The 115,343-nt window shown below is 42.9% G+C and carries 85 protein-coding genes and 1 tRNA gene (2 of these 86 only partly in view); 31 read left to right on the forward strand and 55 right to left on the reverse strand.

Going from position 1 to position 115,343, the window contains the following annotated elements; all coding sequences use genetic code 11:
• Both NEJAP_RS11745 and NEJAP_RS11750 read right to left on the reverse strand, forming a co-directional pair.
• Positions 1-1,258, reverse strand: the 5' portion of a protein-coding gene (locus tag NEJAP_RS11745; protein ID WP_236590912.1) for a DUF3422 family protein. It extends 116 nt beyond the left edge of the window; only the first 1,258 of its 1,374 coding nucleotides appear in the window; its start codon is at positions 1,256-1,258; the stop codon falls past the left edge of the window.
• A 10-nt stretch (positions 1,259-1,268) separates the two neighbouring features.
• Positions 1,269-1,640 (reverse strand): hypothetical protein, encoded by a 372-nt coding sequence (locus NEJAP_RS11750; RefSeq protein ID WP_201347421.1) that lies wholly within the window; start codon positions 1,638-1,640, stop codon positions 1,269-1,271.
• 54 nt (positions 1,641-1,694) lie between these two features.
• Between NEJAP_RS11750 and NEJAP_RS11755 the strand changes: the two genes are divergently transcribed.
• Positions 1,695-2,375, forward strand: a complete 681-nt coding sequence (locus NEJAP_RS11755) for a hypothetical protein (protein ID WP_201347422.1) — start codon at positions 1,695-1,697, stop codon at positions 2,373-2,375.
• A gap of 3 nt (positions 2,376-2,378) precedes the next feature.
• Here NEJAP_RS11755 and NEJAP_RS11760 read toward each other — a convergent pair whose 3' ends face one another.
• The 5 genes from NEJAP_RS11760 to rlmKL form a co-directional block, all read right to left on the reverse strand.
• A complete protein-coding gene (locus NEJAP_RS11760; protein ID WP_201347423.1) occupies positions 2,379-5,807 on the reverse strand; it encodes an SbcC/MukB-like Walker B domain-containing protein in 3,429 nt (1,142 codons plus the stop codon).
• Positions 5,794-6,429, reverse strand: a complete 636-nt coding sequence (locus NEJAP_RS11765; RefSeq protein ID WP_201347424.1) for a DUF4194 domain-containing protein — start codon at positions 6,427-6,429, stop codon at positions 5,794-5,796. Before NEJAP_RS11765 ends, NEJAP_RS11760 begins: the two co-directional genes overlap by 14 nt.
• Entirely contained in the window at positions 6,429-7,826 is a 1,398-nt protein-coding gene (locus tag NEJAP_RS11770) for a Wadjet anti-phage system protein JetA family protein (protein WP_201347425.1), read from the reverse strand. The genes NEJAP_RS11765 and NEJAP_RS11770 overlap by 1 nt, the downstream gene beginning before the upstream one ends.
• Positions 7,827-8,037: 211 nt before the next feature.
• The gene (locus NEJAP_RS11775) at positions 8,038-9,246 is read right to left on the reverse strand and encodes an ammonium transporter (RefSeq protein ID WP_201347426.1); all 1,209 of its coding nucleotides are present in this window, start codon (positions 9,244-9,246) and stop codon (positions 8,038-8,040) included.
• Positions 9,247-9,509: 263 nt separating this feature from the next.
• Complete coding sequence (gene rlmKL / locus NEJAP_RS11780) at positions 9,510-11,654, reverse strand: bifunctional 23S rRNA (guanine(2069)-N(7))-methyltransferase RlmK/23S rRNA (guanine(2445)-N(2))-methyltransferase RlmL (RefSeq protein ID WP_201347427.1); 2,145 nt, start codon at positions 11,652-11,654, stop codon at positions 9,510-9,512.
• Positions 11,655-11,983: 329 nt separating this feature from the next.
• On the opposite strand from rlmKL, the gene rmf reads away from it, so the two are divergent.
• Positions 11,984-12,190, forward strand: coding sequence for a ribosome modulation factor (gene rmf / locus NEJAP_RS11785; RefSeq protein WP_201347428.1), 207 nt, complete (start codon positions 11,984-11,986; stop codon positions 12,188-12,190).
• A gap of 63 nt (positions 12,191-12,253) precedes the next feature.
• Here rmf and NEJAP_RS11790 read toward each other — a convergent pair whose 3' ends face one another.
• Positions 12,254-13,282, reverse strand: coding sequence for a quinone-dependent dihydroorotate dehydrogenase (locus tag NEJAP_RS11790; RefSeq protein ID WP_201350597.1), 1,029 nt, complete (start codon positions 13,280-13,282; stop codon positions 12,254-12,256).
• A gap of 65 nt (positions 13,283-13,347) precedes the next feature.
• A complete protein-coding gene (locus NEJAP_RS11795; protein WP_236590913.1) occupies positions 13,348-13,599 on the reverse strand; it encodes a DUF2835 domain-containing protein in 252 nt (83 codons plus the stop codon).
• A gap of 168 nt (positions 13,600-13,767) precedes the next feature.
• Here NEJAP_RS11795 and NEJAP_RS11800 point away from each other — a divergent pair, with 168 nt between their 5' ends.
• Both NEJAP_RS11800 and NEJAP_RS11805 read left to right on the forward strand, forming a co-directional pair.
• On the forward strand, positions 13,768-15,495 hold the full coding sequence (locus NEJAP_RS11800; protein WP_201347429.1) for a BatD family protein: 1,728 nt from the start codon (positions 13,768-13,770) through the stop codon (positions 15,493-15,495).
• A gap of 16 nt (positions 15,496-15,511) precedes the next feature.
• Positions 15,512-16,465 (forward strand): potassium channel family protein, encoded by a 954-nt coding sequence (locus tag NEJAP_RS11805; RefSeq protein WP_201347430.1) that lies wholly within the window; start codon positions 15,512-15,514, stop codon positions 16,463-16,465.
• On the opposite strand, the gene NEJAP_RS11810 is transcribed toward NEJAP_RS11805, so the two are convergent.
• Complete coding sequence (locus tag NEJAP_RS11810; RefSeq protein WP_201347431.1) at positions 16,422-17,321, reverse strand: TIGR01777 family oxidoreductase; 900 nt, start codon at positions 17,319-17,321, stop codon at positions 16,422-16,424. The genes NEJAP_RS11805 and NEJAP_RS11810 overlap by 44 nt on opposite strands.
• Before the next feature lie 87 nt (positions 17,322-17,408).
• Here NEJAP_RS11810 and NEJAP_RS11815 point away from each other — a divergent pair, with 87 nt between their 5' ends.
• The 3 genes from NEJAP_RS11815 (at position 17,409) to NEJAP_RS11825 (ending at position 20,151) form a co-directional block, all read left to right on the forward strand.
• Positions 17,409-18,020, forward strand: a complete 612-nt coding sequence (locus tag NEJAP_RS11815) for a riboflavin synthase subunit alpha (RefSeq protein ID WP_201347432.1) — start codon at positions 17,409-17,411, stop codon at positions 18,018-18,020.
• A 21-nt stretch (positions 18,021-18,041) separates the two neighbouring features.
• On the forward strand, positions 18,042-18,773 hold the full coding sequence (locus NEJAP_RS11820) for a YciC family protein (RefSeq protein ID WP_201347433.1): 732 nt from the start codon (positions 18,042-18,044) through the stop codon (positions 18,771-18,773).
• 127 nt (positions 18,774-18,900) lie between these two features.
• Positions 18,901-20,151: an HDOD domain-containing protein gene (locus NEJAP_RS11825; protein WP_201347434.1), complete on the forward strand. Its 1,251-nt coding sequence runs from the start codon at positions 18,901-18,903 to the stop codon at positions 20,149-20,151.
• A gap of 189 nt (positions 20,152-20,340) precedes the next feature.
• Here NEJAP_RS11825 and NEJAP_RS11830 read toward each other — a convergent pair whose 3' ends face one another.
• The 4 genes from NEJAP_RS11830 to NEJAP_RS11845 all read right to left on the reverse strand — a co-directional run bounded on the left by NEJAP_RS11830 (position 20,341) and on the right by NEJAP_RS11845 (position 27,446).
• Positions 20,341-22,476: a TRAP transporter permease gene (locus NEJAP_RS11830; protein WP_201347435.1), complete on the reverse strand. Its 2,136-nt coding sequence runs from the start codon at positions 22,474-22,476 to the stop codon at positions 20,341-20,343.
• A 75-nt stretch (positions 22,477-22,551) separates the two neighbouring features.
• On the reverse strand, positions 22,552-23,580 hold the full coding sequence (locus NEJAP_RS11835) for a TAXI family TRAP transporter solute-binding subunit (RefSeq protein WP_201347436.1): 1,029 nt from the start codon (positions 23,578-23,580) through the stop codon (positions 22,552-22,554).
• A 329-nt stretch (positions 23,581-23,909) separates the two neighbouring features.
• The gene (locus NEJAP_RS11840) at positions 23,910-25,274 is read right to left on the reverse strand and encodes a sigma-54-dependent transcriptional regulator (protein WP_201347437.1); all 1,365 of its coding nucleotides are present in this window, start codon (positions 25,272-25,274) and stop codon (positions 23,910-23,912) included.
• Positions 25,275-27,446: a sensor histidine kinase gene (locus tag NEJAP_RS11845; RefSeq protein WP_236591143.1), complete on the reverse strand. Its 2,172-nt coding sequence runs from the start codon at positions 27,444-27,446 to the stop codon at positions 25,275-25,277.
• A 139-nt stretch (positions 27,447-27,585) separates the two neighbouring features.
• On the opposite strand from NEJAP_RS11845, the gene NEJAP_RS11850 reads away from it, so the two are divergent.
• From NEJAP_RS11850 to NEJAP_RS11890, 9 genes are all read left to right on the forward strand, one after another.
• The gene (locus tag NEJAP_RS11850; RefSeq protein ID WP_201347439.1) at positions 27,586-28,449 is read left to right on the forward strand and encodes a prephenate dehydratase; all 864 of its coding nucleotides are present in this window, start codon (positions 27,586-27,588) and stop codon (positions 28,447-28,449) included.
• A gap of 352 nt (positions 28,450-28,801) precedes the next feature.
• Entirely contained in the window at positions 28,802-29,239 is a 438-nt protein-coding gene (gene lysM / locus NEJAP_RS11855; protein ID WP_201347440.1) for a peptidoglycan-binding protein LysM, read from the forward strand.
• 128 nt (positions 29,240-29,367) lie between these two features.
• A tRNA-Thr gene (locus NEJAP_RS11860) sits at positions 29,368-29,443 on the forward strand.
• Between the two features lie 125 nt (positions 29,444-29,568).
• A complete protein-coding gene (locus tag NEJAP_RS11865; protein ID WP_201347441.1) occupies positions 29,569-30,390 on the forward strand; it encodes a polyphosphate kinase 2 family protein in 822 nt (273 codons plus the stop codon).
• A gap of 193 nt (positions 30,391-30,583) precedes the next feature.
• Positions 30,584-31,765 carry a hypothetical protein gene (locus tag NEJAP_RS11870; protein WP_201347442.1) on the forward strand — a complete coding sequence of 394 codons (1,182 nt, stop codon included), beginning with the start codon at positions 30,584-30,586 and terminating at the stop codon, positions 31,763-31,765.
• Between the two features lie 266 nt (positions 31,766-32,031).
• Positions 32,032-33,297 carry a DEAD/DEAH box helicase gene (locus NEJAP_RS11875; protein ID WP_201347443.1) on the forward strand — a complete coding sequence of 422 codons (1,266 nt, stop codon included), beginning with the start codon at positions 32,032-32,034 and terminating at the stop codon, positions 33,295-33,297.
• 566 nt (positions 33,298-33,863) lie between these two features.
• Positions 33,864-37,352, forward strand: a complete 3,489-nt coding sequence (locus tag NEJAP_RS11880) for an indolepyruvate ferredoxin oxidoreductase family protein (RefSeq protein ID WP_201347444.1) — start codon at positions 33,864-33,866, stop codon at positions 37,350-37,352.
• Positions 37,353-37,386: 34 nt separating this feature from the next.
• Positions 37,387-38,442, forward strand: a complete 1,056-nt coding sequence (locus NEJAP_RS11885) for a Leu/Phe/Val dehydrogenase (RefSeq protein ID WP_201347445.1) — start codon at positions 37,387-37,389, stop codon at positions 38,440-38,442.
• Positions 38,443-38,558: 116 nt separating this feature from the next.
• Entirely contained in the window at positions 38,559-39,905 is a 1,347-nt protein-coding gene (locus NEJAP_RS11890; RefSeq protein ID WP_201350599.1) for a sodium-dependent transporter, read from the forward strand.
• Positions 39,906-40,013: 108 nt separating this feature from the next.
• Here NEJAP_RS11890 and NEJAP_RS11895 read toward each other — a convergent pair whose 3' ends face one another.
• Positions 40,014-42,221, reverse strand: coding sequence for a methyl-accepting chemotaxis protein (locus tag NEJAP_RS11895; RefSeq protein WP_201347446.1), 2,208 nt, complete (start codon positions 42,219-42,221; stop codon positions 40,014-40,016).
• Positions 42,222-42,241: 20 nt separating this feature from the next.
• Positions 42,242-43,789, reverse strand: coding sequence for an SEL1-like repeat protein (locus NEJAP_RS11900; RefSeq protein WP_201347447.1), 1,548 nt, complete (start codon positions 43,787-43,789; stop codon positions 42,242-42,244).
• Positions 43,790-44,059: 270 nt separating this feature from the next.
• Between NEJAP_RS11900 and NEJAP_RS11905 the strand changes: the two genes are divergently transcribed.
• From NEJAP_RS11905 to NEJAP_RS11915, 3 genes are read left to right on the forward strand one after another with little or no spacing between them, the layout of a single operon-like run.
• A complete protein-coding gene (locus NEJAP_RS11905; RefSeq protein WP_201347448.1) occupies positions 44,060-51,541 on the forward strand; it encodes a type I polyketide synthase in 7,482 nt (2,493 codons plus the stop codon).
• Positions 51,538-52,860, forward strand: coding sequence for an aminotransferase class I/II-fold pyridoxal phosphate-dependent enzyme (locus NEJAP_RS11910; RefSeq protein ID WP_419197823.1), 1,323 nt, complete (start codon positions 51,538-51,540; stop codon positions 52,858-52,860). Before NEJAP_RS11905 ends, NEJAP_RS11910 begins: the two co-directional genes overlap by 4 nt.
• A gap of 21 nt (positions 52,861-52,881) precedes the next feature.
• A complete protein-coding gene (locus NEJAP_RS11915; RefSeq protein WP_201347449.1) occupies positions 52,882-54,132 on the forward strand; it encodes a capsule biosynthesis protein in 1,251 nt (416 codons plus the stop codon).
• A gap of 17 nt (positions 54,133-54,149) precedes the next feature.
• Here the strand turns inward: NEJAP_RS11915 and NEJAP_RS11920 are convergent, their stop codons facing one another.
• From NEJAP_RS11920 to NEJAP_RS11980, 14 genes are all read right to left on the reverse strand, one after another.
• Positions 54,150-55,769: an LTA synthase family protein gene (locus NEJAP_RS11920; RefSeq protein ID WP_201347450.1), complete on the reverse strand. Its 1,620-nt coding sequence runs from the start codon at positions 55,767-55,769 to the stop codon at positions 54,150-54,152.
• Complete coding sequence (locus tag NEJAP_RS11925) at positions 55,759-56,514, reverse strand: SDR family NAD(P)-dependent oxidoreductase (protein WP_236590914.1); 756 nt, start codon at positions 56,512-56,514, stop codon at positions 55,759-55,761. Before NEJAP_RS11925 ends, NEJAP_RS11920 begins: the two co-directional genes overlap by 11 nt.
• Before the next feature lies 1 nt (position 56,515).
• A complete protein-coding gene (cysQ, locus tag NEJAP_RS11930) occupies positions 56,516-57,331 on the reverse strand; it encodes a 3'(2'),5'-bisphosphate nucleotidase CysQ (protein ID WP_201347451.1) in 816 nt (271 codons plus the stop codon).
• On the reverse strand, positions 57,312-59,357 hold the full coding sequence (locus tag NEJAP_RS11935) for a capsular polysaccharide biosynthesis protein (protein ID WP_236590915.1): 2,046 nt from the start codon (positions 59,355-59,357) through the stop codon (positions 57,312-57,314). Before NEJAP_RS11935 ends, cysQ begins: the two co-directional genes overlap by 20 nt.
• Positions 59,354-60,334, reverse strand: a complete 981-nt coding sequence (locus NEJAP_RS11940) for a CgeB family protein (RefSeq protein ID WP_201347452.1) — start codon at positions 60,332-60,334, stop codon at positions 59,354-59,356. The genes NEJAP_RS11935 and NEJAP_RS11940 overlap by 4 nt, the downstream gene beginning before the upstream one ends.
• On the reverse strand, positions 60,334-63,072 hold the full coding sequence (locus NEJAP_RS11945; RefSeq protein WP_201347453.1) for a heparinase II/III family protein: 2,739 nt from the start codon (positions 63,070-63,072) through the stop codon (positions 60,334-60,336). Before NEJAP_RS11945 ends, NEJAP_RS11940 begins: the two co-directional genes overlap by 1 nt.
• Before the next feature lie 54 nt (positions 63,073-63,126).
• Positions 63,127-66,804, reverse strand: coding sequence for a glycosyltransferase family protein (locus NEJAP_RS11950; protein ID WP_201347454.1), 3,678 nt, complete (start codon positions 66,802-66,804; stop codon positions 63,127-63,129).
• Positions 66,805-66,858: 54 nt separating this feature from the next.
• Positions 66,859-68,124 (reverse strand): UDP-N-acetyl-D-mannosamine dehydrogenase, encoded by a 1,266-nt coding sequence (wecC, locus tag NEJAP_RS11955; protein WP_201347455.1) that lies wholly within the window; start codon positions 68,122-68,124, stop codon positions 66,859-66,861.
• A 3-nt stretch (positions 68,125-68,127) separates the two neighbouring features.
• Complete coding sequence (locus NEJAP_RS19455) at positions 68,128-68,250, reverse strand: hypothetical protein (RefSeq protein ID WP_268927811.1); 123 nt, start codon at positions 68,248-68,250, stop codon at positions 68,128-68,130.
• 124 nt (positions 68,251-68,374) lie between these two features.
• A complete protein-coding gene (locus NEJAP_RS11960; protein WP_201347456.1) occupies positions 68,375-69,466 on the reverse strand; it encodes a chain-length determining protein in 1,092 nt (363 codons plus the stop codon).
• Between the two features lie 27 nt (positions 69,467-69,493).
• Positions 69,494-70,153 carry an ABC transporter ATP-binding protein gene (locus NEJAP_RS11965; protein ID WP_201347457.1) on the reverse strand — a complete coding sequence of 220 codons (660 nt, stop codon included), beginning with the start codon at positions 70,151-70,153 and terminating at the stop codon, positions 69,494-69,496.
• A complete protein-coding gene (locus NEJAP_RS11970; RefSeq protein WP_201347458.1) occupies positions 70,150-70,953 on the reverse strand; it encodes an ABC transporter permease in 804 nt (267 codons plus the stop codon). Before NEJAP_RS11970 ends, NEJAP_RS11965 begins: the two co-directional genes overlap by 4 nt.
• Positions 70,954-70,956: 3 nt before the next feature.
• A complete protein-coding gene (locus NEJAP_RS11975) occupies positions 70,957-72,708 on the reverse strand; it encodes a polysaccharide biosynthesis/export family protein (RefSeq protein WP_201347459.1) in 1,752 nt (583 codons plus the stop codon).
• Positions 72,709-72,756: 48 nt separating this feature from the next.
• Complete coding sequence (locus tag NEJAP_RS11980) at positions 72,757-73,140, reverse strand: DVU3141 family protein (RefSeq protein ID WP_201347460.1); 384 nt, start codon at positions 73,138-73,140, stop codon at positions 72,757-72,759.
• Between the two features lie 273 nt (positions 73,141-73,413).
• Here NEJAP_RS11980 and betI point away from each other — a divergent pair, with 273 nt between their 5' ends.
• Positions 73,414-74,022, forward strand: a complete 609-nt coding sequence (gene betI / locus NEJAP_RS11985; RefSeq protein WP_201347461.1) for a transcriptional regulator BetI — start codon at positions 73,414-73,416, stop codon at positions 74,020-74,022.
• Between the two features lie 85 nt (positions 74,023-74,107).
• Here the strand turns inward: betI and choV are convergent, their stop codons facing one another.
• From choV to NEJAP_RS12020, 7 genes are all read right to left on the reverse strand, one after another.
• Positions 74,108-75,301: a choline ABC transporter ATP-binding protein gene (choV, locus tag NEJAP_RS11990; RefSeq protein ID WP_201347462.1), complete on the reverse strand. Its 1,194-nt coding sequence runs from the start codon at positions 75,299-75,301 to the stop codon at positions 74,108-74,110.
• Between the two features lie 2 nt (positions 75,302-75,303).
• A complete protein-coding gene (gene choW, locus NEJAP_RS11995; RefSeq protein WP_201347463.1) occupies positions 75,304-76,149 on the reverse strand; it encodes a choline ABC transporter permease subunit in 846 nt (281 codons plus the stop codon).
• Positions 76,150-76,267: 118 nt separating this feature from the next.
• On the reverse strand, positions 76,268-77,185 hold the full coding sequence (locus NEJAP_RS12000) for a choline ABC transporter substrate-binding protein (protein WP_419197850.1): 918 nt from the start codon (positions 77,183-77,185) through the stop codon (positions 76,268-76,270).
• A 207-nt stretch (positions 77,186-77,392) separates the two neighbouring features.
• On the reverse strand, positions 77,393-79,090 hold the full coding sequence (betA, locus tag NEJAP_RS12005; RefSeq protein ID WP_201347465.1) for a choline dehydrogenase: 1,698 nt from the start codon (positions 79,088-79,090) through the stop codon (positions 77,393-77,395).
• A gap of 68 nt (positions 79,091-79,158) precedes the next feature.
• Entirely contained in the window at positions 79,159-80,616 is a 1,458-nt protein-coding gene (betB, locus tag NEJAP_RS12010; protein ID WP_201347466.1) for a betaine-aldehyde dehydrogenase, read from the reverse strand.
• Between the two features lie 646 nt (positions 80,617-81,262).
• A complete protein-coding gene (locus NEJAP_RS12015; RefSeq protein ID WP_201347467.1) occupies positions 81,263-82,240 on the reverse strand; it encodes a TauD/TfdA family dioxygenase in 978 nt (325 codons plus the stop codon).
• A gap of 218 nt (positions 82,241-82,458) precedes the next feature.
• Positions 82,459-83,385: a LysR family transcriptional regulator gene (locus tag NEJAP_RS12020; protein ID WP_201347468.1), complete on the reverse strand. Its 927-nt coding sequence runs from the start codon at positions 83,383-83,385 to the stop codon at positions 82,459-82,461.
• Positions 83,386-83,504: 119 nt separating this feature from the next.
• Here NEJAP_RS12020 and NEJAP_RS12025 point away from each other — a divergent pair, with 119 nt between their 5' ends.
• The 4 genes from NEJAP_RS12025 to NEJAP_RS12040 all read left to right on the forward strand — a co-directional run bounded on the left by NEJAP_RS12025 (position 83,505) and on the right by NEJAP_RS12040 (position 88,498).
• Positions 83,505-84,992, forward strand: a complete 1,488-nt coding sequence (locus NEJAP_RS12025; protein ID WP_201347469.1) for an FAD-linked oxidase C-terminal domain-containing protein — start codon at positions 83,505-83,507, stop codon at positions 84,990-84,992.
• Complete coding sequence (glcE, locus tag NEJAP_RS12030) at positions 84,993-86,108, forward strand: glycolate oxidase subunit GlcE (RefSeq protein WP_201347470.1); 1,116 nt, start codon at positions 84,993-84,995, stop codon at positions 86,106-86,108.
• 25 nt (positions 86,109-86,133) lie between these two features.
• Positions 86,134-87,360 carry a glycolate oxidase subunit GlcF gene (gene glcF / locus NEJAP_RS12035; RefSeq protein WP_201347471.1) on the forward strand — a complete coding sequence of 409 codons (1,227 nt, stop codon included), beginning with the start codon at positions 86,134-86,136 and terminating at the stop codon, positions 87,358-87,360.
• An 82-nt stretch (positions 87,361-87,442) separates the two neighbouring features.
• Positions 87,443-88,498 carry a TRAP transporter substrate-binding protein gene (locus NEJAP_RS12040; protein WP_201347472.1) on the forward strand — a complete coding sequence of 352 codons (1,056 nt, stop codon included), beginning with the start codon at positions 87,443-87,445 and terminating at the stop codon, positions 88,496-88,498.
• A gap of 107 nt (positions 88,499-88,605) precedes the next feature.
• Here NEJAP_RS12040 and NEJAP_RS12045 read toward each other — a convergent pair whose 3' ends face one another.
• The 8 genes from NEJAP_RS12045 to NEJAP_RS12080 all read right to left on the reverse strand — a co-directional run bounded on the left by NEJAP_RS12045 (position 88,606) and on the right by NEJAP_RS12080 (position 100,534).
• Complete coding sequence (locus NEJAP_RS12045; protein ID WP_201347473.1) at positions 88,606-90,081, reverse strand: hypothetical protein; 1,476 nt, start codon at positions 90,079-90,081, stop codon at positions 88,606-88,608.
• 58 nt (positions 90,082-90,139) lie between these two features.
• Complete coding sequence (locus NEJAP_RS12050) at positions 90,140-91,081, reverse strand: DUF6384 family protein (protein WP_201347474.1); 942 nt, start codon at positions 91,079-91,081, stop codon at positions 90,140-90,142.
• 54 nt (positions 91,082-91,135) lie between these two features.
• Entirely contained in the window at positions 91,136-92,317 is a 1,182-nt protein-coding gene (locus tag NEJAP_RS12055; RefSeq protein ID WP_201347475.1) for a hypothetical protein, read from the reverse strand.
• Positions 92,318-92,507: 190 nt separating this feature from the next.
• Positions 92,508-94,604: an EAL domain-containing protein gene (locus tag NEJAP_RS12060; RefSeq protein WP_201347476.1), complete on the reverse strand. Its 2,097-nt coding sequence runs from the start codon at positions 94,602-94,604 to the stop codon at positions 92,508-92,510.
• Positions 94,601-96,922 (reverse strand): ATP-binding protein, encoded by a 2,322-nt coding sequence (locus NEJAP_RS12065; protein WP_201347477.1) that lies wholly within the window; start codon positions 96,920-96,922, stop codon positions 94,601-94,603. The genes NEJAP_RS12060 and NEJAP_RS12065 overlap by 4 nt, the downstream gene beginning before the upstream one ends.
• Positions 96,922-97,467 carry a YfiR family protein gene (locus NEJAP_RS12070; protein WP_236590916.1) on the reverse strand — a complete coding sequence of 182 codons (546 nt, stop codon included), beginning with the start codon at positions 97,465-97,467 and terminating at the stop codon, positions 96,922-96,924. Before NEJAP_RS12070 ends, NEJAP_RS12065 begins: the two co-directional genes overlap by 1 nt.
• A 12-nt stretch (positions 97,468-97,479) precedes the next feature.
• Positions 97,480-99,540: a TonB-dependent receptor plug domain-containing protein gene (locus tag NEJAP_RS12075; RefSeq protein ID WP_201347479.1), complete on the reverse strand. Its 2,061-nt coding sequence runs from the start codon at positions 99,538-99,540 to the stop codon at positions 97,480-97,482.
• A gap of 310 nt (positions 99,541-99,850) precedes the next feature.
• A complete protein-coding gene (locus NEJAP_RS12080; protein WP_201347480.1) occupies positions 99,851-100,534 on the reverse strand; it encodes a YceH family protein in 684 nt (227 codons plus the stop codon).
• 241 nt (positions 100,535-100,775) lie between these two features.
• On the opposite strand from NEJAP_RS12080, the gene NEJAP_RS12085 reads away from it, so the two are divergent.
• From NEJAP_RS12085 to NEJAP_RS12100, 4 genes are all read left to right on the forward strand, one after another.
• Entirely contained in the window at positions 100,776-101,813 is a 1,038-nt protein-coding gene (locus tag NEJAP_RS12085) for an NAD(P)/FAD-dependent oxidoreductase (RefSeq protein WP_201347481.1), read from the forward strand.
• Positions 101,814-101,945: 132 nt separating this feature from the next.
• Complete coding sequence (folE, locus tag NEJAP_RS12090) at positions 101,946-102,584, forward strand: GTP cyclohydrolase I FolE (RefSeq protein WP_201347482.1); 639 nt, start codon at positions 101,946-101,948, stop codon at positions 102,582-102,584.
• Positions 102,585-102,603: 19 nt separating this feature from the next.
• Entirely contained in the window at positions 102,604-103,014 is a 411-nt protein-coding gene (locus tag NEJAP_RS12095) for a thiol-disulfide oxidoreductase DCC family protein (RefSeq protein WP_201347483.1), read from the forward strand.
• A 143-nt stretch (positions 103,015-103,157) separates the two neighbouring features.
• Positions 103,158-104,183, forward strand: a complete 1,026-nt coding sequence (locus NEJAP_RS12100; RefSeq protein ID WP_201347484.1) for a zinc-binding alcohol dehydrogenase family protein — start codon at positions 103,158-103,160, stop codon at positions 104,181-104,183.
• 31 nt (positions 104,184-104,214) lie between these two features.
• On the opposite strand, the gene NEJAP_RS12105 is transcribed toward NEJAP_RS12100, so the two are convergent.
• Genes NEJAP_RS12105 through NEJAP_RS12125 form a run of 5 tightly spaced genes read right to left on the reverse strand, consistent with a single transcriptional unit; the run spans position 104,215 to position 108,197 of the window.
• Positions 104,215-104,451, reverse strand: coding sequence for a TIGR02450 family Trp-rich protein (locus tag NEJAP_RS12105; RefSeq protein WP_201347485.1), 237 nt, complete (start codon positions 104,449-104,451; stop codon positions 104,215-104,217).
• Positions 104,448-105,839, reverse strand: coding sequence for a cryptochrome/photolyase family protein (locus NEJAP_RS12110; protein WP_201347486.1), 1,392 nt, complete (start codon positions 105,837-105,839; stop codon positions 104,448-104,450). The genes NEJAP_RS12105 and NEJAP_RS12110 overlap by 4 nt, the downstream gene beginning before the upstream one ends.
• Positions 105,840-105,876: 37 nt before the next feature.
• Positions 105,877-106,842 (reverse strand): YbgA family protein, encoded by a 966-nt coding sequence (locus NEJAP_RS12115; protein WP_201347487.1) that lies wholly within the window; start codon positions 106,840-106,842, stop codon positions 105,877-105,879.
• Between the two features lie 33 nt (positions 106,843-106,875).
• The gene (locus NEJAP_RS12120; protein WP_201347488.1) at positions 106,876-107,604 is read right to left on the reverse strand and encodes a ChrR family anti-sigma-E factor; all 729 of its coding nucleotides are present in this window, start codon (positions 107,602-107,604) and stop codon (positions 106,876-106,878) included.
• The gene (locus NEJAP_RS12125) at positions 107,601-108,197 is read right to left on the reverse strand and encodes a sigma-70 family RNA polymerase sigma factor (RefSeq protein WP_201347489.1); all 597 of its coding nucleotides are present in this window, start codon (positions 108,195-108,197) and stop codon (positions 107,601-107,603) included. Before NEJAP_RS12125 ends, NEJAP_RS12120 begins: the two co-directional genes overlap by 4 nt.
• Before the next feature lie 156 nt (positions 108,198-108,353).
• Here NEJAP_RS12125 and NEJAP_RS12130 point away from each other — a divergent pair, with 156 nt between their 5' ends.
• From NEJAP_RS12130 to NEJAP_RS12140, 3 genes are read left to right on the forward strand one after another with little or no spacing between them, the layout of a single operon-like run.
• Positions 108,354-109,748, forward strand: a complete 1,395-nt coding sequence (locus tag NEJAP_RS12130) for an NAD(P)/FAD-dependent oxidoreductase (RefSeq protein WP_201347490.1) — start codon at positions 108,354-108,356, stop codon at positions 109,746-109,748.
• Complete coding sequence (locus tag NEJAP_RS12135; protein ID WP_201347491.1) at positions 109,741-110,553, forward strand: DUF1365 domain-containing protein; 813 nt, start codon at positions 109,741-109,743, stop codon at positions 110,551-110,553. The genes NEJAP_RS12130 and NEJAP_RS12135 overlap by 8 nt, the downstream gene beginning before the upstream one ends.
• Positions 110,540-111,775 carry an SAM-dependent methyltransferase gene (locus NEJAP_RS12140; RefSeq protein WP_201347492.1) on the forward strand — a complete coding sequence of 412 codons (1,236 nt, stop codon included), beginning with the start codon at positions 110,540-110,542 and terminating at the stop codon, positions 111,773-111,775. Before NEJAP_RS12135 ends, NEJAP_RS12140 begins: the two co-directional genes overlap by 14 nt.
• A gap of 205 nt (positions 111,776-111,980) precedes the next feature.
• Here the strand turns inward: NEJAP_RS12140 and NEJAP_RS12145 are convergent, their stop codons facing one another.
• From NEJAP_RS12145 to NEJAP_RS12165, 5 genes are all read right to left on the reverse strand, one after another.
• Positions 111,981-112,484, reverse strand: a complete 504-nt coding sequence (locus tag NEJAP_RS12145; RefSeq protein ID WP_201347493.1) for a GNAT family N-acetyltransferase — start codon at positions 112,482-112,484, stop codon at positions 111,981-111,983.
• 157 nt (positions 112,485-112,641) lie between these two features.
• Positions 112,642-113,592 carry a hypothetical protein gene (locus tag NEJAP_RS12150; protein ID WP_201347494.1) on the reverse strand — a complete coding sequence of 317 codons (951 nt, stop codon included), beginning with the start codon at positions 113,590-113,592 and terminating at the stop codon, positions 112,642-112,644.
• Positions 113,593-113,996: 404 nt separating this feature from the next.
• On the reverse strand, positions 113,997-114,416 hold the full coding sequence (locus NEJAP_RS12155) for a nuclear transport factor 2 family protein (RefSeq protein ID WP_201347495.1): 420 nt from the start codon (positions 114,414-114,416) through the stop codon (positions 113,997-113,999).
• Between the two features lie 68 nt (positions 114,417-114,484).
• The gene (locus NEJAP_RS12160) at positions 114,485-115,261 is read right to left on the reverse strand and encodes an SDR family NAD(P)-dependent oxidoreductase (RefSeq protein WP_201347496.1); all 777 of its coding nucleotides are present in this window, start codon (positions 115,259-115,261) and stop codon (positions 114,485-114,487) included.
• Positions 115,262-115,343, reverse strand: the 3' end of a protein-coding gene (locus tag NEJAP_RS12165) for a DUF3833 domain-containing protein (protein WP_236590917.1). Its footprint extends 470 nt past the window's final position; only the last 82 of its 552 coding nucleotides appear in the window; its start codon lies off the right edge, out of view — the gene reads right to left on this strand; the stop codon is at positions 115,262-115,264.

Genomic DNA, 115,343 nt, shown 5'->3' on the forward strand with positions numbered 1-115,343 from the left:
TAACAACAGGTACCGCTATACCTAAGGCCATACTTTTATTAAAGTCTAGGCCACTATCATAGGCTGCATCCATTAAGATCTTAACCAGACCAACAGCGTAATAACTAATGGCGGCAACCGATAAACCCTCAACGGTGTGCTGCATCATTAATTGAATTTTTGAGCGTCTGTCCATCGACGCTAGTAGCTGCTGATTTTGCGCCTGAATAGATAACTCAACCCGCGTACGCATCATATCAGAGACTCTATCAATTCGCTTTGACATATCTTCGAGGCGCTCCCCCACTGCTTGGCAGGTGCGCACTGCGGGAGTTAAACGCCGTGTTAAAAACTCAGTCACTGTTAAATGCCCCGAGACTTCATCTTCACGCAGCTCAACTAAACGCTGCAAGACGAGCGCATGATAAGCCTTGGTTGCGGTAAAGCGAAAAGTAGTTTTAGCCCGGTAATCTTCTACGTGGGCGGCCATATCTGTCAGCCTGCACAAAACCTCTTGCTCGTTTACTTCAATGCTATCTGCGAGCTGTTGGGTCAAATTGGCGAGTTGACGATCCATAGAGCCTAAATGGGGGCCGCACTCTCGCGCTAGCGGTAACGCTATCAATGTCATTAAGCGGTAGGTTTCGATCTCAATAATACGCTGGGCCAAACGCCCTAACTGGCTATCACTCATGCGTTTGTTGTAAATGAGAAAGCGTCCAAAACCATCGCTATGCAAACGCAGCGTGGTCCAGACTCTGGCATCACCTTGTTGAGGGCTACTACCTACCAGCCGCATCCCTTCAAAGTACTGCTTCACTTGAGGAATCATGACTTCATCGTCTTCAGATGACTCTTCAACCGATAAGTGGAATGCAGTGACCACTTCTCCCGGAATACTTTCTAGCCAGCCAGCGGGTAAAGCCGCAGCCCCTGTTGTATCAAATGGGTCTGAGCCTTCAGGGATATCAAAATTTATAAAGGTGTAGGCCGTAAACTCCAAATGCTTTTCACGGCGAATTCTTAAACCACCGAGGTCATACTGGAGACAAACGTCATCCTGTTCAGGAGGCATCACAAAAAATTTGTTAAAAAGTATTTTAAGATGCTCAAACTGCGCTTTTGACTGCTCTTCGTCACAAAACACAGCCAAGTGCGTGATGCGTGCAGGGCTAGGAATAACCTGAAACGGCCGCGAGTGCATCTCTTCATACAGCGCTTCACGAAGTGGATGAAACCTCATTTCGTTTTGCACTACTGGTTTAGGCTCATCATTCATACCGACATCATCATTCTGGCAAATTATCTAAAGGCGCGACTAACAAGACATCGTCTGATACATCAAACGCCATAATCTGGTTAGCACACTCGAACCATTCAACAAATAGGTCGTAAGTGAGCGCTTCAGGCCAGTGATCGCCAAACTCATCCCATGCGCCTAGCTCATTTTTAAAAATATTCTGCCAAGAGTCTTTTAAAATTTCAGTAAAGTCGGCTTCTTCTTCGACCTCATTGATCAGGTATACATTGCCTTCTTTTCGCAACTCATCCAACGAGACGGGCACACTCACCAACTCGCTCTCTAATGGCAGACTTGCCACCCATTGTGCGAACGGCGCGCGAGCTAACAAGGTAATAGCTGATCTATTCAATAGTTTCATGATGCGTTGTGTACCTATTCTCTTTATAATCTTGAAAAACTGACCCGACCTATAATGATGCATATTCCCGTTCTAAATCAATTAGAAACCCGTACTGAATGGATCTCCTTCTTTAGGAGGGAGCGCTCATACGCTTATTTGACTCACCCTTTATGCCTAATTGATCTACAAACCACCTTTTTACAAATCACATTGTTAGAAGAGGATATGCTGGACGGCCGCCAGGCCACTAAATATAGCCTAGGCTCAAAAAGTAGCATAGAGCCTATTTGGAAGATGATTAAGGCCTGCAACTGGCAACTATCAACCATTATTAACGGCCTTGATGAGCTCTCTTTTGATAGCAACGCACGCGACAACGCATTTCCTGATATTCAAAGAGAGCTAACAGTCAGAAAGTTTTTTGCAAAAGATAAGCAGTTATTGGCGCCCTCGCTTATCGGGCCACTTAAGCCATTACTAAAATTGCCAGAAACATGGGACCTTAAAGCCGTCTGCCGGTTACTGAGCAACCGACAATTCAGCGAACTTGAGTTTATCCCTGATGCTAAAAAATCAGACTCTCAAAAAACAGTACCTATACGTAGTATTCTTCTTAAGATCTTAGATTCACCTACAGGGTGGTCTGTATCACTTCATGAGCAAGCGCTACTGCTTAGCTATTCAAGCAAGGTAATACTGCGTATCACCCCTTACTTGAAAAAACCGGCCCCTCGATTAAAAGAGACCGATTAAACATCACACTGTTTCTAATAGGTCGTCAGATAAAGCGGCTTGCTCCATGAGCTTACGCGGGTTATCTGAGTTAAGTAGCTCTTTGCCCTTTTGCGTTGGAAACTCCACATCAATATCAACAACGCGGCCATCACGGCAAACATTGATAATGGTTTCCATGCAAGACGATAATAACGAGTACTTTTCATCCGGTGCTGCAATAATGGTTTGTAGCCCCAAGTCTGTCATAAAGCCTAAAGACGTAATGGTGTTTTCTGAATCCAGCTTGTTAAAAGCTTCATCAAAAACCGACAAGCTCATACCACCGACCGCTTGACCATCAGGGCCCTCTTTAAGGCGATAAGCAGCACCCATAGCCGCCGCCATCGCCACATAGAATGGTACTTGGTGCTCACCACCCGAACCGGTTTTAATACGCTGAGTTAAGGTTGTTTTACGGTGGCCGTTAAGGTCCTTAACCACCAGCTCAAAGTTATAGAAGTTACGGTAGTCCTGTAAAAGACTGCTTTCACCTTCATCTTTTAATACATCGTGTATCTTAGACAATGCATCTTGATGCGGTTTATCTTCATCAAACTTCAAGTCAAACAACGAACCTACATTAGCCTGATCTAAGCGCGTATAGGCCTCTACTAGCTCCAGAATATCTTTAAGCTCTGGATTAGGCATCATCTCAAAACTATACATTTCCTTGTGAAAAGGACGGTTTTTAAGATGGTTATTCAGCTCACGAATAAGATCTTTAATGTTGTTTATCTGATCATTCAAATGTGCCACAAAGTCTGATCTGAACGATGTTTCTGCTTCTAAGCGAGCGCGCTCAGCTTTTTGCGTATACAAGGCCAGCTCAGAATCAGTTAGCGCTTGAACCGTTTCATCAACATATTGCTCTAACTCTTCATGCGTTGAGTCAGGGCCAATTTTATCCAAGCCCTGATGGCTCATACCACCGCCATGGTACTTCGCTTTGTAGTTAGCGATAGCATCACGCACGGAGTACTTTTTCTTTTCGTGTAGTGTCAGTTCAGACTGTGCTTTTTTGGCCGCTTCAAAAATAATGCGCTCGAGCTCGCCCCCGCATGTTTCGTCGAGGTAATCACGCTTTTCTTGAGCCGACTGGGCATCAAAGTCAGTTTTTGCTTCACAAACATTACGCGCATCAGAATGCTCGGTTAACTCTTGATCCAGTACCTCTAATGCTGCCGAGTCTTTGATCATGTGTGTACGGATACGCTGTAGCTTATCCATTAGCAGCTTATTTTTGTCTTCTGCTGTTTTTTGCTCTTCTGCTAAGTCGGCAATACGTTGCTGAATACCCGTATCATCATGGTTACGCATATCGGTAATCGCTTGGCGATAACCTTCAATCTCGGTGCCCAGTTGTTCGCGCTGCTGTACTAAATCAAACACCGTCTCACTCGTACCCACCAAGCTTGTTGTTAGGTTAATCAAGCTATCACGTAGTTTTTCTAGTGATTCATGGCGTTTGCCCAAGGTAGTGAATTCGGCCAGCATTTCATCAACTTGCTTACCTTTGGAGGCAAGTTGATCACCACGGCGGCGAATCCCCATAATAGGTGACAATTCATTAATAGAGGTGGTTGAACCTTCTGTCTGCAACATACAGTCGTACGTTAACGCGCGTTCTTGGCGCAGTAGTTCGGCTTCGGTTTCAACCGCTATCACACCACCCAAGGCTCGATTCATGTACGCCTTAGCGTGTTCATTATCCGTATCAACAAAGTGTGCCAGCGATTGGGGCTTAGTACGGCTTAGCCAATCGCGCGATTTTGTTGTATTGATAATACGGCAGCCTTTTAAATGGCGGCCTTTACGGCGATATAAGGTAATTGCTTCTTTTACATGGTCAGGATCAACAATCAGGGCTTCACGGCGTGCACCAAGAAAAGACTCAATCGCGATGCGCCACTTATCTTCGTTGATATCTACCAGCTCACATATAGGCGTTGATTCAATGCCATACTCAGCCAGTAATTCCATAAGCTCACGGGTGTTATGGCGTACAGGAGCGCGGCCTTGCTTGAGCTGCTCAACCGCTCCTTTCTGGCTCTGAATATTAGTGCGCAACTCGTTAATACGAATCACCGACTCTTCAAATTTGCGACCTATATCGCGCCTGACTGAATCAACACTCTTCTTTAATTCATCAATAGTATTGTCGACTTCAACAGGTTCTGGCGGCCACACATCCGCCATCATATCTTCACCTGATCGCCATAGATCAACCGAACGTTTTACCAGCGGTAAAAATGTCTCTGGCAGCAGCTGCTCATAATTAGAAAAGCCGACGGTGGTTCTAAACAAACTATAAACATTTTGAATCTTATCTTTTACGACGCCCTCTTCATGTAAACGCGCCGTAATAGAGTTTTCTAATGCCTTAATTTGATGAGCCGCATTCGAGTTGTTGAGCTGAGCACGCGCATCTGCTAAGTGCTGCATCACGCTGCTCATATCTGCTACATGATTTTCTAGCTCGACCTGTACTTTGGCTTCTTTTTCTTGGTTAGCTTCTAAACGCTCCTGCGCATCTTCTTTTTTAAGATCCGCATTTTCAAAACGAGACTCGTGCACTACCCACTCATATTCTGCGGCATTTTTTAGGTTACGCTGTACACCTTTGCACTGCTCTTGAACCTTCTCTAGTTCTGCTATTCGATTAAATACTTCACGGGTTTTTTGTTCCATCGCGCGGTATTCATCAAGCGATTTACGAAACGCACCGACGTGAACAATATTTTCATCCAGTACAAACTCACGCACAAAACGCGTTGGGCTATCAATCGGCACAAAACGCAGCGCATTTTTAAAGTTTTTAACAAACTTCTCATCGTCATTCGGCATCTGCGCATCATAACTCAGCGTTGTTGTCACTTCGCGAATAAACTTGCTAGCACGCTTTTCTAAAACCATCTCCGGGCACTGCTTGAGCAATTGCTCACGCACTTGTACCCACGGTTTAGGCAAGCGTCCATCACCTTCAACAATAGAGAAATCATCTAAGCCAACCGAAAAGTCAGGCAGGATAAAGCGCCCGAGTATCTCTTCTTCAGGGGATGCGGTAGAGGCATTTATCGCAATACCAATACAGGTTTCTTTAGCGGTTTCGGTGTCAAAAAAACTCAGCGCCATATAGGTTAGGGAATCTTCCCTGGCCATCGCTTTTTTACTGCCATCATCTAGATAACCCAAGCAGTAGGTGCGTAAAGAGCGCTCACTTTTTTGACCTGCGGAGGCGTTAAAGCTTAGGTGGCGTTTATGCCCACCCATTAATACGGTTTGAATGGCATCCAGCAAAGCCGATTTACCTGAGCCATTAGGGCCTACAATAGCAACATTACCCTTAATAGGTACTTCAACAGCACCCAACACATACCAGTTAACTAACACTATGCGATTAAGCTGTTTCATCAGCACTCGCCTCCTCTGCTTCGGTCAGAGCGTCTCGTGTATCTGGATCACACAATGCTTCTAATTGACCGATATAATCTTCTATTACAACCTGACGAATAGTGGGCTGAATACTGAAAGGGACATTCTTAGGCTCAGTTTCGTTTGGCTTACCGCGCTCAATAACACCGTGGCGAGCAAATAACGAAAGAATCTCTTTCATGCGTGTTTCGTTCGGGATCTCTTTACCCGTTAAGTTCTCGTACAACGACAACAATTCATTAATGTTGGTGTAGGCCTTGCCGCTGTCTACTTCAAACTTCTCTAGCTTTTCTTCATATTGCTGGCGCATACACAGTAACAATAGAGACTCATCTAAACGTAGTTTTAAATTACGCTCACTGTCTTGCGGCAAGATACCCAAATAAGCTTCATCGGGTTGGTAGATAAAAGACCAACCAATCGCGGCAAACAAGTTAGTAAAGTAATCGATATGTGAAGAGATAAGGAAGTAGCTATCCCTGTGGGATGAACGATCAGCATGCAAAAACTGGTTTGTCAGTAACAAATTAGCGGCGTGCGAAAAATCGGCAGCTTCATACTGATCGCTTCGGCTGATTATTTTTTGTAGATCACCAAGCATTAGCGTTTCCTATAAATAACAAAATCACGACACTCAACCATTCCGGCCACACGGGTGTATTGATCATTAAACTGGATGTTGAACTGTTCAGCGGTTTTCTTGGCTTTTTTACCAAGTGATGCCAAATGGCGGATATAACTGAAGCAGATATAATCTTCGATACTATCAATTTCAAACTCATCTGCACGTAGCGTTTCTTTGCTAGCCAAATGGCGATCCAGATACGCATCTATACGATCTATTCTCACTTCTCGACGCTCTTTAAACTCTTTAAATAGCTGTCGTAATTCAAGCGCTTTAGGGTCAATGATTTGCTGGCGTATCACCCGTGGTTCAGCCTGTATACGGCGTTTAAACGGCGCGCGCACACTCGCAGGAGAGATAAAACTCACCTCTTCAAGCGTATCAATCAGTGGTAAAGCATCATCTTTGGCCGCTTCTTTTATTAAGCGGGACAAACGAGATGCCATACCCGGTGTGGTTTTATCCATATAGCGGACAGTATCAGCAACACGTTTTTCTAGGCGATAGCGGAAATCATCAATGGTATCTAAACGCTTATCTACTGAGTCAAAAATACGAACAATGCGGTTTATATGCAGATGCACCATCGCCTCTGCATCATCATATTCGGATTCAAACTGTTCTTGGTAATGACGCGTCAAAGCATCTAACTTAATCGTATCAAACTGTAAATCACGCAGTAGTGATAAGATCTGGCGCCTAAACCTAAAAGGGTTATTTTTAGTTTTCAGCGTTTTATAGTCAGATACCAGTATCCGCTCAACAAAGCGATCAAAGAAACCACGCACCACTTCTTGTGGGCTCTGCGCATGCGACAAGCTAATTTTAAGTTCTCGTAGGCCCAGCATCATATCAGTCAGGTGGGCGCTAAAGTCAGCAGAGGTCTGTGCAGCTTCTGATAACGTGATACCTCGCCCTGCGGGGTCATTAACGGCAGACTCTAACGAGCTGAGCACATTCAATACAGCACCACCGTATGAGCGCTTTTCTAAATTAGAAATCGACACTAATGAGCGTAACAAATAGCTGATAGATGGCGACATTAAAACAAAAGTACGGTAGATACGTTGCTCTTCTTCAACCCAACCGGTTTGCACAAGACGTCTGTAAATACGGTTAGTATATTCAGCCGTAGAACGTGGCAGTTCTTCTGATTCAGAACCATCTTCTTCCTCAGGCTCCCATCGACGTACACCCAAGCGAACTACCGCGTTTTCAATGGTGGAGCGCACCAAGTCTTTTGGAATAAATGGGTCGATTAAGTCTTCATCAAAAAAAAGGTCTGCTAACTGCAGCAAAACGGCTTGATAGATATGACGGTTTTTACCCGACAAAGGTAAAAAAAGATCATCAGGGAGCTTGTTAAAAAGCATTCAGCATCCAATATGAATTAGGCTACTTACTCGACAAGCAGCGCTTTGTTATAAATTTGTATCAGCATTGAATTTTAGCCTAGCTAGACATGACAAATCTATACATCTGGATTAAAGGTGGCATATTAAGACGCCAGACAAACAAAACCCCGGCATATAGGCCAGGGCTTCTTGTGTGCCGCCTCAACAGCACTGGTTAAAATTGAATCAATTAATCATTCGTTGTTGATTCAATTTTATGGATACTTAGATCAGCACCGTTAAACTCTTCTTCATCACTAAGGCGTAAACCCAACACCGCTTTGATACCGCCATAGACAATAGCAGCACCCACAACAGCAACGAGGATACCGGCAAATGTTCCGATAACCTGAGACATCAAGCTAACGCCACCTAAGCCACCAAGTGCTTCACTGCCAAAGATACCTGCAGCAATACCACCCCAAACGCCACATAAACCATGTAGTGGCCATACACCTAATACATCATCAATTTTCCATTTATTCTGCTGCAGCGTAAACATCCATACAAAAACGACACCCGCAATGGCTCCAACCACCAACGCACCAATTGGGTGCATTACATCTGAACCGGCGCAAACCGCAACCAAACCCGCTAACGGACCGTTATGTATAAAACCAGGGTCGTTTTTTCCAACGACTAACGCCGCAATAATACCGCCGACCATCGCCATTAATGAGTTCACTGCGACCAAGCCAGAAACGCCATCCAATGTTTGCGCCGACATCACATTAAAGCCGAACCAACCAATAGAAAGGATCCATGCACCCAATGCTAAGAATGGAATATTAGAAGGAGGAAAGGCCACTAAACGACCATTACGGTAACGCCCTTTACGTATACCTAAAAACAGCACAGCCACCAAAGCTATCCAACCGCCGACGCCGTGTACAACAACGGATCCTGCAAAATCATGAAAACCTGCACCAAATGATGACTCTAGCCATGCTTGAAAACCAAAATTACCATTCCAGATAATGCCTTCAAAGAGCGGATAAACAAAAGCAACCGTTAACGTTGATGCAAAAAGAACAGGCCAAAACTTAGCACGTTCAGCAATACCACCTGACACAATCGCCGGAATAGCCGCAGCAAACGTCATCAAGAAGAAGAATTTAACTAACTCATAACCATTACCTGCGGCGAGTGTTTCGGCATCTTGGAAAAAAGTAACGTCATACGCAATCCAGTAGCCGATAAAGAAATAAGCGACAGCAGAAAAACCAAAATCTGTCATGATTTTAACCAGTGCGTTCACTTGGTTTTTATGACGTACTGTTCCTACTTCTAAAAAGGCAAAGCCAGCATGCATAGCAAATACCATGATGGCTCCCATCAGTATAAACAGGGTATTTGAGCTTTGAACTAGCGTCTCAACGGCACTATTAACATTATCCACGAATATCTCCTCAGTTCATGCAGGTGTATACTTTTTGCACTATCTTGGTGCGTTTTCTTATATTTAACCCCAAAGAGGTGCGCTTATGTCGATACCCACTTATTTGAATACAAGATAGACACTCAAAATTTTGAGCTAATACCTTGTTTTATCTAAAGTAAATAACGAGACGCGCACGTTTGGTGCAAAAAGACCTCTAAAAGAGGTCTTGTGTCGCACTAATACAAAGCATGAATTATGCCAAAAGGAAGTATCGCACCAACTTAAGGCCAGCGTATTTCGAAGCAGCTATGAATACGCGCATTGCGCTTAAAGTCAGGGTCGATGGTTTTCTGAGTGATTTCTTTAATATCGAAACCTGAAAGTAGCTCATAATCCAGCTTAAAGCGGCGATAGTTATTAGAGAAGATAAGTACACCACCTTTGCGCAGTAGTCGCATTGATAGCTTGATCAGGTCAACATGATCGCGCTGCACATCCAGTACATCTAACATTTTCTTAGAGTTTGAAAACGTCGGCGGGTCTAGAAAGATCATGTCATAGGCAGGCTTACGCTGCTTCTTCAACCAGCTTAAACAGTCTGCTTCTATAAAGTGATGGTCTTTACTGTTGAAGCCATTCAGTGCCATGTTCTTCATTGCCCACTGAAGATAGGTCGCCGACATGTCTACACTGGTTGTCGAACGAGCACCACCAACCGCGGCATGCACACTCGCAGAGGCGGTATAGCAAAACAGGTTCAAGAAGTCTTTTCCATCTGATTGCTGTTGAATTTGATGGCGCACAGGACGGTGATCCAAAAACAAACCGGTATCAAGGTAATCGTGTAAGTTAATTCTAAAACGACAGCCATGCTCTTGAACTTCAAAAAAGCGCCCAACACTGGCTTGTTTGTTGTACTGTCCTGTGCCGCTTTGGCGCTTACGCTGCTTTAATACGACCTTACGCGGATTAACGTCAAGCGCTTCAGGGATAGCCGCCAGCACGTCTTTAATACGATCAAAGGCTTTTACCTTATCAACCGAAGCAGGAGCTGCGTATTCCTGCACATGCACCCAGTCATTATACAAATCAACGGCTACTGCATATTCAGGCATATCTGCATCATATAGACGGTAGCACCCGATTTGCTGCTGTTTTTGCCACTTCTTTAAGCTTTTGAGGTTTTTCTTTAGGCGATTGGCAAACATTTGAGCGTTATCACTCAGCGCTGCCACAACCTCTTCCGTGCTCTCTTCACCGGGCTTAACGTCATTGCGATCTGCATATAAGGTATACAAAAACAAACGGCCATCGATCGGGCCATTATTTAAGCTATAGCTTTTATCTGCTTTAAGCCCCACGACTTGGCATAGCTCAGGGTTACCGGTAAAGATGGCAGCTTTCCAACCTGCAAAGTCCTGCTTTAGAGCATCGCCAATATGACGATACAAGAACATTAGTTCAGACTCATCTCCCATACGCTCGCCATAAGGAGGATTAGTAACAAGTAGCCCAGGAGAGTTTTCTGGGACTACCATCTGCTCAACAGAAGCCCGCTTAAAGCTAATAACCTCGCTAACACCTGCTCTTTGGGCATTATCTTTGGCGAGTTCAAGCACTGAGCCATCCTGATCCGATCCATAAAAGCGTGCAGTCAGGCCCTCTAAACCGGCTTTTTTACGCTCATCGGCTTCATCTAGCAGCGCTAACCAAAGCTCTGCTTTATGCTGCTTCCAACGCTCAAAACCAAACTGCTCACGTAATATACCCGGCGCAATATCTGCCGCCATTAAAGCGCCTTCAATTATCAAGGTGCCTGAACCACACATAGGGTCAAACAGAACAGGGCTGTCTGCAGCCAATTTTGGCCACGAAGCACGGCGCAATATAGCAGCTGCCAAATTTTCTTTTAATGGTGCGGCCCCTGCACGCGTTCGATAACCACGGCGATGTAAACTACCGCCAGATAAATCCAGTGACAAGCTCAGCTTACCGCGATAGATATGTGCATGGATTCGTAAATCAGGATTATCACGGTCAACACTTGGGCGCACTCCCGTTTTATCGCGGACCTGGTCAACGATGGCATCCTTAACTTTTAAGGCACCAAAGTGAGTGTGATTAATAGAATCTGTTTTACCGGTAAACGCCACCAGTATTGAAGCGTCCTCATGCATATGCTCCAACCAGTTAACCGATTGCACCGCATCATAGAGCTGCTCAGCTGTTTCTACGTTTTCTTCAATAAGAGGTAATAAAATCCGATTAGCTAAACGCGACCATAAACACGCACGATAGGCCTGTTCAATCTCACCACTGAACTCAGCACCCGTCGCCGTTTGTTTGACCTCAGCTGCACCTAATTCGGTTAACTCAGTGACTAGCAGTAATTCCAGCCCTTTTGGACAGGTTGCAAAAAATTTCATATATATTCCAATTTAGGGGTACTGTCTGCAAAAAACCATGAGATCAAACAGTTACAATTTTATTCAATAAAAATCACTCAGTAGTGATTTTTTTTCATATCTTTTTTCTGCATTAACAAACTGATCTAAGCTGCTGATAGCGCACCTTTTTTGCAAATGCTTACTATTAAAAACAAATTACTAATAGATAATTCCAATCGCATTCTCTAAAAAATTTCGTTATCTATATAGGTCTGTGATGAGCCAAAAATGGAATAAATCACAACCTTGAGAAAATCCAGTCTCAGAGATTCACACTCTAATAATAACGTAACAGAGGCACTTTCTATATGAAGAGACAGAAACGCGATAAAGCTTCAACTCTTTTCAATCGCGGCTTTCAGGCAGGCCTAAGTGGGAAATCACATGATGATTGTCCTGTTAAAGTAATCGACTTACGCAGCCACTGGATGAGTGGATGGCGTGAAGGTCGAGAAGCACAATGGAATGGAATGGTAGGTGTATCAGCCATTCAGGCTCACCCAGCACTACATTAATGTTACCTCCCCTTTACAACAGACTAAGCTCCTCTACGTGAGGAGCTTCTTTTATCTTCGCCATTATTTTATAGGCAATGCCTGAATCGCCTTAACAGAATCGCTAACTAAAGCGGGCCCTTTATAAATAAAACCGGAATACACTTGAACCAAACTAGCGCCCGCTTCAATTTTCTCTGCCGCGTCAAAACCTTCAGTAATGCCACCCACACCAATAATCGGTAAGGCGCCATCAAGCGCTTTAGATAAAGTGCGAATAACTTTAGTCGACTTGTTTCGTACCGGCGCACCACTCAGCCCACCAGCCTCAGCTTGTATGGGTGAACTTTCCACACCTTCACGAGAAACTGTCGTATTGGTCGCTATCACTCCGTCCATTTCATATGTCTTCAAAGACTCAGCAACCATCTCTGTTTCTTCATCTGTCATATCAGGTGCTATTTTCACAGCGATGGGTACATAACGATCATGTAGATTTGCTTGCTTGGCCTGTTCGTTTTTAAGCGCTTCAAGCAACGTATTTAAAGAGTCCCCAAACTGTAGCGTTCTCAACCCAGGTGTATTTGGAGATGAAATATTAACCGCTATATACGACGCTCTTGAATATACCTTCCTTAAACAGTAGATATAGTCGCTGTTTGCATCTTCATTACTGGTGTCTTTATTCTTGCCAATATTAATACCTAAGACGCCGTTATAGCGCGCTCTATCAATATTGACAAGTAACTCATCAACACCATGATTATTAAAACCCATACGGTTTATGATGGCGTTATGCTCAGGAATACGAAACAAACGCGGTTTTGGGTTACCCAGTTGAGGGCGCGGAGTCACGGTGCCCACCTCAACAAAACCGAACCCCATTGCCGCGAGTCCATCAATAGCAGAACCGTTCTTGTCCAACCCAGCCGCTAGACCAACGGGGTTTGCAAAACGAATACCCATAACCTCTGTCGGCACATCAAGACTTTCAGCGCCAAGTAGTGACGGAAGTCCAAGTGAAGCAGACAGATTCATGCTGCTTAAAGCAATATGATGCGAGCGCTCTGCATCCATGCTGAACATTAGGGATTTTGCTAAAGAATAGAGCATAACCAAACCGTTTTTGAAAAAAGATGGCGGCATTATAACGGCGCAACGACAGTTTTACATCCCGCCTATACAATTCGTATGATTGTTTTAAATTTACCTGCTGCATCGAAGCTAATTTTAAAGCTGCCAACAATACCGTTATGAAGCAAAAAAGGCTGCAAAATATCAGCAGGAAAGCGCACAGAGCGCCCATCTCTTGCATAAGTAGAAACCATACAACTGGGGGCCCGATATTGCTTTACATATTCATCGGGAGAAATACGTATATCAACAATAATTTCATTCATAGCTGCGTAATTGTCGCTCTCTTCACTCAAATTCTGTTGCTATTATATGCCCCAACACCCTAAGTAGTGAAGCAATCCAAGGCTACACATCAATGTAAACAACCTATATTTTGCATATAAACCAAGACAAACCGCCACCCTAAAGAGATTTAGCCCTTACTAATCAAGTCATTGATATTACAGGCTGCTTAATGAATAATGACTCTTCGTTTATCTACTTTCAGCTTGGATCACGAACTCGGAATGCGAACTTTCCTGCTCTTCATATTAACCATTGCCTCATCTGTTCACGCAGACGTAAACACTTACCTCAACAAATACAGTATTTCCACTAATGAGACTGTCCGCTTAACCATAGAGTCGACTCAACAGGGACAGCCCCAAAGGCCTGACTTATCTGTATTAAATCAAGACTTTGATTTATTGGGCAGTAAGAAAATCACCATATCGAGCTTCCAAGGAAACACTCGCCAAGCCACTACACGCTGGCAAGTACTCTTGCGCCCTAATAAATCGGGCGAACTACAAATACCTGCACTTTCTATCAACGGAAAACAGAGTTCACCTATTATTTTATTAGTAACGGGTAGCGTAAATACACCTCCCGGTTCATCAATACCATCCCCGCAAGCAGCACGCGCCCCCATCTTTATTGAAACCTCTATTGACCATACTGAGGCCTACCAAGGTAGCCAATTAATATATACCGTCAAACTTTTCCATAAAGACCCTTTACATAAGAACGCCGCACTATCAGACCCATTCCTAAATCAAGCGCTAATTATTCCTGCTGATGATGTAAAACGCAGTGAAACATCAGTAAAGGGGCGACCTTACTTCCTTGAAGAAAGGCGTTACGTGATTTTTCCTGATGCCCCTGGTACTCACTTTATTGAAGCACCTCTTTTTTCAGGCACCTCTCAAACAGACCAGTACGTTGAAACACAAGGAGGTGAAATTGAAATTGCCATTCTTCCGCAAGCCAACAGTAACTCACAAGGTTACTGGCTACCGCTCTCCTCTCTTCAATTAGAAGAGAGCATTGATAAGGAAGCACCACTGGGGCCTGACTCCTCTTTAATTCGGACATTAACACTGACGGCCCGAGGCCTACCTGCTGCGCGCTTACCTTCTCTGTCAGTGCTAAAAAACGAACTCGCTGATATTGAACTCCTAAGTACAGAGCTCGATGAAAGCTTTGACGAGGAAGGCCTCATCAGCAAACGCACTGAAACACTTAAAATCACAATGAAGGAGCGAGGAGAAATAACCCTACCTCCTATTGATATACATTGGTGGGACACCTATGAAGATCGTAGCAAGATAGCGTCCTTACCTCCTGTTATTTTGTATGTGAATGCAGCTAAGATACAAAGCGCACCGCAAAACACACTGAGCAATACGGCTAGTCTGGTAAAAGACGAACCAACACCGACCCACAGTACTACAGCACCTGCGACAACCAACATAAAAGATACCGGGCACATTCCTCTGATTGCTTTTTTGGCCGGTGTCAGCATGATGTCATCTCTTGGCTGGCTTTACAGCTACAGCCGCCTAAGAAAACTAAGAAAGCATGCTCAGAAAAAACGAGAAGCGGTAAATGAGCGCCAAAAAGAGAAGAAGAAACATACGCACTCTCTGGCTGAAAAAAATACTTTTCAAGCACTTGCTATGGCATGCCAACAGAACAATGTCGACATCAGCAAACTTCGCCTAATCGAATGGGCGCAGCATTTTTGGCCAGAAACATTTATCGAAAGCTCTAAAGATATTAGCCAGCTAGCAAAAAACCAAACACTCGACTTTCTTATTATCGATTTAGAGCAACACCTCAACTCACATGAGAAATCCTTATGGCAGGGAGATTTGCTTTTACAAGCGATAGAAACTCTTCGCAAACGGCGTCAAAACGGAAAAGCATGACGAGGCAAAGACAGCAATGACTTACCAAAAACATCAGGCCTTTCTCAGCAAACTCGGATTTGGTGGCGTAAGCGATCAAGAAAATGTGAAAGCAAAACGTTGGTCTAGACGCCTAGAAGGACCAATGATGCTGGTTGCACTCTGGATCATTGTTGACTGGTACCTCAGAGAAAAAGGCTTATCCGCACCAGGCATTACATTTTTCACTGACTGGTTCATCTGGCTATGCTTCATTGCAGAAACCAGTATATTGCTCGCGCTAGTGGATAATAAAAAGCAGTACTTGCTCAACAACTGGATGAACATCGTCATTATCATAGGAGGTTTACCCATTATATGGGGAATGGAAACCTTTTATGCGGGTATATTAAGAAGCCTACGCTTACTCATTATGTTTGGTATCTTCCTGCGTATATCCACCGATGTGCGCTCTGTTCTATCACGCCATAGCTTAGGCCTGACACTTTTCATTAGCCTCCTTATCATGCTGTTTTCCGGTTTTATCATCTCAGGTATTGACCCCGCCTTCGAAACCCCCTTAGATGGCATTTGGTGGGCTTGGGTTACTATTACTACAGTAGGATACGGAGACCTTGTTCCTAGCACCACCACAGGGCGACTTTTTGGTGCTTTCCTTATTTTGATGGGAATAGGTCTATTCTCCATGCTAACAGCGAGCTTCTCTGTTTTTTTTATCGAACAAGATGAAAAGGATATGATTGAACGCGAAGATGAAAATATTCGTCGAATAAGCCGAATTGAAAACCAACTAGAACGCATCGAAGAACAGCTAGAAAAAACGTTATTCCACCTCACCCAAACGCATTCCAAAAACGTGGAGTCTCAATCCGAGATTGGCCCATCGAACCTCTTAAACACGACTCCATCAAAGACAGACAATAGCGAAAGCAGCAACGATAAACTTCTTAAAGAGAATGCTGCAAAGCCACCTCAAGATCAGGATAAGTAAATTCAAATCCTGCATCGAGCAAGCGGGCAGGATATACTCTCTGCCCTTCTAGCAATAACTCACTCGCATCGCCCAACAATAACTTCATCACAAACTCAGGCATTCTTAGCTTGGCTGACTTATCTAAAACGCCACCTAAAGTTTGGCTAAACACCTCATTTGTGACCGCGTTTGGAGAAGTTGCATTAAAGCTTCCCAATAAAGTCTGGTGTTCCATCAAAAATCGAATGACTGATATTTCATCAGATAAGTGAACCCATGACATCCACTGCTGCCCACCACCAATTGGCCCACCCAGACCTAAATTAAAAGGCGGTAACATTTTTGCTAGCGCGCCACCACCGACACCTAATACCACACCGGTTCTGACTAAACACACCCGCGCTCCCAAGAGCTTTCCAGCCTCCAAAGCCTCTGCTTCCCAATCACGACATAAATCATGTGTAAACCCTGATATAGGGTGACTCCCCTCGTGCAACGGCGCTCCTCCTTCATGCGATCCATAAAAACCAATAGCTGAGCCGCTAATAAAAAACTCGGGCCGAGCAGAAGCCCTCTTTAGCTGCGCTATCAACTCTTTCGTAAAATCAACACGACTTTCACGTAATAATTGCTTACGCGCCTCACTCCAGCGCTTATCAACGATGGGCTCTCCCGCCAAATTAATAACACCGTCAACCTTTTTAGCTATCTTATTTACTTGTGTAAGAGCAACACTTTGAGTTGCTCCTTTAAAAAGAAGCGCCACTTTCTCTGGCGTTCGAGAAATGACCGTTATCTGATGCCCTTCTTCCAATAAAGTATGAATCAATGCAGTCCCAATAAACCCTGTCCCACCACTGATCAGATAATGCATGCGAACCTCCTAAGGTGCAGGTATTTTACTTCTATATACGCTATCCTCTACGCTTCAGATTAATCGCAACACACAGGATAGGTAAAGATGTTTACAGGTATTGTGCAAGGACTAGCCAAAGTCATCGCACTAAACAAGCGTGACCAATTTATGCAACTACGCCTCAGCTTACCGCAGCGCAACGCCTCAAACCTACAAACAGGCGCGAGCATCGCCGTTAACGGTACCTGCTTAACGATTACCGAATTCGATCAAAACGAAGTTCAATTTGATGTTATCGAAGAAACATTACAAGTCACTAACATAGGGAGTTTTGATGTTGGCGACACTGTTAATTTTGAACGCGCTGCACGCTATGGTGATGAAATTGGTGGCCATCAACTATCAGGGCATATTTCATCAGTCGTCACTATAGATGAAATTGTTCGCACAACAGACAATTGTACGCTTTGGCTAAAAGCACCTGAGCAACTACTCCAGTACCTGTTACCAAAAGGTTTTGTGTCGTTAAATGGCTGCAGCCTAACGATAGGTGAGGTTATTGGCTCACGCTTTAGTATTCACCTGATTCCTGAAACGTTAGCTGTTACCACTTTTGGCAGCGCTCAACAGGGCGACAGGATTAATATGGAAGTAGACCCTCAAACTCAAGCTATTGTAGATACTGTTAATAGCTTTCTAAACAACCGCACTCTATAAACTGTCGTAGAATAATTATTTATGAGCACTTTTGAATACCTTAGACAAAGCTTTTTCTTTTTTAAACAAAACTTTACTGTCATTGCTAAGATACAACTGCCTTTCTTAGTTGTACTCAATGGACTAGCGCTTTGGTTAGATATCAATGTAACTGATACTAATGAGTTTAGAGAAAAAACCGCCTATATCTCAATTCTTAGCTTAACACTTTTACCCATTTATTGGGGTGCCACTATTTTATTCATGCAGTCTAAATTAGAGAATGCACCGATTGCTGCATCACAAGCCGTTTATGCTAGTTTATCGTTTTGGCGCAGCTTATTATTTACCTTTATTTTAACCTCATTTGCCGTATTTGGTGGGCTATTACTCTTCATATTACCCGGCGTGTATATTGGAGTTCGCCTTGCCTTTGCTGATTACATTTGTGTTTTAGAGAAACAGTCTGCACTTAATAGCTTAAAGCAGAGCTGGAAAGATACTTCAGACTATTTCTGGACTCTACTACCCGGTTTAGCAATTCTTTTTACGGGGATTCAGCTCATTGAAATGCCGATAGCGCATACACTGTCTAACATGGAAGAGCGCAGTATATTAATTGAGCTACCTATTGTTGCAGTAGTAGATCTCTTAGGTGCTTTAATTACAGTATTTGGTTTTAGAATCTACTGCGTGATGCGTGAGGAAAACCGACCTCAAGAAATTAACTCTTCGAAGCCTGTTGATGATCTACCCGATGATACAGATCAATAAGATCAATTCGTTACTAGGCGATATCCAACCCGCATGAGTGATAGCATAAGGTCTAATGCCGATAGTGATCATTATCGGCTTTAACGCGCTTATAAAACACTGAGTAACCTTTTGAGTAACCATAGCGATGTCAGAGAAACAAATTTCTGCTGAAGCAAACATCAAGATGATGCTGCTTGATCCTCATGGTGAATACCTTAACTGGCCAAAGCTCCTCCAAAAAACTCAAAAGAGCTGGGAAGTCTTCTGTATTGACGACCCAGAAGTACTAATAGCCCGTCTTAAAGTTGATCACTATGACGCCATTATCATAAGCAGCTCTGTGAAAGACTACACAGAGCTCAGCGTGCTGCGAAGAATCCAAGAAATAAGCCCTTCAATACTGCGCTTCCAACTGGGCAGTAAGCTTGAAACACCTAAAGAAATGGCACAAAAACTCGAGTTAACACATCGCATTTTTCCTGACCCATCCAGCATTAAACAGATAGCTCAAACTATCGAATACTTATTCAAAATCACCCGCTTAATAAACCGACCAACACTTAAACATTTTATTAGCCAAAAGAAGCAACTTCCTGCAGCACCAACAACTTATAAAGCACTCACTCAAGAGCTAAGTTCAGATACTACCGATGCACGAAAAATTGCAGCTATTGTCGAGTGCGACCCTGCGTTAAGTGCAAAAATGATTCAACTGGTTAATTCTTCATACTTTGGCTTACCGCGCCAAATCAGCCATATACCAGAAGCTGTCTCCATGATCGGCATTCGCATGTTGCGCGGACTGGCACTATCCAGCCAAACATCTGGCATCTACCCTCCTCACAGAAATTGGAAATATTTCTCATTTGAAAAAACCAACCAACGCTCTTTATTAGTCGCAAGGCTGGCACGTGATATTTGCCAAGATATCGGTGTAGAAAAAGGCATAATGGAGCAGGCATTTTTAGGAGGGCTGCTTCATGATATAGGTATTCTAGTGATGGCCTCTCAAGATCCAGCGGCATACCTTAAAGTTTTGCAGTATACCGTAAAGGAAGAAAAGCCCTTGCATGCAGCAGAGAGAAAAATCATGGGGGTTTATCATGGCGAGGTAGGGGCCGCACTTATGGCGCTATGGGGCATTCCAGCACTAACTGTTGAAGCAATACTGTTTCACCCCATCCCCTTCCTATCGAAAGACCAAAGCTTCCAGCCACTAACTGCAGTTCATGTTGCAGACGCTTTAATACCACCGGTATGGCAACACAACACTTCACAGATGAACAGCCAGTTATCAGAGCCCTATTTAGAAAGAATAGGCCATTTAAAAGATCTACATCGCTGGAAGCTAATTGCGTATGACTACAAGATTTTAATGAACTCCATCGAAATATAAGTCTTTTTTGCTTTAGACCTTCTAGCCTCACCCCCAACCTTCAAAGCTATGAAGGCGAGGGTGAACCAGACAGTAAAAGTAAAAACCAACAATATATGGCAATACTGACTCTCACACTTATTCTTTGAGCACCTCTATTAAGACACCTTTTTTAATACTCCCCCCGATAATGCCTTTAAAACGCTCATCTCAAACAACAGCTGCATTCGAGGGGGCCAGACGACGACTATAGATAAATATAGCCACAAAAATAAACAACGATATGAGGCTAACTAGGATTTGATGGTGCGGCCATAACAGCCCCAGCCCAGCCACTCCTGACATGAGTCTCAACACGAGCGGCAACGGCCCTTCCAAGTAGCCTTCCATAAAACCTACCAGCGCATACATGCCGAAAAGAGAGAATGCAAAGATAGTCAAAACTTCCGTGGCAGATCCACCAATAAAATTGGTATATGCAAACAAAACCGGAACAACATACATACCCTTAGCTATTTTCCAAGCAGTCATCCCCGTTGCCATCGGCGGAGTTCCAGCAATGGCCGCCGCAGCAAAAGCAGTCAAACACACAGGCGGGGTAACGTTTGAGTCTTGTGACAGCCAAAAAATAATCATATGAGCAGAAAGCAGCAACATGGCTAAAGAAGTCGGATCAATCGCTTGCTGTAATAATTGCCCCTTTAAATCAGTAGGAATCATATCAACCATTGCTAATGCATCCACTTCAGACATCGGCGCAGCCAATAAAGCGACTTTATCCATATCAACTAACATAAAGATCGTTTTCGCCACTTCGGGCAAAGTGCCATCCATAATTAACTGGACCAATTGCATCTCAGCCATCAGGCCATAAAGTGCAGGGGCCGACAGTGTCGCTAATACAATATAAGCAGCAGTTACGGGTAATCCCATCCCTAATACTAGAGATGCCAGCGCCACTAATACCAAGGTAATTAATAAGCTCCCTCCCGCCCACTCAGTGACCATCAGAGAAAAGGTATTACCAATCCCTGTCATCGCCACAACATTTACAACCAAACCTACAGCAATCAATAAGATAGCGGTTGTCGCCATGTTTTTTGAACCTTGCGCCAAGGCATCAAGGATATCCTTAATACCCATTGGGTTTTTCGATAACCAAGAAGAGACAATGACAGACAAGATAGAAATACCCGCCGCGTAAGTCGGTGTAAAACCATAGATAAGTAAACCGACTAAAACGCCTAGTGGCAGCAAGAAATGCCAGCCCTCTTTTAAGACGTCTTTTACGGGTCGAGTATCAAGCTCGACAGCTTGAGCATGACTACGCTGTGCTTCAACACGCACATAAAAACCAACTGACATAAAATATAACAACGCAGGCAAGGCAGCGATCGCAATAATATCTACATAAGGAATTTGAGTATACGACGCCATAATAAAGGCACCGGCTCCCATCACAGGAGGCATCAACTGCCCACCGGTAGAAGCCGCCGCTTCTACACCGGCAGCAAAACGTGGCGGAAAACCTGCTTTTTGCATCAGCGGTATAGTAATAACACCCGTTGATACGGTATTAGCCACAGAGGAGCCTGAAACAGATCCCATCAAACCTGATCCCAGCACAGCAACAAAACCTGGCCCGCCAACAAAGCGCCCGGCAGCACAGCGGGATAACTCAATAATAAACTCTCCGGCACCAGACTTTACTAAGAAGGCACCAAAGAGAATGAACATGAAAACATAAGTCCAAGAGATACGGGCAATCTGCCCAAACATCCCTTCTGATGAAAAATAACTACGGTACATCACCGTTTCAAGGCTTAACCCAGCAAACCCGAACATACCGTCGATGTACGGTCCCCACCAAAACACATAGGTGAGTGCAAACAAGATCATGCAAGGGATAAACCAGCCGGTGGTTCTTCTTGTCAGCTCTAAAGCGATACCAATCGCAAGGATTGAAAACACCCAGTCTAAATTGACAAACTTCACGCCACGCTCATACAGAGCGTCTTCAAAGCCAATCAAATATAAAGCACAGACTACAGCAGCGACACCGAGCAGAATATCTAAAAAAAGAACTGATTTTTTAGCGCCACCAGGGCCTTTGATCATGGGAAACATAAGTGAGCAAAGTAAGGCAAAACCGCCAAAATGCAGGGCCGAAACCCATAACTCTGACAAGGTACCCAAAGTATTAAAGTAGATATGAGCAATGGCAAAACACACACCTGCCCAGTAGATAAAGCGACCTATAGGGCTGGCATCATCCCGCTGCGCTAACTCCAATTTTTTTAATTTTTCCGCAGTGTCCTGAGCAGAAATAGATGATGCCTGAGTCATAATTACTCACCTTGGTTTTATAAAGACAAAAGAAAAACCGGTGCGACAGAATAACAGTCGCACCTTATGAGATGATCAGTTAGCGATCAGGTGAGCCGGAATAGATAGTCCCATCTCTTTGTAATAACGTGCAGCACCAGGGTGTAAAGGCAAAGGCAATCCAGCAATTGCTTTATCTAGCGCCATCGCTTTAGTAGCCTTATGAATACCATTTAAGAAAGGTAGGTTTTCATAAAAAGTTTTGGTCAGCATATAAACATCATCTTCTGAAACATCATCACGAACGGCCAAAAAATTTGGCTGCGCCATGGTGTTAATCTCTTTCGTCTGACCAGGGTAAGTATTGGCCGGGATGTTAAATCGAGTCCAAAGCTTATACCCACCGTTTGCTTTTTCTATTTGCTCATCGGTAAAATCAAGCACTGTGATATCGCTACCCATCGCAGCATAAGCACGAGTAATCGCTGAAGTAGGCACGCCAGATGGAATATTCATCCCTTCAATGGTTCCGTTTTGCAGCGCATCAGCTGATGACCCATACCCCATGTAAGCAAAGTTGAACTTTTCGGCATCCGTTCCTAGGTTTTTCAATATTTCACGCCCAGAACCTTCTGTTCCTGAGTTCTTTTTACCTATTGAGAACTTCTCTCCATCCAATGCATTAATATCATCAATAGTGCCCGATTTTGCATATTGGCTCTTAACGACAAACTGCTCAACGTTTTGCCATAGCATAGAAACAGAGCGTAGGTTTTTTTGTGGGCCATTCGCTTTTAACTTGCCTTCACCTTCCCATGCCCATGCACCGTATAAACCTTGAAGAATCGCAAATTGCGCTTCGTTCTCGCCTAATAGCTTAATATTTTCTCCAGACCCTGCAGAGTTAATAGCAGACATAGATATCTTATGCTTTGGCTCTAGTTTTACCTTTGCCAAGGTTGCTAAAGCGACACCAACAGGATAATACGTCCCGCCTGTTGAAGCCGTTGCTAAGATATATGAGCGCTTCTCGGCTGCTTGAGCAAGGCCTGTGACACCCGCTACTGTGCTAAGTGCAATCGCCATGGAAAGTGTTTTTACCAATGTTCGTTTACTGATTTTCATTCTGTCACCTTTTTATGATTGTTATAAATGCAGCTTGGATACAAAACATATAAAGCAGATAATAGACCAAAAAAATAACTCATTGTTTTATATGATAATTTATTATTTTTAGAGACTTAATGAACAAAAATAAGCATTTTATTGCTCATACTCGCACACCAATAGGCAATAAATGGCTTAGTGGGTAAAGCCCTCGAAACTACAGGCTTTCATAAGAGTATTAGACTTCGTAGAGAGTTGTTTCTAGAACAATGCGCTATTTATTGCCTATTCTAGAAACCTATTGAAAATACACTACAGTAATGGTGCTTAGCGCACGGCTCTAACAACTAGCACTTGAAATCGTTACGATTAATACCATAACGAATCATTTTCTGGTTAAGCGTCCTGCGGGGCAAATCCAACTGCTCCATTGTTAATTTGATATTACCTTGATGAAAACTTAGCGCATCACGAATAACGTCTGCCTCAAAATTGGCCACCTGGATTGCTAACGACAGCTCTTTAGAATGAATTTTACTTGTATGAGACATCCCTTCCGATGCCATAAGAATATCAGCAACGGACAGGTCCGCATCCAACGAAAAACGAATGGCTATGTTTTTCAGCTCCCTCACATTACCCGGCCACTGGTAACTCATTAGAGTTGAGTGATCATGGACAGACAACGTCCGTGGGTTTTTATCATGGTCTGAGGCAACGATTTTCAAATAGTGATTAAATAACAGAGGCACATCTTCTAGCCGCTCTCGCAAAGGGGGAATATGCAACTGAGAAATACTTAAGCGATAAAACAGATCCTCTCTAAAGTTATCATCATCTCTCAAATCAACTTTTGACGCGGCAATCACACGAAGGTCAACCTCAATAGCAGTATTTGACCCTAAACGCTCTATCACACCTTCCTGGAAAGCACGCAGCAGCTTAATCTGTAAGTTTGCAGGCATGCTCTCAATTTCATCAAGAAACAAAGTACCCTTATCAGAGTATTCAAACTTACCTACCCGCCTTTTTGCAGCACTGGTAAATGCGCCTGCCTCATGTCCAAATAACTCACTTTCAATCAGTGATTCTGGAATTGCACCACAATTAATAGGAACAAAATTGTGCTTTTTACGATGGCTATATTCATGCAAACACTGGGCAACGAGCTCTTTTCCAGTGCCCGTTTCTCCATAGACGATAACATGCGTATCTTGCTCTGCCAGCTTTACTAATTCACGCTTTAAGCGCTGAATTGCAGGAGAAACACCAATAATTCTCGCATCCACACCTGACATAGAAACAAGGTTTTGCTGCAGTTTGTGATTTTCTAATACGAGTCGGCGTTTTTCACAAGCACGCTGCACTGTTTCTGCTAAGCGCTCAGGAACATAAGGTTTTTCAATAAAATCATAAGCGCCTTTTCGCATAGCGCTTATTGCCATATCAACATCACCATGAGCAGTTAATAAAATAACGGGCATGCCCGAGACTTTCAGCAAGGCTTCACGTAATAACTCAAGCCCATCCATGCCAGGCATTTTCACATCAGTAACAACCACACCAGAAAAATTCTCATCAATTGCTTGCATAGCACTTTCGGCACAGGCAAAGCTATCGACTGAAAACCCACAAACCTTTAGCCACTGCTCTGTTGACTGACGCACCATTGCCTCATCATCAACTAAAATCACATGCCCTCGAATATCCAATCAGATTCCCCCTGTGTTTTTTGCTAGCGGCAAGGATACTGAAAAACATAAACCCTGCTCCTGATTACGAACCACATCCACTATTCCGCCTAAATCCCGAACAATCCCCTGCACAATAGGCAAACCTAAACCAAGGCCATCGCCCATACTCTTAGTCGTATAAAATGGCTCAAACATGTGCGCTAGCTGCTCATCTGTCGCCCCTTCTCCGGTATCACGTATATTAAGCACCACCCAGTCATGACAAGGGCTTTCCAAATCCTGATCAATACTTTGTCTATCATTATCAAGCAAACGAAGTGTCATAGAAATCTGTCCCGAAGGTAACTGAAGCATGGCGTCACAAGCATTAGTAATCAAATTAACCAACACTTGCTCTATACGTATTTCATCACCATGAACCCAGTAGCACGTTAATTCATGCTCAAAACTACAATCAATGGACTGCTCTACAAACCTTTCTTTATATTGCCCAAGAATATGCTGAATTGAAAAAACTAACTCAACAAGGCCAGACGCCCCTGCACTTTTATAAGCAAAAGTTTTAAGTTGACCTGTAATCAGCGCCATCTTGTCGACTAAGCCATTGACCCTATTCAAGTTTTCATTCTGCAAACCGGGCTGATCTGACAGTCGACGTATTATAGCTAGGTAGTTACGCATAGCCGTTAGAGGTTGATTTAGCTCATGCACCATAGCCGTTGACATTCGCCCCAAAGCCGCTAGTTTTTCAGCTTGAATCAGCTCATTTTGCGCGGCCTCAAGCGCTTGTGTTCGCTGTAAAACCTTTGTTTCTAGCGATTCATTTACTTCTCGCAGTTTGTACTCCAAGCGCTTACGGCGGGTGATATCTATCATAGTCACCAGATAACTGACTTGTGGTGCGGCGGTCATCATTCTTATTGAAAAAAGCACAGGAAAAACCGAGCCATCAGAGCGGCGCCCCACAACTTCATACCCTGTTATGGGCGTAAACTCACCATGCGAAAGACCTTCTAACCAACGCTTCAGTGGTGTGAATTGATCAATATCCGCAAACAATGCCGCTAATGGCCGCCCCATTATCAACGACAAAGAAACACCAAACTGCTGCATAACCATCGGATTAACAAAAACGATTACGCCTTGCTTATCCACAGTAATCAAACCAACCTGTGCGGTATTAATAATATAACGCTGTCGTTGCTCACTATCTCGCTGCGCCCTAAGCACTAAGGCTTGTGAACGCCGTTTTAATCGATACTCTCGTAAATATAAAACTAGCAACGCAAATGCCAGACAGCCACCCGCAACCGTAAAGCCAGCATAAACTGCTCTTTGCTCTGCTGCTTTTATAGGACTAAGAACACCGACCTCCCATTTAAGGTCATCAAGCATCACCGATTCATTTAACTGTTCTTTACCATCTAATTTCCAGATAGAAATATCACGATCATCGAACAATTTTTCATCTATAACCGAGCCATGCGACCATGCACTTGCCGATGTTTTAAATTCAGAACCTGATACACCAAAACTTTTCAGCCCAGAACGCGGCAACCCAGCCTCCTGTAATAATGCCAGGCTAGTAAACAGCAATTGCCCATGTTGGTCAGCCACATAAAAAGCATACTCAAGAGAAAGCTGCTCTTTAAGTGCACTCACATCCAATTTCATAACAGACACACCAATCAACTGTTGCCTATGGTAAATCGGAGCAGATAGATAGTAAGAAGGCTGAGTGGCGCTATCATCTACCATAAAGTAACGCCCCTGCTCTCCCGATAGCGCCTGAAGAAAGAACGGTGCATTTTGATAATAGCGCCGTGCTGTCGCTCCTCTTTCTCTCCAATTGCTATAAGCAACGACTTCTCCCTTAAGGTCTAAAACAATCAACGCAGCAGAACCTGCAACCAAGTTAGTTTGCTCCAAATAGCGGCTAACCTTGATTACTTTACTCGGATTAGATTGCACCAGAAGGTCTTTAACATCACGATTTTGCGAGAGCAAAAAGGGCAAATATCGATACTGATCAATAGCTACGCGTAACGCACTGATAGTATCTAACAATCTTGAAGATCCATGCTGGTGAATTTGAACGAGACCCCAACCACGCGTATAGATATATGCCTGCCAAGAAACGACCAAACTACACAAAGCAGCAATAATAAATATGATAACGGGACGCCTCACCTGCAAACCTTCCTCCTATACGCAAATAATATCTAAGAAAACTCAATAGATTATCACTTAGAAAGATTCAACCTGTATACAAGCCTGTGACATAATGAGCGATTGATGGATAACAACTGACTGACGGAAACACACTATCATGAGCACCAATATCATCGCTTATCAGGGCCATAAAGGCGCCTACTCTCATTTATCATGCCACCATGTTTACCCAGAGATGGAAGCATTTGCCTGTGAGAGTTTTGTTGACGCGATGTTTATGGTCGAACGCGGCGAAGCCCAGCTTGCGATGATCCCGCTGGAAAACTCAACAGCGGGTCGAGTAGAAGAAATTTACCGCCTCATGCCTAAAACGCAACTCCATATTATTAGCGAACACTTTGAGCCGGTAAACCACTGCCTAGTCGCCAAGAAAGGCACTAAAATATCAGATTTGCGGACAGTATCTTCACACCCCCAAGCACTGGCACAGTGTGACGGCAATACCAAAAGCTTAAATCTAGCCCAAGTTGCAAGCCTCGATACAGCAGGTGCAGCCGAAGCATTATTAAGTATCGAAGAGCCAGGCCATGCAGCAATTGCCTCCAGCCTTGCCGCAGAACTTTATGACTTAGAAATCCTTAGAGAAAACTTTCAGGATAAAACCGGCAACACCACTCGTTTTGTTATTTTGGCAAAAGATAGCCATATGCCAAAACTACAACCTAACATTACTTTTATAACCACGATCATGTTTACCGTTCGTAACTTACCAGCCGCCTTGTATAAAGGCTTAGGCGGCTTTGCAACGAATGGAGTCAACGCTGTCAAATTAGAAAGCTATATGGCTTCAGATACAATGCAAGCAACCAGCTTTCATCTTGACGTTGAAGGTCACCCTGAGCAGAAAAAAATGCAATACGCACTTCAAGAGCTTGATTTTTTTGCGAAAGAAGTTCGTATCATAGGCACGTATCCCGCTCATATTTTCCGCGTAAAACATAATGAAAAGACTCAAGATTAACTGAAAATAAATGCAGCGCACAATTCATGTAACTATCAAAATATATATATATATCAATAACATATATATATTATACTAAAGTATAATTGTGCAGCGCACAATAAAAATCGATAGTATTAGTCGATAGAGACATTCGTGTTGCATTCACGAAACCACGTATCTATCACATCCCTACTTTCAACTCTTTCCTATTGAGTTGTTTTTTGCCCCTGCTTGCAGGGGCTTTTTTATACTCATATATTAACCACACTGGCTAGCAATATTCCGTCTGGCCAGCTAATGTTCAGATTCAATATGAAATCATAAGCACTAACTTATGAACGCCTATTCAAAACTTACAAAGGAATCTGTTATGAGCCTATTTGACTTTGCTTCGAACCTTGGGAAAAAACTCTTCGGTTCAGATGAAGACCCTGCTGAAGAAATCCAGAAACACATTGAATCTGATAACCCGGGTGTTGACGGCCTTAAAGTAACAGTTGCAGATGGAATAGCGACAGTATCAGGATCAGCAAAAGACCAAGCCGCATATGAAAAAGCGATTTTAATGGCAGGCAACGTTCAAGGTATCCAAGAAGTAAAAGCAGACGCCTTACACCTAGAAGATAAAACTGCTGCCAATGTTGAGTACTATACTATTGAGTCTGGTGATTCATTATGGGCTATTGCACAAAAGCACTTAGGGAACGGTAACGATTACACCAAAATCTTTGAAGCCAACAAAGAAGTCATCAAAGACCCTGACCTTATTTACCCTGGACAGAAAATCCGCATCCCGCTCGAAAAATAATTCATTACATAGCGAATTGTTCTCTTTTTGAACAATTCGCTTATCTTACTAATTTATTTCGAGTTATTTTGTTTTAGGGGGTTGATCTCAAAAGCCCATCTCATTAATATACGCCCACTTCATGCAGTGCCGGTATAGCTCAGCTGGTAGAGCAACTGACTTGTAATCAGTAGGTCCCGAGTTCGACTCTTGGTGCCGGCACCACTCTTGAAACCTCGCCTTAGAAAATCTTTTTTATAGCAAGCAAACATCAAATTCTAGCAAGACTATGTATTGAGATAGCTTTTAACACTGCTACACTCATATCAAATTTGATGAGTGAGATAGCTATGCAAAAACCATCCAAAATAAATTTAGAAAAAAACACCCCCACCCTTTCATCGCTTTCATTTAAAAAATCAACTATTGCCTCCAAAAGCAAATATGAAAAAGATCTTAAAAAATGGCAACTAAGACTTCTTCATGCCCAACAGGCCTACTTTCACGCCAACAAACGCGCCATCATTGTTTTCGAAGGCTGGGATGCCAGCGGCAAAGGCGGAGCCATTCGCAGACTCACGGAGCGGCTCGACCCTCGCGGCTTCCAAGTACACCCTATTGGCGCGCCTAGAAAAGAAGAACAAGGTAAGCATTATCTTTATCGTTTCCAAACACGCCTACCAGCCCCCGGTGAAATCGCTATATTTGATCGCTCATGGTATGGACGCGTATTAGTAGAAAGAGTTGAAGGCTTTGCCGTGGAACAACAATGGCAACGGGCATATCAAGAGATCAACGAATTTGAACGCTTATTAACTGATGATGATGCAAGAATCATTAAAGTATTCATGCACATATCACCCAAAGAGCAACTCAAGCGCTTTGCTGAACGACTCAGCAACCCGATCAAACGCTGGAAGCTAACTGAAGAAGATATCAGAAACCGCCAACGCTGGCCCGAATACGACGAAGCGATCAATCAAATGTTTGAACAAACTTCGACAATCACATCTCCTTGGCACCCAATCGCCGCTAACCATAAATGGTATGCGCGCATAAAAGTCCTTAAAACCGTTGTTAAAGCACTGGAAAAAGATATGGACCTCTCTCCACCAGAAGCAGACCCTGAAGTACTAAAAGCAGCCAGAAAACATTTAAAACTTGATGTCTAGTACCTCATGAGAAATTGATTTGCTACCGCTGGGTGATTAGGAAGCGACACCCTAGGCATTACTAATGCCTTATAAATAAACTGAAACCTGAAACAGCCTCGGTAGCAAACGAGGAGACAATTTTGAGACACTTCTATTCGGCGACTCCTGATACCCTCACTTGTTGATTTAATTGCACCTGCAGGAGGTGAGAATGCGTTTTATTTTTCTATTGGCTATATTGTTATCAATTACGAAGATAGCTTGGGGAAAGAACGATCCATTAAAAGAGGGCCAACACCTCGACGGAAAATTGGTTTACTTAGGGACAGAAGAACTTTTTATTGATTTATCTACCCATGAAACAAAGGTTTGGGCCTATAAACATCCGAATAAACCAAAGCATATAGAGTACTCAAAGCATAACGCCCAGAAAATAGTCAATAATGCAAAACCTGGTAGCAAAGTAATTATCCCACCAGGCATTTACCCTCAAGGCTTATTTATCAATAAACCACTAACATTGGGATTAAAAGATGTTTCTCTCAGAGGTGTCGCTAATGCCAAGGCAATTATCAATATTTCCTGCAATCACTGCCGAGTGGTGATTGAAGACTTTCATGGCGAAGGCGTTAAAGCAAATTGCCAACGAGGCAACTGCGCGGGCATAAAAGCCGAAGGACAGAATTTCAACTTACTCCTAAAGCGCGCTCATATTGATCGTACTGTTATTGGGGTTCTTACGGATAATCGTGGAGGCGAGCTAACTTTAGAAGACAGCCTCATCGAAAATACTGGCTGGAAAGATAAATCATCAACATTGGGTCATGGTTTTTATGCGGGGTCCATTGACCGGGTCGTTATTCGTAATTCAATAATACGACGACCATTTGGTGATGGGCATATCTTCAAAAGCCGCGCGGTAGATACCTTGATAGAGGGAAGCGTTATAGCAGGCTTGGATGGACAGCATTCCCGCACAATCGACTTTCCTTGTGGAGGAAAGCTAGAAATTAAAGGTAGCGTGCTACAACATGGAGCAAATACCGACAATAATGATCTTATTAGTGTTGGTACCGAGTCCCTGGCATGTGGCGGCTCGGCACAGCCTTCTAGTGTGTCAATGACTGGCAACTGGATTGTGATTGACCGTGACAGATCCCCGGATGAGCGCTCAGCAAAATCGGGATCAACACAGCTATTTACATGGCGTGCTTCTGTAGATTCAGTCAACGTTTCTGGGAATATTTTTATAGAGCCGACAGGGAAATTCAGTTTTGATCCAGAGAGACGTGTTCCTGATATGACCGATCAAAACCGCTTTTATCGCAGCCGGAGTGATATCGGATTAACAACAAATCAATTACCTGCGCCTGGTAACCTGAAGATAAATTAACTGCAAGCTCAATTGATTGATTTAACACGACCTACAGATTTAGCTACTCATAATACCAGCAGTACTTACTTAATTAAATTTGACTCCATGGACAGAGCGACTGCTTTATTGACGAGCTTCTCACGTAATACTTAGAGCCACAGTTACTCAGGACTTGGCGATGATTTAATAGCACTCAAGCCTTAGATCCTGTAAGCTTCAGCACCGCTTTTGAAGGCGGAAACAATCTGTAAACCAATCTGTCAAACATCAATAAGAGATAATCTATGAGCTTTGCCTCCCTGGGCCTATCCGCACCTTTACTAGAAGCTGTTGCTGAAAAAGGTTACACCACGCCATCTCCCATCCAAGCCCAGGCAATACCCGCCGTACTCGAAGGCAAAGATGTCATGGCCGCTGCGCAAACAGGCACAGGTAAAACAGCAGGTTTTACATTACCCCTGCTGGAGCTGCTCTCCAAGGGCAACCGCCCTCGCTCAAACCAAGTTCGCGCACTGGTTCTCACTCCAACAAGAGAACTGGCTGCACAAGTAAGCGAAAGTGTTGAGATGTATGGTAAGAACTTACCTCTACACTCCACCGTTGTTTTTGGTGGTGTTAAGATAAATCCGCAAATGATGAGACTGCGCAAAGGGGCCGATATACTCGTTGCCACTCCTGGCCGCCTCATGGATCTATACAACCAGAAAGCAGTGAAATTTGACCAACTCGAAGTACTCATTCTTGACGAAGCCGACCGCATGCTCGATATGGGTTTCATCAATGATATTCGCAAAATCATTGCCTTGTTACCTAAGAAGCGCCAAAACTTAATGTTTTCAGCGACCTTCTCTGACGAGATCCGCAGCCTTGCAAAAGGTTTAGTTAATAACCCTGTTGAGATTTCAGTCAGCCCACGCAATACAACGGCAGCCACAGTAGAACAGTGGGTCTCTCCTGTTGATAAAAATAGAAAAGCTGCTCTGCTTATACAGCTAATAAAAGAACACCAATGGAGCCAAGTGCTTGTTTTCACCAAAACAAAGCATGGTGCTAATAAGTTAACAAAGCAATTAGAAGCAGCCAAAATCAAGTCTGCAGCCATTCATGGCAACAAAAGCCAAGGGGCACGCACCAGAGCTTTGGCCGACTTTAAGGACTACTCAATTCAAGTACTTGTAGCCACTGATATCGCAGCCCGCGGACTTGATATAGACCAGCTACCACAGGTTGTAAATTACGACCTACCTAACGTTGCCGAAGATTACGTGCATCGTATTGGACGTACAGGCCGCGCAGGTGCCACGGGACAAGCTATTTCGCTTGTCTGTGCAGATGAGTTCAAGCTGCTTGCTGCTATTGAACGCTTAACTGGCGCTCTTCTTGAGCGCAAAGAGATTCCGGGATTTAAGCCAGTTAATGCATTGCCAACATCGCGTTTACAGCGCCCAGCGCACCCTAAACGCCCAAAGAAACCTAAACCAGGCCATAGAGATGGGCAGCGATCTGGTGAAAATGCTAGAGGCCACAAGCCTGCAGCACAAAGAACCTAAAAAAGATAAAAAGCCCGGCTCACGCCGGGTTTTCTATATAAACCTCTCTAGCAGCTTTATACTCACCAATATCAAGTTTACGTAAACGTAACCCACCAACTATTGACCTTGATTAAAAGATCACCTATCTTTGCACCCAATGCTTCACAAGAGCAGCGAATATAAACCTGCCTACAGGCCGGATAAAAATAACAATAAGTGAACCAATACTGAGATCCAGTATTAGTTTGAGGTATTAAAATGACAACTCAACCGCATCATTCTGCTTGCCATCCTTGCAAATTACTATTCACATTTTCATCAAAGATTTCTAATCAAGTACAGCCTCTGCTTAGCTCGTGCTTAGCGATTAGCTCTCGAAAAATATCGAACCAAACACTTTTTTCTTAACGTCTGGCTGCTTTCGGCTTTTGATCGTTTCTTTTTGATTTTGACCTTAACCAAGGTCCAAGAAACTTCATTCGTCAATTCAGGCGTTAGCTCGGACTGTATCGCTTACTAATCACTAAATAAGCCGATACAAGAATTGATGTGTGATGTTTGTGTATACAAACGGGAGTACACCCATGAAAGATGTAACACTTAATGATAAGTGGGAATTAGATTCTGGACGCGTTTACCTGACAGGTAGCCAAGCCTTAGCACGCTTACCCATGCTGCAAGCACAACGCGATAAACTGCAAGGACTAAACACTGCAGGCTTTATTTCTGGCTATCGCGGCTCCCCTCTAGGCGGCTTTGACAAAACACTGTGGCAAGCAAAAAAATACCTAACGACACACAACATTTTTTTCCAGCCAGGCATTAATGAAGACCTGGGTGCAACATCCGTTTGGGGCTCTCAGCAAGTCAATGTATTTGAAGGTGCTAAATATGATGGTGTCTTTGGTTTATGGTACGGAAAAGGCCCAGGTGTTGACCGCACTGGAGATGTACTAAAGCATGCCAATGCATTTGGCTCCTCACAATTTGGCGGTGTACTGGCTGTTGCAGGGGATGACCATGCCTGCAAATCCTCAACACTCCCCCATCAGAGTGACTACGCTTTTGTCGATGCGATGATACCCGTGCTTTATCCTTCCGGGATCCAGGAGATGCTGGATTTCGGCTTGTATGGCTGGGCAATGTCACGCTTTAGCGGTTGCTGGGTTGGCTTTAAAACATTAGCAGAACTACTCGACTCATCAGTATCTGCAGACCTAGATTTGAACCGCATCAACATAAAAACCCCCGCTGATTTTGAACTCCCTCCTGAAGGAGTTAACGCTCGCTGGCCTGACAAACCAATGCAGCAAGAAGCCCGTTTGCATACCTACAAGCTGAAAGCTGCACAAGAGTTCTGTCGGATAAACAAGCTAGATAAGACAGTAATTACCAGCCAAGCACCGCGCTTAGGTATTGTCACGACCGGCAAATCCTATATGGACGTACTTCAAGCATTAGACGACCTAGGTATCACGCACGAGAAAGCCAGCGAACTAGGCATCAAACTTTATAAAGTAGGCATGGTTTGGCCACTAGAGCCCGTGGGTATTCGAGAATTTGCTAAAGACACCCCAGAACTTCTATTGATTGAAGAAAAACGCGGCATTATTGAAGACCAAATTAAAGATTATTTATATAGCTGGCAGGACGGTGCTCGCCCAAGAATTATTGGCAAACGTGATGAAAACGGCCAAGAACTACTAACAACACTGGGTGAGCTCACGCCCGCGATGATTGCCCGAGCTATTGCTTCACGCATTGCGCCTTTTTACCAAAGCGAACAGGTTGCATCACGTTTAGCATTTCTATGTGCCAAGGAGGCCGAACTTGCCCAACCACGCTCTCTGGTAGAACGTACTCCGCATTTTTGCTCGGGCTGCCCGCACAATACATCGACTCGCGTACCTGAAGGCAGCAAAGCTTTAGGCGGCATAGGCTGCCATTACATGGCTACTTGGATGGACCGCGGTACAGAAACTTTCACTCAAATGGGAGGCGAAGGCGCTACCTGGATTGGCCAAGCACCTTTTACTAACAACCAGCATGTTTTCCAAAATTTAGGCGACGGAACTTACTTCCATTCCGGGCTACTCGCAATACGTGCATCAGTGGCTGCTGAAGTGAATATCACCTACAAAATCCTCTACAACGATGCCGTTGCTATGACCGGCGGCCAACCCGTAGATGGACAGCTAACCGTCCAACAAATCACCCACCAACTTTTTGGTGAAGGCGTTCGCCGCTTGGCCATCGTTAGTGATGAGCCTTACAAATACCCAAGCAGAGCCGACTTCGCTGATGGCGTTACCTTCCACCACCGTGATGATCTAGATGCCGTTCAACGCGAATTTCGTGAAACCCAAGGCTGTACTGCTCTTATCTATGACCAAACTTGTGCCGCTGAAAAACGCCGACGTCGCAAACGCGGCCAAATGCCTGATCCTGAAAAACGCGTTGTTGTTAATAGCGAAGTATGTGAAGGTTGCGGCGATTGTGGTGTGCAATCAAACTGCCTATCAGTGCTACCCAAACAAACGGAGCGCGGCCGCAAACGCCAAATAGATCAGTCATCATGCAACAAAGATTTCAGCTGCATCCGTGGTTTTTGTCCAAGCTTTGTTACCGTTAAAGGCGGAACTTTACGAAAAGCCGCAGGCTTAAATGCCACACCACCCGCAGAGAACCTGCCGGAACCAATAACAGCAACAATAAACAAACCTTATAACATTCTACTGACAGGTGTAGGCGGAACCGGCGTTGTAACTGTCAGCGCATTACTAGGCATGGCTGCGCATTTAGAAGAGAAAGGTGTTGGTGTGCTCGATCAAATCGGTCTGGCACAAAAGTTCGGTGCCGTTATGAGCCACATTCGTATTGCACCTACACAAGAGCAACTGCACACAGTACGTATCCCTGCTGGTGAAACTGATCTGTTAATAGGCTTTGACCTGATGGTCGGCGCCAGCGAAGAAGCTCTGGGAAAGCTAGATGGAAAACGCAGCTTTGCGATTATTAATAATCACGACACAATGCCCGCCGCCTTTACCCGCGACCCTGACCTACAAGTGCCAAATAATGAGATGCAAGCCGTTATTGAAGCAACAGCACGCGCTGAAGGTACCTTTTGCTTCGACGCCACCCAACTAGCAACAGACCTAATGGGCGACGGTATGGCGGTGAACCTCTTTACGATTGGTTATGCTTGCCAAAAAGGCCTACTACCTTTAAGCCGTGAATCAATCGAAGAGGCGATCAAGCTCAACGGCGCCTCTGTTGATACCAATCTCAAAGCTTTTTTATGGGGCCGTTGTGCGGCGCACGATCTAGATAACGTCACACAAGTCGTCAAGCCTGCTCCGGTTGTACAAATGGTTCGCATGCTACCCTCTTTAGAAGAGCAAATAGAGAAAGAGCTCACACATCTCACTGAATACCAAAATGCAGCACTTGCGCAACGTTATCATAAGCGCCTTTCGCAATTTAGCCGCACCGAAAAAGAGCACACCAATAAAACTCACATCAGCCGTGCTATTGCAGAAAACTACAGTAAAGTGCTGGCCTACAAAGATGAGTATGAAGTCGCTCGACAGCTAACCTCTGAAACATTCAAACAACAATTAGACGAGCAGTTCGAAGGAGACTTTGAACTGGAGTTCAACCTTGCCCCGCCACTGATTGCACGCAAAGACAAGCACACAGGGCGTCCACGCAAACGTGTTTTCAGCCAAAAAATCATGCCCATGTTCCGCTTACTCGCGCGGATGAAAAGCCTACGCGGCACGCCTATGGACATCTTTGCATGGAGCGAAGACCGCCGCTTAGAAAAGCAGATCATTCGTGACTATGAAACCGATATAAACCTGATAGAAAAAGCGATAAATAATAGTGATGGCCGAAATTTCAACTACAGCGCAGCCCAACAGCTAGCAGAAATCCCCGGCATGATCCGAGGATACGGCCCAGTAAAAGAAGAAAACTACCTCAAAGCGAAGGCCAAGCGCCAAGCATTACATACGGAGCTGCAAACAGAGAAAAACAACAACGTTGATCTCATTAGCGCGCAAGCTTGAAGCATTAAAAAACAGTTAAGGATACGAGGTAAATATGTCAGTTTTTAGCCACATTGAATTTGATCATCATGAACAGGTTAACTTTTTTCACGACGAAGCTTCTGGTCTAAAAGCTATTGTCGCTGTACACAACTCCAACCGCGGGCCAGCACTTGGCGGCTGTCGTATGTGGAACTATGCCTCTGATGAAGAGGCGTTAACAGACGCTCTACGCTTATCTAAAGGAATGACGTATAAATCAGCATTGGCGAATCTTGCGCTAGGAGGCGGAAAATCCGTCATTATTGGCAACCCTCGCCAGCATAAGACCGAAGCGCTACTTGAGATGATGGGCCGCTGCCTAGAAAGTATGGGGGGCCGCTACATAGCAGCAGAAGATTCCGGCACAAGCGTCCCCGACCTTAAAATCATGAACCGTAACACAAAGTTTGTTGCGGGCATTACCGAGCGCCCAGGTATTGATGGGCTGCTATCCAACGGAGACCCTTCACCAGCTACAGCTTATGGCACTTTTATTGGCCTAAAAGCCACAGTAAAACACCGCTTAGGAACAGACAACTTAAAAGGGCTATCCGTCGCTATACAGGGTGTCGGAAATGTTGGTTATCGCCTCGCTGAGCACTTACGTGAAGCAGGCGCCACGCTTTACGTTAACGATATTCATCAAGAATATGTCGATAAAGCAGTCAAGCAACTGGGTGCTATTGCTGTTTCGTCACAAGAAATTCTAACTCTTGATGTTGATGTACTAGCGCCCTGCGCACTCGGCGCAATTCTTAATGATGACAGCATCCCTAACATTAAAGCATCGGTTATTGCTGGTGCCTCTAACAACCAATTAGCAGCATCACGACATGACATGATGCTGAAAGAGCGCGGAATTTTATACGCACCTGACTTTGCGATTAATGCAGGAGGCATTATCGACATCTTCTATGATCGCGTCGGGCACACACCACAAAAGGTATCACAACATATAGAAACCATTGCAGACACATTAGATGAAATCTTCCGTCGCAGCGATGCCAACAACCTACCGACGGGTATGGTTGCCAATACGCTAGCAGAGGAACGCTTTCAAAAAAGATAACGGTATAAGAAAGTCAAAACACAATAAGAATAAATCAACGGAGAAGAATCGTGACACAAACTAGTCAAACCTATACAGAAGACACTTCTGTTAGTGAAGCGCGTCAAGACAACCCTATGTGGTCTTCACGCCTTGCGTTTATTTTAGCCGCCAGCGGATCTGCAGTAGGCCTGGGTAATATCTGGAAATTTCCCTATATCACGGGCGAAAACGGCGGTGGTGCTTTTGTACTGGTATACCTGTTGTGTATAGCGCTGATCGGTATGCCGATCATGATTGCAGAAGTAATGATTGGTCGCCGTGGTGGACGCAGCCCTATCAACTCATTACGTATGCTAACGCAACGTGACGGCCTTTCAACACGTTGGACATGGATAGGCTGGATGGGCATTACAGCATCGTTCTTGATTCTTTCTTTCTACTCAGTCATTGGGGGGTGGGCATTATCCTACGTTGGCCAATCGGCAGGAGGTGTTTTCACAGACAGTAACGCTGACAGCATTGGCGCATTGTTTGGCGGTTTACTGTCAGACCCATGGACATTACTGCTCTGGCACTCTGTCTTTATGGTGTTAGTTATCACTATTGTTGCTGGTGGAATTCGCTCAGGCATGGAAAAGGCCATCAACATCTTAATGCCAATCCTCTTCATTTTATTACTGGTAATGGTCGGCTACGCGTTAAGCAGCGGCGATTTTGCACAAGGTTTCGCTTTTCTATTTCAACCAGACTTCTCAAAACTAACGACCGAGGGTATTTTAACCGCACTTGGGCATGCTTTCTTTACCTTAAGCCTTGGTATGGGTGTCATGATGGCATATGGCTCTTACCTTCCTAAAAATGTCTCCATCGTTAAAACAGCCGTGGCTGTTTCTGTCGTCGATACTGTCGTTGCCTTATTAGCAGGTCTAGCTATCTTCCCGTTAGTATTTGCAAACGGCCTTGAGCCAGGGTCAGGTCCTGGGTTGATTTTCCAAACGCTTCCTCTTGCCTTCGGACAAATGACAGGCGGTGTACTTTTTGGCACACTATTTTTTGCACTGCTGGTTGTAGCAGCCGTAACCTCGGCCATATCACTACTTGAACCGGTAGTCGAATGGTTAGAGGAGCAGAAAGGTATCAACCGTTTATCAGGCACGCTCATTGGCGGTATATCTATCTGGGTATTAGGTCTATTTACCATTCTGTCATTCAACGAGTGGGCAGACGTACACCCTCTTGATTTTATTCCAGTATTTGAAAATAAAACCATCTTTGATCTGCTTGATTACGTCACAGCTAACTTAATGATGCCACTAGGCGGCCTATTCATTGCTATTTTTGTCGGTTGGTTTATGAACAAACAAGCTGTCGAAAACCAATTAGATATAAACAATGGCTACGGCTTCAAGATCTTTATGTTTATATTACGCTTTATTACACCCGCTGCAGTAGCCACTGTATTTATCTACAATTTGGTATAAACAACAAGTAATCGTACAGATTGACCAGTTAACCGCGTAATACATAAAAAGGAGCCTATAAGGCTCCTTTCTCATTTAACAAGTACAAAACTTAACTCACGCTACAAGCTACTCTTGTAAGTAACTTAATCGTTCAGATTGATACTTCATCGATTCGGCTGAGTCTGACAAATACTCTACCAAGGTTCCATTTTGATGTACTAAAGAGTTCATATTACTAACCGACCCTTTTAGCTGCTCGACGCCTTCTAGCTGCGCCGATAAAGAACGACTAAACTCATCATTTTCTGCAACAGAGAATATTGATAACAGTTCAAGAACAGAGGAGTTCCACGCATTTGCATTTTCAATACCACTATCCACATGCGCAACATTGCTATTAACATAAGATTTAATATCGGCTGCGGCTTTAGCAGCACGCATCGCTTGAACTCTCACTTCTGATGCAACTACCGCAAAGCTTTTTCCTTGCTCTCCTGCTCGCGCAGCTTCAACAGCGGCATTTAACGCTAGCAAGTTTGCTTGGAATGCTACCTGCTCCACCATGTCGACCGCATCAGTAATGTTTACATTAGACTTATCCATTTGCTGATATGACTCAACAAGCCGCTCTATGAATTGCCCTGCCTGCTGCGCCTTAAACTCAGCCTGGTTAACTCCATTATTAAGCGAAAGCGCAGACTTTTTAACTTTTTGAGTCAGGGCTAATAACTTTTCAGCTTCAAAACATACTGGACCAACCAATCTAGACTGCTGCTGAGCGTTCTCTTGCAACTCCCGAGAAACCTTAAAAACACCCTGAATATTAAAAGCAGCCCATTTAGAAAACTCTTTTTTCTCTATAACCAGCATATTTAAGTGAGCAGACAACCCCCTGATACTCTCAGAAAGGTCACCAAATCTGCCAGGCAGATCAATGTCAGAATCTTCATCTGTACGCCCCTCAACAAGCGAGCATAAAGAACCTTCTGACCCATCCACGGCTAAAGTGACAACTTCCATAAGCTCATTTAAGTCACGACTCACATGACCAAGAAATGAGCTTGGAGCAAGTTTTTTTAAAGAATCAATGGAGATACGTTTAGATAAGTCACCTTTAGCGGCAGACGCCACCAGTAACTTTATTTGCTGCTCAACTTTAAATTCATGCGTAACGTCTTGCCACTCAATCAAGAAGCCAGACGAGTTTTCCACGTCATCGATTAAGGTAACAACTAACGTCATCATACGATTAGCAACAGGAATACGCGCTCGCATACGATGAGATAAACGTGCTAACACGTCTACACGTTTTTCGGGGTTACGACGAAAGAGATCTAGTCGCTTGCCTACCAAATTAACAGAATCAAGATCACCAAACTCTGCGACGAAAGCCTTGCGCTGATTTTGAAAAAGCTGCATCAATGAGCTATTCGCATACAAGATGGTAAAGCGCTCATCTGTCAACATAACACAAGCGTGCGAAACATCGAGCGCTTGCCGAACAAACACTAAAGACTGCAACTCGCGCTGTAAATCATCTACTTTCTCGTCACTGTGTGATATTAGGTCATCAATAGCGCCATAAACCTTAGCGATGCTTTTGTTGATAACTCTATTAGGTTTTGCCAGCTGAACAGGGACTAGGCTCTCTTTTAGATCAGCGACCAAAGACGATACGGAGTCACCGAGTTGATTAACAGGCCTAACCCAGTGCTTCCAATAAAACAAACCACAGCGCACAAGAAGCAATATAAAAACAACACCAAAAACGATGCCTGTCCAAACATGAACACGAGCGGCAAGTGCCGACTCTGTAAGGCTCTTTTCAGCACTTAACCGTAAGCGCTTAGCGATCGTACTTACTTTTGCATTCATTGCGTTAGCAGTAACAGCAAACTGGCCAGAAAAAAGAACAGCAACTTCTGGTCCTCCATCAATATAGGACCTAGCCATCTGCAAACCCACTCGATAAAACTCATGAAAAGTAGGTAATAAAGCATCATATATAAACGCTTGTTCGCTATCTTGCATGCGCATCTTTTGAACCGCAATACGAAAATCAAGAGCTGTCTCAGCAGCCGTATTTAAACGTGCATCCCAACTAGGAGAACTTTTAATCGATCGAAAATCGGCTAGGTTATATTGAATCTTAACAACGGACAGCTCTAAAACTTTAACTAACGATGCCAACTTTATTTCGCGTTCTTTTATGTTGATAGAGCGCTGGGCCATATCATTGCTTTGATAAACAAGCACAGCAGCCATAGACAGCATGACTATAGCTATCAGGAGGGTTGAGGTTTTTTGTATTGAGTGTACAACGCTGCCACCCATAAAATCTCCAGGGAAACAGCTTAAGGGCTTATTTTATAACTACGACGTAAATCACCAAAGGTTCTGATCCAATAACCTGCCTTTTGAACCGCATCCGGCAATGTTTTAGCTATTTTTTTACTGGTTCGGTTATTTGGGTAGTTACCATACAACAATATGTAGCGGTATTGACCATCCTGCAATGCATGGATGTAATATGAATTATCATCCAAATTATGTTTTTTAATGAATTTCACAATTCCACTAAGCTGGCTGGCTTGCACAAGCTGAATAGCGTAACGCATATCCGGCTGCTTATTAACCCATTCAGAACCACGCGCCAAGCTTGTAATATCTGCTTCAAATGCTTTTGAAGCAGCTTTATGACCAGTAGGCCGCACCACATCAACGACGCTTGGTTTATTCGCCTCTGAAGGTTTTTTCACTACAACAACTGGCTGAGCTGGTGCATTTTTTTGGCTCACTGTCTCATTAACAGTTGCACTAAGAGCTTCACCCTGTTCTTTATTTACTGCTATTACTAACTGGTCTCCTAGCTCTTTGTGTAAAGAAGACTCTTTGCTACTTAAACCCCTTCCATTTTCTGTCACTATTTTATCTGGAACAACCTTATGCTCAGCAACGGGCTTATTTAACGCAATAATGTTCGCTTTTGTTGGAACAGCCGTCACTATAGCCTCAGTAACAACAGATGGCTTAACTATTACTGGATGAGCAAAAGCAACATCTTCCTGCTGCTCTTGCTGTACGGGAACAGAGCTTGCTTCTGAGGTAATAACAGTCACTTCGTTACCACCAGCCGTTGACGAATCAGTATTAAAATTAGGTAACGATGGCAAGATGGCCAAGAAGCTCTGCAATAAACTGTTACTTTTTTGTGACTCTTCTTTAAGCGCAGGTGGCTGCTTAATGAGAGCGACCGACTCAACAGAAGGCACCGGTTCTGGCGATTTAAACACTCCAGACGCTTGTTTAATCTGTATACGGGTTAAGAGTTCTTTACTTTTATCAAATCCAGCGGCGACCCCAAGCTCAGATAACTCTTGAGCTTTACGATAGTTCTGGGGCACTCCCATTCCATAATAATAGAGCTCTGCTAGGCGGTGATTCGCATATAAATTACCGCCTGCAGCAGCTCGTTTAAAGAGGACAGCACTACGAATAGCATCAGCATCGACCAACAAAATCCCTAATGCTAACTCAGCATCGTGGCTGCCATTATTAGCGGCATTGTTCAGCCAGTACATTCCTTTGCTAACGTCTCTTTTAATACCTTTGCCTTCTAATAAAAGCAAAGCCGTCTTGAGCTGCGCGTCGGCATTTTTTTGCATTGCCCCATTACAGTACCATTCAAATGCCTGATTAATATCTCTATTAACCCCTTCGCCTTGCTCGTAATTTTTACCTAATCGTAAACTAGCTACGGGACCAACAGAACTGACTATTTTAAAAGCACCATCGGCTCGACAAGTTTGAGATTTAGATTGATAAGAGGCTGCTGACACATGAGTGGTGCACGCAAAAAGCGTACTAAGCAAAATAAGACTCGTTTTGAAAGTTGACTGCACTACGCTCTATTCCATTTCCAGTCGAATGCTCGGATAAAAATACTTATTCTTCAATCCTACAGGGAGTAGATTTACATGGCTACATCCATAGAACAAAAGGGCATAAGTAGTTCCTGATATTACTAGTTAAGGACAGATTATAGCTAAACACAACTTACTATAAGAATCTGTTCTTAAAAAACAAAAAAACCAACGTGAAATTCCTGTAATATTGTAGGCTTTTACGTACAATTACGATCAGATTTTTTCACTGAGGATAGAGCTTAAGTTATGGAAAAACGTATTGCTATTATTGGCGCATCATTTAGGTTTCCTAGCTCCCCTGATAACTCTATCTGGAATAATCTTATAGGTAACAAAGACCTCGTTACGCACGTAGAAGAAGGTCGTTGGTCTTTTGATGCTTATCAGCACCCCGACAAGAAACACCCCGGTACCAGTTATACGTTTGCAGCAGGCTCAATAGGTGACGTATCTGGCTTTGATGCCAGTTTTTTTGGAATATCTCCTCGCGAAGCATCTTTAATAGACCCCCAGCAAAGAGTCTTACTTGAACTGGCGTGGGAAGCGATTGAAAGTACTGGGCATTCCCCTTCAAGCATAAGAGGGAGCGATTGCGGTGTTTTTATAGGGATTTCTGGCTCTGATTACGCATACCGCTTTGCAGAAGATCTAACCATTGGTGACTCCTCTATTTCTACGGGTAACACAACAAGCATCGCTGCAAATCGTATATCCTATTTACTCGACCTACATGGCCCGAGTTTATCTATTGATACTGCTTGCTCCTCCTCAATGGTTGCTTTTCACCAGGCATGTCAGGCCATTCGTGCGGGAGAAATTGAACAAGCATTAACCGGCGGCATCTCCCTCCACTTGCACCCTTATGGTTTTATTGCTTTCTCGAAAGCCACCATGCTTTCACCTACGGGGCGTTGCCAAGTTTTTGATGAAGCCGCTGATGGTTATGTTCGCTCTGAGGGAGGCGGATTGTTCTTCCTTAAAGATTATGATGCAGCGCTAAGAGATGGCGATGACATTATGGCGGTAGTTGCTGGCTCTGGTGTTAATACTGACGGCTACAAATCGGGGTTAACACTACCTAATCCCGATGCTCAAGCAAGCTTAATGGCGAAAACCTATGAAAATGCGGGTATTTCAGCAGAGCAAATAGATTACCTTGAAGCACATGGTACAGGCACCGCCGTTGGCGACCCTATCGAAACACGTGCGATAAGCCTTGCTTTAGGTGAACAAAGAAGCACCCCATTACCTATCGGCTCGGTAAAAAGTAATCTCGGGCATATGGAAACAGCTTCTGGAGTAGCTGGGCTGGCTAAAGCCCTTTACTCTTTAAAGCATAGACTGGTACCTGCAACGATCAGTATGAAAAATCCCAACCCGAATATCCATTTTGATGAGTGGAATATTCGCGTTGTTACTGAAAACATGCCTTTAGCAAAACAAGGCTTGCTCACTATCGGTGTCAACTCGTTTGGCTTTGGTGGCGCCAATGCACATGTCATACTGCAATCCCCACCACAAACACCTACTACCACTGAGCACCTAATAGAAGCACTAGAGCAGACATCAACGTTACCTTTGATTGTAAGCGCGCGCGACAGTCAGGCGCTTCAAGACTCGATCAAGCAAACAATTGCATTGCTTGAACTAGACGACATCTCTTTTTACGATACTGCCTACCATTATTTTTTCCGTAAAGAGCGGCACTCAATCGCACATGTGACGTGGGCTAGCGATAAACCAAGCGCTTTAAGAAAACTGCGTGCATTGATAACAGAAGAAACACCGCCTTTTTATCTGGACAAACCAAGCTCAGGTATTGCTTTTGTTTATTCGGGCAATGGTTGCCAATGGGAAACCATGGGCCGCACCCTCTTAAGCACCTCTGATACTTTTCGTGTAGCTGTTGAGAAAATCGATGCTATATTCCAACCTCTTGCCGGCTACTCGCTCAGCGACGAACTAGCAGGTATTAATGGAAGAGAACGCTTTGCACAAACCGAGATAGCACAACCCGCACTATTTGCACTTCAGGTAGGTATAACTGAAGTGCTTAGGGAACAGATGATTTTCCCTAAAGCCGTAACCGGACACAGTGTTGGTGAAGTAGCTGCCGCATGGGCAAGCGGAGCACTTTCTCTAGAAGATGCTGTCCATGTTATTTACTATCGTAGTAAGTATCAGGGACTTACTGCTGGTTTAGGAGAAATGACCGCAGCTGGGCTAGATGCCAACACGGCAAGCGCATGGTTAAAAGAGCGCAGCCTTGAAAAAGTTGAGCTAGCAGGCGTTAATAGTTTTAAAGGGATTACTTTAGCGGGTGACCCCGAGCAGCTATCTACCTTCGAAGGTTTATTAAAAGAGCACGATATCTTCTATCGTCGCCTAAACCTTAACTATGCATTTCATAGCTCCGCCATGGACAGTGTTAAATCACAAGTGATTGATAGCCTTACACAGGTTAATGCTAAAACCAGCACACTCCCCTTTTACTCCACTGTCACAGGTGGCCTTCTATCAGGCTCACAATTAAGTGCGAGTTATTGGTGGGATAATATTAGAAAGCCGGTGCAGTTCCAGAACTCAATAGAAGGCCTTATTAACGAAGGCATTACTACTTTTATTGAAGTAGGAGCTCATCCTGTTCTTAAAAGCTATCTAAATGATGCACTAAAAAATACTGATCATGATGGTCTGGTGTTAGGAACTGTCAATAAAAACAATGACTCCCTTGATAACATTGAACGTACATTATCAAGCGTCATCATTAACATGACCGATGAGCAATCAACAGAAATAGCGAAGCTCTTCCCTGTGGCTGGCAAGCTCATCGAGACACCTGCTTACCCATGGCAACGCGAACACTTCTGGCATAAAATCACAGCAGAAGCTAGTGGTATGTTAACGCGCGAGAAGCAACACCCTCTACTTGGGTACCCCACCAAGCAGATAGAAAACACATGGGAGAATACACTCGATACTGGAGCGCACCCTTGGTTAGTCGATCATGCGGTGGGAGATAATATAGTCTTTCCTGGTGCGGGCTTTGCTGAACTGATGTTTGCAGCAATCGATATAACAGCCAAAGCAGAAAAACCCGTCATTGAGCTTGAAGAATTTGAAATCAAGACACCTCTGCTGCTCGATGATAATAGCTGTAAAAAAATACGTGTAGCGCTTCACCCGGATAGCGGGCATATCACCATTAATAGCCGCGAATACGTCAACGGCGAGGCGTGGTCAGAGAACGCAACCGGGCGTTACCTTAAAGCGCCTACAACATTACATTTATCGGACCAAGCGCCTTCACTGCCGACACACAATGCTGATTTCTCTCTTTGTTCTCACCTGGAGCTTAACCGTGCGGCAGGGCTCAACTACGGTCCTGCGTTTCAAGCGATTAGCCATGGCTGGGTAAACAACTCAGACGTTGTCGCTGTATTTGCACCACAGCAACACCCTGAATACATCTTGCATCCAGGGCAGCTCGACTGTGCTTTCCAGCTGATCATCCACTTTTTGAAAGATCAAATAGCAGCCAACCAAGGTATTGCTTATGTGCCAACAAGAATTGGGCGAATATTTGTACGTACAGGTGAGCATAAACTACATATAGCAAAAGCCTCATTACTGAAGCGCTCACCTCATTCAATTACTGCTGAGTTCTCACTATTTGATGAGAATGGTGTTCAAATTGCTGCGCTAAAAGAAGCTCGCTTTAGAGCAGTACGCGTAAACAAGTCGGCAGCTCAGCGGGTAGACTTTCTCGATTACCACTTAACAGCAGCCCCAGCACACACAGTAGGAAACCTTGTACTGCCGAATATTACGGCACAGATTAGCGATACACTAACAGCCGCTTCATTAGCTAAATCACAACAATACACGCAAGAGATAGAACCACTATTTGAAGCACTTGGCTCTGCTTTTGTCTACGAAGCACTGAGTAAGATTGAGCAAGCAAATAATCTCACTCATGCTTATAAAGAACAACTCAGCCTATTGAGCCCTGATGCAGGGCAACTGTTTGCTTATATCATTCATTACGCCCTCGAAAGGGAGATGATAAATGTAACAGAAGAAGCATGGCAGGTTATTCATCAAAGTGCTGATGATACTATTCATGCCGACGTTATTTGGCAGATGATGGCGCGCGACTACCCAGATTACTTTTATATTACACAAACACTGGGACGCTTTGGTTTACACCTAGAAGAGCTACTCAACGCTCAACGCTCATGCGAGCAACTGGGCCTTGATGTAGCAACGTATGGTGAGCTGCTTAAAGCTCGCCAAAACTCACTGATTATCCATGATATAAGCTCACAGCTAGTCCAGCTAATTGAGCAACTGAAAGAACAGCAACCAGGACAACGAGTAAGAATCCTCGAAGCGGGTATTGAGTCTCCTGAGTTTGCTCGCCATCTATGTGCAAAACTCGACTTCACGCGCAGCGACTATACTTTTTGCAGCCTAAATTCAGATGCAATTGATAAAGCAGAACATCTACAAGAAGACTACCCGTTACTCAGAACACAATCTCTGTTAGATATAGATGCTGATAATAGCTTTTATCATCAATTAGTTATTATCAACCTCAATGGAGCATGCCAAAGTGATCTAGGCATCTTCATGCGTCATCTCCAGTTGCTCACAGACAGTAACGCTATGGTTCTATTGATAGCACCAACACCTGCGGACTGGATTGATTTGTTAATGGCAGGCAACGCTCAATGGTGGCCTGAACACAACAGCCAGCAACACAGCGCTAACGAGTGGTTAGAAATTTTTGCAGCGTTTGGCCTGAAAAACTTACAGGTTGTTGAAAGTTACAATAACAGCTCAGTCAGTATTATTTGTGGGCACGCTCCCATAAAAGAGACAGACACAGCAATAAGTACATCAGCAGAAGCACAGTCATGGTTAGTTATACATGACGAAGACTGTGCTCTTGTCGATGAAAGCAAAGCATTCTTGGATTCGCATAGTTCTGCTTTACAACTACAGAACACCTCTACACAAGCCTTAGCAAAAACACTCCCTGCAGCCCTCATATCGACATGGGCGGAGCAAAATACAGCTAACACTGAAAATATTTTGTTCTTATCAGGCTTAAATGAGTGCAGTAGCATTGAGCAGATATCCTCTCGCTGCAAGGCACTAAACATGCTCTTTAATGCAGCACAAAGTGCTGCGCATCCTATGACCTTGTGGGTAATCACGCAGGGCGTTGCCAATACTTATCCATGCGATGATTCAAGCGCTCAGTTTAATAAGTCGATAATGTCAGGTGATGCGGCTCTATGGGGTTTTGCTCGCACACTGATGAACGAAGCAACTCAGGCACATATCCGCCTGATCGACATCCCTTCATTATCTATATCAGCTAGCCAGCTCAATGCTCTACATACTGAATACCTTAACCCGAGTAATGAACACGAGCTTTTCCTCGATGAGCAGGGTTACCGCTACGCTCCTCGTTTAAGAAAAGAGTTAATTGAGCATAATGTCCAAGAACTTCTGACCACAAGACAAAAACAAGACTTCTATCTTGGCTTTGAGCTTCCTGGCCAGTTAAAAAACCTCCACTGGTTTACCAAGCCAACACCCATAATTGGTGAAGAGGATATTCGCGTCGATATCAAGGCAACCGGCCTGAACTTTCGCGATATAATGTACACGCTAGGCCTACTATCTGACGAAGCGATTGAAAATGGTTTTGCGGGCCCCACGTTAGGTTTTGAGTTTGCGGGTGAAGTCACAGAAGTAGGTAGTAGCGTACAAGATTACAAAGCAGGCGACTTAGTCGTCGGCTTTGGCCCTGCCAGCTTCAGCAACTCAGTTGTGACCCAAGCAAGCGCTATTGCGCATATTCCTCAGGGCATTAGCTTTGAAGCAGCAGCCACCATACCAAGCACCTTCTTTACCGTTTATTATGCGATGCATTACTTGGGTCGCGTAGAACCTGGTGAAAAAGTACTCATTCATGGTGCTGCAGGCGGTGTTGGTATAGCGGCGATACAAATTGCTCAATGGCTTGGCGCTGAAATTTATGCCACCGTTGGTTCTGATAGTAAGCGCGACTTCCTTAAAATGATGGGGGTTGAGCATATTTATGATTCTCGTTCCCTAACTTATGCCGAAGAGATTCTTCTGGAAACTGGCGAGCGTGGAGTAGATGTTGTTCTGAACTCGTTAGCAGGAGAAGCGATAAATCAGAACTTTAGAGTATTAAAACCTTTCGGCCGTTTCCTTGAATTAGGTAAACGCGACTTTTATGAAAATACGCAAATAGGTTTGCGCCCGTTTCGTAATAACATCAGCTATTTCGGCATTGATGCCGACCAACTGATGCAAGAAAAGCCCGTGTTAACGCACCGTCTATTTCAAGAGATGATGCAGCTCTTTAAAGATGAAATACTGTTTCCTCTTCCTTATACAAGATTTGATGCGAACCATGTTGTTGATGCATTTAGATTTATGCAACAAGCTAAGCAAATCGGTAAAATTGTTGTTTCCTATGAACAAGAAGTACTAACGAAAGCATCTAATAAAGCGCCTCAAATAAAGCAGCTTAATTTATCTGAAAACGCCAGCTACCTTGTTACCGGTGGCCTGGGAGGCTTTGGCCTAAAAACAGCTCAATGGTTAGTATCCCGAGGGGCAAAAAATCTTGTATTAATTAGCCGCAGTGGCGCCAGTTCAGATGAAGCTAAAAATGCATTAGCTGAATTTAAGCAGCAAGAGATTAACGTCATGGCTGCAGCATGTGACGTCAGTAATCGCGATGCGCTATCTACCTTACTGATAAAAGCTGCTGAAACAATGCCGCCGATTAAAGGCCTCGTTCATGCGGCGGCTGTTATCGAAGATAGCCTAGCCGCCAACTTAAGCAATGAGCAAATCGACCGAGTACTGACGCCAAAAATTGCAGGCGCTAAATGGCTAGACGAGCTAACTGACAACCTCGATCTTGAGTTCTTTGTCCTCTACTCTTCCGCTACCACCTTGCTTGGCAACCCTGGGCAAAGCAGCTATGTGGCCGCCAATCACTGGTTAGAAGCCTTAACTGCAAATAGAATATTACGCGGTAAACCAGCGACCTGCCCTCGCTGGGGAGCCATTGACGATGTAGGCTTCCTTGCTCGTAACGAAAAAATAAAAGACGCCCTACAAAGCCGTATTGGTGGTAAAGCACTTGCTTCAGATATAGCGCTGAATGCACTTGAGCAAATGATTATCAATAATATTGGCAGCATGGGCGTACTAGAATTTGATTGGGGATCACTCAACCGCTTCTTGCCAACATCTGACCAAGCTAAATTCAGAGAAGTATCATTAACTAGTAATGACAACGACAACGAAGATGATAACCGCCTAGAGTTATCTGAATTACTGGCAATGAGTGATGCAGAGCTAACAGACACGATTCTAGCGCTGCTGACTTCAAAGTTGAGCCAAATTCTGATGATCTCGGAAGAGAAACTCGATATCAATCGCTCAATGTACGATATGGGTCTCGACTCATTAATGGGCGTTGAACTGATGTCTGCTATTGAGTCTCTTTTAGGTGTAACCATTTCAGTCATGGCGCTTAGCGAAACACCAACACTGACGAAGCTAAGTGCACGTTTGGTTTCACAGCTACGAGGCGAACACCAAGAAAGTGACGATATGGCTAAACACGTGCTCAGCCAGCACTCGGCAGAGGGAGATAGCCAAGAATGAGCTCTATGAATTTAGCAAAAAGCCTAAAGCAAAAACTCATCCAACAAACACTGGATAAAAAATTAAAGAAAGTAGAGTCTGCAGGCTGGAAGCCTGCCGCTCCAAAAAGCACCAATAATAAGTTAAGTAAGCACACGAGCTTTGAGCAACATCCTGGATACAAGCAACTTCAAATTATTAAAAACAGTGCAAAAACACTCGGTGTACCTAGCCCTTTTTTCAAAGTACATCAAGGCACTGCCGGAGCAACAACACTCATTGATGACAAGAGTGTTATAAACTTTGCCAGTTACAATTACCTTGATTTGTCAGGGCACCCTGATGTTAACCAGGCCGCCATCGATGCAATAACTCAGTATGGTACGTCGGTCTCTGCTAGCCGTATTGTTTCGGGCGAGCGCCCTATTCATCAAGAATTAGAGCACGCTATCGCATCTACATATGAAGTAGAAGATGCGCTTGTTTATGTAAGTGGCCACGCGACCAATGTATCTACTATTGGATATTTATTCGGCCCTAAAGACCTCATCATCCACGATGAATATATTCACAACAGCTCTGTGGTTGGTTCTCAGCTTTCTGGTGCCAAGCGCATCCCTTTTACACATAACAATCTGGATGCATTAGACAAGCTTTTAACAGAACATCGCGGCCAATATGAGCAGGTGCTTATCGTCGTAGAAGGCCTGTACAGCATGGATGGAGATCATCCTGATCTTGCACGCTTGGTTGAAATAAAACGTCAACATCTGGCCTTTTTGATGGTCGATGAAGCTCATTCGTTTGGCGTACTAGGAGAAACAGGAAAAGGGCTACGTGAAGAAGCAGGCATTGCAGGCCAAGATGTCGACATCTGGATGGGCACCTTAAGTAAAACTTTATCCGGCTGTGGAGGCTATATTGCAGGCTCCGCTGCCTTGGTAGAAAACCTTCGTTATCTATCTCCTGGCTTCCTATACAGTGTTGGTTTACCGGCACCAACAGCCGCCGCCGCACTGGCTTCATTACAACTTATTCATAAAGAGCCACAACGGATACAGAAGCTCAGATCAATTTCACAAAGCTTTATTCAACAAGCCAAAGCCTTAGGGCTCAATACCGGTGAGAGTGTTGGCATAGCAATCATCCCTATCATTTTAGGTAGCTCAGTCAAAGCAGCAAATGCATCTGCTGCTATGCTTGAAAAAGGTATTAACGTTCAGCCTATTCTGTACCCTGCGGTACCAGAAAGAAGTGCCCGACTACGTTTCTTTTTATCATGCGAGCACAGCGAAGAACAAATCAAGTACACACTAGACACTTTAAAATCTCTTCTTTAACGCTTAGCGGGCTACTATTCAGTGAAACACAGGACGTTCCTATTTCTTCAAGGCCCAACAAGCCCATTCTTTTCACGCTTAGCCGATAAAATTTTATCATTAGGTGCACAGGTACACCGGATAAACTTCAACGCGGGCGACTTTGTGTATTGGAGGAAAAACAAACCCGCGTGGAATTTTCGAGGGAATGCTTCTGAGCTGCCTGAGTATTTAGAAGACAAACTCAGCACTCATCAGATTACCGATATCATTATGGTAGGCGACACCCGCCCGGTGAACTTTCCCGCAGTATCCCTCGCAAAAAAATATGCTATTCGTTTACATATATTCGAAGAGGGTTACTTTCGGCCTAATTGGCTAACGATGGAAGAAGACGGAATTAATGGCCATTCACGCCTGCCCAAAGACCCAGACTGGTATCGTGAAGTCGGGGAAGATATCCCTTCCTACAAAGATGGGCAGCCCGTTAAAAATCCTACTTTGATGTTAGCGGCTCATGAAATAGGTTATCACTTTCCTAATATCTTAAACCCTGTTTCCTATAAAGGCTATCAGACACATCGCCCACATATTTCTGGTATAGAGCTGGCCGGCTGGGGGTATCGTTTTGCCAAAATGCCTTATTACGAACATCGAGATAAAAAACGAATAGACTCTCTGCTATCTAGCAAAAAGCCCTTCTTTATATTACCTCTTCAGTTAGATAGCGATAGCCAGATTCAACGGCACTCTGCCTATGGAAATATGGCTACAGTCATACAAGAAGTCATGCACTCGTTTGCTCACTGCGCACCCAAAGACTCAATATTACTGATTAAAAACCACCCTTTAGATACCGGATTTACTAATTTTAAGAAGGTCATAGCTCGCTTTGAGAAAGAGATGGGCATTGAAGGCAAAGTGGTCTATTTGGAGAGTGGGCACCTTCCTACTTTATTAAATCATTGTGAAGGGCTTATTACCGTCAACAGTACTGTTGGTAACTCCGCATTAATCCATAACTGTAGAACGCTAGCGCTATCGGACCCAATTTTTAACCTACCAGGTTTGACCGCACAATGTACGCTCGATCAGTTTTGGCATGATATAGATAAGCCAGACGGCAAACTATTTAGACTATTTCGTAATACCGTCATTCATACGACACAAATCAATGGCGGCTTTTACAGTGAGTCGGGTATCGCGCTAGGTGTAGAAGAAGCCATTAAACGCTTAGAGATGCCGGTATGCCCGTTAGAGAAGCTATTAGAACAGCATCCACCTCGCATCTAATACCCCAGCTGTTATTTTCAGCTAACCGACTTCTCATCAATAGTCGATAAACGAGTCACTTGCTCCAAAACTAAAGGCACTAAGTCTGAGACATCCATACTCACCTCGCCTAAGCCTGCAGTATTTGCCTGCAGCTCATCGAGCCTTGAGCTCCACACAAAGTAATCGGTTAGCCCACTAGGCTCTCCTAGAGCGCTATACACATCCGCCATAATGGGTACATGATCACCATACCAGCACATTACACCTTCTCTAACGTCATTATGTAGCTGCTGGCGCAACATAGATGCCATTTGGTCTGCGTTACTTAAATGGCGTGCATATACCGTTAAATCATTACAACCATCGGGTTGTTTATTTTCTTTATAAAAAAGCTTTTTATCAGCATCTAGTGGCTGCTCTAAATGCAACGGGCCGTGATTTTCCATTGTAATAACAAACACAAATAAAGGCCGATCTGTCTCTTTTAACAGCTCGCCAACCTTCTGGGCAACCGCCACATCACCGGTATATTGCCCTTGTTTTTGCTTACTAGAAAAAGCGTTAATATCAATAAACTCATCAAAACCTAATTGCGGGTACAACTCGTCACGCATATAAAAACTTGCCTGATAAGGGTGGATGCACACCGTGCGATAGCCCTTCTCTTTTAATACATGTGCTAACGTGAATTGCTTATTTTTCATGAAATAGCGATAAGGACTAAACTGATGAACGCCAAAATGACTAGCAGGTAAACCGGTTAAAAAGGCGCTCTCAGTTCTTATTGTGTTGGCTCCCCATGCAGGGACAGACAAACGCCCAAACTGGACAGACTCTTGGCAAATTTGGTCATATTTGGCCAACACATCAGGCTTTAAAAGATCGTAATCTTTGCGTATATCAAAAAAAGACTCACTCTGCACTGCAATCACATTAGGCAAGCTTAACGCATCAATATCGTCTTGCTTGCTGCCACCCAGGTGACCAACACTCCACTGAGCGGTATCCTTAGAGGGCTTAAAACGCAAATGTTCCAAAGCATATAGCCATATAAAAGCGACCTGGCCTACTTTCAAATAATCCTTTTCTGGCGCCAGTGTCATTTGTACTTTATTAAATGAAATACTCACACCAATCAGTGCAGATGAGAACAGCGCCATTAACCCAAAGAGCAAAAGCCCATTAAGAAAGCTGCCTTCAACCAATAAAGAGGTCTCAAGGCTTAACCCTAAAGCCACTACGCTTAAAAACCCTATAGCCGCTAGAATCGCCTTATAAATACCAAAAAAAGGTAGGTACAAACGCGGGTGCTTTATTGCATCGGTAAAGTATTCAAAATCATAGATCAGAAACGGCTCACGCATCGAGTGGTATTTGGCATTATTCACCAAGACTATTAACAACTGGAATGCCAATACAACACACAAAGCAAACCAAGGGCGCCAAAATAGTAAAAGCGATATGCTAAATAGCAGCAAAAAACTACCTAAATGTAAGCATAAGATGGCGAGTGGACGCCGCCAAAAAGTTGTCGCTCTAGGCTCAAGTAGCCACTCCATAGCAAAAGTAATAAACACCACCATCATGATAGGTGCTATCAACGTAGGCACGAGTGACGCGAAAGCCGACAACGCCAAAGCAGTATCAACCGGCATAATCGAGCCACTTCACAATGCGTTGCGAAATAGTTGGCGGCAACACAGCCAGCCACCAACAACCAAAATTAAGGGGGAACGGAAAACTAATACGTGCACGATTTTTAACTACTGCTTGTTTAATAACCAACGCAGCTCGTTCTGGCGTCCACATAAACGGCTTAGGCCCCGGCATAGCATGGCACATTTTTGAAGACACATACCCAGGCATGACAACAGATACACCCACATTATGCGGTGCTAGCCAGCCACGAATACCCTCGGCATATGCTTTAAGTGCAGCCTTACTCGCACTATAAGTGGGTGTAACGGGCAAGCCATAAAAAGCAGCTAAGGAACTAACTAATACTAACTGCCCTGTTTTGCGCTCCTTCATCGCTAATGCCATATGATGGACCAACATAAGAGTTGATTTAACGTTAAGGTCCAGCAACGCCTCCATCTGCTCCCACTGCTCACCAGACTGATCTTCACCGGTATTAATATTCATTCCGGCATTAGCAATAACCAGATCTGGCGCGCCTGAAGTAACGAGCTCATCACACCAACGGCGCGTTTGCATCAAGTCGCTAAGATCAAAGCTTACAACCGACGCCAAGCCACCTAAGGCTAAACATTCATCGCGTAATACAGCTAACTGATCAGCTTTGCGCCCTTGTAGAATCAAGGAGTGCCCATCTTTAGCATAAGCGCGAGCCAATGCACCACCAATTGAGCCAGTCGCACCGGTAATTACAATTTTCACCTTAGCTATGACTCCAGATTGAGCAAGTTTCAGCACATGCAATAAAATCAGGGTTGATCAACGAATCAGAATTTGTGTTGTACACAAGTGGAGCTAAAGATGAGAGCAATAAAACCTGCCCTCCTGCGGCATTAACAATAGCGTGCCCTGCTGCTATATCCCACTCGCTTGTCGGCGTTAGACGAGGATAAATATCAGCCATTCCTTCAGCTATTAAACATAACTTAAGTGAACTACCGATAGATATCGTTTCAGCTTGAGGTAAGCGTGAAACAAACTGTTCAAATTCTGGTGATTGATGTGACCGACTTCCGACCACACGCCACTTTTCATGCATACTAGGTAAGCCCGCAACTTTAATGGATTCAACACCAGAACCTAACGTCTGCTTAAATGCCCCTTCTTCACTCCCCCAGTACAAAATTTGAGATACAGGGACATAGATCAAACCAAAAACAGGTACACCATCCTTTATCAATGCGATGTTAACCGTAAACTCACCGTTCCTCTTGATAAACTCTTTTGTGCCATCTAAAGGATCAACCAACCAAAAAGTATTCCAACCTACACGAGAATTTTTTATATCATCTGCAGACTCTTCCGACAAAATGGGAATATCAGGAGTTAACAATGACAAACCTTTTACAATAATGTTATGCGCAGCGATATCTGCTTCTGTAACAGGGCTAAGATCAGGTTTATCTGTAACGGAAAAATCAGACTGATAAATACTCATGATGGCACCCCCAGCCTTTACCGCTAATGCCTTTAGTGCGTCGATATTACTCACGCTTTCATTACTTTTTAAAGCATGCATTTCTGACCAGCCTATACATACGTGTCTTAATAGTGGGGCCTTGTGGGTTTCCTAGCTTGTTACTAAGTAACTCAATAGCCGTCTCAATGTCGATAACATCACCTGAATGAGGGTCAACATAAATAGGGTATAAAATTAAAGTTGCTGCAACTAATTGGTCGAGTGTTAGCTGCTTGCTGCGGCGCTCACACGATAAATAATCGACGGTAAGCCCCCAACCTGCATAAAAAGGTATGCCGTAGGTAAAAACCTTCTTCTCTCTCAATAATCCCTCAAAACCAGATAATGAGCTCATGGTATGAATTTCATCAACCACATCAAACAGATCAGTTATCGACATATCGGTAACAATTAAATCGTGTAACGTATTTGCACTTGCTGCCAATTCACCAAGGCGACCGCCGCTCAAAACATCAGGGTGAGGTTTATAAATAATAAAAGCATCTGGGTTTTCTTTTCTGACAATAGCCAACAACTCTTGATTTGTTTTAATAACCGGCGAGCCTTTAGCAATAGAAGCATCTGTCTCGACTTGGCCAGGAACCAAAATAATTTTTCTATTATTTGGCAAAGTAAGCGCTGTTGAAACACCTACATTATATTTAGACAACTTAAGCTCAACTAACTGGTTTCGGACCTGTTTGGCCCGTAGCAATAGATGATCATCAAACACATAGGTATTCAGTATATCTTCAAGATCACTAGGCTTAGTTGAGTCATAATAAATACCGCAGGAATCGATCACCAATGACAAAGGGCGAACAAGATCAGCACCTAAGCCTACTGAGCGCAAAAAGCCATCTTCCATACACCATAGATTAAGATGATTCTTTTCGCAGAGGCCTTCTATTTCATCACCTAAACGACTAGACCAGACAAGTAGATTATCACCCGGTTTTAGCTGCTTAACGTCCTTATCCAAGTTCTGTGTAAAATTGACACTCGTACCTAAACCTAAATAGTCAGGTATAAATTTTTTCTTCCATTTAGAAAAACCGCTAGCAAGCCATCGACCACGATAACACTCAAGATGCTGTTTCTGATGAGCGATTAGCTTAATAGTGTCTTCAAGTTGGCAGCGCTCACCAGTGTAAGGGTTTATATAACGGCAATACTGAATATAAGCCGCATAAAACACTTGTTCTAACGAGCGAGAAACACCACGCCTGTCACATACTTGACGATCATCAGTAAGCCCCCAGCCAGCATAAAACGGCATACCAAAACAGGTGACTTTTTTACCCGCCATCAGTGCTTCAAAACCAAGTTGGCTGGTAACAACATAAACATGATCAACGACATCAAATGCAGACCAAGGGTTTATGTCCTCAGATAAAATTCGGCAGTTATGTTTTTTGGCTGCTTCAAGCAAGTAGCCCTTTTTTTTGCCGGCCACTACATCAGGATGTACTTTAACAAAGACTTCTGCTTCCGGATTTTCCAGAACAGCCGCATCTAGCATCTCACTAAAGCTGTTCGCAGAGCCCATACCATATTCGATAGACGCATCACCAAAAGTCTGATCAACAACAAGAACAGCTCTCCTACCGTCTGGAATCAGAATGAATTTATCCAGAGCTGCATTGTACTTAGAAAGTCGATTGCACCTTAGACTTGATATACAGTCTTTTGCACGTGATAACTCGGAAATAGATAGATTATTAGCAGCTGCAATATTGTTTTCAAGGTCACTGATTTCAAATGAGTTATAGTAAATGCCGGAGTAATCAAAGCATAAGCTATGAGGCGGATAACCATTAACGCCTAACCCCAACGACCTCAACAAACCATCTTCAAGTAATATATGGTTACTACCCATTGAGTAACCAAGTTTAATCGCACCTTTACCACTAGACTTTAACCCCCACCCAAGTCGAGGTAACTTAGCATGACGATATAGCGGAAAATCAACAGAAAGGGAGTTCGCAAAAAACTGGGTGATATACCTATTTCGCCAGATGCCAAAATTAGACACAGATACAGCAGCGTTAATCTCGTCCTCATTATCAGGACAATTACTGATCATATCCCGAGAACTCGAGCGATATCATTAAGACGGTGCTCCCAAGTATGATTCTGTTTCACATATTCAGCACCAGCTCTAGAACGCTCAAGATCACCAGCTGAAGGACCATGACTTAGCTTTGTAAAAAGCTCAAATGCTTCTTCATAACTATCAACAACGTAACAGTACTCTTGAAAATACTTATCTACCGATTGAGCAGGCGTGGTTACAGCAATTCCACCACAGCCAATAATTTCAATTAGTCTCCTAGAATACATCGTAGGAGAATCAACTACTGTATTAACATTAAGTGACACAAGATGATCACGATAGATTTGAGCCGTTTTATCATGAGGAACAGAAGAACGAATTTCCATATCACCAAAATCTGGGTAACGATAGTTAGAAGACTTTCTATCCGAGTTGCGATCATAAACTGTAAGACCTATAACATCACTTGCTGCTTTTAATAAAAAGTCCTGCCGCCGTCTCCTTTCACCGTGAATGTGATTACTGTAGCTACCTGTGAAATTTGCTCTATTAGTTTTAAAATTAAAGCCTTCAAATGAATGGAAACAGGTTTGTACTGGAAACATTAAAGTATTCACCGTGGTAGACTCAGGAACGACTTCCCGATAACGAGAAATACAAGTCTCATCAACCGTGAAAATATGATCGAAATGCTTTGCGCTATCAATGAAACGCTCGAAATGAACTCCATCTTCTTTATTCCAAAAGACGGTAGGTATTCCTAAGTCTTTAGCATAATCAACCACTCGAAGAAGAGCTCTATTGTTTCTATTTGGATGATCAGGATAAGCAGCCACCTTAAACTTCCATTTATTACGCAAGCCTGACCACGCAGATTCTACAATAAGAAAATCAGGGCGAACAAAACGAAGTAATAAACGGTAATTGAATTGGGTTATGACTTGTAAATCTACTGACTTATCTAAACACGAAAAAGTAAGTTCATCTGAAATAATTGCAACTCGCACTAGATAGCACCTAATAAGTGTACTTTAACACGTTTTCTCAATTGAACGCCCGCTTCAGTTCTAATAAAACAAATAACAGACAGTTCTAATGTTTTATAACTGTCTTTGAAATCGAAACGGGCACTAAAATCTGAAGAATACCAAATTTGTTCTAATTTAACATCTCCATTCATGAGGTAAAAAGCGTACTTCAACTTTTTCGAAGAGGCGTTAATAAGCGAAGTAGATACATTAATAAAATCATTATTAGCAGAAGCTGAAAAAATAAAATCATTGATTACATGATCATTTTTAGCAGTGTTGATCCATGAGATGTCAAAATTGAATTTAACGCTCTCTTCAAAATGCATAAATTCAAGGCACGTAGCTCTTTCATAAGAATTTGCAGTTTGTGATGTCCAGCCTTTAATTTTTGGATCTTTCTTTCCTGATGACTTATAAATCTTACCTTTAAAATCAATAGCATTTATAAGTAGTGTTTTATCATTCCCTTTTAATAAAATTTTATTACCATCAATTGAAACTTCAATATCCAGCGGTATTAAAAAACGAGTTACATAAGTAACCCATTCTTTTGACATTTTATCTTTAATTGCTTTTATCGTTAAAGGAGAATTAGGTTTACAAAAATCGGTAAAGTTAATAGTTTCGTTTAGCCGATTATAAACAACTTTTCTTGAGCAGGTGAACCCTTTAAACATGTGAGATTCACCTAATACATAGGAAATATCGTTAGATATACCTGAGTCCTTTATACCTGTTTTATTGGAATACGATCTATCACGGTGCGCCCGAATGCCATTCGGTGAAGTAATATTATGACAATCAGCAGACCGGAAATGAACTCTCATAGGGTCTTTAGGTTCATGTTTATATAAACCACCATCGATAAACCAATCTTGCCCATAAGCATATAAAGTGAAGCTTGTATCATCATCATGGCGGTGATATGTACTCAAGAAACCGCACTTAAATACAAAGTGTAAATGTTTATTAAAGTCATGACGATTCCAACTACTTCTAAAAACAGCCCAACCACTATCTTTTAATATCAGATCATTACATTCAGGTATAGCTCCAACAGACCCTTTTCTTATAGAGTATAAAAAATAATCATAAGCAGCAGGCTTAAAAGTCCCAAAGAAATCCGTAACCGTAAATTTGGCTGTGTCGCCAAACAGAGGCAAAGTACCGTCAGGTTTCACAAAAAAAGCCAAAGCCAAACAAGACTTATCTATAACATTACCTTCAACAAATGAATTAGCTAACTTGCTATCGACATCATTTATTGTAGATATGACGTTAATATACTGCTTAATTCCATAAACTAAATACCCAGGACTATTTTCGACATGACCGCCATCAGATGAAAACGAATTATTAAGCTCATATCTCAGCCTCTCAAGAGATTCATTCCTCCACTTATCACATAATGGATGATCACCGAGATAACTGGATATCTGAAATAAAACCAAACTTTGATCTAGACCATGATTAGTTCCTTTTGAATAGAAACTTTCATCTAACAATTTATTAGCATGAATAGTAATAATAGTCTTAAGAAAAATTAAGTCTTCACTTAATATGTTTGTTTTTTCGAGATATTCAATCAACAAAAGTATATTCTTTGCCCTAAGAGCGGTGCCATGATCATGCCATGCATCATCGGATTGATGACCCGAGTCATCCGCATCAACCCATGATTTAACGATGGAAATGGCTTTATTTACACCGTTGCAGCTTGTAAAGTGCAAGTCGTAAGCAATTAATGACGGAAGAAAGTGTAGCTGCTGAAAATACCAAATCCAAGTTCTATTGTTAAAAGGATTATCCTTCCAATTTATTTTATCTAACAGCTGAAACTCTGGAAAACTAGCTACGCTCCATAATCCATTCTCTATAATATTTTTCCCTATGAAAATTGAATTTTCATTAAAGAAGCTTCTTAAATCTTTTGAATAAACATCAAATGTAGCAGATGAAATATTTGTTTTAAGATCTGCAGATATACTTTTAGGCGCCGTTTTCGGTGTATAAGCCTCCATCAACTGAACACAGTCATCTATACTATGGATTATTTTGTGCCCTTTAATGGGTGCTATTTCAAAATGCACGTTCACATCATGATGACGGCATTTATCCAAAAAATATAGCGCATGCTCTTCCAAATAGTTCTTATGATCAAACCGAGCCTGAGCTATATAAAATAAAGGGAGTTTTTTATTACCATCGATAAGATTAGTCAGATCATTAAACTCCAAATCTTTATCAAATATAGGCCCAAAGAATTTTCCCATGCCACTGGCTGAATAACTTGTATCTAGTAACTTAATCTGAGGAATGTTGGCATAAACAGCATCAGCGCCTAATAAAATACCATGCAAGAGGGCACCATAGCCCCCCATAGATGAACCCCAAAAATACAAGCCTCTATTTGACCCTATCTTTTCCTGAGTTTTCTGAACCAGACGCTCAAGTAAAGATTTAACAAAGAAATCACCACCCTCACCCAGCCACCAAGAACCGGCTTGCTCCACACCATAATTATCAATTGGCACGAGAACATTCCAATCAGAATTCCTATAGCGGCTTGGTTTAGCAGAAAAAGTATGGCCATGTAGTATAACCAACAAAGGGCTATCAGCTGGGTTATCTGCAGGCGAAAATTTATAATACATTCGTCGTCCCAACTCATCTGATATAAAACTAAGATCCTTATACTTTTGATCACTCATCATAAAAATAACGAACCCTAATTTAATAAGTTATTGAACGAAAATTAAAAATTAATTTCAGGAAATTAATTTTAACTCTTTGTTTATGGTTGAACCGTAACCACATTGCATTCTAACTCTAGCCGCTGCAGCAGAAGAAAGGCTCAAGAATAAAGCCTCATTATTAGATAGTTCTTCAAGCGCATCAGCCAGTTTGATGTAAGCGTCTTTAGGCACGATTCGAGCACAACTATTATCAGCAAACTCAGATACGGCAGCAACATCATTAGTAACAGGCACTAAACCAGATGACATAGCTTCATCACGCGACACACCTTGAGAATCCCAACGAGTTGGATTAAGAAAAACTCCATACTCATTCTGTAAAGTCGCGATTTCACTATGAGTAAGAAAACGTTTATCTATAATTACATTTTTAAAGTTTTTCAATGGCGCAGTTAATTCATCAAATAATTCGCCATCCCCAACTAAATGGAACTTCATATTATCAAAACAGCTTCTTGTGGATAGTTCAAGAATTGCGTTTACAGAAAGGTCATTTCCATACTTCCTGCTAGCAAAGGACCTTATAGACAAAACATTGTTTCTTAGCTGAGGCTGTTTTTTCTGATATAAGAACACATTATTATCAACATAATTATGAATAACAGAGTATTTATCTTTAGAAAAATTAATATTTAAATCCTGTGAGACCTCTTCAACAAAATACTCAGAAACAAAAACCATATGAAAATTTCTATATTCTTTGGCAATCAACTCTTTCCAAAATTTATTCCGTTTATCGCACAATCTTTTTTGCCTTTCAACTTCAGTACTAGTCATTCGTTCAAACTCAAACTCCCGTCTCTTCCAATGCTGTATTTCTGCACCGTGGACCCAGACAGTCACTTTCAAGTTTTCAATATATTTTTTGAGAACATTCCACATGTTGCTATCTAGCATATGGACCAATACATGACTGATATGACCAGCAGCTAAAGTTGAATCAAGTAAGTCCTTATCACCTGAAATAACATCAATTCCTTCGAATTCCCTCACACCTTTTTCGTTATTATTAATACGAAATATATCAACATCAACACCTGACTCTTTATATGCTCTTATTCTACTATGTAAAAATCCATATTTATAAAGATCTTCATAAGAGGGATACTGCTTTGTTAATACGAGTGTCTTTGATCGGCATATTACTGCCGAAGGCTGCTCATTACCCCTTCCTAACAGAAGTTCTCTAATAACTAGGCTACCACCTCCCTGCACACGAAACCCAAAACGAATACTACTACAGTGCTCTGGAATGGCCAGAGAATGCTTACCACCAGCTTTATTCATTTGGTGTGATATTTTTGCACCATTTTTATCTTGGAATTCAAAAACTGTTTTAACCTCCAAACTGCCATCAATTACTAACTGAAATTGACTATTTAGTATGAGGTTCAGTTCTTCTCTGCTAAAGGTTTTATTTGCATAAAAGTATGCATGTTTATCGGTTGGAATTTTAGACTTCATAATTAGCCGATCTAACTTAAAACTAAAGTCAACCCCTGCACGACTATTAAAGCAGCTCGCAATTTGTTTAGCTGACAGTCTAGGCACCTCGCTAGCGGCGGAATCACTAGAGCTAACACCCCCTACAACATTAGCTACTGACTTAGAAATCAATTCTAGTGATACACCCTGATCCAGGTCATCATCACTCACAATATTCAAATCTGATTTACTAAGAATTCCTACATTTTTTATATAGTTAAACTCATCAATTGAAAGCATTTTTGGAAGAGCCAGCGCCAACTCTCCTTTAGTACTAATCAAATCCTTTATAAACTTATCATCTAAACATTCTGATCTTAAAGCAGATGCAGTAAACAGTAACTCTTTGCTTTCTGTATATTCTCTGCCACTCACTCTAATCTCGAGTACTCCATCATTTTTATGATAGAAGTTTAATTTCCCTACTGCGTTACCATCAAAATATGTTGTTGCCAACTGCAAATCTACTAAGTAATTATTCCCATAATAATCACGAGAAGACATCCCACATAAATATGAGTCATTAGGTAATGATTGAAGAGCATTAGAAAAATCACTTTTTGAGGAAATAACCTTAATTGAATTATCGTGGGATAAATCAACTTCTTCCGAATAAACAATCAATTTCTTATTTGTATAAGCCTGCCTATTAAAATTTTCAATGATAGAGTTCAACTCTTCATTGTTATCGACAAAACACAACACATATAAATCTGGCTTATTTACTTCTTTTTCTACTTCACTCAACTTAGAGGATATATACATTAATCTATGTGTATACGTATGCTCTGACATTACCTTACGTAAGCCCTGTAAGCGGAATTTTTTATATTTAAGTTCATCGTTACATATTGAAGAGAGGCTTAACTTTAACTGTTTCTCGTTATCTGAGCATATTACAAGGTCACCAAATAATAAGCGAACTCCTCTCGAAAAGTTTGACACTACGACCGTATTTGATGCTAGCAACTCAAAAACACGACGTGCAAACATAGTTTGCGAATTTTTTATCGTGTTCATATTTATACCATACTTATATCCCTTATAAGCCCGACCAATTTCAGAAAAGGGTAGTCGCCCCAAAATCATCGATTTATATTGATCAGGAAAGGTATAGTGAGGATGGGGGTTATCAAAATTGCGGTCATAGATATCGACCTCTTTAAAAGCTTTAACTGCACCAATTAGAGCTGCAAAATCACGTTGGCGCTCGGGATAGCGTAAGTAATATGAACCAGCAAAGTTAAAAGCATCTTTTCTTTTATAAAGCTCTATAGGATTATGATTTTTTATCTGTGCTGCAAATGGCAAAAAATGTACTCGCTCGTGACCTACAATCGCTTTATACCTAGGCACACAATCAATATCCGTTGTAAAAACATAATCAACTTTTTTTGCCATCTCAATAAACGTATCAAAATGAACTGGATCTTCCTTGTTCCAAAATAAAGTTGGTATGTTATTTCCTCTACACCATTGTATTACGGATAAAATCTCATCAGAGACATTGCTAATCTTGGTCTGCCAACTCCCATCAACACCTTTCCAGGCAGATTCTATAAACACAAAATCAGGTGTAAAATTGTTAAGCTGATCCATCCATTTATCAGGTTCAATTTGTAACAATTCACATTCTGGTTCATATGAGTGAAAGGTAAATTCATCCATCACCCCAGCAACACGTAGAGGCCTATCTATTGGCAACTTCATTACTGGCGCAGTTTTAGTATTACTCTTACAATCTTTAATACTATTAAAACCTGCTTTAGTAAGTGTGGAATTCTTATTAGCTTTAGCTCTTAGCTTTGATTCTTTGTTTATTCTGAAAATTTCTGAAGGAAGATTTACCAGACCACTCCATGATTTAGTTGCCTGTATTATTGAATAGCCTAACTGAAACGAAATGGTTTTTTTTACTTTATCTATTTTCGAATCAATCAAACTAATTTGATTTTGATAGCTTTTCTCACGCGCTAGCATGCCCTTGTACTTATCTTCCTCTTTCACAAGTTTAATATTTAGTTTTACAATTTCTTTCTTAAGAGCATCCTTTTCTTTATTGAGGTTTTTCTCCCTTTCTGTCAAGACTTTAAACTTTTCAATTACATTTTTTAACTCAAGGTCATCTAGTGATACTTTATCATCACATGAAGGCTCAACATTTTTATTGCATTCCATTTCCGAATCGGACGCTCTTTTAGTCATTGTTACTACCAAATACTCAGGGTTGTTTGAATTGAAAGATCACTAAATAATCTATTAACTTTGTTGAGTTGAAAAAACCCCTACAGCATCAATAACTTCAGCCTGTATAGTACTTACTTTCATTTCTTTAAACTCTTTATGTGCAACAAGCATAACAACAACATCAGCCTCAACTACTGCATTACTTTTCGTCGTATGAGTTGCATTTATTAAACTATCTGGTAAGACTTCTATATTTGGTTCAACAACCATCAAGTTGCCTTTAAACTGATCATGCAGTTGTTGGGCGATGCTCAGAGCGGGGCTTTCTCGCAAATCATCAATATCTGGTTTAAAGGCAACCCCGAATACAGCTAACGTAATATTGTCTTCTTTTTTACCAGACTGAACCAATTTCCCAGCTGCTTCTTTAACCTTTGAGATAACCCAGCCTGGCTTAGAATCATTTACTTCCCTTGCCATTCCGATAAGCTTGGCCTCTTCAGGGTTTGAATTAACAATAAACCAAGGATCAACAGCGATACAATGCCCGCCAACGCCAGCCCCCGGCTGTAAAATATCTACTCGTGGGTGACGATTAGATAATCTGATCAACTCCCAAACATTAATATCAAGCTTATCGCAGATAACTGAAAGCTCATTAGCAAAAGCAATGTTCACATCTCGGAAACTATTTTCAGTCAACTTCGCCATTTCAGCAGTTCGGGTATCTGTTGTAACGCACTCACCTTCTACAAATATTTTATACAACTCAACGGATACAGCCGTGCACTTTGGAGTCATCCCTCCAATAATACGATCATTTTCTATTAATTCCCGCATCACATGCCCAGGCAATACCCTTTCAGGACAATGAGCAACTCTAATATCAGAGCTTTCTCCGGCTTCACCCGGGAATGACAAATCAGGTCTTTCATTAGCCAACCAACCAGCCATTTTTTCAGTGGCTCCAACTGGGGATGTGGATTCAAGGATAATCAAATTGCCTTTTACCAATACTGGAGCTATCGCTTTTGAAGCAGCTTCAATATAGCTAAGATCAGGCTCATGATTATTTTTAAAAGGGGTTGGCACAGCTATTAAAAACGCATCAGCAGGCTCAGGCTTTGTTGTGGCCTTTAAATACCCCTCAGTTACAGCAGCGTGAACAACCATATCTAGCTCTGGTTCTATTATATGTATCTGTCCTTGGTTTATTGTGTCAACGGCTACGGAGTTAATATCTACACCAATAACTTTTTTTTTGCGAGATGCAAACATTGCAGCAGTAGGTAATCCGATATAGCCTAAACCAATGACAGAAATAGTATTGAATTCCATTTATTAAAGCCCTTTATAATCAATAATTTTATCTAGTATACGCTGGCAAGATTTACCATCACCATAAGGGTTATGGACAAAGCGCATTACGCTATACTGTGCTCTATTGGTTAGTAGTTGATTCATTTCTTAAGTAATCACTTGTGCATCTGTTCCAACAAGCTTGACAGCCCCAGCTCTTACAACTTCAGGCCTAGTACCAAAAACACATAATATTTTTGTACTCAAAACTTTACTTCCGTTCAAACTCTTAATCTCTGTGATCCCTAACAATCAGCACTAACATATGAACAATCAATGATAAAAAAAGTGCAATAACTGTAAATACAACGATATTATGAACTCGTTTTGGTTCAACTGGATATTCAGGTAGTGTTGGACTCTGTAAGACTGAAACTTGTTTCAACTTTCTAGCCGCTTCTATACGAGTACTTTCAAGCGCAGCTAATGCACCTGAATAACTCTCCATTGCAAACTCTACTTTTAACTCTAATGTTTGATATTCTGCTGAGAGGGTATTTAACGCGCCACCTGACTGCTGAGCCATCCGTGCACGTTCTTGTTTAATCTGTTGTCGAATAGCCTTAATTTCATCCCCCCCCCTAACAACACTCGGTGAACGACTACTTTGGTAACTCGTTAACATTGTTTGCTTTGCTTGTAGGTTAGCAAGCTCTACTTCGAGCCCAGCCACAACCGCACTCAGGCTCTCCACTGTACCTGCTGGGGAAACTAAACCATTTTCATTCTGATACTCAATAAGCTTGTTTCTTGTTGACTGAAAGTTGAGGCTCAAGCCTGCTACCTGGGTCTCAAGAAATTTTACTTGCTCATCAGCAAGTCGCTGCCCCATTCTATTCATATGTGTCTCTCCTTCACTTAAAAGTAAAGAAGTCATCGCATGCGCCATTTCCGGAGTTAGCGCACTTACATTAATGCGTAAAATTTGGGCGTAATCATCAAGCTCTACTGAAACCTGTTTAAGATAATACTCATGCAACTCCTCGATAGGCACATCGGAAGAACGAAGGCGGGTAAAATAATCAATATCACTACTTGCATAGTGCGCCCTAAACCCTAATGCAGTATCAATTTTTCGAAGCATATCAACAGACAATAAATAATCTCGAAGTAATAACATATCACTATCACCCGAATTACCACCCAGTAATGCCGAAACATCCATATTGGGTACAGTAACCTGTGGGCTTTCCAGCACAACATTACTTTGCGACACATAACTATCGCTGGCCAAAATGCTCCAATAAACTGTAACCAGTAATACCGCCACAAAACAAACCAGCCAATGTGGGTATTGTTTAAATATGTGCTTTATTGTCATTTAATAATCTAATTTCTGTTATTTAAGCTAATCGGTACTTTTATGATAAGCAGCAATCGCTTCATTAATGTCATCGAACCAAATTGCACCGCCATCATGCAACCAAATCCCTGCCTGGCATAGGTCTTTTAAAATACCCTCGCTATGGGATACGATTATCAACCCTGCCTGCCCAACCTTACCCTTAAAAGCTTTTGTCGCTTTTGCTTTGAACGCTCTATCTCCAACGGCAGTTGCCTCATCAGACAAGAACACGTCAAAGTCAAAAGCAAGTGATAAGCCAAAAGCCAAACGGCTTCTCATACCACTAGAATATGACTTAACCGGCTCATCAAATGCTTTGCCTATCTCAGCAAACTCTTCAACAAAGTCTATTACCTGAGTGATTTTTTCTTCATCTCCATGGACACGGGCAACAAATTTTACATTTTGTCTACCCGTCATGGAGCCATTAAATCCACCAGAGAGCCCAACAGGCCATGATACACGGCAGTTTCGCGTAACCGTTCCTTTATCGGGTGCATCCATACCGGCAATAATACGAAGCAAGGTAGATTTACCCGCACCGTTTTTGCCGACAAGCCCGACATTAAGCCCAACTGGAATGTCAAAATTAATATCTTTTAGCACCCAATCACTACCATGGTGGTTGTGATAACGCTTATACAAGCCTCTTACGCTTATCACTGTGCTTTCAACCTCATTTCAAACCTCAGATGTAACATCAAACCCAGTGCAACCAACCCTAACCCCCACCCCCAAAGGTAGAGCATATTTATATCGGGAAGTGACCGATAAGAGCTAAAAAATGCCAACCGAAGGCTCTCTATACCATGTACTATTGGGTTTAATAATAGAATCTGTTGAAGGTTATGCGGCAGGTAGTTAAGAGGTATCATTGCCCCAGAAATAATCATTAGTGGTAATGATAGTATCCGAATTATTTTTCCAACTTCAGGAATCAATGAGTCTAACACAGATATGGTTAGGCCTACTCCAACGCCTAACAACCAAATTGCCGCCCAAATAAAAAGTGCATTTAGTGGATCATCAGGAACCAAGTCAATACCGATGAGACTACAGACTAATATGAACATCAGAAAAACTAAGCTTTTAAGCATGCCTTCCAAATAACACCGGATTAGAACAGGATCAATTGGCTTAACCTGCCTATAAGCAAACAAAGCTTTACTCGCGCCGATAGCTCCTAATGAGCGCATCATGTTTTCACGAAACAGATAAAACCCTAGAAGCCCGCATATCAACCAAGGAATAAAATCAGCCCCACCAATTCGATGCCCGCTTGCCGCAACAGCTCTAATCCCAACGAACACAGCAATCATGGCAATTGGTTCGGCTAACATCCAGAACCATGCCATTCTGTCAGCCGTTGTTCGCGCAAGGGCTTCACGCATAAACAATGCATGCCAAACGCTTTTAGTTACTTGCCAAGAATTACGTGGTCTGTGTTTTTGCACGCTTTCCATAATTTACAAATCTAATACGACTTTAGCAGCAATCGCCAGCTGGTAAATGATCTGCGTCAAGCTAGTTGCTAACTGCAAGTTTTTAGTGGGTACTGCTGGCAAGACCAAAATTTCATCGCCTGGCTGTAAATCAATATCAGAGGATTTTCGTACTTCGCCATTGAGGCGTACAACAAGGATGTTCTGTTTGTCTGCATGTTGTGTAAAGCCACCTGAGCGCTCGATGTAATCCATTACGTCATTGCTGGCATGATAAACAGTCGCTTGAGGGACTAATACTTCGCCACTAATTAACAATGAATCAGACATTTCAGGAATGGTGATCACATCACCATCTTGTAATCGGATATCGGCAACCGTGCCATTATTGGCAACCACCATGCGCCCATTAGGTTCTATCATGGCTGCACGTTTCACAAAGCTTGATATCAACTCTGCTTCTTTTACACGGATAGAAGCCTCATCCGGGGTTGATGAAGGCGCACCCAAATATGTGGTTTCTAGGCGGCGCAGGCTTTCTTCTAAAGAGGCTTTCTGCCTAGCCGCAACACTTAAACGCCGTAAAGAGATACTGCGAGTATCAGTGAGCGCTTTAGGCACTTGGATGTTATTCAATAATTGATTTAATGTAGCATCGTTAGGTACGGCATAACGCGAAGGTCCGTAATAGCTACCTTCTAGTTGTATAACAATCGTTTCATCCTGCTGATCTGCGCTAAACAGTACTTCATCGCCATTTTTTAAACGTGCTGTTGCAAAAGCAGCTAATGTGTAATATTTCGCTAAAAGCCCATCATTACGAACACCACGTACCAATACATGGGTAATACCGGGTTTGGTTCTCGCGTATTGAAGTAAACTCTTACCTGTATTCTCTTTGCGGGTTAACTCGTACTGCAGTTCTCGTTCAACATCGCCAGCCACTGTTACTGCTGCTTGGCGACGCCCGACAACAACCGTATCTCCATCGCGAAATTGCAATGTAGGCAACTGCCCTTCTTTCATAAAACGGTATAAGTCTGCTGTTTTAATGGTTTTATTATTACGAATAACGCGGATAGAGCGAAAACTACCTAACTGCGCATCAATTCCACCGGCCTGATCCAAAAAATACAGAACAGAGTCATTGGGTGTTCCTGCATAACGCCCTGGGTTTTGAACTTCACCCGTAACAAACACCGCAACAGGCTGCACACCTTGCAAATTAGTGTACACATTTACGTTTTCAGGATAGATAGACTGTACCGAAGACTTAACACGGCTATTCAAGCTTTTCTGGGAAGCGCCTTGTACTTTAACCGGGCCAACTGATGGTATAAAAATATAACCTTGTGCATCAACCGGTAGCACTCTTTCAACTTCAATAGCACCCCATAATCGTAGTGTTATCAAATCTCCAGGAGCAATTTTATAGTCTGGATTAAGGCCGTCGGCCCGTACACCGCGAAAACCACCTGTAAAAAGGTGCTCACCATAAGGCAGCACCGAATCACTGCCAGAGTCTAGGCTTCTTGGATTAGGGCCGTAGGTACCTGTTTTCCAATTAGTATTGGGTGTATCAACGACTGTTGCAGAAATGGCAGCGGCTTGTTCTTCTGTATCCAGCCCACCCGTGCCCGTATTGATCGAGATGGCTTGTACAACATTAACAGGGGCTGCCGATAGTAAAAATGTGGCTAACACGCCACTCAGGAGATGATGATTTTTAAAAAAACGTGATGCGGAAGCTTTTACATACAATGCTGATGAATGCATAATTTTTCACTTTTTTAATGACATTAAAACTGATCAAAACTGATCAAATTACTGCGCCACGCCTGCTGTTAAGGCGCGAGATTTATACCAGTCTTGATTATTCAACGTACAGGCAAGCTCGGTACTACTAATACCTTTTTCAACTATGAGTTGACGGCACTCAGCCCCGCTGGCAGAAAAATAGGGAGCTTGCGCAGAAAGTGTAATATTGTCTCCCCAAGGAGAGCGTGCAAAGGCAGCACTACTTTCAGTTGACGAGTGACTAAGGAATTCCGCGATATCTGCCGGAATTAGCAGGTGCTCTTGCGAGGTGGATAACGAGTACTTACTTTTTTGTTGCGTCGATGCACAACCAACTACAGATAGTGCGGTTAATATAACCATCGTACTCAACATGATACGACGTAGCTTACTTGATGTGATTAATCGCACGTTGCGACTCCCTATATATTCATTATCCTTAACGCGCGCTTATTCTAGTACATCGACCGTAAAAAAACATCTGCAGCGAAAGGTTATTACTCGACTTATGATTATGCTTCGCTTGAAGTAAAGCAACTTAATATTGGAGCCAACGGCACTACATATTTGTATTCGCTTAAACGACCTCGTCTCACTCTTTTATTGATTATCCAAGACACCACACTTGACAGCAAACCATGTGAAAGGCAAATTCCCTTTCAAGATTAAGCGAGAAAGATGCTAATGCCTAAAGTTGGAATGCCTGAAATAAGAAAGCCACAGCTGATTAATGCCACCATGGAGGCTATTAACTCTGTTGGGTTACATAAAGCTAGTGTTGCCATGATTAGCAGTTATGCTGGGGTATCCCCGGCAATCATCAATCATTATTTTGGTGGTAAAAACGGCTTACTCGAGGCAACCATGCGTTCGGTATTACAGCAACTTTCTCACGGTGTAAAAACCCGCTTACAAGAAGCCCCAAAGGATGATGTTGTGGGCCGTATTAAAGCAATTGTCGGTGGAAACTTTGACCCCAGACAGCTAGAACCTAAAGTGGTTAAAACGTGGTTGGCGTTCTGGTCTTTAGCCATGCACGACCCGGCACTCTATCGATTACAACGCGTTAATGAAAAAAGACTATTATCGCATTTGATTCTTGAATTAAAGCAAGTACTGCCCGCCGATAGAGCCCAGATAGTTGCGCAAAGTATTGCTGCACTTATCGATGGTATCTGGCTACGTGGCGCATTAACGCCTACCGGTATAGATAGCCAATTAGCGCAACGCCTGATTATCGACTATTTAGAACAGCAACTTCCGAGCGACATTATTGCTAAACATAATGCCTAGAAATAAAAAAGCACGAACACTAGCAGCACTGAATATAAAATAAGAGCTAAGTTAACACCTAGCTCTAATAAAGCAGATCAACGCATCACGCCTCATCGACCATAAAGTGCTTACCAAGTAACGCATGATAAAAATCTTTATCTGACAGCATACCCACCAAGCGCCCGCTTTCTTCTAGCAGTAATGGCAGGCCTGTCTTGTATCGAATTTCAATGGCAGACCGCATTGATATATCCGGAGACGCTATCACTAATAAGCTCTCTGCTAGCTGCTCAATATCGTCCCCTTCACTCCAACGGAGCAACGGCAAAGACAGCCCCTGGCGAGAAGCACTGACCACCTCCCCTTCTCTATCAAGCCCAATAAGCGTGTTGTCGTGTTGGTTCAAAATTAGCTGATCACCCGACGCCTCTAGATCACAGGTATTCGACATCAATGAGCGGCCGCACAGCACGTTTAAAGGATTGGTATGAGCCACAAAGTCAGCAACATAGGGCGTTTTTGGATTAAGAACTATCTCTTCCGGCTTTCCATGCTGAATAATTTTGGCTGATTCCATAATTGCGATATGAGTGCCGATTTTAAGCGCCTCATCTAAATCGTGACTGACGAATAAAATGGTTTTATTTAAACGCTGCTGCAGTTCTATTAGTTCATCTTGAAGTTGACTGCGAATTAACGGATCGAGCGCTGAAAAAGGCTCATCCATTAGTAAGATATCACTATCCATGGCAAATGCGCGCGCAAGACCCACTCGCTGCTGCATACCTCCAGACAGCTCGTGCGGAAGCTTATCTTTCCATTCAGATAAGCCAACCATCTCCAGCTTTTCCATCGCCTTAGCACGGCGCGCTTCTTTACCCATACCCTGCATATCTAAGCCAAATGCAACATTATCAAGCACACTCATCCACGGCATTAAAGCAAATTTTTGGAAGACCATAGAAATCTTACTGGTGCGCATATGCCGCAATTTCTGGGCATCACACGTGGCGATATCCACCATTTGGTCGCCATCTTGAACTAGCAGCTCTCCTCGGCTCACTGCGTTTAAACCGTTTACTGCACGCAAAAGGCTGGACTTACCTGAACCAGACAACCCCATTAATACGCAAATTTCCCCTTCCTGCACTTCAATACATGCATTATCTACGCCCACGACATCACCGGTAACCTCAATAATTTCTTGACGACTACTCCCCTTATCAAGCAATGCCAAACTCTTCTCGACACGATCACCGAATACGACATCTACATTTCGAATACTAATTGCCGCCATGATTAACCTTCCTCTTTAGCGCCGGGCGCCTTACAGATTCGATCCAAAATAATAGCCACCAACACAATGGCCAAACCGGCTTCAAAACCCTGAGAAATATTGACCGTATTCAATGCGCGAATTACTGGTTTTCCTAAACCATCAGCCCCCACCAGCGCAGCGATGACCACCATAGAAAGAGATAACATGATGCACTGGGTCACGCCCGCCATGATATTTGGCATCGCAGCGGGGAGCTCAACTTTATAAAGCAACTTGAACGGCGTAGCGCCAAATGCCTTGCCTGCCTCGATTAAATCATCAGGGACACGGCTAATGCCGAGATAGGTCAAGCGAATAGGCGCTGCGACCGCAAATATAATGGTTGAGATCAAACCAGGAACAACACCCAGACCAAACAGAACGAGTGTCGGGATAAGATACACAAAGGTAGGAATCGTCTGCATTAGGTCAAGAATCGGCCGTAGAATAGTGTAAACCCAAGGTTTGTGGGCTGCCACGATTCCAATTGGAATACCCATAGCAACCGACAGTGTTGTCGCCGCTAATACGAGCACAAAAGTCTCTAGCATCTCCTGCCAATAACCAAGATTAAGAATCAATAGCAAAGCGGTGACTACAAAAATCACGAGCGGAATACTGCGATGCAACCACCAAGCAATCGCGGCGGTCATAGCCATAGGGACAAAGGGGGGAAACCACTGAAATATCTCTACCATAGAGATAATCATCCACTCCAAAGAAACTGAAACGGCATCAAAAAAACCCGCTGCATTAAAAGTCAGCCAGTCAACAAACGCTTCCATCCAGCTACCTAGCGGAAGTTTGTTCTCAGTAATCCAATTCATGATTTTGCCTTTTTATATAAACGATGTCATCACCACAGATGAGGTGAAGCACTTCTTCATAAATACAGAGGAGATCTGTTGCCAAGGCATAAGGCGCTCGACAACAGACAAATCAAAATCAGAGGTCTAAGTGTTTACGTATTGCAGCCAACGCATCGCCGCCCTCTTTGGTTGTTACACCCTCTAACCAGCTATTCAGGGCTTCAGGATTAGACTTCAACCAAGCAAGTGCCGCTGTTTGAGGCTTTTTACCATCATCAAGAATGGCACCCATCACTTCGTTTTCCATTTCAAGCGTAAAAGATAGGTTCTGTAACAAGCGCCCTACATTCGGGCAGTCTTGGCTGTAATTTTGACGCACATTGGTATAAACGCTAGCACCACCATAGTTAGGGCCAAAGAAATCATCTCCGCCCTGCAAATACTCCATCTCGATGTTGGCATTCATTGGATGAGGCGCCCAACCTAAAAAGGCAATCCACTGCTTACGTTTAGCTAAACGTGAAACCTGTGAAATCATTCCAGCTTCACTCGACTCAACCAGTTTAAAGCCTTTCAGACCGAAAGCATCTTGGTCAATCATATCCTGCATCAAACGGTTACCATCATTACCAGGCTCAATACCGTATAGGCGACCTTTGAACTTATCTTTGAATTTAGCAATATCAGCAAAACTCTTTACGCCCGCGTCATACACATACTTAGGCACCGCCAAGGTGTATTTAGCCCCTTCAAGGTTGGCACGTACGGTTTCAACAGTGCCAGCTTCACGGTATTTAGCTATGTCAGCTTCCATCGTCGGCATCCAGTTACCCAGAAACACATCAATGTCTGCGTTAGCGAGAGAGGTATAAGTCACCGGCACAGACAATAGCTGAGTCGTTGATTTATAACCCAGCGCTTCGACTACTTCACTGGTGATTGCCGTTGTCGCTGTAATATCAGTCCAACCCACGTCGGAGAAACGTACCGTGTCACATTGGCCGGCAAATACCATCGATGCGGACAAGCCCATCGCAACGGTTACGCCACGCATTAAGTTATGTTTACGGCCAATTCTATTCTTTCGAGTTATCATGATTAGTTACCTTATTTTAATGTTGGATTCTCTTACGATTTCTACTTTTCAAGAGTGTATTGCGAACAACACACAGCATAATGTTTACTTTTACAACAGTTAATTAAGCACCTACTAACTTATGCTAGAGCTGCTTATTTCATCTTGCATTTCACGCGCTCAGCGCTACTTCACCACACGCTTAGGCATACCTAAACGCTGGCTCTGCTGCCAGTCCGGGTCAATCCAGACATCAACATTTTTACTAGCTAAAGCCTTTTTACCTAAAATCATGTCTGCCGCTTTTTCTGCCACCATGATAGTAGGAGCATTCAAGTTACCGTTTGGAATAGTCGGGAAAATTGAAGAGTCGACTACGCGTAGTGATTCGATCCCTCTTACTCGACACTGTGTATCTAACACGGCCATAACATCATCATCAGCACCTATCTTGCAGGTACATGAAGGATGATATGCACTCTCAACATTCTCCCGCACCCAACGATCTACCGCTTTATCGCTTGTTATCTGCTCTCCCGGTTGGATTTCATCACCGCGAAAAGAATCCAAAGCGGGCTGCTTTAAAATTTCACGCGTCAAGCGGATACAATCACGCCAGTCTTGCTTATCTTGATCAGTGCTGATGTAGTTAAACAAAATACTCGGCTTGGCTTTTGGGTCCGCTGACTTAATCCACACGCGGCCTCGACTCTCTGGCTTATTTGGCCCCACATGTACTTGAAATCCATGCCCATCGATAGCCTTCCCACCGTCATAACGCATGGCAGCTGGTAAAAAATGATATTGAATATTGGGCCACTTCAAACCTTTTCGAGACCGAATAAAGCCACAAGACTCAAAATGATTAGTTGCCCCTAAACCATCTTTCAACAACATCCAGCGCGCACCTATAATGCCCTTGCTCACTAGGTTAAGTTTGCCATTCAACGTAATGGGCTGCTTACAGTGGTATTGGAAGTAAACTTCCAAGTGATCTTGCAAGTTTTCACCAACACCCGGCAAGTCATGCACAAGCTCAACACCGGCTTCTTTCAATACTTTTGCAGGACCAACACCTGATAGTTGTAATAAATGCGGAGAACCAACAGACCCTGCCGCTAAAATAACTTCTTTTTTTGCAGTCGCATTAATCACCCTGCCATTTTTTTCATACTCAATACCAACAGCGCGTTTACCATCCATAATGACTTTACGAGTGAGAACACCACTTATCAGCGTCAAGTTAGAACGCTTCATCGCGTCACGTAAATAAGCATTCGACGTGGAGGCTCGTACACCGGCTTTCACTGTCATATGCATTGCACCAAAGCCTTCTTGGCGATAACCGTTGTAATCATCTGTTGTTGGGTAGCCTGCATCTTCACCGGCATCAATAAATGCCTGATAAAGCGGGTTCAGCTTCATATCGTTGCCATTACAGGTAAACAAAGGACCACTACCGCCCCGATAGTCATCACTACCCTTAACCCATGTTTCTGCTTTCTTAAAGTAAGGTAAGCATTGCTGGTATCCCCACCCAACGGCACCTTTCTCGCTCCACTCATCAAAATCGCACGCATGCCCACGGACATACACCATGCCATTTATCGACGAGCCACCACCCAACACTTTTCCGCGTGGGCAATGCATAGAGCGACCATCCAGAAAAGGCTCTTCTTCGGTATGAAACTGCCATGCATATTTAGGCGTATTCATTGGATAAGACAGAGCCGTCGGCATCTGAATAAAGATACTCTTATCCGAACCTCCTGCTTCCAACAACAGCACACTGTACTGGCCATCTTCAGTCAGGCGGTTAGCCAGTACGCAACCAGCAGAGCCTGCGCCAACAATGATGTAGTCATATCGTGTATCAGTGGTCATACTAATTTTCATCCCTCAGGCCGCAGCTTAGACACTCGTTTGCACTGGCTTTCTACTGTTGTTAAAGCTTAGGTATAAGGGCAGTCGACATCACCTAATTCAACATAAACGCTTTTAATCTGCGTATAGTGGTTAAGTGTTTCAATGCCATTTTCACGACCAATACCTGACTGTTTATAACCGCCCACCGGCATTTCAGCAGGCGATGCACCCCAGGTGTTAATCCAACAGATACCCGCCTGAAGACGAGCAATGACGCGATGCGCCCGAGCAAAACTAGTTGAGAAAACGCCGCCAGCCAGACCATATTCGGTATCATTGGCACGCCGGATAACTTCATCCTCATCACTAAAGCGCAAAATAGACATAACAGGCCCGAATATTTCATCTTTAACGTTAGGCATATCATCGGTGCAGTCCGCAAACACGGTAGGTTTAACAAAATAGCCCTTCGCGAGATCACCTTCGACAACACGCTCGCCACCACAGGCTAAGCGCGCGCCCGCCACTTTTGCAGCATCAATACAACCGAGCACTTTATGCATATGCTCTTCAGAGATCAGTGCGCCAACTTGCGTATTAAGGTCTGTAGGGTCTCCAATGATCATTCGCTCAGTACGCTCAACAACTTTGCTGACAAATTCGTCATAGATGCTGTCATGTACAAACACGCGTGTACCATTCGTACAGACTTCACCTTGTGTATAGAAATTGGCTAATAATGCACCCGATACAGCGTTATCAAGATCAGCATCGCCAAATACGAGTAAAGGTGATTTCCCACCCAACTCCATAGTGACCTCTTTCAACGAGATGGCCGCATCAGCCATGACTTTTTTGCCTGTACCGCATTCGCCTGTAAATGAAATCTTAGCTATTTGAGGGTGGCGTGAAAGCGCCTGCCCAACACGGTAGTCGCCTTGCACAACATTGAACACGCCATCAGGCAAGCCAGCTTCTGTAAAGATTTCAGCTAGTTTTAAAGCACTCAACGGTGTTTCTTCAGAAGGCTTAAAAATCATGCAGTTACCCGCAGCCAATGCAGGTCCAGATTTCCACATAGCAATTTGAATAGGGTAATTCCACGCACCTATACCGGCACAAATACCCAAAGGTTCACGGCGGCTGTAGTAAAAATTATTGCTGCCTAAATCCTGTTGCTGCCCATGTATCGAGGCAGCAAGCCCCGCATAATATTCGATAACGTCAGCGCCAGACGCAATATCAACACAGTTAGCTTCCTGCAAAGGCTTGCCTGTATCCAACACCTCTAACATAGCGAGCTCATCATTACGCTCGCGTAAAATAGCCACAGCTCGCATCAAAATGCGCCCTCGTTCGGCACCACTCATCGCAGACCAAACAAGAAAGCCAGCTTGAGCAGCTTCTACTGCCTTATCAACATCGGCCAGTGACGCCTGTTGAACATTAGCCAGCACCTCGCCTGTAGCAGGGTTACGGCTAATAAAGCTTTCACCCGATGTAGCATCTTGATATTGACCATTTATATAAAGAGTGTGTTGCATCTAACTATATCCTGCTAATTTCGTTTCATGGCGACTCAGGAGCAAGCAGCATTACCGAATATCGTTCTAACTTTTGATCTCTGATAACACGCGCGACTGGCGCTCGCCGCTCTACATAAAATTTATTATACGCTGTTATCAAATTTTTTATTGATTGAACGTTTAATTAAAAATAACTTTGACTAAATTTTATGCAGATGTCAAAAAGACGCTGATGTAGCAAACAAAAAATAAAATAGAAACAGCCGAGAACTAAAAGCAAACGAATTAATCACTTTAATAACTTTTAGGAACACAAAGATAGATAATAGAGTTTTTTTACAACAACAGAAGATAAAATCAACAAATATGTTATGTCGCTTTACATTAGTTTTTTTCTGTAAATAGAGTAAAATTTTGACGATAATGGAGAAATTTTTGTCGCTTTACGTTAAGTACCAGCATCAGGAATAGACAATTTCATTCGTCAGAAATGATAAATAGGCCGCTATAAAAATGTAGATAGAGGGCATATGCCCTCCACCTAGAGCTAAGGTAAATCAAATAACCTACCAACTATTCTAGATAGAGAGGCGAGCGGCGCCTGAATTAAATGCGCCACACGACGCTTAAAGCCCTCGTAATTTTTAAGCTGGTGAATATCAGATTACGCTTCGCGTTTAGTAATACCATTTCGTCCGGGAAAGTCAGGCGCCAACTCCCTAGCATTAGGCATCTTCAGCCATAATCTATACAGGTGTCGCCTGCGCGCTACTTCGTCGTAATCTTCAAAACTAGTACGAGAATGAAAAATGGTATAATTATTTGCGAATTGGATATCACCTGGCTCCATCATCATATCCAAACGAATATCTGGATCATTTAAAGTCGTATCAATAAGATCTAAGGCTTCAACTTCGACATTTGATAAGGGAGCACCTGCGTTGTTTTGTGCAATTTCTATATATTGACGTAAATATCGAGCGCTTAATTTACCCTTATGATAACTAAAGATGGGTGTAAAGCCTGGGTCTCCGTCATCAAGATGCTCTAATTTGAATAGACGGTGGAGAAGCCCAATATACTCTGGGTTTTTTTCCAAAATTTCGTTGTACAGCGTCATTGCACTCGACAGGCTACTCATGCCCCCTGATTTTGCTTTACGAAGAGAAAGTAAACCAACAACATCCGATAAGTCAGCGTGATAAGGAAGGTATTCATTCGTTTCATAGACACGCACACTTTTTGGATCGATTGCCCCAATATTTTTAACATGCCCTAACATATCGCCTTTTAAATTTTGCGGAACAGGCGTACCCATGTGAAGACCAAGACCATAGTAAATAATGGCAGCTTCATCATCCGTATACCGATCAATGGGCAAGCCGCGAATCAAGATAAAACCTCTACCATTTTCTAACTCTTCATTGAAGCAAGCCACTTCTTTGGATAGTTCAGTAATCGGAAAATCGGCCTTAGTAAAATCAGGTACTTTCAAACCTTTTTGCTTGATATTTTCTAAGGCCTTTTCAAGAACGCTAATTGACTCATCGGACCAATGATAAATCCATGAATCGTCACCCTTTAAACTCTTCCCTTTCCATGCAGATGGATCTGTAATTTTTTCTTTATGAATGACGCTCATTACCTATTCCTCTAAAAATCAGGTTGCTATTCTCTGACACCACCCCAAAAGGAACGAGCCATACCAACCCCACATCACAAATTTTAGCTGAAATTAGAAACATTTAACCTTTATTTATTGGATTTTAATGGAAGTTAATTTTCTATATTTCGCTCTTTTTTTAGAATAAACACAAAAATACAGATATAACAACAATTATTTTGTGGGCTTTATAGCCCTTAAATCAGCACTTCACCATCGAAAATCTTCTGCTGACAAAGCTGCTGAATCAACTCGATAAGAAGAAGCTCAATAGCACGGCAAGCCGATGTAAAGGGTCTATTTTCTAAGCGAACGATTGCGTGAATTCGATCAATTGAAGGGCTAATAATTTTTAGCGCATCCAACTCACCATGTTCAAGTTCTGGCGTCATCACGTCATAGGGGATGATGGCATTAGCAATGCCACTATTCATCAAGCAACGTAGCGTTAAGCCCGTGTCTTGCTCATACTGAATATCCAAAGGCCACTTTGCCTCCAGTGCTTTTTGCTCGATATGCAAACGAATATTATGTGGCCGTGATGGTGCTACCAACGGGTAGTTGGATAACTCTTCAAAAAGTATCGTGCCCTTCGGATGTTTTACAGCAATCCCTTTTCCCACTAGGTGCAGTGGCTCGCGATACACCGGAGTGACATGAACCCCACTCAAATCAGCGGCGTTCGGAATTAGCCCTATATCAACTTTGCCGTCGGCAATATTTTGCGCAGCGTTCAAGCTCATAGCGTCGTAAATTTTCAACTGAACTTCAGGAAAGCGCTGGGCACATTCAGTGACTAGTAGGGGGATTAGGGTGTAAGCCTTCGAAGCATCAATGACAACGCTAACCTCACCTCGTGGAGAAAACTCATCGCTAATAACATCCGCTTTTGCAATATCTACTTGGCGCAGTATCAACTTCGCGTGATGCACCAGCTTCTCGCCAGCCAGTGTGAGCCTCACCCCTTTGACACTGCGAACAAAAAGCGCAACGCCGAGTTCATTTTCTAACGCGGCTATCTGATGGCTCAACGCTGGTTGCGCAATAAATAACTCACGAGCGGCGGCTGATACGCTACCCATCTCTGCAATTTTCAGAAAATACTTAAGCTGAGTAAATTTCATACCTTCTCCATAACTTAAATATATGGTTAATCATAGTTATTATGTATTTTTTTAAATAGCATTTCATCTTTAAAGTTATCTAGGTTCCCGCCTCCTCAGCGAGCCACTTGGATACCACCATGAACTCAAACATTGCAGCGAACATCAGAACACAACGACTTGCCAGCCTCATTCCAATGCTGAGCCAGATGATTCCTGACCATGCAATCTTGAGTGAGCCAGAACAGCTCAAAGCTTACGAGTGCGATGCATTCACCACCATGCGCCAAATGCCGTTACTAACGGTACTCCCTGATACCATCGAACAAGTTCAGCATGTTATGCGTTGCTGCCATGCGCTTGATATTCCGGTCGTGGCTCGCGGCGCAGGCACAGGACTCACCGCAGGGTCAATGCCTGTCGAGAACGGTGTTCTCCTTGGCATGAACAAGTTTGACAAAATACATGATATTGATTTACATAACCGCAGCGCATGGATAGATCCCGGCGTTCGTAACCAAGCCGTCTCCGATGCTACCGCACCCTACAACCTGTATTTCGCACCCGACCCTTCATCACAGCTTGCATGCTCTGTCGGAGGCAATGTTGCTGAAAATGCTGGCGGCGTACATTGCCTCAAGTACGGCCTAACCGTTCACAATATTTTAGAGCTAGACGTCATCACCATTGAGGGTGAGCGCATCACCATTGGCGGCCAAGCGCTAGATGCAGCAGGGTACGATCTCTTAGCACTAATGACTGGGTCAGAAGGTTTGCTAGGCATTATTGTTGGTATCCGCGTAAAACTTTTAGCTAAACCTGCTAGCGCTCGCGTACTACTTGCCGCTTTCGCAACTATTGAGGATGCAGGTAACGCTATTGCTGAAATCATTGGTGCAGGCATCATTCCTGCGGGCCTTGAAATGATTGACCAAAAAGGTATTCAAGCGATAGAAGCACTGATGCATGCAGGCTACCCGGTTAATGCAGCAGCAGTTGTTATCTGTGAATTAGATGGCAGTGTTAAAGAAGTCGAGGATGAACTGAACAGTGTCCTTACAATACTTCATCGCTTGAATGCTTCCGACATTCAAATTTCAACTAACGAAGCTGAAAGCAAACGCATTTGGGCTGCTCGTAAAGCCGCTTTCCCCGCACTTGCTTGCTTAGCTCCCGACAATTACGTGATGGACGGCACCATTCCACGTCGAGCGTTGGCTCAAGTATGGACAAAAATAAACCTCCTTGCAGATGAATACCAGTTACTCGTAGTGAACGTCTTTCACGCTGGCGATGGCAACATGCACCCCTCAATATTGTTTGACTCCTCCGATGAAGATCAACATAAACGCGCTACCGAGCTTGGCACACGCATTCTCGAATTATGCGTTCAAGTCGGAGGCACTATTTCCGGAGAGCATGGTATCGGTTTAGAAAAAATAAATCAGATGTGTTTGCAGTTTACTAATAATGAGATTAGCCAGTTTCACGCACTGAAAAGCGCCTTTGATAGCAAAGCGCTACTCAATCCTGGGAAGCAGATTCCTACTCTAGCGCGTTGTACTGAGTTCCATTCGATGCATATACATAATGGTGAAATGCCATTTCCTCATTTGGAGCGGTTTTAAATGCTTTCAGTTCAGCCACCCGCCATAACAGCAAGAACACTGGCAGAGCAGATCAGCGCTGCTTACGAGCAGAAATCATCGTTGATAATAACAGGCGGTAATAGTAAAGCATTTTATGGACGCCACACCAAAGGCTTCGAGCTATCAATTGCAGGATACAGTGGCATTCTCAATTACGAGCCATCTGAGCTTGTTATAACTGCGCGTGCAGGAACGCCATTAAAAGAGATAGAAGAGCTCTTGGCAGAGCATGGACAAATGCTTGGCTTTGAACCGCCTTCGTTTTCTGATACTGCCACCCTTGGCGGTACCATTGCATGCGGGATTTCAGGACCTCGTCGACCTTATGCTGGAGCTGTCCGAGATTTTGTTTTAGGCGCAACCATTATTAATGGCAAAGGCGACATTTTAAAGTTTGGCGGCCAAGTCATGAAAAATGTTGCTGGCTATGATGTTTCGCGACTGATGACGGGGGCATTAGGTACTTTAGGCGTCTTACTAGATATATCACTCAAAGTCATTCCTAAACCCGCGGTTGAGGAAACGCGTATCCTACCCTATGACCACCAACAGATGAGCACTTTATTAAGCACCCTAGGACGCCAGCCAATACCGCTTTCTGCTACATACCTGCATAAAAACCTTTTATATGTACGCTTCTCCGGCGCCAAAGCTGGGGTGGTATCTGCGGCAGAAAATATAGGCGGCGATGTTCTCAGACAAGCAGATCTTTTTTGGCATCAATTGAAAGAGCAGCGCCTCCCTTATTTTAATCAAGACAGATCTTTATGGCGTGTGTCATTACCACCTAACGCTCCGTGTGTCCCTGACTTAATAGTTGATACAGAATCAGTCACTGAATGGGGAGGCGCCCAACGCTGGGTGTACCCAAAAGATACTAATGCGCTACAACAATGGGCAAGTGATAATGGTGGCCACGCTAGCTACTTTCGTAATAGACCCGACGCTAATAACTGCCAGGTAAGCAGTAATGATACAAATGGTTCTAGTTTCAGCCCCCTGAGCCCTGCACTTCTTACATTAAGCAAACGTATAAAGCACAGCTTTGACCCGCATAACATTCTCAACCCCGGCCGTTTATACGCAGACCTATAACCAACCCAACGCTGGGGGAGATTCCGTGCAGACCAACATAGCTGAATTCATTAATAGCACCGCGCAAGGGAAAGAGGCCGATGCCATCCTACGTAAATGTGTGCATTGCGGCTTCTGTTTAGCAACATGCCCAACCTACAATTTACGAGGCAATGAGTTAGACAGCCCCCGTGGACGTATCTATTTAATTAAACAGGTTTTAGAGGGCCAGCCAGCCTCCACGATCACACAATCCCATCTTGATGCTTGCTTAAACTGTCGTGCCTGTGAGACAACCTGCCCTGCCAATGTTGACTATCACCGCCTGCTGGATATCGGCGTACAAGTGGTAGAAAAACAAGTACCTCGCTCTTTTGCACAAAAAGTATTGCGCCAGTCAATACTAGGTGTATTGCCTTATCCGACACGATTTACTCCACTGCTTAGAGCCGCCCAGCATCTTCGCCCGCTCCTGCCAAGCGCATTAAAAATCAAAATCCCTTTGCGACCATCAAAAAGCCACTGGCCGAAACCCGTGCATAAAAAACGCATGCTCGTACTAGAGGGTTGCGTTCAACCCGGACTCGCACCCGACATTAATGCCGCGACAGCTAGGGTATTAAGCCAATTTGATATCTCGCTAATTACCGCTGATAAAGCAGGTTGTTGTGGGGCTATCAATTACCACCTTAATAAGCAGGAAGACGGTCGGGACTTTATGCGTAACAACATTGACGCATGGTGGCCAATAATAGAGGAAGGCTGTGAAGCAATCGTTATGACTGCCAGTGGTTGTGGCTCGACAGTAAAAGAGTATGGAACACTGCTTAAAGATGATGGCTTCTATGCTGAAAAAGCAGCACGGATATCTACACTCACAAAAGATCTGGTTGAAGTCTTAACAGACCTTCCGTTAGAGAAACTCTCACTCAATGCGACCAGCAACGTTGCTTTTCAATGCCCCTGCTCACTTCAACATGCTCAAGGATTATCAGGTTCCGTTGAAACTGTATTAACACGATTAGGCTTTCCAGTAAAAGCTGTCAGTGATGGACACACCTGCTGTGGGTCTGCAGGCACCTACTCTATTTTTCAGCCTGAACTCGCCACTCAGCTAGGCGTGCAAAAAGTTAAAGCCCTTGAAAAAGCAAACCCTGACATCATCGGCAGCGCCAATATTGGCTGCATGACACACCTTTCGAGTAAATCCAAGATTCCTATACAACACTGGATTCAGATCATTGATGCAGCTATGACGACCGCTCACGAATAACTCACATTAATAAGCTAAAACTCACCGTTAATAGCTTTTGAACACGCCTTATATGAAGGCATACAATAAAAAGGTAATTCATATGAAAATAAAAACATTAGTTAAATCATCTGCGGGGCTGTCATTAGGCCTTCTTTTATCAGGCAGTGTACTTGCTGAGTCGGTAATGCGAGTTGCTAGCTGGCTTCCTCCAACACATCCTCAAAATGCCATTGTTTTAACAACATGGGGTAAGTGGATAGATGAGGCGACTCAAGGCCGTGTGAAAATGAAGATTGAATATGGTATGGGTCACCCCAAAACCATGTTCGACCTCGTAGAAGATAACGTTGTTGATGCCAGCTGGAGCGTTCATGGCTATATTCCCGGACGCTTTAAATTGACAGAGTCTGTAGAACTACCTAACTTAAATGCAAATGCAGAAGCCGCTTCTGTCGCATTTTGGCGAGTTAGCAACAAATATTATAAGCAAGCAAATGAACACGAAGGGCTTGTTGTTGCAGCTCTTTTCACGCACGGCCCTGGACAAATACACTTAGCAGAACCGATCAATTCTCTTGCAGATATGAAAAACCGTAAAATTCGTCTCGGTGGTGGTATTCAAACACAACTAGGTGAACGCATGGGCGTAACAGCCGTTGGAGCTCCGGCACCTAAAGTGTACGAAATGATGCAGCAAGGTGTTGTTGATGGTGTATTCATCCCGACGGGCGAACAGAAAACTTTACGCTTGAATGAGGTCACCAAACAACTGGTGTTATTACCTGGTGGCATGTACGTCATGAGCTTCTCTATCTTTATGAACCCAGACTTCTTAAACAGCCTTAGCAAAGAAGACAAAGCAGCAATTCTTGCCGTTTCTGGTGAAAAACTATCCGCCCTTGCAGGGCGTGCATGGGATGGTGGTGATGCAGAAGGGCTCATTGTTGCCAAAAACGCAGGTGTTTCCATTTTAGAAGTTAAGAAAGGCGACCTCATCGATCAAGAATTTCAAAGCATGATTGTTGGTATGGATGAAGACTACCTCGAACGTGTATCGAAGCGCGATGTTGATGCATCCGCTGCATTAAAAGAGTTACGTAAGATTGCTCGAAACTATGTATCAGAAAGCGCGCAAGCTAAAACAGCGCAAAACTAATATAAATACATAAGGTCCCTGGTAGGCGCTAACCTAAATAGCGGCGTTCACTCGGGTTATCCATCAGCGTAATCCCTGAGGATAACCCGAGTGTTTTTTACTATGAACTAAAAACCACCTCCCGTACTAAAGCCTCCACCACCACTGCGCTTGCTACTTCGCCCACTTCCAGGAATACGAAAACCGCCGCCCCCACCGCGTGTACTCGGCCATCTAAATGTGCTGTTACGGTTTGATGTACGCCTATTAGATGACCTGCCACTAATACCACCACTACCAAAATCTGGCTGGGCCCCACGGTTATCATAACGCTGATTGCGCTTAAGTACTCGCCATACATCACTGCCCGCCACAGCCCCTTGCAAGAACTGGCCTAGCACTGACTTGATCAAGTCTTCATTGCCAAAACCTGAGCGAACATCATCAAAACGGTTATTTTTAAAACTATGACGAACACTTTCCAGCTCTTTTAGTTTTGCTATTTTTGCCGAGTGTGCGCGGCGCAAGTCAGCCAAATCATCTTCGTTATCTTCATAGTTATCCTGAAATTGGCGAAGCTCCCTGACTAATTCATCATCAACGGGAGATAATGTATCTCTCACATAGCGATCTATTTGATACACATCTTTGTGTGCCATGGCATCACTCAAGCACTGAATACTGCGTTGCGTATATTCATCAGTTCCAGAAGTAAATTCAGCACGCTTTTCCAATGTCGTGTTCAACCTATTTTCTAAGATTTCTATCTGGTCATCCTGCGCATCTAGTTGCAAACGCGCGTCATCTAAACGTTGTTCCACTTCTGGAACACCAGCATCTGATAAGGCCTGCGTCTCTATAGCTTGAAGTAATACAAACTCCCTTTCCGCTTCAGTTTGTACTCTTTGAGCATGCGCAGCTAAACGCTTAGGTATCTCTTGAAGGTTCCAATAATTAACGCGATTTTTCTCATACTTTATGAGCCCAGAGACCCATTTATCGAGAGCGCGTGTTAACACGCCTCCTACATAGTCAGGCGTAGCGAATTTACGCCGCCATAAATACATAAACAGTTTATCATTTTGATAAGGTTCATCTTTAATATCCATATCAGATTGAGCTGTCTGGCTTTTCTGCAGCGCCTCAGCAGCGATAGATTCCGCCTTACTAGCGCGCTCAAATTGAGTTAAATAAGCGGCATCTTCTTTAAGCGCTTCCTGAATACCCGTTTCATTTTCGGCAAGATCTGTTGATATATCATTAGCAATCAACAAGAGCTTTTCTCGAGCGATTTCGGCCTCTTCTAACTCCTGCTTTAAATCTTTGATTTCATGCTCAACCTGCTGAATAGACTGAACACGGTCACTCAAAATATTCTTAGCATCAAGGTCTGCTGCCGTCAGGGCATCTTGTAGCTGCCCTGTATCTATCTCGACTAAACGAACCTTAGCAATCTCATGAAGTACCTTACCTTGCTGTCGCAGGTTGTCAGTCAGACTTTGGGTCAGCCGCGTTAAGCTCTGATCCAGACGATCAATATCATCACGCACCGTACGTAACGTGCTATCGATACTGTTTAAGGCTGTTGAACCACTCCACATCATCTAAACCCTTCTATTAATATGTACTGATATATCTGTGTAACAATGCATCAGGCTAGGCTTACCACTGCGTAATAGTGGCACCGCTGGTGGCAATTTTATATTGGGGTTTCAAGTAACCGGCAGGTTTATCGCCCACTATATTCTTCTGAATAATCCCATCATCACGCTTATCTGCAGCCACGGAGTTAAAGGTTCGATAATCAACCCGTATCCCCCATTTATCCACATCATTGCGTTTACCAGACTCTTCATTTATCACCGGCAAGGTCAGCACATTATTAGCCCGGCCAATCGCTTCTACAATCAAGTAATAGTTACGTGCATTGGAGTTAACATCGGGGATACGCCAAACGCCAGATTGCTCTCCAGGGCGTGAGACAATTCTTATTTTGTAACTGAGCCTTAACTGGATCAGCATGTTTTCCATATCACTTAATAACGATTTAGCCACTTTAGTTTTACTATTAGCTAAAGCAGCACTAGCAGACCCCTTAAGCTCTTGCGCCTGGACAATCACTTGAGGATTCTTGGCAATCGCTTGTATCTCATTGTAAGTTTGTTGCAAAGTGCTCGGTAATGCCTCAAGTGCTTGCTGCTGAGGTCTCTCATTTAGAAAGTAATTTCCAGCATAAGCCAACGTCCCGAGCAGCAGGACTGCAGCCACAGGCTTACCCCATGTTTTACGGCTTACATAAAGATGAGCCAGCGTAGTAGAGAAATTCTTCTTGGACGGATAGTACTTAAAGCGGTCTTCATCCAGCGCTTTAATGCCCTCTTCCAAAATATGATCGGGAACATCCATACCTTGCTCAGCATAGATTTCACGTAAACGCTCCAGTAATTGCTCACGTCGCGCATCCGTGCCAAGCTCCCGCTCAACCATACCTTGGCGATGCCGTAGTGTGTCCACTACATCCATCGCCACCATAATATCTTCAAGCTTTGCTCTGGGTACTTCAACCTGATCAGTAGAAGCACTGGCCGCATTCATACTATCCATTCAATTACTCACCACTTTTGAACGCATCTTAATACTACGTAACAACAGATCAACTTACTTCGCTTGAGAAAAATCAGGCAATGGTAAGGAACCGCCGCGCTGAATGACTCGTGCTAAACGCTGTTTGCCATCTTCAACTGATTCGCGAATTTCTTCCGCATTTTTTGTGGACAAAACACGCATCTCTTCAATAATTTCTTGCGAGCGCTCCTGAAAATTAACAACAGACTCAACTAACTTTTTCACTGATTCAGCACGAATCGTTGGGCCGTAACCGGCTTTAATAGCAGCTTCTTGTACTTTACCGCCAATAGAAGCCAAGTCTTCCAAGCTTTTTGACACACCATCTTTCATTGCATTAAGTGTTTCTGTGCTTTCGTGCAAACCAAACATGCCAGTATACGAGGCCGTTAATGCGGTAAACACCGACTCATTAGTGCCAAAAAAGGTAATCGACTGCTTGTAGACACGATCCTTAGCACTGTTGGTTTGCATTAAGCGCATCATGATAACTTCAGATGTGTTGTAGCTAACCGTGAGATTATCCGATAGGTCTTTAGCTACCTGATAACGATCTTCTGCAAACTGTAAACTACGCATACTTTCGTCACGGGCTAACTCAAGTTTTGCACGCTCAGCAAGGTCATCACCTACAAACTGCTGCACCTTGTCACCTGCTTGCTTTAGCGCGTCTTTCTGTGTATTCCACAACGCTTCTGTTTGCTTTAACAGGTCAAGCGCATAAATTTCTGACTCTTTAATCGCACCACGAAAGTCTTGGTATGCATTTAAAATCACATGCTCACGCTCTATTTGGTCTTTAGAGTCACGCGCTACTTCTAGATAAGTATCTTTGATCTTGTCAAAACGGCTAGCAATATCACCACGTGTGACTTTCATCCATACGTTGCTGGCACGTTCGAACGTATCTACTTTGCCATCTTCAACTTGCTCAACCATCTTTTTAGCATCATCACGAATACTATTAAAAGACTCTGTAATTTCAGCGTAACGCTGACCAATTTTCATCTGTGACACTTGCTCACGTACAATCTCATTAAAAACAGAGGCTTGAGTCAATGTCCGGGCAATAGCCAAGGTTTTAGTCTCATCAATATCAGATAGACGCTCAATAAGAGCCACCACAGGGGCTTCGTCTACTTTTTCAGGCATCAAGCCTAACTCCCTCACTTGGGAGAGTGCTTTATCAAGGTACTTAAAGGTCAGATTTGACATGATGACTCCTCGTTAAAAATGGGTAAGCGTGTAAATACAACGCGAAAAACAATAATTATTTAACACTATAGGCTTGAAAGATGTAGCGCAGATTAACACGACTAAAAAAATGCGCAGTTTGCAGAGTACTTATAGGAATAAGAAAGGGAGGTGGTTACACCTCCCTAACTATAAAGCTTATTTCTTTTAGTTAGTCGATCAGCATATCAACTAGCTCAACCGGTAGTGGTTTACTAAAATAGAACCCTTGGAACTGTGTACATCCCATTTCAGTTAAACCTGCCACTTGCTCTTTAGTTTCGACCCCTTCGGCCACACTTAACAATCCAAGGTTATCCGCTAATTGCAGAATAGTCTGCGCAATAGCCGCGTCTTTTTTGTTAGTGACTATCTCATCAATAAACGACTTATCCACTTTGAGCGTATCTATAGGAAAATTCTTAAGGTAGCTCAAAGAAGAATAGCCAGTACCAAAATCATCAATGGCCAGATTAATCCCCAAACCTTTTAGAGAAACTAATAGCGCTAGTGTCTCATTAATATTTTGGATGATAGCCGATTCAGTGATCTCTAATTCAAGCAAAGAAGGGTTAAGTCCAGAAACCTCAAGCGCATGGAGAACTTGCTCAGAAAGGTTCTTATGATTAAATTGAAGCGCTGATAAATTAACAGCCATACGGTAAGGTTTAGTACCTCTTTGCGACCACTCGTACGCTTGCTTACAGGCTTGCTCTAATACCCAAGCACCTATAGGCACTATTAGGCCTGAAGCTTCTGCAATATTTATAAATTGATCAGGAGACAGCAGACCTTTAATAGGGTGCTCCCACCGAAGCAGTGCTTCAAAACCAATAATTTCATTCAGCTCAGCGTTGAACTGAGGTTGATAGTAAATCACGAGTTCATCATTCAAGATGGCAGATCGTAAATCGTTTTCTATGGAAAGCCGATTTTTATGGTAGACATTTAACTCTTCTGAAAAGAATTGATAATTATTGCGTCCATTTTCTTTCGCATGGTACATAGCAACATCAGCATTTTGTAGTAGCTCTTGAACGTTATCACTATCGTCAGGATACAGCGCAATACCAATTGTTGCCGTGATATAAATAGTATGACTATCCAGAATAAAGGGCTGAGACAATGAATCCAGTACCCGTTGGGCAATGGTCACAGCATTATCAACATCATTAACTTCGCAGAGTAATACGGTAAACTCATCCCCCGCTAAACGAGCAACTTTGTTTTCTGAGCCGTCAAGGCCAATAGTAAGAACATCGGATATACGAACTGAGCTTTTTATTCGGCTCGCGGTTTGCGTTAAAACTTGATCTCCCACATGGTGGCCATAGCTATCATTAATATTTTTAAAATGATCTAGATCGATAAATAACAAGGATACTTTTTCATTACGGCGCTTCGCCGTCGATAGTGCACCTTCGAACTGATCAAGAAATAAACGTCGATTAGGTAGCTTTGTGAGCGTATCGTAGTACGCATAATATGATATTTCTCGCTCAGTATTCTTTTGAGAAGTAATATCGTGCAAAGTCCCAATGATTCGCTTGTGCCCGTATTCTTCTATTATGTCAGTGCGATCATGAAAAATAATAACTTCGCCATCAGCGCGAATCACTCGATATTCAATATCGTAAGACTGGTTTTCATGTAGCGCTTGTCGAAATGCTGCACTAAATATTCGACGATCCTCTGGGTGGATACACCTTAAAACAGAGCGATACATCACTGCTTCATCTATTTTTTTAATACCTAACATAGAGAACAACTCTGTGGAGCATTCAATGAAAGGCGATTTAAAATCCCACTCCCAATACCCTAAACGAGCAATAGATTGAGCTTTTGATAACTTAGACTGATTACGGCTCAACGCCAAAAGCGTTTTATTCGCTTTAAGAATGTATCGCACTCGATGGTTGAACAAAGGCCACTTTAAAGGCTTTGTCATAAAGTCAGTTGCACCAACTTCAAAGGCCGTTTCAATATCTTGAGGCTTATCTAGAGCTGTCACCATGACTATGGCACATTGAGCGCCCATAGCAGAACGTCTCAGCTGCTTACAACACTCGAAGCCTGTCATTCCTGGCATAGAAACATCAAGCAAAACTATATCAGGCGATACTTCCTGAAACACTTGTAGTGCTTTATCACCACTATCTGCTTCAAATATTGTTAGATCTTCATCCTGTAATGCATATTTCATTAACAGGCGGATACCCGGATCATCATCAACAATAAGCACGGTATACGACATATCTGACTTACTCATACTGAAGAGTCCTTTAGCAATCCATTTAGGGTATCTGATGTTTTTTCAAAACAGTCGTATAGCAGTGGCGTTAATTCACTCGCTTCATGAACGAGGTTTTCTCGCCCTAAATGCTCTAATCTTTTTGCTATACCAGATAAGCTCTCTGCGCCAATATTTGCGGCACTTGATTTAAGAGAATGAGAAAAAAGAAATAAAGACTCTGCATCGTTTTCATTGATAGACTTCTTAATATTTTCCATTAGCTCAGGAGTTTTATCAAAAAACAACGAAATTATCTGATGAACAATAGAGTCATCAGGTGAGATGTTAGATATATCTTCTAAAACACCAAAGTTAACTATTTTCAAAGTATCGCTAGCGACCTCTTCCTCTAATAGCCTTGGCTCATTATCCATCCACTTATTTAGGCACAACTCTAATTTTTCACGCGTAAAAGGTTTTATCAAAATATCATTAGCCCCAGCACGGCGAAAAATCTTACTAACCTTAGGCTGAATATCAGCAGTCAGCGCGATAATGGGAGTGTCAAAGTTAATCGACTCATGCCCTAATTGGCGAATTCTTTCCGTTGCTTCAACACCATCAGCTTCAGGCATATGATAGTCCATAAAAATCAAATCATACTTTTTAACTGTTGCTTCAGAAATCACCTGCATACCATTCGATACGACATTACATGTGTGCCCAAAGGATATTAATAAATTTTTAATTACCATTTGGTTAATTTCATTATCTTCAGCGATTAATATTTTACCTTTCCTATGAGAGCCTGCTTTATCAATCTCATTAACATTTAAAAACTCAATATCCGCGTTTACTTTAGTTAATGGAATGGAAAACCAAAATTCACTACCTAACCCAACAACGCTCTGCACGCCATACTGCCCATTCATGAGTTCAATTAATTGCTTACAGATAGCGAGTCCAAGCCCTGTCCCACCATATTTTCTTGTAATAGTGCTATCTGCTTGGACAAACGGTGAAAAAATATTTTCTAAATATTTAGGCGATATTCCAACACCAGTATCCTTAATCGTAAATTTAAGCAACGCTTCGGACTGAGTGCAGAACTGAGAAACAGTAATTACTACCTTTCCTACATCTGTAAATTTAACCGCATTACCTATTATGTTGCTTAAAACTTGCCTAATACGTATCGAATCGCCCAAATATGAACCTTTAGCTATTTCCGGCATATTTAGCTCAACAGCTACCCCTTTTTTACTCGCCATAGGAGCCTGTGACTCAACAACTGCTGTAAGAAGCGAAGTTAAACAAAACTCACTATTTTCTATCTCTACTTTATTAGCATCAAGTTTAGAAAAATCTAATATTTCATTAAGCAATGACATCAACGAGTGCGCAGATATATTCAAGTACTTTATTTTTTCTGATATGTCTTTATCGAATTTTTGCATTTTCAAAAGCTCTGAAAATCCTATAATTCCATTCAACGGTGTTCTCACTTCATGACTCATAACGGCTAAAAATTCAGATTTGGCTCGATTACCTTCATTAGCAAGATTTAAAGCCGTCGCTAATTCTTTAGTTCGTGACTCAACACGAAGCTCTAACTCTGTATTGATAGACTCTAACTGCTTATCTCTTTGGTATATCTCATCCAGCATATAATTAAAATTACGACCTAATACTTCAAACTCTGTTGTTGAGCTCGCTGGTGCACGTCTTGTATAATCTTTTTTATCTGCAATATTTTGTATTGTAAATAGAAGTTCATTTAAAGGCTTAGTAAAAATTCTTTGTAAAAAAAGTATAATCATAAAGCTAACGGCAAGCGCCAAAGCACTTGTAAAATAAACCCAATAATATAAATTATTTATGCGCCGCTGAAACGTCATTAAATTATCGGCAATATAAACCAAACCTATCACTTCATTTTCGCTGTATATTGGCATATACGCATGCAGTCCATTTACATCACTGCTGACCTCGCCTTTATTGATATTTTCAACACTAACTATTTCATGCTTATTAATATTTGAATGGAGTTCTGAAAAGCTATACTCTGAAAAAACATCTCCATTGATATCATAAATTATGGCATTATAAATATCTGGCTTTGCTTTTAATGAGTTTAATGTATTTTTTGCCGAAATTGGATCTGAAAACAATAAGGCAGCGACTATGTTTTCTGCAACCATTTCACTAATAGATATAAGCTCGCTTTCGGCCTGATCTTTTGCTGCTTGAGTTTGGTTACTTATAACGGCCCATAAAATCACTGCAATGACTAGAACAACAAGAAATATCATCGACAGCAAAAGTCTTATTTTTAGAGACTTAAAAACACTCATTAACGCTTAACCTCTACAGCCAACTTCAACATTTGAGAGCTAAGCACTATATTTGACTTATTTACTGGGGCTAAATTAATAAGAAACCTCAAACGATTATCTGTGACTTTTATCTCTATCATGCCACCTTCATCATAAAATCCTGAAATATCAGATACTGTCAAAATAGGTTTATCTTTCACTTTTATAAATAGCCGATTTAATATTTCACGCTTAGATTTATCAATATAGACAAGATGACACTGATCCACATCGTCAATATTTTCAATTTGTTTTATAGAAACAAAATATTGAGATATTTTCTTACCAGAAAGTCTCTCCATGCTCGACGTATAGAGTTCGTTAAAATAACAAATATCCACCGTTTTTTTAACAACACTTTCTGGCCATACTGTGAATTTTGCAAAATTATAAACTAACGCCGCTTTTAACGGATAAACATCAGCGCTCGGTGCACCAAGCACAGCACTAAAGGAAAGATGAATAGATATCCCTAATATTATAAATAACTTAAGAGAACTCTTACGCATTATGTTAAAAATCATCATTCATCTCTATCAAAATGAAACTGACAATTTGCCATAATATGAAGGTTCAACCCGATAAGGTATATGGAACTGCTCTGCCTCATACTCTACGTAAGAGCCACCTAACAAGTTCTTACCAAACAAGGATACAGTAACACCAGAGGCGGGACGCCAGTTTACACCCACATCTACTCCTTGATGGCCGCCAATAGTATTATCTGAAAAGGTAAAGGGAGACAGCCCTAACACGTCACTGGTATGTCGCAATGTTGCATTCATATCAATATGTTTATTAAGAGACCAGTCTGCATTTAAAGATATAATATGCTTTGGGGCATATGTATTCTGGGTGAGGCTCTCACTAAAACTACCTTCAAAGAAGCTATAGTTAAGCTTCATTTTAAAATCGTTTGCGACTAACCATTGGGCAGAGACTTCCATTCCATAACTATGCCCATAATCATCATTTGAGAAAAAATTTCGCTGTGTAATAAATCCACTTGGGAGAGTGCTTATATCAGGTGCACCGATAGTAACTGAGCGTAGAGCATCGTAACTATTATAAAATAATGAACTATCAATCGAAAAGACACTAGATGGCGTGTACCGGTAGCCTATTTCATAAGTCATCAACTCTTCAGAAGCGTAGTCGTCATTTCCTATCACTATTATTTTTGTCAAAAAAGGTGCCGCTGGCATAGATGGTGCCACGCTTACATTTGGCGGTATATTAACAGCATTAATCAATAAGTTGTTCTCTGCACGGGAGGGTGTTCTTACCGAATAAGCCACAGATGTCCAAAGCGTATTAACTTCATCCACTTTATATAGCAAACGCAGGTTAGGCTGAACTTCAACACCTGTATAACTGTTGTGTTCAACACGCGCCGCAAGGGTTAACCAAAGAGAATCCTCGGATAGCGTGATTTCATCACGCATAAAAGCACTCCAAAGATCTGTAGATGTATCAAAACCAGATGCAGAAGAGATAACTGATGCAGCACTAATGTCATCACGTATATGCCGGTAACCAAGTCCCCAAATAATATTGTGATTTTCATCAGCTTTAAACTGGTATTGAAAATCTATATCAGCAGTGCCCGTGGTAAAACCAAATAAGCTTTCATCACGGCGAGCATGATCATAATAAGCTTGAATACTGTATTCAGAGGTAGCTGATAAGGCTTCTGTAAATTTAGCTAATAAGTTCCAACCATTCGCATCAAACCTATCATTATAATACTCACCATAAAAAGGTGCGCTGACTATTGGTATGAAAAAAGTTTGCTGTAACCGGCTGCGATAAGCATCGGCGCTAACAGTAAGCGAAGCAGCGCCTCCTAATGGTATGTCTACGCGTCCTCCTCCCTGAATGTTTTCCCAGTCATTATCGGAACTGACACCCGTCATCATTATTCGCTGAGGACCCAACATATCTTGGTCATTAAAGGTAAGCGAATCTCTCTTAAAGCCTTTAATATAACCGCGAATAGTCGCCCCTTCATCTAACTTGCCGCCAAATCGAACACTAGCGAAGCCTTGCTCGTAATCCCCTGCGCCAATTTCAGCATAACCACCTTGTGTATCAGCACTGTGCTTAGTGATGATATTGATAACACCGTTGACGGCATTGGCACCCCACATAGCAGCACCGGGCCCGCGAATAACCTCAATACGCTCAATATCAGCCATCAAGGTATCCTGAACTTCCCAGTAAACACCTGAGAACTCTGGCGAATACAAGGTTCGTCCATCCATCATCACCAGTAACTTATTATTGTACCGTCCGTTAAATCCACGACTACCGATAGCCCATTTTTGTGAGTCTAGTTGCGCAACATGTAATCCAGGAACATCGCGTAGCGCTTGAGGAATCGACGTGGCACCTGAACGCCTTATATCATCACTGGTAATAACATAAATAGCAGCGGGAGCCTTGGATAACGATTGGGGCTGTTTTGAAACAGAAGTCACTTCCACTTGAAGTAGCTCCTGTAAACTAAGCTCAAAACTATCAGACTCGTCATTGGCTTGCGCTACGTGAGAACCTAGTAATGTGATACATACTGCACAGGTGTATAAATTTTTCATGAATGAAGGCCCATTTCCCATCCGACGCTAAATCAAAGCTATTTTCTTTGTTGCGCATACTGCGATTCAGCAAAACATCGTAAAAGTATTAGCCATAGATTGAATGAAATCAGTGAATTCTTTCACTCTCTTCTGAGTAGTTTGTATCAACACTTGCTAATATCCAAAGCATAGTTCAGTTTTTAAAAAATGAGACGTAAACTCAGTAATTTTAAAGCGTCCATTGATAAAGGATTTAGTGTGCGCAATGACTAATAACATATGACAAAATAAGCGTTAGCCATCAGTCACTATTACATAGCGTCCAAACTCATGATGACCACTCTTCAAACTGCGCTTTTAATGATGCTAATTCCTGCTCTAGCTGTGTGACGCGCTGCTCTAGCATTGCAACTTTACCAATGTCATGGGCACGGCTAGCTGTAGGCAATACATTTTCGCTGGATGACATAGAGTCTGAAGAAACAATATCTGAAGTATCAATTTCTCCACTAAATTGGTGCGCATAGCGAGATTCTCGCTTACCGGGTTCGCGCGGCAAACGCACTACATATGAGCCATTTTCTGCTTCACTTAAATACTGTAATACGCTTTCTGTTTCATGAACATCAGCAAACGTACATAATCGATTAGTACGAGTACGCAGCTCACCCGGTGTTTGATAACCCCGCAAAAACAATGTGCAGATGATACCTAGAGCCTGCTCACTCAATTGAAGCTCACTAAACTCAGTATTGCAGAACCGATGCTTATACTTTACAACTCGACTTCCAAAACCAACCTCTTCTTTAATAAGCCGCTTTTTTGTTAACTCATCTAAAATCTCTTGAACATCAGACTCACTAAGCGTCATCACAGGCTCTCGGTTACTCTTTTGATTACACGCCGCCGTTAACGAATTCAATGACAGAGGGTATTGATCCGGTGTTGTTATCTCTTTCTCGATCAAACAACCAATGACACGGGTTTGATTTAAGCTTAAATCCATATCCATAGTATTTTCCCCTTTGCATTTTTATAGCAACGATTTCATAACAAGAGCTTAGTAACAATAACTTAGTTACATGCATTAAAAAAACTGCTAACGGCTAAAAAACTACTCGCCTTGATAGCTATACCAACCGAGTTAACAAAAAAGCCAATAAGTAAGCTTAGATATTGTGATCTGAAGCACGGTTATCAGCGTATGACGTTATAAATAATCACTCTGCGCAAAATTATTACTCTGGTGTCTCATGGATAAAAGCAATAAACATGTAGCAATTATTGGCGCTGGCATAGCAGGGTCGACATTGGCAAATAAACTGCTTAGCGCTGGATATGAGGTAAGCATATATGAGAAAAGCAGAGGCACAGGTGGACGACTGGCGAGTTGCCGCTTAGGCGATAACAGCGCAGATTTAGGCGCACCGCTCCTCAGCCCTGCTTCTGACACATTTCGCCAATGGCTAACACAGCACCCCAATGTTAGCGTATGGAGGCCAAACACCCATTGCTTTAATGGTAAGCATTGCAAAAGCCAGACACACTTTATTGCCATGCCGAGGCAAAGCTCTCTTACTCGTGAGCTGATACAAGGCGCAAACCTTTATACTTCCATCCGAGTAGGCTATCTCTGGCCCGAGCGTAGTGAAGAACCATATGAAGAAAAACAAAACAAAGTGCTACTACGTGATGAGCACGGTAAAGCTCTTGGCCATTACGATGCTGCAATAGTAGCAACACCTGCAAAGCAAGCAGCACCACTACTGGAAGCGCTACCACGCTTTGAGCGTCATACAGAGACCGCAACACCCACTACAAGCTGGGTGCTTGTAATACAGGTAAGCTCTCCCCTACCTATAACTGTAGAGCTAATTCAAGGCCAGCATCCCCTATTATTACGCTGCATAAAAGACAGTGCTAAGCCCGGTAGAATAAGCAAAGATAACAGCACCACCTGGGCTATAGAAGCAACACCAGAATGGAGTGCACTTAATCGTGAAAGCGATCCAAAACATGTTGCAGAGCAGCTCCGAAAAGCCTTTTTTCCTGTGCTAAACCGCGACTTCAATACACAACCAGTCATCACAGCAGAGCGCGTACATCGCTGGTTATACTCTCGACATATCACTCAACACTTCGAGCACCACGTGGACTCAGGCTATCTGTGGGATGGCGATAGTATGATAGGTGCATGTGGAGATTGGCTTGAATCAGGGGATATCGAAGGGGCATGGTTAAGCGCTAATAAACTGGCAGAACAGATTATTCTTCAACTAGAACGTCTCTAGCACTCATCTAAACCTCAGCCATACCTTTTCTAAAAAACACCGTTATAGTCATCTAAAAGCATCTTTATTACGTAATAGCCGGATAAGTGCATTATAACCGCACCGTTATTTACCGGCCTAAAGGATAAAATTATGATTTCCTCTGAAGCAATGGCAGTCCGCAATCAACTCATTGAAAAAGGGCTAGAGACACCGACTATCGACAATCGTATGCCTCAAGAGCAACGCTACGAGCGAATTAAAGGGCTAATGACAGAAGTGCTCAGTACCTTGGGTCTTAACTTGGAGGACGACAGCCTACAAGAAACACCGCACCGTATTGCCAAGATGTACGTTTATGAGGTTTTTTCCGGTCTCGATTACAAGAACTTCCCTGATATAGCCATGATCGATAATAAAATGGGTGTAGAAGAGATGATCAAGGTGCGTGATATTAGTGTGCTTAGCTCATGCGAACATCATTTCGTCACTATCGATGGCACAGCAAAAGTCGCTTACATTCCTAACAAAAAAATTATTGGTCTATCAAAGATCAATCGCTTAGTACGCTTTTTTAGTCAGCGTCCACAAGTCCAAGAACGCCTGACTCAACAGATTCTAGTTGCTCTACAAACACTGCTAGAAACCAACAACGTTGCTATCTCTATTAATGCAACACACTACTGTGTTAAATCTCGTGGAGTCATGGATGTTAACTCAAAAACAGAAACAACCGCGTTAGGCGGTATTTTTAAAAGTAATGAGCGTACACGTGCCGAGTTCTTAAATTAATGAACGCAGATAAACTTACATGACTTCAATTACGCCGGTAAAACCGATTATTTTTTATGATGGTAGTTGCCCTCTGTGTAGCAAGGAAATTAACCACTACCAACGCCTCGATTACAAACAAAAAGTCGAGTGGCTAGACCTCACAACGAATACTGATCGCTTAGCGGCATATGGCATTGAATATACAACCGCGATGGCACGCCTACACGGCATTGACGCATCAGGTACACAAATATCAGGCGTCGCCGCTTTTTTATTAATCTGGGATAACCTGAACTACTACCATTATTTAGCCAAAATAATACGAGTATTGATGTTAGAAAAACCTCTCGAGATTGTTTATCAGAGGTTTGCCAAGTGGAGGTTTAAACGCCAAAGTGCTGAACAATGCGAAGGAAACTGTCGAATACCACCGTCATCATTAGAATAGTTTTTCATCTTAATCACGATAAAGATCGTGAAATTAGCCAAGCTTATTATCAATTATTTATTGAAAGTCATTATAGAACTACCCTGTTTTTAGTTCTCTTCGATTATCACACAATAGCTCCATAACATTCTTGGAGAGACACGATGAAAGCAATTGGCTACCTAAACTCGCTAGACATTACACAAGACAATTCACTCATTGAATTTGAACAAAGCACACCCTCTCCAACAGGTCATGACCTACTAGTAAAGATAGCGGCAATCTCCGTGAATCCCGTTGATGCAAAAGTAAGAAGGCGGGCACAACCTGAAAACGGCGAACACAAAGTCCTCGGTTGGGATGCTGTCGGTGAAGTTGTTGAAGTGGGCGATGCCGTTTCTATTTATAAAAAAGGTGACAAAGTATGGTACGCCGGAGACCTTACACGCCCTGGCACTAACGCTGAGTACCATTTAGTAGATGAGCGTATTGTTGGCCATAAACCAAAATCTGTCTCTGATGCACAAGCCGCCGCTTTTCCGCTGACAACCATCACTGCGTGGGAGCTGTTGTTTGATCGCTTACAGATCCAGCAAAACACATCAGCAGATACGCGTCATACTCAACAAATTTTAGTCATTGGTGCAGCCGGTGGCGTGGGTTCTATTTTAGTACAGCTCGCATCTAAGCTAACTAACGCACTTATTATTGGTACCGCATCTCGCGAAGAAAGTCAGAAATGGGTCACCGGTCTAGGGGCAGATCATGTCATTGATCACCGCCAACCATTAAGTGAAGAGCTAGAGCGCATTGGTATCACCCATGTCTCTCATGTTATTGGCTTAAACGCCACTGAGAAGCACTTTAGTGAAATTGCAAAAGTCATAGCCCCCCAAGGTAAATTTGCCTTAATTGATGACCCAAGCACGCCGCTGGATATCTCTTTGTTAAAAATGAAGTCAGTTTCATTGCATTGGGAATTTATGTACACCCGCTCTATGTTCGCTACTGATGATATGGCGAAACAAGGCGAATTACTCAACAAGGTCGCTGACTTAATTGATGCCGGCGAAATAAAAACCACCATGGGCCAACACTACGGCACCATTAGTGCCGATAACCTAAAGCGCGCTCATGCCGACCTTGAAAGTGGTAAAACTATCGGGAAAATTGTTTTAGAAGGCTTTTAATAAACATAAGGCCTTCTTTGAAAGAAGGTCTTTACTTCCACCCTTGTATCCATCGTTCGGCGTCTTTTAGCTCTTGCCAATCCATCTTAAAAGTCTGCTTATTGATAACAGCTTCTAGCACACAAGCGATCACACTTTCTTCTAACTCATCTTTGATAAGCTCAGTAACAAGAAAGTGTTTCTGTTTCTGATATGACTTTGTAGCTGTCCATTTAGAAAGTAGCAATTTGTTTGGGTTAAACGTATTTACATGACAAGCACCACTCATCTCAAAACCCCGCTGTTTTTATATTCATCAATACTGCGGTTACGCTCAACTGCATAGTCGATCACAGGAGCTGGACGATTACTCAGTAGCTCATCAGGCAGCCAGCGCGAAATATAGGCTCCTTGCGGATCAAACCTGTCGGTTTGGCGCATCGGACTAAAAATCCGAAAATATGGTGCCGCATCAGCACCAACAGAAGCACTCCACTGCCAACCACCAAGGTTAGAGGCAAAATCACCATCAATCAGATGCTGCATAAAAAAGCGTGCACCCAAGCGCCAATCCTGACGCAGTAATTTTGTGAGAAAAGAGGCACTAATCATTCTTACACGATTATGCATCCATCCCGTCTCTACTAGTTGCTTCATACCCGCATCAACAACAGCAAAACCCGTTTCTCCTTCGCTCCAAGCACGAAAAAGCTTTTCATCATATTGCCAACTGATTTTAGCCTCTACTTCTGGTTTAAACGGCTGCCAACGATTCATCTGAGGAAACGCGACCAATAGATGACGATAAAACTCACGCCAAATGAGCTCAGTTACCCATTGGCTATAAAACCAATCAGGGTCTTTAGAATACGCCTGCATGGCGGCAACACATTGACGCGTAGTTAGTACACCTGCACTTAAATAAGGTGAAAGCGACGATGTTGCTATTTGTGCAGGAAAGTCGCGTAACTGCTTATAATCATGTGACCTCTCATGTACAAACTGTTGTAATAATTGATGGGCATGATCAGCCCCCGCGGGCCATAAACTACTATTCCAGCTAGCACCCACTTGGTTCCCATAGCCGATACCCATTGGTACAGCATCACTACTAGTAATGAGGTAGTTTTGCTTAGGTAATTGCACCGGTGACGGTAAGGGCGTAGAAGGTTGTTGCAGATACAACTGACGCCAAGCCTTACTAAAAGGAGTAAACACTTTATAAGCCTGGCCTTGCTGGTTCAACACTGAGCCTGCTGGCAGTATCAAGTCGCTGTCACATACATGACAAGCCACACCGTTCTGTAAAAATAACTGCTCTACTTGCTGATCTCGTGCTTGTTCGTATTCAGGGTACTCTTTATTAAAATACAGACCGCCAACATTAATCTGCTGAGCCAGAGCCCACAACTGTTCTGGCAACTCACGGTTAGTGGCAACACGTATTATTTTAAGTGGAACGTTCAGAGCAGCTAAGTCTTGCTTTAACTTTATAAGATTGGCTAGCCAAAACTCGACTCTGCATTTAGCCTCATCCTGCATCTCCCATTGTTTTGGCGTAATGGCAACCACGGCAATAACACCTGCCTCAGTACTATTTTGGCAGGCATGATAAAGCGCATGATGATCTTCTGTGCGCAGATCATTGCGGAACCAAACTAGCTTATGAGTTGCCATTCTAATAAATACTCCGTTTGCTGCTTAAGTTTTAAACTTAAATATAGTTTCTTAAACCAAGCTCATGTGGGTAAGGATCAAGATAAACCTGTGATTGAATATACTCAGATCCATGACGCTTTAAGTAATGCTTAAGCAAGGTTAAAGGGGTAATTAGGTTCACCCTCTCGGTGCGATAATCTTCAATTGCTGCAACTAAATCCTGCTTAGTTTCAGTATCAATATCCTGTTTTAGATAACCCATAATATGCATCAGTACATTAGTGTGGCTTTTACGGTTTGCACGATTCTTTAAATGGGTCATCAGGTCCACGATGTACTTTTCAAGAACCTCCTCCAATGGCTGCTTGGCCGCTTCATCCGCCAGATACTTACCCAGCTGCTTGTAGCCTTCGTAACTGTGCGCCATCAGCTGATATTTATGACGGCTATGAAACTGAATTACCTTATGCAGCGTAGGTGCAGCCATCACCTCTTCACGCCAGTTATAGTAAGCAAACACTCGCGTAATGAAGTTTTCTCGCAATACAGCATCATTCAGGCGAGCTTCTTCCTCTACCGGTAAGGCCGGGTTATTTTTCATATATTGGGCAGCATACACACCACTGCCAGAGACATTTGGCATTCCGTTTTCGTGATAGATTTTTACTCTTTCCATGCCGCAGCTAGGTGAGCCTCTCATCAATATATAGCCACACAGATCTGTTTGCGTACGGCTCACATCATCAGCATATTCTTTTAATTTATCTGTCACATCCAACGAAGGGTCTTTCACACCGAGCACACGTGGATCTTGAGCACTGCCCACCAAGCGGATAGGCTCACGCGGTATGCTTAAACCGATGGAGACTTCAGGGCACAGAGGTGTGTACTGAAAACACTCACTCAGTACATCTAAGCAGTATTTCGAGCGCTTATGCCCACCATCGTAACGAACTTTTTGCCCCAACAAACAGGCACTAATGCCTACAGGAATTGACAGTTTAGCTACCATATTTTCCATGTGAGTGTTCTCCATCAAAAACAATATAAATTGTTAAAAACCAGTCATTGGCTGGACAATTTTACCCAGCAAAGTACTAAATTTAAGTGGTGCATCAGTAGCGATGAGGCAAATACAATCTTCGTTACTATCTACCAGTGGTTGATGCTGTATTTCGTTATCCAGATCAGCGATATCACCCACCGTAAAACGCCCTACCTCATCGGTAAATGAGCCGCGTAAAATCAAAGTGAGCTCATTTCCATCATGCGAGTGCGGCAACATCGCTTTACCCGGCGCGATACGTAATAAGCGTGATACACCTCCACGCTCAGTTTTACAGGGCAAGTCATGATAATGGACGCCGGGGACTATTCTGTTCCACTCAATATGCTCCAATGAGCTGCCAATATAGTCATCTAGGGGGCTTGGAACGCTTGAAGCGCTGGTGATTTGATCATTGTTACTCGAAAATGATTCTGCTTTTTCACATGAAGCACGATTGTTCAATGAAGTGTTTAACGATGCACCCGAAGGCTCTGCCTCCAATTCAGGCAAGCCATCAATACACGCAAGTACTTGCGCTAATGCATCATCACCCACTGGGGCGGGTTTAAGGTTATCAAGTAGCATGCCGCCAATCGCTTCAGACTCATGAGCCCTATTACGACAAGCTGTACACATAGAAAGATGGCAAGCAACAACCAGCGCCATTGCCTGAGACATTGAGCCTGCGGCGTAGCTCATCAGGGTTGCTTCATCTAGGTGATGTTTAATGTTCATACATCATCACTCCACATCATTTTAATTTTGCCTGATGCCAAACGAATTCTCGATTTAACACTGCCTAAAGGTACTCCCAGCCGGGCAGAAATATCAGAGTGAGAGCGCCCTTCATAAAAAGACATATAAATCACCTGCGCCTGATCTTCTGGTAACTGCGAAATAACTTTAGCCATACGGTCAGATGTAACCACCTGCTCACAGACGTCACTTTCGTCATCTGGCTCTTCATGCCATGACTCTAAGCCATATTCTGGGTACTTCTGCTTACGCATCCAGTCTATGCTTTGGTTTCTTGCCAAGGTAAAAATCCACGTGCTGGCTGCCGCTTTAGAAGGATTGAAAAGATGGGCCTTACGCCAAACAGCTAACATGGTCTCTTGCATTAGCTCTTCTGCCGTTGTTTCAACTAGACCCAAACGAATAATGTAGGCTTTAACTTTTGGCGCAAAATGTTTAAACAGCTGAATATACAACGCTTTGTCTTTTGTTTTGGCCAAGTCTGAAAGCCTATCACTCCATCTTTTGGGAGCTTCTGCTTGTCGCATAGACACTACATTATTCACATCTTCACCCGGTGGTTTGCTTTCCATAATACCCCTTACGATGAATCACTCTGGGTGGATCACCCAAAACCCTATTACTTTAAATATAAGGGTAAAAATAAAATGCGGTGCAAATAATGTGATCTTTTTTTATTTTGCTACGTAACAAGCTGCAAATACGTTTTAATAATGATGGATGTACTGATGAATATCACGGCTATACGTCCCAAAAAAATTGCGGTAGTCGGCTCTGGTATTTCTGGCCTGAGCTGCGCATGGTTACTCAACAAGGCCCATCAGGTGACCCTGTATGAAAAAGATGACCGCTTAGGCGGACACTCAAACACAGCCTCCTTCAATCTAGAAAACAATCACGTTGATGTTGATACGGGTTTTATTGTTTTTAACCCAGTGAATTATCCAAACTTAGTAAAGTTCTTTAACACCCTGGACGTTGCTACCTGTGAAACGGATATGTCATTTGGCATATCCGTAAACCAAGGTGAGCTTGAGTATTCGGGCACCGGATTATCCGGTTTATTAGCACAAAAACGTAATCTTATTCGCCCTTCATTCTGGAAAATGGTTCAGGAGGTGATGCGTTTTTATCGCGAGTCTGAAGACGTAATGCAGCAGCAAGATCTTGATCAAATAACACTGGGTGAGCTTTTGCAGCAAAAAGGTTACAGCAACGCTTTTATCTACAACCATCTTTTACCGATGGGGGCTGCTATTTGGTCAACCCCCGTCGACAAGATGCTGAACTACCCTGCCAGCAGTTTTTTACGGTTTTGCCGCAACCACGGTCTGGTGCAACTGAAAGATCGCCCTCAATGGAGCACGGTTATTGGTGGCAGCAAGCAATACGTTAATAAGATAGCAACACAGCTAGAAGGCAAGATCCGCCTTAATAGCCATATCCACAAGATCATCCGTAATAGTGACCATGTAGTGATAGAAGACCTCCACGGTAACCGTGAATACTATGATGATGTAGTGCTGGCTTGCCATTCAGATCAAGCCATCGCATTACTGGATGAGCCAACAGAAGAGGAACAACGCCTGCTGGGGCATTTCCCGTATCAGCGTAATAAAGCCTACCTTCATTTAGATGCCTCATTAATGCCAAAACGCAAAGCCGTGTGGTCGAGTTGGAACTACCTGTCCGAAGGTAAACGAGACCAATCACAAGAAGTATCAGTGACCTATTGGATGAACCAGCTACAACCACTCAATACAGAGGTTCCCCTTTTTGTTTCATTAAACCCACTACGCGAGCCTAAAGATGGCAGCATTATCCGCAGTTTCTTTTACGACCACCCTGAGTTTGGCCGCGAAGCCTTACAGTCACAAAAGCAACTATGGGCACTACAAGGCAAACAACGAACCTGGTTCTGCGGTGCCTACTTTGGTTATGGCTTTCATGAAGATGGCTTACAATCAGGCCTTGCGGTTGCAGAGCAGCTCGGTGGAGTCCCCCGCCCATGGCACCTTGACGATAAAAATAGCCGTATCTTTGTAAAAGAGCCTTCATCACCATCACAACAGAGCGCCTCTTTTAACGAGAGTGACAAGGAGAAGGAACACGCCCATGGATGAGCTAAATTCTTGCCTTTATAAAGGCGTAGTAATGCATCACCGTTTTCGCCCCAGCAAAAACCGCTTCATCTATCGTGTGTTTTGTGTGTGCATTGATCTGGATGAACTGCCACAATTAAACAAACAGCGTTTTTTTTCGATAAATACATTTAATCTGTTTTCCTTCCACGAAAAGGATCACGGATCAGGCCAAGAAAACCTGCCCGAGAATATTCGCAGCTTACTCACTGAACGAGGTTACGCCAGCGCCACCCATAAAATACGCCTGCTCTGTTACCCGCGTATTCTGGGTTATACCTTTAACCCGTTAAGTACTTACTTCTGTTACAACAGTAATGACGAGTTAGAAGCCATACTCTACGAAGTCAGTAACACATTTGGCTCCCGTCATACCTACTTACTTGAAGCGAGCCCTAATGCTGATCAAGTACGCCACCAGTGTGATAAACAGATGTACGTTAGCCCCTTCATGCCGATGCAGACCTCCTACGGTTTTCGTATCCAGCCTCCCAAACAACGTGTTGCGGTATGCATTCGCCAAACAGAATGGGCGACTAACAGTGCAGAAAAGCAACCCATTCTGCATGCCACATTTACGGGTGAGCACTGCGTATTGAATGACCGTTCACTACTCGGCGTCTTCTTTAAGTACCCCTTGATGACCTTAAAAGTCATGTCAGGCATCCATTGGGAAGCGCTCAAGTTATGGCGCAAGAAATTAGTATTACAGCCCCGAGATACCGGTAAAAGCCACAGTATTAGCTGGCAGGATAAAAGTGGAGTGTCGCATTATGAAAGTTTATGAGCCATCAACAACTTATATAAATACCCGCCGTGCTGAGCCTACGTGGTTTGAAAAAAAACTACTCGAAAAGCTACAGGCAACATTAAGCCAAGATTGCGGAACATTACACCTAACACTGCCTAGCGGATTTACGTGTAAACTCGGCAGTAGTCATCCAGAAGCTCATATTCGCTTGCATAACTTTCGCCCTCTTGTGCGCCTTTATTTAGGCGGTGCTAATGGCTGGTCGGAGAGTTACTTAGCCGGAGAATGGGACAGTATCAATTTAACAACGCTCGTAAAATGGGCGCTAGCCTATGAAAATGAACTCACAGGGCTATCCAAGGCAAGCTTCTTTACACAAATGCTGCACAATATCTATCATTGGCAACGAGATAACAGCCGCAAAGGTAGCCGCAAAAACATTGCAGCCCATTACGACTTAGGAAACGACTTTTATAAACACTGGCTGGATCAAAGCATGACCTACTCTTCTGCTTTGTATAACCACCCGGATGACTCACTGCACCAAGCACAACACAACAAGTACGCCCGCATCTTAGAATTATTAGAAGCCAAAGCAGGCCAGAATGTAGTCGAAATAGGGTGTGGTTGGGGAGGCTTTGCACTACAAGCAAGCCGTGATCACGCGCTTAACGTTCATGGCATTACCCTCTCACAAGAACAGCTAAAGTGGGCTGAAAAACGTATAGAAAATGAGGCTCTCAATGAGCAGGTAAAACTCAGCCTGACAGACTATCGAGACCTTAACCAACAGTACGATGCGGTTGTCTCAATTGAGATGTTCGAAGCCGTAGGCGAAGCGCACTGGGATACCTATTTCGAAACCCTAAAACGGGTACTCAAACCCGGAGGTAACGCGGTTTTACAAATCATTACCATTGAAGATGAACGCTTTCACACTTACCGAAAGCAAGCTGATTTTATTCAACGGTATGTGTTCCCCGGTGGCATGTTACCTAGCGTTTCCATACTGAAAGATAAAATCAATGAGCACGGTTTTGTTTTGAAAAAGCACCAGTTATTTGGCAAAGATTACGCTCGCACGATACGCGAATGGCACAGAGACTTTGAACACAGTTGGGAAGATATTCGTGATCAAGGCTTTGATGAAACCTTTTACCGTTTATGGCGTTATTATCTGGCCTACTGTGAAGGCGGCTTTGAACACGGCTCCATTGATGTTGGCTTGTACGTGCTCTGCCATGCTGATGAGGCCTAACAAAGGTAAGGTGCGCTAAGTGAAGTGCAAATAAGAGAGGCTCTATGCACCCGAATGAAGTGCCCGTGGTATGTTTGCTGTAAGTGTATTTAACAGCCGACAAAGACAGATGAAGTAAACGGTCTTGCTAATGGTTTTATAATTGACCGCTAATACGGCCGATAAGAGTTACTTTGGCTTATTAACTTGAGAAGGCTCATATGTGCTATGTTTGTGAAAATAGATACTCGAAAAACATTGTGCCATTAGCCTCTATTGAGCTATGAGTAAACCCCAATTTATTAAGTAATGTGATTGAAGCAATATTATCTTTAGCAACACCGGCAATTAATCGAGTTATTTGAGCTTCGGATTCAATGAATTGAATTAAGCCTTGTATTAGTTCCGTTGCGTAGCCTTTACCCCAGTTTAGTTCTCCTAGTAAATATCCTATATGGGTGACGCCATTGTTTCCGGTAGATAGAAATACGAAACCAATAGTCTTATAATCACTTTTCAGGTTTACAATAAATAAGCGCCCGTCAGAGGTTGTTTTTTGTAACCACTCTTGAGCTGAAGATATCGAATCTACATTCTGAAAATATGGTGGGAGGTTTGCAACAACTTTAGGAGTCAATACTTCCATAATTGAAGCTAAAAAATCTGGTTCTTGGTTGCTACTAAGGATTTCGCTAATCTGCAACCTTGAGGTTTGATAACTAAAGCTCACAACATACTCTCCATATAAGCAACAAACATAACGCCCGCTTCACGGGCAACTTGTAGTGAAGCATTTTTGTGTAATACTGGCGCGCAGCGACAACACAAAAATGCGTAGCGAAAAGTTGTCCCAGTGGAAGCGCTTGTTAGCCGTATTTATTCCGATACTAGGCTCTAATATCAGTAATAATAGATATTGCTTTATCAGATTTCCCAACCAAATCCTCACCATCAATATAGCTAGTTAACTCTGCAAGTAATTCACTTGCAGGCTTGAACCAGTATCTTTTTAGCATATCTAAAAAAAAGTCTAATTCATCGATACCTGATGTGATTTTCAAGTGAGGTCCATATATCAAAAGTTGCTTAAACCATTCTAACGTTTTACCAAAATCAGATACAACAAAGTGATTTTTTTCAAAATAAACATGTACCCTGTTTATTCCATTCAAATGAAAATTTTCAATGTAGCAACCTTTGCCCTTCCCGTTTATGACGCCAATATTAAAAACGCAATAATCTTGCTTTGAGTCCCAAAAAGATTGATTCCTCAATCTATTTCCGTAAACACCTTCAATTTCACCAAAAATACCGACTTTAGCATTGGCGATAGGATTGTGTAGAACCAAACAAATATCAGAATTAGATATTAATGTTTGAATGTTTGGCTTGTTCAAACCTACTTTCATTGGAAAAACTTCGGAAAACCTGTCATTTAAATCAAAGCTTAATGCTGAATCATTCCCAGAAATATGAAATGAATACTCAGATAATCCTGATACAAATGTCACTCCGTATAAATTCCCCAGCCTTGTGATAATTTCTTTTACGATATTATTTGAGGCCTTTTGATTTAGAAAGCTAACAAGAAAATATTGAAAGCCCCAGTTTTTCAAATAGTCCTGAATATTTTCAAAGAAATTTGGAGGGAGGCATCCCCGTAACTCATTCAACGACCAAATAGGAAACCCTTCGATACGTCGTGGAGAATACTTTGGGCCTTTATGTGAATTTAAACATTCAATGACAGCATAAAAATGATTTGCCCAATATGATTTTTCATTTTCTATAATTCCTAATGATAGCGGTTTAATTAACTCCGAATCTGTCCACTTCATTCAAATTTTCTCATAAGTTCATATACGGCTAACAGCCCGTTTAAGAGGCCGTTGGCCTCATAACAGTTATTAGTGGGCCGGCACGAAAAAATGAACTATTTAAAAAGAGGGATTTAACATTATGATTTGAAGACATTTTTAGTTTCCTTGTCTTGAAGCACATATCCATTAGTGTTGCCATTGGCCTCATAACATATGCAAAAAGGGCAAACATTGCCACACTATATATAAACACAGTCAAATAAATTTTTAACTCAACCTCAGAAGCAACACAAGCATTTGTGTCGTTCTAGTTTATGAGAACAAGCAAAAGTATTACTAACCCAGAAATATACTGTATAAAACGCTTATGAATCCGAGGCTGTTAATTCAAACTTAGTTACCGCCATTAATTCTCAGACTTACTAATTATGTGATAATTTTTTACGTACTTTACGGATAATAGCGCCGAGCAAAGGTACTTTTTCCATAAGTTCTGAGCCATCCCAAAAGTCATGATGTAATATTATTTTGCCGCTTTTATTTGCTTCAATCCGGCTCACGCCCTCAAAGCTAAACTCACCGGTAAAACGACTATTGCCGTAAAACGTCCAATAAATAAAGGCGTGTTGCCCCTGTTGTACTAAGCGGTGTACCTCAAAGCGCACAAGCGACAGGCGCTTGAACATATCGTCCATAATAGCGATAAAATCTGCTTGCGTATGGGTGTGATTAAAAGGGTCTTTAAAGTTAAAAGCCTCTGCGGTTATATTGCATAGGCTGTTTAGGTTTTCGCTGCTGAGGTTTTCTAACACTTCAACATAGTCGGCTAACCAGTTATCCATATTCATGCACCCTTTTACTTAAACCTTATTACTGCTCAACTGTTTGTAGAAGCTATTGTTTGTATAAGCTATGTTTTGACGGTTTTACCTATCAATGCAAAGTACCAACGATAAGGTAGTATACGTAGCAATTTTAAAAAATAGACAAAGCGACGCGGGAACGCTATCTCAAAACCAGTGCCTAATAGGCCTTTAAAAATACGCTCAGCCGCCTCTTCAGGCTCTTGTAGCGCTGGCATTTTAAAATCATTTTTATCGGTCAGCGGTGTACGCACAAACCCAGGGTTAATCACTTGCAATACTACCTTGCTGTCTTTCAAGTCCAGATAAAGCGCTTCACAAAGGTGAATCAACGCCGCTTTACTCGCACCATAGGCTGCTGCCGTGGGTAAACCACGATACCCTGCAACAGATGCCATGATGGCAAGCTGTCCTGAGTTACTTTTTAGCATGCGCTTTAATACAGGATCTAGGCAGTTTATCGTCCCCTGAAGGTTGATATCAAACACCCTTTGGCAACGCTGCGCACTAAACTCCTGTGCAGGAAAAGGGTCATGCGTGCCCGCATTTAAAACAACCAGTTCAGGTAAACCTTCGCCCTTATCCCAGTGCTGCATTAACAGCTCAATCTGGTGTAGGTCTGTTATATCAAGAGGTGTCGGGATTATAGTGCCAGAGTAGCCTTGGCAGCGTTTTTGCAAACTTTCTAGTTCAGAGGTGGCTCGCGACGATGCATAAACCGTTAATCCTTTCTGTACGAATAAACGAGCCAGTGCTTCACCAATACCTCGGCCTGCCCCCGTCACCCATACGCTAGCCCAGGGTAGCGTATTGTTCCTGCTCATTTAGTGCCCGCCTTCAATGTTGCAGCCTTTAGTCAAAGGGCGGTGAGCTTGCGAAGACACTTTACGGATATACAGTGTTATT

Source organism: Neptunomonas japonica JAMM 1380 (genome assembly GCF_016592555.1).
GTDB classification, from domain to species: Bacteria; Pseudomonadota; Gammaproteobacteria; order Pseudomonadales; family Balneatricaceae; genus Neptunomonas; species Neptunomonas japonica_A.

Excerpts from the sequence above, each read along its gene's own strand:
- NEJAP_RS11970 (WP_201347458.1), bottom strand. The coding sequence starts at position 70,953 with ATGGAAAGCGTGCAAAAACACAGACCACGTAATTCTTGGCAAGTAACT.
- NEJAP_RS12055 (WP_201347475.1), bottom strand. The coding sequence starts at position 92,317 with ATGTCAAATCTGACCTTTAAGTACCTTGATAAAGCACTCTCCCAAGTG.
- wecC (WP_201347455.1), bottom strand. The coding sequence starts at position 68,124 with ATGGAATTCAATACTATTTCTGTCATTGGTTTAGGCTATATCGGATTA.
- NEJAP_RS12135 (WP_201347491.1), top strand. The coding sequence starts at position 109,741 with ATGGATGAGCTAAATTCTTGCCTTTATAAAGGCGTAGTAATGCATCAC.
- NEJAP_RS11895 (WP_201347446.1), bottom strand. The coding sequence starts at position 42,221 with ATGGGTGGCAGCGTTGTACACTCAATACAAAAAACCTCAACCCTCCTG.
- NEJAP_RS12075 (WP_201347479.1), bottom strand. The coding sequence starts at position 99,540 with ATGAAAAATTTATACACCTGTGCAGTATGTATCACATTACTAGGTTCT.
- NEJAP_RS11760 (WP_201347423.1), bottom strand. The coding sequence starts at position 5,807 with ATGAAACAGCTTAATCGCATAGTGTTAGTTAACTGGTATGTGTTGGGT.
- NEJAP_RS12140 (WP_201347492.1), top strand. The coding sequence starts at position 110,540 with ATGAAAGTTTATGAGCCATCAACAACTTATATAAATACCCGCCGTGCT.
- NEJAP_RS11830 (WP_201347435.1), bottom strand. The coding sequence starts at position 22,476 with ATGACTCAGGCATCATCTATTTCTGCTCAGGACACTGCGGAAAAATTA.
- NEJAP_RS11750 (WP_201347421.1), bottom strand. The coding sequence starts at position 1,640 with ATGAAACTATTGAATAGATCAGCTATTACCTTGTTAGCTCGCGCGCCG.
- NEJAP_RS12150 (WP_201347494.1), bottom strand. The coding sequence starts at position 113,592 with ATGAAGTGGACAGATTCGGAGTTAATTAAACCGCTATCATTAGGAATT.
- glcE (WP_201347470.1), top strand. The coding sequence starts at position 84,993 with ATGCTTTCAGTTCAGCCACCCGCCATAACAGCAAGAACACTGGCAGAG.
- NEJAP_RS12040 (WP_201347472.1), top strand. The coding sequence starts at position 87,443 with ATGAAAATAAAAACATTAGTTAAATCATCTGCGGGGCTGTCATTAGGC.
- NEJAP_RS11935 (WP_236590915.1), bottom strand. The coding sequence starts at position 59,357 with ATGATCAGTAATTGTCCTGATAATGAGGACGAGATTAACGCTGCTGTA.
- NEJAP_RS12065 (WP_201347477.1), bottom strand. The coding sequence starts at position 96,922 with ATGAGTGTTTTTAAGTCTCTAAAAATAAGACTTTTGCTGTCGATGATA.
- NEJAP_RS11960 (WP_201347456.1), bottom strand. The coding sequence starts at position 69,466 with ATGACAATAAAGCACATATTTAAACAATACCCACATTGGCTGGTTTGT.
- NEJAP_RS11810 (WP_201347431.1), bottom strand. The coding sequence starts at position 17,321 with ATGCATTATCTGATCAGTGGTGGGACAGGGTTTATTGGGACTGCATTG.
- NEJAP_RS11885 (WP_201347445.1), top strand. The coding sequence starts at position 37,387 with ATGTCAGTTTTTAGCCACATTGAATTTGATCATCATGAACAGGTTAAC.
- NEJAP_RS12085 (WP_201347481.1), top strand. The coding sequence starts at position 100,776 with ATGGATAAAAGCAATAAACATGTAGCAATTATTGGCGCTGGCATAGCA.
- NEJAP_RS12105 (WP_201347485.1), bottom strand. The coding sequence starts at position 104,451 with ATGAGTGGTGCTTGTCATGTAAATACGTTTAACCCAAACAAATTGCTA.
- NEJAP_RS11770 (WP_201347425.1), bottom strand. The coding sequence starts at position 7,826 with ATGCTTTTTAACAAGCTCCCTGATGATCTTTTTTTACCTTTGTCGGGT.
- betB (WP_201347466.1), bottom strand. The coding sequence starts at position 80,616 with ATGCAACACACTCTTTATATAAATGGTCAATATCAAGATGCTACATCG.
- NEJAP_RS11910 (WP_419197823.1), top strand. The coding sequence starts at position 51,538 with ATGAGCTCTATGAATTTAGCAAAAAGCCTAAAGCAAAAACTCATCCAA.
- NEJAP_RS11815 (WP_201347432.1), top strand. The coding sequence starts at position 17,409 with ATGTTTACAGGTATTGTGCAAGGACTAGCCAAAGTCATCGCACTAAAC.
- NEJAP_RS12125 (WP_201347489.1), bottom strand. The coding sequence starts at position 108,197 with ATGGAAAGCAAACCACCGGGTGAAGATGTGAATAATGTAGTGTCTATG.
- NEJAP_RS12000 (WP_419197850.1), bottom strand. The coding sequence starts at position 77,185 with ATGCGTGGCGTAACCGTTGCGATGGGCTTGTCCGCATCGATGGTATTT.
- NEJAP_RS12060 (WP_201347476.1), bottom strand. The coding sequence starts at position 94,604 with ATGAGTAAGTCAGATATGTCGTATACCGTGCTTATTGTTGATGATGAT.
- lysM (WP_201347440.1), top strand. The coding sequence starts at position 28,802 with ATGAGCCTATTTGACTTTGCTTCGAACCTTGGGAAAAAACTCTTCGGT.
- NEJAP_RS11850 (WP_201347439.1), top strand. The coding sequence starts at position 27,586 with ATGAGCACCAATATCATCGCTTATCAGGGCCATAAAGGCGCCTACTCT.
- NEJAP_RS12160 (WP_201347496.1), bottom strand. The coding sequence starts at position 115,261 with ATGAGCAGGAACAATACGCTACCCTGGGCTAGCGTATGGGTGACGGGG.
- NEJAP_RS11865 (WP_201347441.1), top strand. The coding sequence starts at position 29,569 with ATGCAAAAACCATCCAAAATAAATTTAGAAAAAAACACCCCCACCCTT.
- NEJAP_RS11755 (WP_201347422.1), top strand. The coding sequence starts at position 1,695 with ATGATGCATATTCCCGTTCTAAATCAATTAGAAACCCGTACTGAATGG.
- NEJAP_RS12015 (WP_201347467.1), bottom strand. The coding sequence starts at position 82,240 with ATGAGCGTCATTCATAAAGAAAAAATTACAGATCCATCTGCATGGAAA.
- NEJAP_RS11825 (WP_201347434.1), top strand. The coding sequence starts at position 18,901 with ATGTCAGAGAAACAAATTTCTGCTGAAGCAAACATCAAGATGATGCTG.
- NEJAP_RS12155 (WP_201347495.1), bottom strand. The coding sequence starts at position 114,416 with ATGGATAACTGGTTAGCCGACTATGTTGAAGTGTTAGAAAACCTCAGC.
- NEJAP_RS12025 (WP_201347469.1), top strand. The coding sequence starts at position 83,505 with ATGAACTCAAACATTGCAGCGAACATCAGAACACAACGACTTGCCAGC.
- rlmKL (WP_201347427.1), bottom strand. The coding sequence starts at position 11,654 with ATGAAATTTTTTGCAACCTGTCCAAAAGGGCTGGAATTACTGCTAGTC.
- NEJAP_RS12115 (WP_201347487.1), bottom strand. The coding sequence starts at position 106,842 with ATGGAAAATATGGTAGCTAAACTGTCAATTCCTGTAGGCATTAGTGCC.
- NEJAP_RS11805 (WP_201347430.1), top strand. The coding sequence starts at position 15,512 with ATGACTTACCAAAAACATCAGGCCTTTCTCAGCAAACTCGGATTTGGT.
- NEJAP_RS11975 (WP_201347459.1), bottom strand. The coding sequence starts at position 72,708 with ATGCATTCATCAGCATTGTATGTAAAAGCTTCCGCATCACGTTTTTTT.
- NEJAP_RS11945 (WP_201347453.1), bottom strand. The coding sequence starts at position 63,072 with ATGATGAGTGATCAAAAGTATAAGGATCTTAGTTTTATATCAGATGAG.
- choW (WP_201347463.1), bottom strand. The coding sequence starts at position 76,149 with ATGAATTGGATTACTGAGAACAAACTTCCGCTAGGTAGCTGGATGGAA.
- folE (WP_201347482.1), top strand. The coding sequence starts at position 101,946 with ATGATTTCCTCTGAAGCAATGGCAGTCCGCAATCAACTCATTGAAAAA.
- NEJAP_RS11880 (WP_201347444.1), top strand. The coding sequence starts at position 33,864 with ATGAAAGATGTAACACTTAATGATAAGTGGGAATTAGATTCTGGACGC.
- NEJAP_RS12050 (WP_201347474.1), bottom strand. The coding sequence starts at position 91,081 with ATGGATAGTATGAATGCGGCCAGTGCTTCTACTGATCAGGTTGAAGTA.
- NEJAP_RS11765 (WP_201347424.1), bottom strand. The coding sequence starts at position 6,429 with ATGCTTGGTGATCTACAAAAAATAATCAGCCGAAGCGATCAGTATGAA.
- NEJAP_RS12045 (WP_201347473.1), bottom strand. The coding sequence starts at position 90,081 with ATGATGTGGAGTGGTTCAACAGCCTTAAACAGTATCGATAGCACGTTA.
- NEJAP_RS11920 (WP_201347450.1), bottom strand. The coding sequence starts at position 55,769 with ATGCCGGTTGATACTGCTTTGGCGTTGTCGGCTTTCGCGTCACTCGTG.
- cysQ (WP_201347451.1), bottom strand. The coding sequence starts at position 57,331 with ATGCATGCTTTAAAAAGTAATGAAAGCGTGAGTAATATCGACGCACTA.
- NEJAP_RS11790 (WP_201350597.1), bottom strand. The coding sequence starts at position 13,282 with ATGCTCTATTCTTTAGCAAAATCCCTAATGTTCAGCATGGATGCAGAG.
- NEJAP_RS12110 (WP_201347486.1), bottom strand. The coding sequence starts at position 105,839 with ATGGCAACTCATAAGCTAGTTTGGTTCCGCAATGATCTGCGCACAGAA.
- rmf (WP_201347428.1), top strand. The coding sequence starts at position 11,984 with ATGAAGAGACAGAAACGCGATAAAGCTTCAACTCTTTTCAATCGCGGC.
- NEJAP_RS11835 (WP_201347436.1), bottom strand. The coding sequence starts at position 23,580 with ATGAAAATCAGTAAACGAACATTGGTAAAAACACTTTCCATGGCGATT.
- NEJAP_RS12080 (WP_201347480.1), bottom strand. The coding sequence starts at position 100,534 with ATGGATATGGATTTAAGCTTAAATCAAACCCGTGTCATTGGTTGTTTG.
- NEJAP_RS19455 (WP_268927811.1), bottom strand. The coding sequence starts at position 68,250 with ATGAATCAACTACTAACCAATAGAGCACAGTATAGCGTAATGCGCTTT.
- NEJAP_RS12095 (WP_201347483.1), top strand. The coding sequence starts at position 102,604 with ATGACTTCAATTACGCCGGTAAAACCGATTATTTTTTATGATGGTAGT.
- NEJAP_RS12120 (WP_201347488.1), bottom strand. The coding sequence starts at position 107,604 with ATGAACATTAAACATCACCTAGATGAAGCAACCCTGATGAGCTACGCC.
- NEJAP_RS11800 (WP_201347429.1), top strand. The coding sequence starts at position 13,768 with ATGACTCTTCGTTTATCTACTTTCAGCTTGGATCACGAACTCGGAATG.
- choV (WP_201347462.1), bottom strand. The coding sequence starts at position 75,301 with ATGGCGGCAATTAGTATTCGAAATGTAGATGTCGTATTCGGTGATCGT.
- NEJAP_RS12130 (WP_201347490.1), top strand. The coding sequence starts at position 108,354 with ATGAATATCACGGCTATACGTCCCAAAAAAATTGCGGTAGTCGGCTCT.
- betA (WP_201347465.1), bottom strand. The coding sequence starts at position 79,090 with ATGACCACTGATACACGATATGACTACATCATTGTTGGCGCAGGCTCT.
- NEJAP_RS12020 (WP_201347468.1), bottom strand. The coding sequence starts at position 83,385 with ATGAAATTTACTCAGCTTAAGTATTTTCTGAAAATTGCAGAGATGGGT.
- NEJAP_RS11890 (WP_201350599.1), top strand. The coding sequence starts at position 38,559 with ATGTGGTCTTCACGCCTTGCGTTTATTTTAGCCGCCAGCGGATCTGCA.
- betI (WP_201347461.1), top strand. The coding sequence starts at position 73,414 with ATGCCTAAAGTTGGAATGCCTGAAATAAGAAAGCCACAGCTGATTAAT.
- NEJAP_RS11820 (WP_201347433.1), top strand. The coding sequence starts at position 18,042 with ATGAGCACTTTTGAATACCTTAGACAAAGCTTTTTCTTTTTTAAACAA.
- NEJAP_RS12070 (WP_236590916.1), bottom strand. The coding sequence starts at position 97,467 with ATGATTTTTAACATAATGCGTAAGAGTTCTCTTAAGTTATTTATAATA.
- NEJAP_RS11905 (WP_201347448.1), top strand. The coding sequence starts at position 44,060 with ATGGAAAAACGTATTGCTATTATTGGCGCATCATTTAGGTTTCCTAGC.
- NEJAP_RS11870 (WP_201347442.1), top strand. The coding sequence starts at position 30,584 with ATGCGTTTTATTTTTCTATTGGCTATATTGTTATCAATTACGAAGATA.
- NEJAP_RS11950 (WP_201347454.1), bottom strand. The coding sequence starts at position 66,804 with ATGACTAAAAGAGCGTCCGATTCGGAAATGGAATGCAATAAAAATGTT.
- NEJAP_RS12100 (WP_201347484.1), top strand. The coding sequence starts at position 103,158 with ATGAAAGCAATTGGCTACCTAAACTCGCTAGACATTACACAAGACAAT.
- NEJAP_RS11875 (WP_201347443.1), top strand. The coding sequence starts at position 32,032 with ATGAGCTTTGCCTCCCTGGGCCTATCCGCACCTTTACTAGAAGCTGTT.